This window comes from Dinghuibacter silviterrae (assembly GCF_004366355.1).
Lineage (GTDB): Bacteria > Bacteroidota > Bacteroidia > Chitinophagales > Chitinophagaceae > Dinghuibacter > Dinghuibacter silviterrae.
In genome coordinates this window covers 3,393,414-3,508,756 of record NZ_SODV01000001.1, presented here as the reverse complement: position 1 = coordinate 3,508,756, position 115,343 = coordinate 3,393,414, and the positions used below count along the sequence as shown (strand labels likewise).

90 protein-coding genes (2 of these 90 cut by a window edge) are annotated in these 115,343 nt (G+C 58.0%); 34 read left to right on the top strand and 56 right to left on the bottom strand.

Translation table 11 applies throughout. The features are described from left to right. Window positions 1–523, top strand: partial view of a LytR/AlgR family response regulator transcription factor gene (locus EDB95_RS15135; RefSeq protein ID WP_133994642.1) — the 3' portion only. 194 nt of this gene lie to the left of the window's left edge; the window shows 523 of its 717 coding nt (coding positions 195–717); its start codon lies off the left edge, out of view; it ends in the stop codon at window positions 521–523. Next, complete coding sequence (locus EDB95_RS15130; protein ID WP_133994641.1) at window positions 520–1,515, top strand: DMT family transporter; 996 nt, start codon at window positions 520–522, stop codon at window positions 1,513–1,515. The genes EDB95_RS15135 and EDB95_RS15130 overlap by 4 nt, the downstream gene beginning before the upstream one ends. Before the next feature lie 70 nt (window positions 1,516–1,585). Here the strand turns inward: EDB95_RS15130 and EDB95_RS15125 are convergent, their stop codons facing one another. The 4 genes from EDB95_RS15125 to EDB95_RS15110 form a co-directional block, all read right to left on the bottom strand. After that, on the bottom strand, window positions 1,586–2,374 hold the full coding sequence (locus tag EDB95_RS15125; RefSeq protein WP_133994640.1) for an alpha/beta fold hydrolase: 789 nt from the start codon (window positions 2,372–2,374) through the stop codon (window positions 1,586–1,588). Next, window positions 2,371–2,823, bottom strand: coding sequence for an SRPBCC family protein (locus EDB95_RS15120; protein ID WP_133994639.1), 453 nt, complete (start codon window positions 2,821–2,823; stop codon window positions 2,371–2,373). The genes EDB95_RS15125 and EDB95_RS15120 overlap by 4 nt, the downstream gene beginning before the upstream one ends. Continuing rightward, on the bottom strand, window positions 2,804–3,145 hold the full coding sequence (locus tag EDB95_RS15115; protein WP_133994638.1) for an ArsR/SmtB family transcription factor: 342 nt from the start codon (window positions 3,143–3,145) through the stop codon (window positions 2,804–2,806). Before EDB95_RS15115 ends, EDB95_RS15120 begins: the two co-directional genes overlap by 20 nt. Window positions 3,146–3,244: 99 nt before the next feature. Continuing rightward, entirely contained in the window at window positions 3,245–4,096 is an 852-nt protein-coding gene (locus EDB95_RS15110; protein WP_133994637.1) for a glycoside hydrolase, read from the bottom strand. 47 nt (window positions 4,097–4,143) lie between these two features. Here EDB95_RS15110 and EDB95_RS15105 point away from each other — a divergent pair, with 47 nt between their 5' ends. After that, the gene (locus tag EDB95_RS15105) at window positions 4,144–4,662 is read left to right on the top strand and encodes a DNA alkylation repair protein (RefSeq protein WP_133994636.1); all 519 of its coding nucleotides are present in this window, start codon (window positions 4,144–4,146) and stop codon (window positions 4,660–4,662) included. A 55-nt stretch (window positions 4,663–4,717) separates the two neighbouring features. Continuing rightward, the gene (locus tag EDB95_RS15100; RefSeq protein WP_133994635.1) at window positions 4,718–5,167 is read left to right on the top strand and encodes an SRPBCC family protein; all 450 of its coding nucleotides are present in this window, start codon (window positions 4,718–4,720) and stop codon (window positions 5,165–5,167) included. 132 nt (window positions 5,168–5,299) lie between these two features. Here the strand turns inward: EDB95_RS15100 and EDB95_RS15095 are convergent, their stop codons facing one another. Continuing rightward, complete coding sequence (locus tag EDB95_RS15095) at window positions 5,300–6,337, bottom strand: NAD(P)/FAD-dependent oxidoreductase (protein WP_133994634.1); 1,038 nt, start codon at window positions 6,335–6,337, stop codon at window positions 5,300–5,302. A 1-nt stretch (window position 6,338) separates the two neighbouring features. Continuing rightward, window positions 6,339–6,995, bottom strand: coding sequence for a YdeI/OmpD-associated family protein (locus tag EDB95_RS15090; RefSeq protein ID WP_133994633.1), 657 nt, complete (start codon window positions 6,993–6,995; stop codon window positions 6,339–6,341). A gap of 39 nt (window positions 6,996–7,034) precedes the next feature. On the opposite strand from EDB95_RS15090, the gene EDB95_RS15085 reads away from it, so the two are divergent. From EDB95_RS15085 to EDB95_RS15060, 8 genes are all read left to right on the top strand, one after another. Further along, window positions 7,035–8,081 carry a hypothetical protein gene (locus EDB95_RS15085; RefSeq protein WP_133994632.1) on the top strand — a complete coding sequence of 349 codons (1,047 nt, stop codon included), beginning with the start codon at window positions 7,035–7,037 and terminating at the stop codon, window positions 8,079–8,081. Window positions 8,082–8,255: 174 nt separating this feature from the next. Further along, on the top strand, window positions 8,256–9,584 hold the full coding sequence (locus EDB95_RS15080) for a TolC family protein (RefSeq protein WP_133994631.1): 1,329 nt from the start codon (window positions 8,256–8,258) through the stop codon (window positions 9,582–9,584). A gap of 9 nt (window positions 9,585–9,593) precedes the next feature. Then, on the top strand, window positions 9,594–10,772 hold the full coding sequence (locus EDB95_RS15075; RefSeq protein WP_133994630.1) for an efflux RND transporter periplasmic adaptor subunit: 1,179 nt from the start codon (window positions 9,594–9,596) through the stop codon (window positions 10,770–10,772). Between the two features lie 3 nt (window positions 10,773–10,775). After that, window positions 10,776–14,021 carry an efflux RND transporter permease subunit gene (locus EDB95_RS15070; protein WP_133994629.1) on the top strand — a complete coding sequence of 1,082 codons (3,246 nt, stop codon included), beginning with the start codon at window positions 10,776–10,778 and terminating at the stop codon, window positions 14,019–14,021. Then, the gene (locus tag EDB95_RS15065) at window positions 14,018–17,302 is read left to right on the top strand and encodes an efflux RND transporter permease subunit (RefSeq protein WP_133994628.1); all 3,285 of its coding nucleotides are present in this window, start codon (window positions 14,018–14,020) and stop codon (window positions 17,300–17,302) included. Before EDB95_RS15070 ends, EDB95_RS15065 begins: the two co-directional genes overlap by 4 nt. A 56-nt stretch (window positions 17,303–17,358) precedes the next feature. Then, entirely contained in the window at window positions 17,359–17,511 is a 153-nt protein-coding gene (locus EDB95_RS27320; RefSeq protein ID WP_162852620.1) for a hypothetical protein, read from the top strand. A gap of 17 nt (window positions 17,512–17,528) precedes the next feature. Further along, window positions 17,529–17,684, top strand: a complete 156-nt coding sequence (locus EDB95_RS27315) for a hypothetical protein (protein ID WP_162852619.1) — start codon at window positions 17,529–17,531, stop codon at window positions 17,682–17,684. Window positions 17,685–17,736: 52 nt separating this feature from the next. Beyond that, complete coding sequence (locus EDB95_RS15060; protein WP_133994627.1) at window positions 17,737–18,216, top strand: DinB family protein; 480 nt, start codon at window positions 17,737–17,739, stop codon at window positions 18,214–18,216. A gap of 178 nt (window positions 18,217–18,394) precedes the next feature. On the opposite strand, the gene EDB95_RS15055 is transcribed toward EDB95_RS15060, so the two are convergent. Beyond that, window positions 18,395–19,579, bottom strand: coding sequence for a collagen-like domain-containing protein (locus EDB95_RS15055; protein WP_133994626.1), 1,185 nt, complete (start codon window positions 19,577–19,579; stop codon window positions 18,395–18,397). A 140-nt stretch (window positions 19,580–19,719) separates the two neighbouring features. Then, window positions 19,720–20,427, bottom strand: coding sequence for a M15 family metallopeptidase (locus EDB95_RS15050; RefSeq protein WP_133994625.1), 708 nt, complete (start codon window positions 20,425–20,427; stop codon window positions 19,720–19,722). A 36-nt stretch (window positions 20,428–20,463) separates the two neighbouring features. On the opposite strand from EDB95_RS15050, the gene EDB95_RS15045 reads away from it, so the two are divergent. Continuing rightward, window positions 20,464–21,339: a PfkB family carbohydrate kinase gene (locus EDB95_RS15045; protein WP_133994624.1), complete on the top strand. Its 876-nt coding sequence runs from the start codon at window positions 20,464–20,466 to the stop codon at window positions 21,337–21,339. A 15-nt stretch (window positions 21,340–21,354) separates the two neighbouring features. Here EDB95_RS15045 and EDB95_RS15040 read toward each other — a convergent pair whose 3' ends face one another. The 4 genes from EDB95_RS15040 to EDB95_RS15025 form a co-directional block, all read right to left on the bottom strand. Then, a complete protein-coding gene (locus EDB95_RS15040; RefSeq protein WP_133994623.1) occupies window positions 21,355–22,062 on the bottom strand; it encodes a polysaccharide deacetylase family protein in 708 nt (235 codons plus the stop codon). Then, window positions 22,059–22,862 (bottom strand): glycosyltransferase family 2 protein, encoded by an 804-nt coding sequence (locus tag EDB95_RS15035; RefSeq protein ID WP_133994622.1) that lies wholly within the window; start codon window positions 22,860–22,862, stop codon window positions 22,059–22,061. Before EDB95_RS15035 ends, EDB95_RS15040 begins: the two co-directional genes overlap by 4 nt. A 95-nt stretch (window positions 22,863–22,957) precedes the next feature. Further along, on the bottom strand, window positions 22,958–25,399 hold the full coding sequence (locus tag EDB95_RS15030; protein ID WP_133994621.1) for an ABC transporter permease: 2,442 nt from the start codon (window positions 25,397–25,399) through the stop codon (window positions 22,958–22,960). 6 nt (window positions 25,400–25,405) lie between these two features. Beyond that, a complete protein-coding gene (locus EDB95_RS15025) occupies window positions 25,406–27,844 on the bottom strand; it encodes an FtsX-like permease family protein (protein ID WP_133994620.1) in 2,439 nt (812 codons plus the stop codon). A 181-nt stretch (window positions 27,845–28,025) separates the two neighbouring features. Between EDB95_RS15025 and EDB95_RS15020 the strand changes: the two genes are divergently transcribed. From EDB95_RS15020 to EDB95_RS15010, 3 genes are read left to right on the top strand one after another with little or no spacing between them, the layout of a single operon-like run. Beyond that, window positions 28,026–31,655: a hypothetical protein gene (locus EDB95_RS15020; RefSeq protein ID WP_162852618.1), complete on the top strand. Its 3,630-nt coding sequence runs from the start codon at window positions 28,026–28,028 to the stop codon at window positions 31,653–31,655. 16 nt (window positions 31,656–31,671) lie between these two features. Beyond that, the gene (locus tag EDB95_RS15015) at window positions 31,672–34,128 is read left to right on the top strand and encodes a fibronectin type III domain-containing protein (protein ID WP_133994618.1); all 2,457 of its coding nucleotides are present in this window, start codon (window positions 31,672–31,674) and stop codon (window positions 34,126–34,128) included. Next, window positions 34,125–35,357 (top strand): hypothetical protein, encoded by a 1,233-nt coding sequence (locus EDB95_RS15010; protein ID WP_133994617.1) that lies wholly within the window; start codon window positions 34,125–34,127, stop codon window positions 35,355–35,357. The genes EDB95_RS15015 and EDB95_RS15010 overlap by 4 nt, the downstream gene beginning before the upstream one ends. Here EDB95_RS15010 and EDB95_RS15005 read toward each other — a convergent pair. The 7 genes from EDB95_RS15005 to EDB95_RS14975 are packed head-to-tail and all read right to left on the bottom strand — an operon-like array spanning window position 35,335 to window position 48,687. Further along, on the bottom strand, window positions 35,335–35,637 hold the full coding sequence (locus tag EDB95_RS15005; RefSeq protein WP_133994616.1) for a PAAR domain-containing protein: 303 nt from the start codon (window positions 35,635–35,637) through the stop codon (window positions 35,335–35,337). The two genes, EDB95_RS15010 and EDB95_RS15005, sit on opposite strands and share 23 nt — an antisense overlap. Before the next feature lie 16 nt (window positions 35,638–35,653). Next, window positions 35,654–38,134, bottom strand: coding sequence for an ATP-dependent Clp protease ATP-binding subunit (locus tag EDB95_RS15000; RefSeq protein ID WP_133994615.1), 2,481 nt, complete (start codon window positions 38,132–38,134; stop codon window positions 35,654–35,656). Window positions 38,135–38,164: 30 nt separating this feature from the next. Beyond that, the gene (locus EDB95_RS14995) at window positions 38,165–38,551 is read right to left on the bottom strand and encodes a hypothetical protein (protein ID WP_133994614.1); all 387 of its coding nucleotides are present in this window, start codon (window positions 38,549–38,551) and stop codon (window positions 38,165–38,167) included. Between the two features lie 27 nt (window positions 38,552–38,578). Next, window positions 38,579–40,057 (bottom strand): MFS transporter, encoded by a 1,479-nt coding sequence (locus EDB95_RS14990; protein ID WP_133994613.1) that lies wholly within the window; start codon window positions 40,055–40,057, stop codon window positions 38,579–38,581. Between the two features lie 43 nt (window positions 40,058–40,100). Then, the gene (locus tag EDB95_RS14985; protein ID WP_133994612.1) at window positions 40,101–41,186 is read right to left on the bottom strand and encodes an ABC transporter substrate-binding protein; all 1,086 of its coding nucleotides are present in this window, start codon (window positions 41,184–41,186) and stop codon (window positions 40,101–40,103) included. Beyond that, complete coding sequence (locus tag EDB95_RS14980) at window positions 41,183–48,067, bottom strand: MBG domain-containing protein (protein WP_162852617.1); 6,885 nt, start codon at window positions 48,065–48,067, stop codon at window positions 41,183–41,185. Before EDB95_RS14980 ends, EDB95_RS14985 begins: the two co-directional genes overlap by 4 nt. Before the next feature lie 41 nt (window positions 48,068–48,108). Next, window positions 48,109–48,687 carry a phage tail protein gene (locus EDB95_RS14975; RefSeq protein WP_133994610.1) on the bottom strand — a complete coding sequence of 193 codons (579 nt, stop codon included), beginning with the start codon at window positions 48,685–48,687 and terminating at the stop codon, window positions 48,109–48,111. 254 nt (window positions 48,688–48,941) lie between these two features. Here EDB95_RS14975 and EDB95_RS27765 point away from each other — a divergent pair, with 254 nt between their 5' ends. Further along, window positions 48,942–50,669 (top strand): molybdopterin-dependent oxidoreductase, encoded by a 1,728-nt coding sequence (locus EDB95_RS27765; RefSeq protein ID WP_246073645.1) that lies wholly within the window; start codon window positions 48,942–48,944, stop codon window positions 50,667–50,669. A gap of 62 nt (window positions 50,670–50,731) precedes the next feature. On the opposite strand, the gene EDB95_RS14960 is transcribed toward EDB95_RS27765, so the two are convergent. Continuing rightward, window positions 50,732–53,245: a phosphocholine-specific phospholipase C gene (locus EDB95_RS14960; protein WP_133994609.1), complete on the bottom strand. Its 2,514-nt coding sequence runs from the start codon at window positions 53,243–53,245 to the stop codon at window positions 50,732–50,734. Window positions 53,246–53,293: 48 nt separating this feature from the next. On the opposite strand from EDB95_RS14960, the gene EDB95_RS14955 reads away from it, so the two are divergent. Next, a complete protein-coding gene (locus EDB95_RS14955; protein WP_133994608.1) occupies window positions 53,294–54,265 on the top strand; it encodes an aldo/keto reductase in 972 nt (323 codons plus the stop codon). A 43-nt stretch (window positions 54,266–54,308) separates the two neighbouring features. On the opposite strand, the gene EDB95_RS14950 is transcribed toward EDB95_RS14955, so the two are convergent. Beyond that, window positions 54,309–55,049 carry a M91 family zinc metallopeptidase gene (locus EDB95_RS14950; RefSeq protein WP_133994607.1) on the bottom strand — a complete coding sequence of 247 codons (741 nt, stop codon included), beginning with the start codon at window positions 55,047–55,049 and terminating at the stop codon, window positions 54,309–54,311. Window positions 55,050–55,259: 210 nt separating this feature from the next. Between EDB95_RS14950 and EDB95_RS14945 the strand changes: the two genes are divergently transcribed. The 3 genes from EDB95_RS14945 to EDB95_RS14935 all read left to right on the top strand — a co-directional run bounded on the left by EDB95_RS14945 (window position 55,260) and on the right by EDB95_RS14935 (window position 57,735). Beyond that, complete coding sequence (locus EDB95_RS14945; RefSeq protein WP_133994606.1) at window positions 55,260–56,420, top strand: sensor histidine kinase; 1,161 nt, start codon at window positions 55,260–55,262, stop codon at window positions 56,418–56,420. Continuing rightward, window positions 56,417–57,115 (top strand): LytR/AlgR family response regulator transcription factor, encoded by a 699-nt coding sequence (locus EDB95_RS14940; RefSeq protein WP_133994605.1) that lies wholly within the window; start codon window positions 56,417–56,419, stop codon window positions 57,113–57,115. Before EDB95_RS14945 ends, EDB95_RS14940 begins: the two co-directional genes overlap by 4 nt. A gap of 107 nt (window positions 57,116–57,222) precedes the next feature. After that, window positions 57,223–57,735, top strand: a complete 513-nt coding sequence (locus EDB95_RS14935; RefSeq protein WP_133994604.1) for a hypothetical protein — start codon at window positions 57,223–57,225, stop codon at window positions 57,733–57,735. Window positions 57,736–57,929: 194 nt separating this feature from the next. Here the strand turns inward: EDB95_RS14935 and EDB95_RS14930 are convergent, their stop codons facing one another. From EDB95_RS14930 to EDB95_RS14905, 5 genes are all read right to left on the bottom strand, one after another. Continuing rightward, window positions 57,930–58,199 carry a hypothetical protein gene (locus EDB95_RS14930; protein ID WP_133994603.1) on the bottom strand — a complete coding sequence of 90 codons (270 nt, stop codon included), beginning with the start codon at window positions 58,197–58,199 and terminating at the stop codon, window positions 57,930–57,932. 103 nt (window positions 58,200–58,302) lie between these two features. Beyond that, window positions 58,303–58,683 carry a response regulator gene (locus EDB95_RS14925; protein ID WP_133994602.1) on the bottom strand — a complete coding sequence of 127 codons (381 nt, stop codon included), beginning with the start codon at window positions 58,681–58,683 and terminating at the stop codon, window positions 58,303–58,305. A gap of 213 nt (window positions 58,684–58,896) precedes the next feature. Then, the gene (locus EDB95_RS14915) at window positions 58,897–59,532 is read right to left on the bottom strand and encodes a response regulator (RefSeq protein WP_162852616.1); all 636 of its coding nucleotides are present in this window, start codon (window positions 59,530–59,532) and stop codon (window positions 58,897–58,899) included. A 12-nt stretch (window positions 59,533–59,544) separates the two neighbouring features. Further along, window positions 59,545–60,666, bottom strand: a complete 1,122-nt coding sequence (locus EDB95_RS14910) for a PAS domain-containing sensor histidine kinase (protein ID WP_133994601.1) — start codon at window positions 60,664–60,666, stop codon at window positions 59,545–59,547. Window positions 60,667–60,690: 24 nt separating this feature from the next. Next, entirely contained in the window at window positions 60,691–61,389 is a 699-nt protein-coding gene (locus EDB95_RS14905) for a DUF1345 domain-containing protein (RefSeq protein WP_211352104.1), read from the bottom strand. 52 nt (window positions 61,390–61,441) lie between these two features. Between EDB95_RS14905 and EDB95_RS14900 the strand changes: the two genes are divergently transcribed. Beyond that, window positions 61,442–62,869 carry an O-antigen ligase family protein gene (locus EDB95_RS14900; protein WP_162852615.1) on the top strand — a complete coding sequence of 476 codons (1,428 nt, stop codon included), beginning with the start codon at window positions 61,442–61,444 and terminating at the stop codon, window positions 62,867–62,869. Here EDB95_RS14900 and EDB95_RS14895 read toward each other — a convergent pair. Genes EDB95_RS14895 through EDB95_RS14870 form a run of 6 tightly spaced genes read right to left on the bottom strand, consistent with a single transcriptional unit; the run spans window position 62,793 to window position 68,649 of the window. Continuing rightward, window positions 62,793–63,533: an ABC transporter ATP-binding protein gene (locus EDB95_RS14895; RefSeq protein WP_133994599.1), complete on the bottom strand. Its 741-nt coding sequence runs from the start codon at window positions 63,531–63,533 to the stop codon at window positions 62,793–62,795. The genes EDB95_RS14900 and EDB95_RS14895 overlap by 77 nt on opposite strands. Then, window positions 63,530–64,312, bottom strand: a complete 783-nt coding sequence (locus tag EDB95_RS14890) for an ABC transporter permease (protein ID WP_133994598.1) — start codon at window positions 64,310–64,312, stop codon at window positions 63,530–63,532. The genes EDB95_RS14895 and EDB95_RS14890 overlap by 4 nt, the downstream gene beginning before the upstream one ends. Beyond that, complete coding sequence (locus EDB95_RS14885) at window positions 64,309–66,465, bottom strand: glycosyltransferase (protein WP_133994597.1); 2,157 nt, start codon at window positions 66,463–66,465, stop codon at window positions 64,309–64,311. Before EDB95_RS14885 ends, EDB95_RS14890 begins: the two co-directional genes overlap by 4 nt. Next, a complete protein-coding gene (locus tag EDB95_RS14880; RefSeq protein WP_133994596.1) occupies window positions 66,462–66,767 on the bottom strand; it encodes a hypothetical protein in 306 nt (101 codons plus the stop codon). Before EDB95_RS14880 ends, EDB95_RS14885 begins: the two co-directional genes overlap by 4 nt. Next, the gene (locus tag EDB95_RS14875; protein ID WP_133994595.1) at window positions 66,764–67,849 is read right to left on the bottom strand and encodes a glycosyltransferase; all 1,086 of its coding nucleotides are present in this window, start codon (window positions 67,847–67,849) and stop codon (window positions 66,764–66,766) included. The genes EDB95_RS14880 and EDB95_RS14875 overlap by 4 nt, the downstream gene beginning before the upstream one ends. Then, window positions 67,846–68,649, bottom strand: a complete 804-nt coding sequence (locus EDB95_RS14870) for a glycosyltransferase (protein WP_133994594.1) — start codon at window positions 68,647–68,649, stop codon at window positions 67,846–67,848. The genes EDB95_RS14875 and EDB95_RS14870 overlap by 4 nt, the downstream gene beginning before the upstream one ends. A 179-nt stretch (window positions 68,650–68,828) precedes the next feature. Here EDB95_RS14870 and EDB95_RS14865 point away from each other — a divergent pair, with 179 nt between their 5' ends. Then, window positions 68,829–69,581: a sugar transferase gene (locus EDB95_RS14865; protein ID WP_133994593.1), complete on the top strand. Its 753-nt coding sequence runs from the start codon at window positions 68,829–68,831 to the stop codon at window positions 69,579–69,581. Between the two features lie 22 nt (window positions 69,582–69,603). Here the strand turns inward: EDB95_RS14865 and EDB95_RS14860 are convergent, their stop codons facing one another. From EDB95_RS14860 to EDB95_RS14840, 5 genes are all read right to left on the bottom strand, one after another. After that, window positions 69,604–71,040 carry a SusD/RagB family nutrient-binding outer membrane lipoprotein gene (locus EDB95_RS14860; protein ID WP_162852614.1) on the bottom strand — a complete coding sequence of 479 codons (1,437 nt, stop codon included), beginning with the start codon at window positions 71,038–71,040 and terminating at the stop codon, window positions 69,604–69,606. Window positions 71,041–71,050: 10 nt separating this feature from the next. Further along, a complete protein-coding gene (locus EDB95_RS14855; RefSeq protein ID WP_133994591.1) occupies window positions 71,051–74,302 on the bottom strand; it encodes a SusC/RagA family TonB-linked outer membrane protein in 3,252 nt (1,083 codons plus the stop codon). 147 nt (window positions 74,303–74,449) lie between these two features. Beyond that, window positions 74,450–74,944, bottom strand: coding sequence for a hypothetical protein (locus tag EDB95_RS14850; protein ID WP_133994590.1), 495 nt, complete (start codon window positions 74,942–74,944; stop codon window positions 74,450–74,452). Window positions 74,945–75,057: 113 nt separating this feature from the next. Then, the gene (locus EDB95_RS14845) at window positions 75,058–76,512 is read right to left on the bottom strand and encodes a pyridoxal phosphate-dependent decarboxylase family protein (RefSeq protein WP_133994589.1); all 1,455 of its coding nucleotides are present in this window, start codon (window positions 76,510–76,512) and stop codon (window positions 75,058–75,060) included. Further along, complete coding sequence (locus EDB95_RS14840) at window positions 76,509–77,483, bottom strand: PhzF family phenazine biosynthesis protein (protein ID WP_133994588.1); 975 nt, start codon at window positions 77,481–77,483, stop codon at window positions 76,509–76,511. Before EDB95_RS14840 ends, EDB95_RS14845 begins: the two co-directional genes overlap by 4 nt. 24 nt (window positions 77,484–77,507) lie before the next feature. Between EDB95_RS14840 and EDB95_RS14835 the strand changes: the two genes are divergently transcribed. The 4 genes from EDB95_RS14835 to EDB95_RS14820 all read left to right on the top strand — a co-directional run bounded on the left by EDB95_RS14835 (window position 77,508) and on the right by EDB95_RS14820 (window position 82,114). Next, window positions 77,508–79,070, top strand: coding sequence for an aminotransferase-like domain-containing protein (locus EDB95_RS14835; protein WP_133994587.1), 1,563 nt, complete (start codon window positions 77,508–77,510; stop codon window positions 79,068–79,070). A gap of 39 nt (window positions 79,071–79,109) precedes the next feature. Next, window positions 79,110–80,219 (top strand): esterase-like activity of phytase family protein, encoded by a 1,110-nt coding sequence (locus tag EDB95_RS14830; protein ID WP_162852613.1) that lies wholly within the window; start codon window positions 79,110–79,112, stop codon window positions 80,217–80,219. Between the two features lie 30 nt (window positions 80,220–80,249). Beyond that, the gene (locus EDB95_RS14825; RefSeq protein WP_133994585.1) at window positions 80,250–81,329 is read left to right on the top strand and encodes a 3-oxoacyl-ACP synthase III family protein; all 1,080 of its coding nucleotides are present in this window, start codon (window positions 80,250–80,252) and stop codon (window positions 81,327–81,329) included. A 77-nt stretch (window positions 81,330–81,406) separates the two neighbouring features. Beyond that, on the top strand, window positions 81,407–82,114 hold the full coding sequence (locus EDB95_RS14820) for a DUF4349 domain-containing protein (protein ID WP_133994584.1): 708 nt from the start codon (window positions 81,407–81,409) through the stop codon (window positions 82,112–82,114). Here EDB95_RS14820 and EDB95_RS14815 read toward each other — a convergent pair. From EDB95_RS14815 to EDB95_RS14780, 8 genes are all read right to left on the bottom strand, one after another. After that, window positions 82,098–83,630 carry a T9SS type A sorting domain-containing protein gene (locus tag EDB95_RS14815; protein ID WP_133994583.1) on the bottom strand — a complete coding sequence of 511 codons (1,533 nt, stop codon included), beginning with the start codon at window positions 83,628–83,630 and terminating at the stop codon, window positions 82,098–82,100. The genes EDB95_RS14820 and EDB95_RS14815 overlap by 17 nt on opposite strands. 98 nt (window positions 83,631–83,728) lie before the next feature. Further along, window positions 83,729–85,444 carry a T9SS type B sorting domain-containing protein gene (locus tag EDB95_RS14810; protein ID WP_133994582.1) on the bottom strand — a complete coding sequence of 572 codons (1,716 nt, stop codon included), beginning with the start codon at window positions 85,442–85,444 and terminating at the stop codon, window positions 83,729–83,731. Next, entirely contained in the window at window positions 85,441–87,030 is a 1,590-nt protein-coding gene (locus EDB95_RS14805) for a DUF1501 domain-containing protein (RefSeq protein ID WP_133994581.1), read from the bottom strand. Before EDB95_RS14805 ends, EDB95_RS14810 begins: the two co-directional genes overlap by 4 nt. Window positions 87,031–87,047: 17 nt before the next feature. Then, window positions 87,048–88,673, bottom strand: coding sequence for a DUF1800 domain-containing protein (locus EDB95_RS14800; RefSeq protein ID WP_133994580.1), 1,626 nt, complete (start codon window positions 88,671–88,673; stop codon window positions 87,048–87,050). A 41-nt stretch (window positions 88,674–88,714) separates the two neighbouring features. Then, window positions 88,715–89,200: a hypothetical protein gene (locus tag EDB95_RS14795; RefSeq protein WP_133994579.1), complete on the bottom strand. Its 486-nt coding sequence runs from the start codon at window positions 89,198–89,200 to the stop codon at window positions 88,715–88,717. Window positions 89,201–89,358: 158 nt separating this feature from the next. Next, the gene (locus tag EDB95_RS14790; protein WP_133994578.1) at window positions 89,359–89,925 is read right to left on the bottom strand and encodes a helix-turn-helix domain-containing protein; all 567 of its coding nucleotides are present in this window, start codon (window positions 89,923–89,925) and stop codon (window positions 89,359–89,361) included. A 187-nt stretch (window positions 89,926–90,112) separates the two neighbouring features. Further along, entirely contained in the window at window positions 90,113–90,448 is a 336-nt protein-coding gene (locus EDB95_RS14785) for a heavy-metal-associated domain-containing protein (RefSeq protein WP_133994577.1), read from the bottom strand. Window positions 90,449–90,457: 9 nt separating this feature from the next. Then, window positions 90,458–93,025 carry a heavy metal translocating P-type ATPase gene (locus tag EDB95_RS14780; RefSeq protein WP_133994576.1) on the bottom strand — a complete coding sequence of 856 codons (2,568 nt, stop codon included), beginning with the start codon at window positions 93,023–93,025 and terminating at the stop codon, window positions 90,458–90,460. A 101-nt stretch (window positions 93,026–93,126) separates the two neighbouring features. Between EDB95_RS14780 and EDB95_RS14775 the strand changes: the two genes are divergently transcribed. Together EDB95_RS14775 and EDB95_RS14770 are read left to right on the top strand one after the other, a co-directional pair. After that, window positions 93,127–94,344: a bifunctional helix-turn-helix transcriptional regulator/GNAT family N-acetyltransferase gene (locus tag EDB95_RS14775; RefSeq protein WP_133994575.1), complete on the top strand. Its 1,218-nt coding sequence runs from the start codon at window positions 93,127–93,129 to the stop codon at window positions 94,342–94,344. 111 nt (window positions 94,345–94,455) lie between these two features. Further along, window positions 94,456–95,604 carry a DEAD/DEAH box helicase gene (locus tag EDB95_RS14770; protein ID WP_133994574.1) on the top strand — a complete coding sequence of 383 codons (1,149 nt, stop codon included), beginning with the start codon at window positions 94,456–94,458 and terminating at the stop codon, window positions 95,602–95,604. Between the two features lie 14 nt (window positions 95,605–95,618). On the opposite strand, the gene EDB95_RS14765 is transcribed toward EDB95_RS14770, so the two are convergent. After that, window positions 95,619–97,163: a hypothetical protein gene (locus EDB95_RS14765; RefSeq protein ID WP_133994573.1), complete on the bottom strand. Its 1,545-nt coding sequence runs from the start codon at window positions 97,161–97,163 to the stop codon at window positions 95,619–95,621. Window positions 97,164–97,222: 59 nt separating this feature from the next. After that, the gene (locus tag EDB95_RS14760) at window positions 97,223–97,552 is read right to left on the bottom strand and encodes a contact-dependent growth inhibition system immunity protein (protein WP_133994572.1); all 330 of its coding nucleotides are present in this window, start codon (window positions 97,550–97,552) and stop codon (window positions 97,223–97,225) included. Window positions 97,553–97,674: 122 nt separating this feature from the next. Here EDB95_RS14760 and EDB95_RS14755 point away from each other — a divergent pair, with 122 nt between their 5' ends. Further along, window positions 97,675–100,056, top strand: coding sequence for an ABC transporter permease (locus tag EDB95_RS14755; protein WP_133994571.1), 2,382 nt, complete (start codon window positions 97,675–97,677; stop codon window positions 100,054–100,056). On the opposite strand, the gene EDB95_RS14750 is transcribed toward EDB95_RS14755, so the two are convergent. Genes EDB95_RS14750 through EDB95_RS14730 form a run of 5 tightly spaced genes read right to left on the bottom strand, consistent with a single transcriptional unit; the run spans window position 100,048 to window position 104,271 of the window. Further along, entirely contained in the window at window positions 100,048–100,473 is a 426-nt protein-coding gene (locus tag EDB95_RS14750) for a hypothetical protein (RefSeq protein WP_133994570.1), read from the bottom strand. The two genes, EDB95_RS14755 and EDB95_RS14750, sit on opposite strands and share 9 nt — an antisense overlap. Before the next feature lie 53 nt (window positions 100,474–100,526). Beyond that, on the bottom strand, window positions 100,527–101,912 hold the full coding sequence (locus EDB95_RS14745; protein WP_133994569.1) for a glycoside hydrolase family 47 protein: 1,386 nt from the start codon (window positions 101,910–101,912) through the stop codon (window positions 100,527–100,529). Between the two features lie 44 nt (window positions 101,913–101,956). Next, window positions 101,957–102,625: a response regulator transcription factor gene (locus tag EDB95_RS14740; protein ID WP_133994568.1), complete on the bottom strand. Its 669-nt coding sequence runs from the start codon at window positions 102,623–102,625 to the stop codon at window positions 101,957–101,959. 21 nt (window positions 102,626–102,646) lie between these two features. Continuing rightward, the gene (locus tag EDB95_RS14735) at window positions 102,647–103,405 is read right to left on the bottom strand and encodes a sensor histidine kinase (RefSeq protein ID WP_133994567.1); all 759 of its coding nucleotides are present in this window, start codon (window positions 103,403–103,405) and stop codon (window positions 102,647–102,649) included. A 5-nt stretch (window positions 103,406–103,410) separates the two neighbouring features. Continuing rightward, a complete protein-coding gene (locus EDB95_RS14730) occupies window positions 103,411–104,271 on the bottom strand; it encodes a nitrogen regulation protein NR(II) (protein WP_133994566.1) in 861 nt (286 codons plus the stop codon). A gap of 1,094 nt (window positions 104,272–105,365) precedes the next feature. Here EDB95_RS14730 and EDB95_RS14725 point away from each other — a divergent pair. Beyond that, window positions 105,366–106,148 (top strand): sensor histidine kinase, encoded by a 783-nt coding sequence (locus EDB95_RS14725; protein WP_162852612.1) that lies wholly within the window; start codon window positions 105,366–105,368, stop codon window positions 106,146–106,148. A 47-nt stretch (window positions 106,149–106,195) separates the two neighbouring features. Continuing rightward, the gene (locus EDB95_RS14720; protein ID WP_133994564.1) at window positions 106,196–106,957 is read left to right on the top strand and encodes a LytR/AlgR family response regulator transcription factor; all 762 of its coding nucleotides are present in this window, start codon (window positions 106,196–106,198) and stop codon (window positions 106,955–106,957) included. A 129-nt stretch (window positions 106,958–107,086) separates the two neighbouring features. Here EDB95_RS14720 and EDB95_RS14715 read toward each other — a convergent pair whose 3' ends face one another. Then, a complete protein-coding gene (locus tag EDB95_RS14715; RefSeq protein ID WP_133994563.1) occupies window positions 107,087–109,078 on the bottom strand; it encodes an ATP-binding protein in 1,992 nt (663 codons plus the stop codon). A 6-nt stretch (window positions 109,079–109,084) separates the two neighbouring features. After that, entirely contained in the window at window positions 109,085–110,101 is a 1,017-nt protein-coding gene (locus tag EDB95_RS14710; RefSeq protein ID WP_133994562.1) for a hypothetical protein, read from the bottom strand. Window positions 110,102–110,378: 277 nt separating this feature from the next. Between EDB95_RS14710 and EDB95_RS14705 the strand changes: the two genes are divergently transcribed. Further along, window positions 110,379–111,224 (top strand): CPBP family intramembrane glutamic endopeptidase, encoded by an 846-nt coding sequence (locus tag EDB95_RS14705; protein ID WP_133994561.1) that lies wholly within the window; start codon window positions 110,379–110,381, stop codon window positions 111,222–111,224. A 321-nt stretch (window positions 111,225–111,545) separates the two neighbouring features. Here EDB95_RS14705 and EDB95_RS14700 read toward each other — a convergent pair whose 3' ends face one another. Beyond that, window positions 111,546–112,304: a hypothetical protein gene (locus EDB95_RS14700; RefSeq protein WP_133994560.1), complete on the bottom strand. Its 759-nt coding sequence runs from the start codon at window positions 112,302–112,304 to the stop codon at window positions 111,546–111,548. 267 nt (window positions 112,305–112,571) lie between these two features. Further along, a complete protein-coding gene (locus EDB95_RS14695; RefSeq protein ID WP_133994559.1) occupies window positions 112,572–114,488 on the bottom strand; it encodes a hypothetical protein in 1,917 nt (638 codons plus the stop codon). A 168-nt stretch (window positions 114,489–114,656) separates the two neighbouring features. On the opposite strand from EDB95_RS14695, the gene EDB95_RS14690 reads away from it, so the two are divergent. Continuing rightward, a protein-coding gene (locus EDB95_RS14690) for a 2OG-Fe(II) oxygenase (protein WP_133994558.1) crosses the window boundary here: on the top strand, window positions 114,657–115,343 show its 5' portion. Its footprint extends 141 nt past the window's final position; the window shows 687 of its 828 coding nt (coding positions 1–687); its start codon is at window positions 114,657–114,659; its stop codon lies off the right edge, out of view.

Here is a 115,343-nt window from a genome sequence, read left to right as displayed (position 1 = left end):
CATATTCGACCAGGTACAGGTAGACACCCCCGTTATCTTCACCACCGCTTTTGATCAATATACCCTGAAGGCGTTTAAGGTCAACAGCGTCGATTACCTGCTGAAACCCATCGACGAGCAGGAGCTCCGGCTAGCCCTGGAGAAATTCCGCCGCCTTTCTTCTCCGGTGTCCTCCGGTCACTTCCGCGAGCGGCTGCTCATTAAAAGAGGACGGCAGCTCCACTACCTGCGCACTTTGGATACCGCCTATTGCTACGCCGACGGCAAGATCTGCTACGGCATCGACTTTCAAAAAAACAGTTATATCCTGGAACATACCCTTTCTGAACTGGAGACGCTGCTCTCCCCTCAACGCTTTTTCCGCGCCAACCGGCACCTCCTCGTCAATATCGACGCCGTGCGGAAAATCCACACCTGGCTGGGTGGACGCCTGAAACTGGAACTCCACCCACCCGTCCCCGGTACCGACGGCGTCGTCAGCCGCGAACGGGTCGGCCGTTTTAAAGACTGGTTAGGATCATGAACAAAAAAACAACGGGTTTTGCGCTCGCGCTCTCCGCGGGCATCCTTTGGGGGGTGTCCGGGACTTGCGCGCAATTTCTTTTTCAGCACCGGGGGGTGACCACCGAGTGGCTCGTCACCGTTCGTCTTCTCGGCGCGGGGGTGCTGCTGCTCGGGCGCGCGGCCGCAGGCGGCGGCCGGGGCGGCGAGGCCATTGAGACCGCCGGGGCCTTGGCGGGCGCTGGGCCCTCGGCGGGCGCCCGCGCGACGGTGGCCGCCGGAGCCTCCATTTGGGACATCTGGCGCCGGGACGCGGTCGCCCTTTTGCTGTTTAGCATTTTCGGGGTGGTGGCCGTCCAGTACACCTACTTCGCGGCGATCCGCGCGTCCAATGTCGCTACCGCGACCGTGCTCCAGTACCTGGGGCCGCCGATGATCGCGGCGTATTTTGCCGTCCTGCACCGGCGGTGGCCAAGGCCCTACGAGTATGGCGCGCTGGCGTGTGCATTGGCGGGTACGTTCCTGCTGGTGACCCACGGCAGCTTTCATTCCTTGTCCATCTCCCCCGTCGCGCTTTTTTGGGGGCTGGCCTCCGCGGTCGCCATGGTTTTCTATACCATACAACCCACGGGGCTCCTGGCGCGGTACAAGGCGTCCATTGTGATCGGCTGGGCCATGGTGGTGGGGGGCGTCTTTTTCAGCTTCGTGTCTCCCCCCTGGCACGTGCCCGGATCCTGGGATGCCCCGGCGTGGGGCTGTTTGGGCGTGATCGTCTTGCTGGGCACCCTGGCCGCCTTTTACAGCTACCTGACCGCGGTCCAGTGGATCGGCGCCCAAAGCGCCAGCCTTCTCGTCTGCGCTGAGCCGGTGGCCGCGGCCGCCCTCGCCGTGGGGTGGTTGCACGTGCCTCTTTTTGCCGCCGACTGGGCGGGGATGGGGTGCATCCTCGGGACGATTTTGCTCCTTACCCTGGGGGATAAGGCGAAGGAGCTGCCGCACGCGGAGCCGATCTGAGCGGCGCGGGCGCGGCCGGCGCGACGTGGGCGACCGACGTGGGCGACGCGGTGCGGGCGGCGATCCCGCACTACTGCGCGTTCAGAAATTCCTCGATCACCGGCAGCGCCGGCGCAGCATCGCCGCTCATAACCTCCCCTATATAGGCCCCGTGCCCCCCGGGAAATATCGCGAGGCGCGCGTGCGGCAGTCGGCGATACATCTCCACCGCGTGTTCGGGAGTGATCACATCCTTGTCACCCATCATGATCAGCGCCGGCGCCTGTATCGAGGCGATGACGCTGTCCGGGATGTCCTTAAAGTGCTCCATCCGTTGCCGGTCCTGTTCGAACATCGTCTGCAAGGCGCTGGAGTCGGGACGGATCTTCAGGAACGCTTCCTGGTACACCTTCGGCATCTGGTCGAGGGTCGCGTGGGCAAAACCCGCCCAAAACGCAGGGGGCGATCCCCCTCTTTTGTACATCGAGGAGGCGATGACCAGCCTGCGAACAAGCTCCGGGTGACGGATCGCGATTTGAAAGGCGGTCGTGCCCCCGTTGCTAAAGCCGAAAATATCCGCCTTGCCGATGTGCAGGCGTTGGAGCAAGGCGGCCACGTCGTCCGCGTCCTGTTCGAACGTGGTCGGCCGTCCGTCGCGGTTGTCGCTGTGGCCGTGCGCCTGGAGCTCCACGGCGATGACCTCGTGGTCCTTTGTCAGCGCGGGCAGGATCCTGCCAAAGGAGGTCTGGATCGTTGACCCGCCCCCGTGGATCAAGACCAGCGGCTGGCCGGCACCGTGGATTTCATAATACATGTGCAGGCCGTTGACCGTTGCAAATGATCCGGTTTGCGCAAAAAGAAAGGCGAGGAGGAATATCATACTCTCACGCTTTTAAGATACGCAGCGAGTTTATCGGCATTTTGCTTTTGCCCTTCGTCCGCTTTGAAGGTTTTGACTGTCCGGATAAACTCTTCTTCCGATTCGAAAAGCATGTCCCAGGTCAGGTGCGTCTTGTCGCCCAGTGCCTCGAATTCGACGGTGGCCACAAACCTGGGCGCGGAGTCGTGTTCGTACACGAGTTTTTTCAGCGGGACGACTTCTTTGAAAACACTTTTGTTTTTGTAATCCGTACCGTCCGGTCCGTGTAACACGAGTTCCCAGTCGCCGCCCTTCTTCACCTCCATGGTCTGGATGGTACACGTGAACCCGTTGGGTCCCCACCACTGGCAGATGTGTTCGGGCTTTGTCCAAACTTCCCAGAGGAGTTCCACGGGGGCGTCAAACGTCCGGGTAAGCGTCATGCCCCGGTTACTTTTTGTGTGCTCCATATCGTTCTTTTTTTAGTTTTTCCACGTAGGCTTCCATCGCGTCCAGCTTATTCTCCCAGTGCTGCCGGTACTGGTCGATCCACACCGACACCTCCCCCAGGCTGTCCAGCTTTGCTTCGCAGATCCGGTCCCTCCCCTGCTGCGTCACTTTTATCAAACCGCAATCCTTCAGGATCTTCAGGTGCAGCGAAATCGCCTGCTGGCTCAGGTCAAACTGCTCTGTGATCGTCTTCATATTGCAGGGTTCCTTCGCCACGATGCCGATGATCGCGCGCCGTGTCGGGTCTGCAATGGCCTGGTATACGTCCCGTCGGGCTATCATAATGTACAAGTAAGTGCTTGTAAAATTATGTACAAGTATTTACTTGTGCAAATTTATTTTTGGCGAACATCCAGATTATCGCGCGCCACCGGCTGGGCTTTAAGGGCGGCGATCCCGTCTGACAGGACGGAGGTTTTTAGCGTAGTACACGTCGGCGGGATTGTGATGGCCCAGGTAGACGCGTTCCAGGAGGTGGTAGAGGACGGGATCGTAGGCCTTGAGTTCATCGGGGGTCTGGACCCGGGTATCGCCGTCGTAGAATTCGATGTTGGACCAGAACCACCATTGGGTACCCTCAGCCCAGTATTCGGCCACGGTGTTGATGGCGTACTGCCCTTTGTAGAGGCCCCTGGCCTTGGCGGTGTCGTAGGCGACGTGGATCTCGCGGTAAAGCGTGGTGTCGCACACACGTAGAGCGTTCATGATGTTGTGGCTGAATTCATGGACGAGGATGTTTTCGCCGTAGTAACGGGTGCCGGGATAGCCCAGGAGGTTTTCCTCGGCGCAAGAGGTAACGGTGCCGCCCATCCCACGGGCTCGCCGGTTCCAGTATTCACGATCGGTCATGCTGGCGATGCCACCGGGTTTGTCGTAGTTGTCGCGTTCGCCGGGGGTCAGACGGGGGTCGTCGCGGGTGGGCTTTTTCCAGGACCGGCGCTCGGGGAGGTCGGTCTCCATTTCGCTTTGTGCCATGACGAGGACGCGGGCTTTGTGCTGGATCAGGGTAGCGCGCACATCAGGGCGCTTCACGAGCATGTAGTTGACGATGTCTCTCGCGACTATCAGCGCCGTGTCAGGCGCCTTTTCGGAGGATACGATGGGGATGCCGCCGGCGTCGGTATATTTTTTATAAAAAGTATCCAGGCCGAGGGAATCCGGTGGAGCGCCGAGGTGTTGGGCGGACAGGCGGGCGGTTATGGTGAGCAGGACGATCAGGAGGGGGAATCTCATGGAGCTAATCTCCGCTTTTTCCGGGGAATTGACCGTATCTTGTTTGTATGCCCCTCCCCGAGATCATGTCCCAACTGGAGGCGCTTTCAGACGAAAGCACCCGGAAAATCATGCTGAAACACGGGATCAGAGAACCCCTGTTTGGCGTAAAGATGGAGCACCTGAAAAACCTCGCCAAAAAGCTCAAAAGAAACCACGACCTGTCGCTGGCCCTTTTTGCGACAGGGAATGCGGACGCCATGTACCTGGCGGGGCTGGTGGCGGAACCGGCGAAGATGACGGAGGCGGAGCTGCGTACGTGGGTCAGCCAGGCGTTGTCGCACAGCATCAGCGAATATACGGTGCCGGGTATCGCAGCGGCGGGGCCGCACGGCGCGACCCTGGCGATGGAATGGATCGATGCCCCCGAGGAACACATCGCGGCGGGCGGGTACGTCCCGGAACTGACCGAAGAAGCGATCGCGGTGGCGAGGTCTATAGGGGTGGTATATGTTGATATGGGCGACACCGCCTGCAAGGTGCCCGAAGCCGAAGGCTACATCCGAAAAATGTTGAAGCGAAAATAAATTTGCGTAACCGGATGGTTTTATTTTATATTTGAGTAACCAAATGGTTACAATTATGCAAACAGCGTCAATAGCAGGCAGGGAGCCTGTGGTGGTAGAACGTGCTTTTGCCACGACCAAAGACAGGGTCTGGAGGGCCCTGACCGAGCTGGACCAGATGAGGGTCTGGTATTTTCCTCAAATAAAAGACTTTCGGGCGGAGGTGGGTTTTGAAACGGAGTTTACCCTCTCGCACAAAGGAAAGGATTACATACACCAATGGCGGGTAACGGAGGTCGTCCCGGGTCGAAAAATCAGCTACGAGTGGGCCTTCGGGGGTTACCCCGGCACCTCGCTGCTGACCATCGAGCTATTCGAGCAGATGGGCGCGACCTGGTTGCGGCTGACACACACGGGGATCGAGACCTTCCGGGGTGACCTTTTCCCCGATCTTTCGCGCGAAAACTTTGTCGAAGGCTGGACCAGTTTTATTGGCACCTCTCTTAGAAACTACCTGGAGGTCTAACGTTGGGTGATGGTCCGCTCCCATCACAGGGACTTTTTTGCGCCTTATATTCGCGTCAAGTTATAGCTTGACAATAAAGGCTAAAGTAAACGTATAACTTGACGCGAATATAAGGCGCAAAAAAAGCTACCCCTACCTCGACAACATCCTGGCATATCTGCCCACATCTGCCGCCCCTAAGATGGGGCTCCCTTGCGTAAGGTGGTCGACTAATTGCCGCGCAAAAAAGGGCGCAAGCGAACACCCCTTGGTCCCCATACCTCCGAGGATGCCTATCTGCGGGTGTACGGGGTGCAACCCGACAAAAGGTTTTTGCTCGACGGTGGTGGGGCGGATAGATGCTACATGATCGACGACGTCGAAGGGCACGCGGAGCCACTCGCGAAGTGCCTTTTCGGTTCGCGTGCGGAAAGCGGCAGTGGGCAGGGCGTCTGGGTAATTCCATTCATAAGAGGCGCCGGCCCAAAAGCGGCCGCCGCCGAGGGGAACGAGGTTTTGGCCCATTTTAAAAACCGCCTCGCCAGGTAGATCGGGGATCTCCAGGAGGAGGGCTTCTCCCTTGCTGGGGGAAAATGGCAGGATGCCAAACCAGGATGCGGACGTACCCGTCATTCCATCGCAAAAAACCAGGTGCCGGGCGCGGATGTCTCCATAGCGCACGCCGGTGGGTTCGAGTGTTTCGTGCGTAAACGGCGCTTCCAGAAGAAGCCCGCGCATGCGGAGGTCGGCCCGGACATCGTCCAATAGGGACGAAAGGTCGACGAGGGCGCAGGGGCGGATGATGCCGTAGCCGAAGCTATAGTTAAAAAAGGGCGACCAGTCGCGTTCGTCGGAGGGGAGGGCTAAAAAAGGGGAGGCCGCCACGCGCTCCATAAACACCACCCGTGCATCGGGCCCCGGGAAGAAGGACACCATCTCCGTCTCGCGGATATAAGACCGCCCCAGGATATCGGCGTAAGCCACCCGCGCATGCGCAAGAAGCTCGGGCGCCATCCACGTGGTCACCACGCGCTTCCCGGTCACGGGATTGATGAGCCCGGAAGCCACACGGGAAGCGGAGGAAGGGCGGGCGTCGTCGAGGACGATGTAAGAGAGACCGGCGCGACGGGCTTCGAGGCTAAGGAAAGTGCCGGCAATGCCTTGGCCGATGATAAGAAGGTCGACATCCATACTATTGGTTCCGGGGGTTTTTCCATCCCTGCCCGAGACGCTCTACGGTGCCGGCTATGCGCGCGGCGCGGGTCTCGGGGCGTTTGGCGGTCACGATCCATTCGAGGTATTCGCGCCGGTGGGAAAAGGCGAGGGAATCGAAATAGGCGCGGGCATCGGGGGCTTTCCGGAAGGCCTTTTCAAGGTCTTCGGGGAGGCGTGTCGTCCGGGCGGCGCGGTCGGCGTATTCGTCGACGGGATTGACAGCCGGCTTGGACGGTTTAGGTTTAGACGGCGAAGATTGCAGACGGATGCTGAAGGCCGACCAGGTATCGTCAAACGAAATCAGCGTAATCCACTGTATGTTTTTGTGCGATAGGAGCCCTTCCCATCCTTTGTCGCGGGTGAGGTCGGTTTGGATGCCGGAGGACCCTTTGGGGTAATAGATCCAGCAGAGGACGTCGTCTTTCAGGAGTCCAAGCACCTCGTCGAGTCCGGCTTCCATTTGCGCTTTGTTGCGGACGAACCAGTGGATCTGTGCGTAGTCCTTGGTGTGGTTGGAGACCTTGACGCCGGCGGGCAGGGGCGCGAGGGCGTCCGCAAAGCCGTCGGGGGCGTGTAGGGTGCGCAGCGTCATCCCTTCGGTGATGCGTAGCTTCTGTGCGACAGACTGGGGCATGGCCAATATTTGTGCAAAAAAAAGTGTATTTTTTGCGATATGCAAGAACTATTCTCGGTACTGGGATGGGTCGGCGGCGGGGTATTCGTGTTCTATTGTATAGGACAGGTGGTGGCCCGCAGGACGGTTTGGGTAAGTAAACGTTGGGAGAACGGCCCGGCTACGGGGGATCTTTGTTATTACCTCCCGACGGCAAGTCTTTTGCTCCGGATCACGGCAAAGATCCTGGTGACGCGGTCGGCGGCGGACAACAAAGTACTGGACGCGTCTTTGCTGGAAGTGGAGGTGGATCCTTGCGTAAACCTGGAACCGGATGAGGAATACCTTTATGTATTGCATTACCGGCCGTTTCCGTTTTCAAATGACGTGATGCGGTGGTCGGTCAACCCGGCGGGTCTTTTGGAAAGTGTCTCGTCGACGACGGAGGACCGGATCAGCCAGATCGTGACGGAGCTGGGCGGCCAGGACACCGCGCCCCAGGGCGTGCTGGCAGCGGCCGCGCCTATTGCGCAAGGCCCGATTGCGGCCCCGCGGGATACGGGGGTTTTCGTGGAGACGCAGGAGCACAAGAACGCATTCCTTATACTACCGTCCGAACTTCGTTCGGGCAACTTTAGCCGCACCTGGACGATCCACGCGGAGGGGCCGGCGGATAAGGCGATACAGGTGGATGCGTCGTTCACGGGGCGGCTACCGGAGGGCACCGCCGGTGGGGCGGCGACGGGCAGCGGCGCCAGCGCGGCGGCGGACGGCCCGCCCCCGCTCGTCCGCGGCCTCCTCACCCGCCCGCTCAAACCAAAGGTCCTGGAGCTCGATGCCCCGCGCAGCGGCAAACACCTCCTGAGTGTGGCGATCCTGGTCCCGGACCATACCCGGTGGATGACGGTGCCGGTGCTGCGGTTTCCTTTTGTAAAAAATATGTACGCGCCGAAGTTTACGAGCGGCATCCTGGTGGAAAATGCGATCGATAAGCCGAGCGAGGTGGAGGGCTTCCTATCGATACCGGTAAATGTGCTGAAAGCGATTTTCTCGATACCGGCGCAGTTGTTCTCGTTTACGGTGACGCACCTGCGAAGGGGCAAGTGATTCCATCCGCTAGCCCCGATTTTCCGCCGCCAAAAAGATTTTTTTCGGGCGTCTGGGGGTAAAACCCCTAATTTTACCGTCACAAGTTGGGTGCAAGTAACAAGCCGGGTTAACCGCCGGCAGTGGTATGCTTTTTACCCATTCTTGCGTTTGTTAACAGTATAAAAGCGCAGAGTGACCAAACGCCTAATCCTCCTCATTTTTACAAGCGCGGCAAGCTATGCAGGCTTTGCCCAACAAACCCCTCCCCCGGATACCCCGGTTTTTACGCTGGATCAGTGCATCGCTTATGCGTTGAAGCATGAGCCGACGCTGAACGAAGCGATCCTGAGCCAGGCGGTTCAGCATTCGACGAACGCGATCAGCCTGGCGGGCTGGCTGCCGCAGGTGAATGCGTCGGGGAACCTTCAGCATTATATCCAGCAACCGACGACGTTTGTCTCGAACGGCGCGGGGGGATATACGAAGGAAAAAACGGGTGTGGTGAACACGTTTATCCCTACCCTGTCGGTGACGCAGGCGATCTTTAGCCCGACGTTGTTGTCGGCGGCGAAGATTGCTCCTTTATATAATAAGGCGGCGTTGCAGGTGACGGACAGTACGCAGATCGGGGTGGTGACGAGTGTGAGCAAAGGTTTTTACAACCTGTTGCTGACGCTGGAACAGATCGATGTCTTAAAAGAAGATACGGCTCGGCTGGACAAGAATTTGAGCGATACGTACCATCAGTATATCGGCGGGATCGTGGACGAAACGGATTATGACGAGGCAAAAATCGAGCTGAACAATTCAAAGGCGCAGTTGAAACAGTCGACGGAGAATGTGTTGCCACAGTACGCGGCGCTGAAACAGGTGATGGGTTTTCCGCCGGATTCGCAGTTTAACGTGCGGTTTGACACGGCGCAAATGATGCGGGACGTGGCGTTTGACACGACGCAGGCGTTGCAGTATGACAAACGCATCGAGTTCCAGCAGTTGATGACGGCGAAGAATATCCAGCAGCAACTGACGCGGTATTACCGGACGGCGTGGTTGCCGACGCTGAGTGCGTTTTACGATTACAATTACGAATTCGAGAGCAATACGACGTCGAACTTTTTTGCGCAGTCTTACCCGAACTCGTATATCGGGTTGTCGCTGAGCATCCCGATCTTTACGGGTTTTGCGCGGGCCCAAAGCCTGCACCGGGCGCATTTGCAGGAACAGGAACTGGACTTTGAACAGGTGCGGCTGGTGTCGGAGATTTATTCGGAGTATACGGCGGCGCTGGCGAATTACAAGGGGAACTATTATAACCTGGAGATGATGCAGGAGAATACGGACCTGGCGCGCCGGACGTATAAGATCGTGAGCCTGCAGTATAACCAGGGGGTGGTGGCGTACCTGAACGTGATCACGGCGGAGTCGAACCTGATCTCGTCGGAAATCGGATACCTGAATGCGTTGTTCCAATTGCTGTCGAGTAAGATCGATTTGCAAAAGGCCATGGGCTATATACATTAAAACATTACTATGCAAAAAGTGGTATTGAGCGGAGCCTTGCTGACCAGCCTGGCCCTTCTTAGCTGCAACAGTCAAACAAAGCCCGCGGGGGACAATAGCGTCCCGGTGAACCTGATCACGGTAAAACCGCAGGGCGTTTTGTATTACGACAAGATACCCGCCACGATGGCGGCATTGAGCGCTGTGGACCTGAGGGGCCAGGTGCAGGGGTATGTCACGGGGATCTTCTTTACGGAAGGCCAGCACGTGGCGAAGGGTCAAAAGCTGTATGAGATTGACGAACGTCTGTATACGGCGGCGGTGGACCAGGCGCAGGCGAACCTGAAGGTGGCCCAGGGCAACCAGGTGCAGGCGCAGCAGGACGCGGACCGGTACCAGTACCTGAACACCTATAACGCGGTGGCGAAGCAGACCCTGGACCATGCGGTGATCGCGCTGCAGAATGCCAAGAACCAGACGGCGGCGGCGGAACAGGCGGTGAAAACGGCCGAAACCAATCTGACGTATTCGATCATCCGGGCGCCGTTTGACGGGACGATCGGGTTTAGCCAGGTCAAGCTGGGGAATACGGTGACGGTGGGGACGACGATCCTCAATACGGTGTCCACGGACGACCCGATGGGGGTGGACTTCCTGATCAACGAAGCCCAGTTGGGGCACTTCGAGGACCTGAAGGAACACAAACAGCAAGACATCGATTCGCTGTTTACGATCATATTGCCGGACCACACGGTATACCCGCACGTGGGGCGGATCTCGGTCATCGACCGGGCGGTGGACCCGCAAACGGGGACGATCCGGATCCGCGTGGAATTCCCGAACCCGAAGTTTGCGCTGCGGGCGGGGATGAGCTGCGTGATACGGGTGCACAACCAGGAACTGACGCCGAAGCTGGTGGTGCCGGCGAAGGCGGTGGTGGAGCAAATGGGCGAGTACTTCCTGTATGTGGCGAAGGACACGGTGTATAAGGCGCAGGCCGGCGGCAGCGACACAGCGCACGCGCGTCTCCGCTCCATCCAGGTCAAGGTGACCCTCGGCCAAACCATCGGCCCGAACGTCATCGTCGAATCAGGTATACAGGAAGGCGACAAGATCGTTGTTGACGGGGTCCAGTCTATCCACGACGGGTCACCCATCACGACGGCGAACAAAGCAGCGCCCGCAGCAACGGGCGGTAAGGGGAGATAACTTATGATTGCCAATACGTTTATCAAGCGGCCGGTCACGGCAATCGTGATCTCTATTGTGCTGGTGCTGACAGGATCGATCTGTATCCTCAACCTGCCCATCGACCAGTACCCGGACATTACGCCCCCGGTGGTACAGGTGACGGGTCAGTTTACGGGGGCGGATGCGCAGACCGTGGAACAAACGGTGGCCACGCCCATTGAAGAACAGGTGAACGGCTCGCCGGGCATGGAGTACATGCAAAGCAACAGCACCAACAACGGGCAGATGACGATGAACGTCACGTTTGACATTGGGACAAACATCGACGTGGCGGCGCTGGACGTGCAAAACCGGGTGTCCATCGCACAACCGCTGGTCCCCACGGTGGCGAGCCGGCTGGGGCTGATCGTCCGCGCGGTGAACCCCAGCATGTTGATGATGGTGGCGATTTATTCGCCGCATTTGTCGCACAACATTACTTTTCTGGACAACTATACCAACATCTTCGTCCAGGACGCCCTTTTGCGTGTGCCGGGGGTGGGGACCATCAACCGGTTTACGGACGACTTCAGCATGCGGGTGTGGATGAACCCGCAAAAGATGGCGAGCTACGGCCTCACCGCCCAGGACATCATCAACGCCCTGAACGCCCAGAACGTCCAGGTGGCGGCGGGTTCGGCGGGGGTACCGCCCCAGGCGCCGTCCCAGACGTACGAGATCGGCATCCTGGTAAACGGCCGTTTGAGCAAGGTGTCGGAATTTGAAAACATCATCGTCAAGAATGCGCCCGATACCGGCTCCCTGGTATTCCTGAAAGACGTGGCGCGGGTCGAATTGGGGAAATTTACTTTTGCTTCCAATTCCTTTGTGGACGGGATCAGGGCCAGCTATCTGCAGATCTACCAGGCGCCGGGCAGCAATGCGTTGAAAACGGCGCAAGGGGTGTACAACGAATTGGCGCAGTTGCGGCAGTTTTTCCCGGCGGACGTGGAGTACTCGGTGCCCTTTGAATCGGTGACCGTGGTGAAGGTGTCGATGTCGGACGTGGTCAACACGCTGCTGCTGACGCTCGGGCTGGTGGCGATCGTGGTTTTTCTTTTCCTCCAAAACTTACGGTCCACGATGATCCCGGTCCTGGCGATCCCCGTGTCGATCTTTGGTACTTTTTGCTTCTTTATCCCCCTCGGTTTTACGATCAATACCCTGACGATGTTTGGCTTTGTGCTGGCGATCGGGATCGTGGTGGACGACGCCATCATCGTGGTGGAGGCGGTCCAGCACTATATCGATGAAGAGGGTATGTCGGCGAAGGAGGGGACGTACCGCGCCATGAAGGACATCTCGGCGCCCGTGGTGGCGATCGCGCTGATCTTAGCGGCGGTATTCGTGCCCGTGGGCTTTATCCCCGGGATCGTGGGCCGGTTGTACCAGCAGTTTGCCATCACCATCGCCATTTCGGTGATGATCTCCGCCTTTATCGCCTTATCGCTTACCCCTGCCCTTTGCTCATTGCTCTTAAAACCAACCAAAATCAAAAAAGAGGCCAAGGGGTTGAACAAGCTTTTCTACAAGTTCAACACATGGTTCGACGGGTTGACCCATCGGTATGGGCGGGGGGTGCAAAAAAGCATCCACCACGCCCGCTATATCCTCATCCTGCTGGTGTGTGTGTGCGGAGCGGCCATTTACCTGTTTGAGAAAAAGCCCACGGGTTTTATCCCCTCGGAGGACGACGGGAACCTGTATGTCACGTACCAGTTGCCGCCGGCCTCGTCCACGGCCCAGTCGGTATCCACCATGAACCGGATCATGAAGGTCGTGGAGAGCACGCCCGGGGTGGCGCACTACGCGGCCCTGTCGGGGTTGAACGTGATCAACAACGCGTCCAATTCCAACTGCGGCACCATCTATATCCAGTTGCAACCCTGGGAACAACGGACCACCGACGACGAACGCGTACCGGGGATCATGACGGTGCTGCGCAACCGCATCGCGGACGCGGGGATCAAGGGGGCGAACGTCGAGGTGATACAGCCCTCCCCTATCCCGGGGGTCGGCGCGACCGTCGGGTTTAGCTTCCAGATCGAGCAACGCAATACCCAGGACGACCTGCACGCCTTTGAAAACGTGGTCAACCGGTTTGTCACGGAGGTCAACAAAAACAAGGCGATCACCGGGGCGTATTCGTTTTACTCTTCGCATACGCCCAGCTATAATGTGGACGTCGACCGGGACAAGTGCGAAAAGCTCGGGGTGAACATCAACGACGTGTTTACCACGATACAGGCATTTATGGGCAGCCTGTACATCAACGACTTTACGACCTACAACCGCACTTTCCACGTGGTGGTGCAGGCGGATACGGCTTTCCGGACGATGGTGACGGACATGAACAAGTATTATGTGCGGAACTCCGTGGGGAACATGCTGCCCCTGGGGACGCTGATCACCTATCATCCCACCGAGACGGCGCCCCTGATCTCGCACTTCAACATCTTCCGTTCCGCGGAAATCGACGGCGCGTCCACCCCGGGGTACAGCACCGAGGACGCCATCGCGGCCCTCAAGGCCACGGCGGATACCCTCCTGCCCCAGGGTTATGCGTACGAATTCTCGGGGCTGAGCTACGAGGAAATCAAGGCGGGGTCGATGACCACGTATATCTTCCTTTTCTCCATCACCTTTGTCTTCCTGTTCCTGGCGGCCTTGTACGAAAGCTGGTCGGTGCCCTTCTCGGTCCTGCTGGCGGTGCCCATCGGCGCCTTTGGGGCCATCCTGACCCTGTTTTTCGTCCCCAGCCTCACGGACAACGTCTATGCGCAGATCGGGTTGATCACGCTGATCGGCCTGGCGGCCAAAAACGCCATCCTGATCGTGGAGTTCGCCAAGGTCCGCGTGGACCTGGGGGAAGACGTCATCGAGTCTACCCTGCAGGCCGTGCGGCTGCGGTTACGCCCCATCGTGATGACGTCGCTGGCGTTTATCCTCGGGGTCATGCCGCTGGTCCTGGCCACGGGCGCGGGCGCGGTGGCACGGCGGACCATCGGCTTTACGGTGCTGGGCGGGATGACCGCGGCGTCGACGATCGCGATTTTCGTCGTGCCCGTTTTGTTTGTACTGATCACCAAGGCCTCCTACGGCAAAGAAAAATTGCAATGGCTCAAAGAACACCATGAGGATTTGAAGGAAAAGGCGCGCAGGGTGGAGGCACAGGAAATTGATCCCGCGCTTGAATTTGAGATCCAAAAGGCAAAAGAACTACAATGATCGCCAATACGTTCATCAAAAGGCCGGTAACCGCGATCGTGATCTCCGTCGTGTTGGTGATCACGGGGTTGATCGCCATGCTCAACCTGGCGGTGGACCAGTATCCCGACATCACCCCGCCGAGCGTATCGATCAGCGGGCAGTATACGGGGGCGGACGCCCAGACGGTCGAACAGACCGTGGCCATCCCCATCGAGGAACAGGTCAACGGGTCCCCGGGGATGGAGTATATGCAAAGCACGAGCACCAACTCCGGCGGGGTCAATATTTCGGTGACCTTTAACGTGGGGACCGACGTGCACATCGCGGCCCTGAACGTCCAGAACCGGAAAAACATCGCCACGCCCCTGCTGCCGTCGGTGGTCAGCGCCCTGGGGATGACCGTCCGCGCGCGCAACCCGAGCATGCTGATGATGGTGGCGGTGTACTCCCCCAAGGCGTCGCACAACATTACCTTCTTAGACAACTATACCAGCGTCTTTATAGAAGACGCCCTGCTCCGGGTACCGGGGGTGGGTGACGTACAGGCGCGTACCGACAACTTTAGCATGCGCGTGTGGATGGACCCCAACAAAATGGCCAGCTACAGCCTAACCCCCACGGATGTCGTCAGCGCGCTGAAGAACCAGAGCGAATACCTCGCGGCCGGGTCCGTGGGCGCGCCGCCCCAACCCAACAGCCAGTCGCACGAATACTCCATCCTCGTCAACGGCATGCTCAGCAAACCGGAGCAGTTCGAGAAAGTGGTGGTCAAAAGCAATCCCGATTCCTCCCGGATCGTCTACCTCAAGGACGTCGCGCGGGTCGAGCTGGGAAAGTTCACCTTTTCGAGCAACGCCTTTATGGACGGCCACCGGAGCTCCACCCTGATGGTGTACCAGACCCCGGGCAGCAACGCCCTGGAGACCGCGGACAACGTCTACAAGGCGCTGGATGAGTTGAAAAAGTCTTTTCCTGCGGACGTAGACTATGCCGTACCGTTCGAGAACATCACCATCATTAAGGTGTCCATGCAGGAAGTGTTGGGCACCCTGCTGAAAGCGCTGGCGCTGGTGGCCATCGTGGTGCTGCTTTTCCTTCAAAACTGGCGCTCCTCGCTGATCCCGATCCTGGCCATCCCCGTGTCGATCATGGCGACCTTTATCACCTTTATCCCGCTGGGCTTTACGATCAATACGCTGACGATGTTCGGCTTCGTACTGGCGATCGGGATCGTGGTGGACGACGCCATCATCGTGGTGGAATCGGTTCAGCACTACATCGACCATTTCCACATGTCGGCGAAGGAAGCGACGTACCAGGCCATGAAGGAAATCTCGGCCCCTGTCGTGGCGATCGCGCTTATCCTGGCGGCGGTATTCGTCCCCGTGGGTTTTATACCGGGGATCGTGGGCCGGTTGTACCAGCAGTTCGCCATCACCATTGCCATTTCCGTCATCTTCTCGGCGTTTATCGCGCTGTCGCTGACACCCGCCCTTTGTACCCTTTTGCTCCGGCCTTCGCACCTCCAGACGCAAAAACGCGGGATCGTGCTGAAGTTTTTCGACTGGTTCAATAACGGATTTGACCGGATGACGGGGAGGTATGCGAACGGCGTCCGCCGGTGTATCCGTCAATCGAAATACGTGGTGATCCTGCTGGTGTGTATCTGCGCCGGCACCTACCTGTTGTTTAAATACAAACCCTCCGGTTTTATCCCCGGGGAGGACGACGGCCGTATGTACGTCACGTACCAACTGCCGGAAGCCTCCTCCACGACGCAGTCGGTGGCGGTGATGCACAAGCTGATGGGGATCGTATCGGGCACGCCGGGCGTCGGTCACTATGCGGCCATCAGTGGGTTTAACATCCTCAACGGCGGCGCAACGTCCAACAACGGGTCGTTTTTTGTCATGCTCAAACCGTGGGACCAACGCACGGACGACAGCACCCGTATCCCCGGGATCATGAACGTCCTCCGCGCGCGGATCGCCAAGGCCGGGATCAAGAACGCCATCATCCAGGTCGTCCAGCCGCCCCCCATCCGCGGGATCGGCCAGGCCTCCGGTTTCAGCCTGCAGATCCAGCAGGGGAATACCTCCGACGACGTCCACCAGTTCGAAACCGTGGTCAAGAAGTTTGTGGCCGAGGCGCACAAGATCCCGTCCATCTCCTCGGCCTTTAGTTACTACGGGGCGCATACGCCGACGTACAACCTGACGGTCGACCGGGACAAGTGTATGAAGCTCGGGGTGAGCGTCACCGACGTCTTTTCGACCATGCAGGCGTACATGGGCAGTCTTTTTGTCAACAATTTCACGCTGTACAACCGGACCTTTCACGTGGTGGTACAGGCCGATACCAATTTCCGGGCGTTGATCGACAATATGAACAAGTACTACGTGCGGAACTCTGTCGGCCAGATGGTGCCCCTCAGCACCCTCATCCGGTACGAACCCACGGAAACCACGCCCCTGATCCAGCACTTTAACATCTTCCGTTCGGCCGAGGTCGACGGTTCGACGCCCCCCGGGTACAGCACCGGCCAGGGGATCGAGGACATCAAAGCCCTGGCCGCGCGTGCGTTACCGCAGGGGTATACCTACGAGTTTTCGGGGCTGAGCTACGAAGAAATCAAGGCAGGGTCCACCACCGTATACATCTTCCTGTTCTCCATCGTTTTTGTCTTTCTTTTCTTAGCCGCCCTGTACGAAAGCTGGTCGGTCCCCTTCTCGGTGATGCTGGCCGTGCCGATCAGCGCGTTTGGCGCCATCCTCGCCCTGACGCTGGTGCCCCGGCTCACCAACAACGTCTATGCGCAGATCGGGCTGATCACCCTGATCGGGTTGTCGGCGAAAAACGCCATCCTGATCGTGGAATTCGCCAAACTCCGCGTAGACCGCGGCGAGGACCTGATCCGGTCCACCATCGAAGCCGCCCGGCTCCGGTTGCGCCCGATTATCATGACCTCGATGGCCTTTATTTTCGGCGTCATGCCCCTGGTACTGGCCACCGGCGCGGGGGCCGTGGCGCGCAATACCATCGGGTATACGGTCCTGGGCGGGATGATCGCGTCTTCGCTGCTGTCCATATTTATCGTGCCCGTGCTCTTTGTACTGTTCACGCGGTTGTCTTATGGCAAAAAACAACTGGCCTGGCTCAAGGATCATCATGATGACCTCATGGAAAAACAACGCCGGGTGGAGGCGCAAAACATCGACCCCGCGCTGGAGTACGAAATCGAGCAGTCGCACCTGGAGAATAAGCGGTCCAGGGACGAATGGGGGCAAAAGTCCGTATAAAAACGGATTGCAAGGGTAAGGAAACCGATCTATATTGATCCCCTCAATTCATTTATATGGAACTCCTAACCAAAAAAGAAATGAAAGGGATCATCGGGGGATACTACCCCTGTAAGGTCACCACCGATTGCCCGGACTATTGTACCGGTAACCTCGTCGAGGGGTATATCTGCGAAAGCGGTGTTTGCAAGTACATCATTTGTCCCTAACCATGTAAACACAAGCCATGGAAATCCTCACAAAAAACGACATGAAAGCCATCAAGGGCGGCCTGCAAACCTGTTCGACGATAGAGTCGTGCCCATTGCATTGCAATGGCATCCTGGTGCATGGCTTCACCTGCATCAACGGGGTTTGCTATTACGTTCTTTGCAACGGATAAAGTTGCTGACATAAGGCTGTCACAAGTGCCATTTTCTTTGTAAAAAAAACAAATGGCACAAGTTATTATTACCCCCGACGCCTTCCTGGATCATTGGCAAAGCCACCGCCGCCTCACCCGCCGCGTGATCGAAGCCTTCCCGGAAGACCAGTTGTTCACCTATTCGGTCGGCGGCATGCGCCCGTTTTCCGGCCTGGCATTGGAAATGATCCACATGGCCAGACCGGGTATACAGGGTTTTGCCACCCGCCAATGGGAGGGCCTCGGGAGTCATGACCGCGCATCCAACCCTTCCACAAAACAAGCCCTCCTGGACCTTTGGGACGATACGACCAGGCTGATCGACACCGTTTGGCCGCAGATCCCGGAGGGCCGGTTTCAGGAAACGGACAAGATCTTTAACGCGTACGAAGGACCGGTATACGGCGGGCTTTTATACCTCGTCGACAACGAAATCCACCACCGCGGGCAGGGCTATGTGTACCTGCGGAGCCTGGGGATCGAGCCGCCGGCATTCTGGGACCGACGGTAACTTTTTATGCCGGCGCGTGAACACCAACAACAGCAGGGATAAGAGCCCCAGGATCAACACGATCCCCATGCCGTAACAAAGCAACCACGCAATAAAACGGAGCTTTTGTTCTTCTTCTCTTTCATTGCCATACATACCTACATATACGCGAGGTATATGTAGGTATGTTGGCTTTGTCTTATGGTTTTATTCCGTAGCGGCTGCACAGTTCCTGGTAACTTGGCGGTGTCGCATTTTCGCCAATCCCACCGGGGATAAGGACGACCCGGTAGAAGTATCCGTAGGCAGTACCCGATTGTAAGTAGGTACCCAGGACGTCCGCGGTCTGGGTGGGCGTCTCGTTGTTCATCCGGATGGTGATGTTGCCCGTAGACAGGTTGTACGAAAAGGCGAGGTTGACGTATTCCGCGTTGATAGCCCCCTCTTGCTGGTCAAACAGGTTCACCGGCAGTTGATAGTCGCCATTGACCGAGTACGAGCCCGGGGGTAACGCCGCCCGCACATATACCAGCACGACACCGCTCGAACCGATGTTGGTGTCGGCCGCCAATGCGCCTACGTGAAAGGTATAATCATAGGTATAATATACGGCTAAGGACGGCCCCGGATAAGCAGCGAGTGTCCAGCTCGACGAATTGAACCCTACCCAATTGTAATAGATCACGCTGTCCGGTCCGGCCGGGCCGCGGAGGCTGCAGGCCGCATAGCCCCAGCCGTTCTGACCTTTTGGCCCGTACAGGGAGTCGTTGGTTTCGTCGATGTAGTAGTCGCCGACGGCACCCGTGTCGTTTAGGGGGAGGTTGGGGCCGGTGTGGATCACGGAGCCATTGGTGCCATTCGTACCGTCGTTGCCTTTGGGGCCCGCCGGACCCGTTGCACCCGTCGCGCCTTGCGCCCCCTGCGGACCTGCCGGGCCCGTTGCGCCTTGCGGACCCGCCGGGCCTGTAGCGCCTGTTGCACCGGCAGCGCCCGTCGCGCCTGCTGCGCCGTTAGACCCATTCGCGCCGTTCGCGCCCGTTGCACCCGTCGTGCCCTTCAGGGATATGGCCGTCCCCCAGCCCGAGTTCGTTTTGGGCCCGTACAGCAGTACATTGGCGAGGTCGATGTAAAAATCTCCGACATTCCCTTCACTGGCCGAGGGAGCGCCGCTCCCGCTGAGGATCTGGCTGCCCGCGGGGCCTTGTGCGCCCGTGGCACCGGTCGCCCCTGCCGCTCCCGGTGCGCCAGGCGCCCCTGCCGCACCGGCGGCGCCGGCAGCCCCCGCGGGCCCGGCAGGACCGGATTTGGTACATGATGCGAGGGCGAGCAATAAGAAGATGGCCCATAAAATGCCGCCGCATTTACGGGAAAGAAGAGGTAGCATAGCTGTGGTTTTTTGTGTTTTTAATTAATCAGGATAGCTTACATATAGACAAAATACTACTTACCTCCGGGCCGCGGGGGGCAATGGTGTGGAGAACGGAATTTTATGGGCGAACGATAAAGATGGAGGGGGCAAGCGTCTCAGCGCGCCGATGTCAGCGCTTCAAACGGAATATCCGTCACGGGATAATCCCTCCAGCCCGCGAAATCGAAGTGCCACCACTCGTGCGGATAGACCAGGAACCCATGCCGGAGCATCGCGTCCTGCAACAACTTCCTGTGGCGCAACACGTCCGGGGGCAGGTCGGCGTAGGTGGCGGAGGCCTTTTCGGTAAAGTCGTCAAAGGGCGTCGGCATGGCCACGTCCTTGCCGGTGCGCCGGTCGACCAGCGTAAGGTCGACCGCACACCCCCGGTTGTGGCGGGAGCCCGTATAGGGCGAGGCGACGTAGTTGGTGTCGTGGTAGGCCTCGTAAAAGGCAACGGTGGCGGCGTAGGGCCGGTAGCCGTCGAATATTTTCAGGGCGTACCCCTCGCGTTCCAGGTCTTGGTCCACGGCTTTTAGCGCCTCGGCAGCGGGTTTGCGCAGAAAAGCGGCGGCCATGGTATAGACGGGGCGGTGGAGGAGGTTGTCGGCAGTGGCGTAGCGGATGTCCAGGCGGAAGCCCTTCAGCGGGACCAGGGCCTGGCGCGGGTCCTGCCGGACGGAGGCAAAATAGACGGCAGTGTCGTGGACGGTGGGGAGGCCGTAGTGCGGCGTGGCGGCGCTTTGCGCCTGCGCGGCAGTACAAAGCACCAGCGCGGCGGCGCAGCGCATCGCCGCGGCGAACAATGCGACAGCAGTCTTCATCGCGGTAAGGTAACGATTCTTTAACTTTGCAGTGCTATGGATATTTGCTGCATAGGACACGTGACCAAGGACACCGTGATCACACCTTACGACACCCGGGAGCTTCCCGGGGGAACGGCCGTTTATTTTTCCCACGCATTGGCGCACCTGGGACACCGGTATCAGCTCGTGACGGCCCTCGGGGCTTCGGACACCGGGCTGCTGTCGGGGTTGCGGGCGTCGGGCGTCCAGGTCCGCGTGTTGCCGAGCGCGCATACGGTTCATTTCGAAAACCGGTACGGGAACGACCCGGACCAGCGGACCCAGCGGGTGTTGCAGGAGGCCGACCCTTTCCGGGCGCGGGACTTGGAGCACATCACAGCGGGTGTTTTTCACCTGGGGCCCCTGCTGGCGGAAGACATACCCGCCGAGGTCATCCGGTTGCTGGCCACCAAGGGGGACCTTTCGCTGGACGTACAGGGCTTTTTAAGACGCGTACAAAACGCCCGTGTGGTGCCCACCGACTGGGCCGCCAAAAGGGAGCTCCTGCCGTTTTTCCGTTACCTCAAGGCAAGCGAAGAGGAAATGCGCGTCCTGACGGGCCAGGACAGCCCGCTCCGGGGTGCCCGTGTGTTGCACGAATGGGGCGCCCGGGAAGTGATCATCACCATGGGCAGCAAAGGATCGCTCATTTATAATGGCGAGCATATTTTTGACATACCCGCTTTTCCGCCCCGCACGGACCGCCCGGACGTCACGGGTTGCGGGGACACCTATATGGCCGGCTACCTGCTGAGCCGTCTCCAGGGGGCCTCCGAGGCGGAAGCCGGGGCTTTTGGCGCAGCCATGGCGACGCTCAAGATCGAGGCCGGCGGACCCTTTACGGGGACGCCGCAGGAGGTGGGGGCGCTGCTGGCGAGACACGCCGCGTAGCGAGACGGCGCCGCCCTAGAAGGGCAGCCACTTCCTCCCCACCCTCAACCCCGCGCGGAACGTCCACCGCGGGTCGGTCCCGCGGATGTCCATGCGCTGTATTAAATAGGGATGCTGAAGCGGCCAGGGATTGAGCCGGTTCCCGATGCGGAAGCCAAAGCGTATCCCCTCATCCACCAGGGCGCTGACATCCTGGGGATAGGCCCCGTAAGGATAAGCGACACAGGGCTGGTACGGGATGCCCTTGGCCGCGAAGAACGCCTTGCAACGCCGGATGTCGGCGCCCATTTCTTCGGAAGACAGGTCCCCATAGCTGGTGTGGGCGTAGGAATGAAGCCCGAATTCCACCACATCCGGATCCATCGACAAAAGTTCCTCCCGCGTCATACAGGGCTTTCCACGATAGCTGCCCTCGCGGATAAAGGTGGGGACGATAAAAAAATTGAGCTTCACACCGTACTGCACCGCCAACGGATAGGCGATCTCGAAGTTGTCGCGGAAACCGTCGTCAAAGGTGAGGAGGACCGACCGCGGCGGGAGGGAGGGCCAAAGGCCATTGGGCATTCTTTGGGCCATAGCCAGCAGCTCGCTCATCAATAAAGTGGTATAGCCGCCCCTGGCGAGGGCGGCAAAATGGGCCTCCAGCCGGGCCACATCGACCGTGAGGTCGTCGTTTGGCCCGGTAGCAGACGTACTGTGGTACATCAGGACACGAAGGTTCATTTCTGTAGTTCCCGGATCTTTAGGTATTTGGTGAAATGATAGAGTGCGCTGTAAGCCGACCAGTAAAAGCCTTCCATCCCGTTAAGCCAATTACCGTTGATCACGAAATAGTGTATGAAATAGTAAGGAAAAGAAAAGAACACCGCGAGCCGGGACTTCCTTTTCCCCCGCCGGACGGCCTCCCTGGCGGCCAGGGTGGTATACCGGTCACACTTGACATACCATTGGTGGATGTCGCGGTAGCTGTAATGCAGGATGTGGTGACGCAGCTTCCGGACCGTTCCGTCGAGTTCGATCTTTTCGTGGACGAGGGCTTCGTTGACATTGCCGTGCCGGCGGTTGAACAGGCGCAGGAAGTGCCGGCCGCTTTCCCGGCCGTGGGTAAATTCCCGGCCAAGAAAAACAAGGTTCATGGGAAGCAGGTAGCCGGCACCGCGAGGACCGTCTTCCCACTCCCGGCAGATCTCGTCGATCAGCGCGTCGGACAGGACTTCGTCCGCATCCAGGCAAAGGACCCAGTCGTTGGTAGCCTTTGAAATGGCAAACCGCTTTTGGGCGCCGTAGCCCTCGAATTCCTTGAAAAAGACTTTTGCCCCGAACAGGCGGCAGGCGTCGACGGTGTCGTCCGTCGAATAGCTGTCCACCACGATGATCTCATCGCACCAAAAAAGACGGGAGAGGGTGCGACGGATGTTTTCGGTTTCGTTATACGTAATAAGCACGGCGCTCACGGGTAGTGTACGCCGAAGTGAGTTGCCCGTCACCCGCAGGGAGACGAGGCGTTCCTGTTGAACAAGCATAATATAGAAGTAGCAAGGTTCTCCTAAAGAACGGACACTTGTTCGATTTGCTGGGGTTTAAGGAGGGATTAATTTTTTTTAATCTGATTCTGTAGTCATTCTGTTTTTAGGCTCTTGATCGGGTTTTCCAGCGCGGCGCGGATACTTTGGGCCGAGGTAGTGGCCAAAGCAATCAACAGGGCTATTCCACCGACGACAAAGAAAAGCCACAAATCGAGCTCCTGGCGGTATTTGAAATCCCGGAGCCAGGTCGTCATGGCCCACCAGGCGATGGGTGTCGCGATAAGCAGGGAGACCAGGATCAATACCACGAAGCCCCGGGACATCAGGACGAACAGTTGACCGGCGGACGCGCCCAGGACCTTGCGGATGCCGATTTCTTTGGTACGCTGTTCGGCCATGAACGACGAAAGGGCGAACAAACCGAGACAGGCAATGACGATGGCCAGGACGGCGAAGCAGGTCAGGAGGGTGCCGGCCCGGGTGACGTCCGCATACATTTGCCGGAAACCGTCGTCCAGGAAAGTATACCGCAACGCCTGGTTGGGCGCATATTTTTTCCACACGGCGGCCACCTGGGCCGCGAGATCCCCGGCCTGAACGGACTGAACCTTGATGCTAACCATGGTGGGACTGATGCCCAGGAACAGGCAGACGGGTCTTACTTTCTCCCGGAAAGTTTCGAAATGGAAATCCCGGACCACCCCGATGACGCGGAGCGGACCGGCCCCGTTGTTGATCACGCTTCCTACCGCGTGGCTTCCCAGGCCGAGCTGGGTGGCCAGTGACTGGTTGATGATCGCGGCGGCGGTATCCGTAGCCATCGACCGGGAAAAATTCCGCCCGGCGACAAGCTCCATACCCATCGTGGGTATATAATCGTAGTCGGCGATCCAGAATTGTCCGAACACGGGTTTGGAAGAGGCCCGCAGGCTGTCCATATAAAAGCCCTCCCCGTTGCGTTTGGCCCCCGGGATATTGACCGGGAGGAAGTCTCCGACCGTCACGCTTTTGGCCTGGGGCAGGCGGAGCAAATCACTCTTAAAGGCCTGTATGTCGGGGATGGTACCCGTCCCCTGGACGACAAGCACCTGGTCTTTGTCAAAACCCACCTTCGCGTGCAGGATGTATTGCATTTGGCGATAGACGACCAGCGTGCCCACGATCAGGATGATGGAGGTAGTGAACTGGAAGACCACGAGGATGCTTCTCAAGCGGGCGTTCCGGACCCCGCGGGAAACCTCGCCCTTGAGGACCCTGGCGGGTTCGAACCCGGAGAGGTACCAGGCGGGATAAAAACCCGAAACGATGCCTAAGAGAAACGCCGAGCCCAGCAAGACCGGCGCGAACCAAACGGAGTCCCAGGGCAAGGTCAGGCTTTTACCGGTGAGGTGGTTGAAAAAGGGTAAGAGCGCCCAGGCCAGTACCAGCGCCGCGACAAACGACAACAGGCTGTACAACATCGATTCGGTGAGGAACTGGCGAACGAGGCCGGACCGGTAGGACCCGACGACCTTCCGGAGGCCGATTTCCTTGGCGCGGCCCGCCGACCGGGCGGTGGCGAGGTTGACGAAATTGACGCAGGCGATCACAAGGATGAAGCAGGCAATCCCTCCGAACATCCACACCAGCCGGTTATCCCCGTGGAAAGGGACCGCGTCGTTGTTGATGTCGCCCGATTTCAGGTACACGTCCCGGACGGGTTGTAGCGCCATGACGTAATGCTTTACCTTCTCGTCCACGTCCGTGATGCCCCAGCTTTTCATCGCGGCAATGAGGTGGCGTTGGAGCTCGGAGGCCGTCAATTGCCGCTGGAATGCGGCGGCATCGGTGCCCGGTTTGAGCCGGACGTAGGTCGCATAGTTGGTGGTGCCCCAACCGGTTTGCTCCCCTGGCCAAAGTTCGACGCCTTTCAGCGTGAGCAGAAAATCATATTGAATGGAGGACCTGGAGCCGTAGTCTTCGATCACGCCTCCGACGGTGTATGGGTTCCTGGTGTCGTTGTTCAGGTAGAATACCTGGCCCACGGGGTCCTGGTGCGGGAAGTATTTTTCCGCCATCCGGCGCGTCAGGACGAGGGAATGCGGTGCCTCCAGCGCATGGCCGGGTTTCCCATAGATCATGGGCGTGCCCAGGACGTCCAGCAGGGACTGATCGGCGTAGGCAAAACCTTCTTCATAGGTATTTTGGGCCTGGTCCGCTTTGCGGATCTGGTTGGAGCCCGCGCCATAGAACAGGGCGCTGCGCATCAGCCTTCCCGCCTTTTCCACCTGGGGATAATTGTCCACCAGGTCTGCCGCCAGCGGGGCCTGGGTATACGTGGAATTGCCGAAGTTGTCGTCGCCATAACGGTTGACGATCCGGAAAACCCTGTCTGCCTGGGGCACACTCCGGTCATAAGACAGCTCGTCCCTTATGTACAGGCTGATGAGGATACAGGCCGCGATGCTGAGGGCAAAACCCCCGATCATGATGGAGGCATACAGCCTTTGCCGGCGGAGCTGGCGGAAGGCGACGAGGAGGTAATTGCGTATCATGAAATGTTATTCTGTTTTAAGACTCTTGATCGGATTTTCAAGGGCGGCGCGGAGGCTTTGGTAAGACGTCGTCGCCAGCGCAATGGCCAGCGCGATCCCGCCTACCGCCAGGAAAAGCCACCCGCTGATGTCTTCCCGGTATTTGAAATCCTGGAGCCAGGCGTGCATGGCCCACCACGCGATGGGGATGGCGATCGCCAGGGCGAGCAGGATCAGCAACACAAATTCCCGGGACATCAGCACGAGGAGCTGATGGACGGAAGCGCCAAGGACCTTGCGGATGCCGATCTCCTTGGTTCGTTGTTCCGCCATGAAGGAAGACAGGGCGAAAAGGCCAAGACAGGCGATGATGATGGCCAGGACGGTAAAACATGTCAGGATCGAGCCGTCCCGCTCCACGTCGGCGTACATCCGGCGGAAGCCATCGTCCAGGAAGGTGTAACGCAGCGCCTGGTTGGGCACATACTTTTTCCAAAGCGCGTCCACCTGCGGTATGAGGCCGCCCACCCGGTCCGACACGGTTCTCACGGAGACCATCGAAGGGCTGATGCCTATGGTAAGACAAACAGGGTCTATGTCCGTACGAAAGCTCTGGAAGTTGAAATCCCGGACCACGCCGACGACATGGAAGGGCCTGCCGAAGTGGTCAAGCACCGCCCCCAGCGGATGGGCGCCGATCCCCATTTTCCGGGCCATGGTCTCATTGATGATGATGGCACCGGTGTCCGACGCCATGGTCCTGGAAAAATCCCGTCCTTCGGACAGTTGCATTCCCATGGTCTGTAAGTACTCATAATCCACGGACCAGTCTTGCGCGAATACGGGTGAGGCGCCCTTCCGGCCATACATGTAAAAAGCATTCTGATTCAACTTGGCACCGGGGATATCGATGGGGAGGAAGTCGCTTATGGCAACGCTTTTAGCTTGCGGAAGGCGAAGCAGGTCGTTCTTGAACGCTTGTATATCCGCGATGGTATTGGTGCCCTGGATGACCAGCACCTGGTCCTTATTGAAGCCGACCTTTCGGTGCAGGATATATTGCATCTGGCTGTATACAACCAGGGTGCCCGCGATCAGGATGATGGAGGTGGTGAACTGGAAGACGACCAGTACGCTTCTCAACCGGGCGTTTTTGCTCCCCCTGGCCACCTGCCCCTTCAGTACCTTCACGGGCTTGAAAGCGGAAAGATAATAGGCGGGATAAAGACCGGAGACGATGCCTAAGAGAAAGGCCGAGCCCAGCAAAAACGGCGCGAACCATAAGGAACCCCAGGGCAGGGACAGGCTTTTGCCGGTCAGGTGGTTAAAAAAAGGCAAAAGGGTTTGCGCGAGTAACAATGCCAGGGCAAACGACAGCAGGCTGTACACTAATGACTCGGTGAGGAACTGGCGGACAAGGCTGGACCGGTAAGAACCGATGACCTTCCGGAGCCCGATTTCTTTGGCGCGGTTGGCCGACCGGGCGGTGGCGAGGTTGACGAAATTGACACAGGCAATCAGGAGGATGAAGGCCGCGATCCCGCCAAACATCCACACCAGGCGCATATCCCCGTGGGAAGGGAGGTCGTCCGAGATGGCATAAGACCGGAGGTATATGTCCCGGACGGGCTGGAGCTCTATGGCGTACCCCTTGGTTTTCGTTTCGACGTCCTTCTGCCCGGAAGACTTCATAAACGGTATGATGTGCCGTTGGAGCTCGGAGGCCGTCACAGCACGTTGGAAGGCGTTTACATCAGTCCCCGGTTTTAAAAGAACATAAGTGTCATAGTTATTGGCGCCCCAAAACGTTTGCTCCCCTTGCCAGAGTTCGACGCCTTTTAGTGTAAGGAAAAAATCATAGGGAAGGGAAGAGGTGGACGCAAAATCGGGAATGACGCCACCGATGGTATAAGGCGTTTTGGTATCGTTGTTCAGGTAAAACACCTGGCCCACGGGGTTTTGATGGGGAAAATATTTTTCCGCCATCCGGCGCGTCATCACGAGGGAATGGGGCGCGTCCAGGGCGTGCCCCGCGGTGCCGTAGATCATGGGCATGCCCAGGATATCGAGAAGGGACTGATCGGCGTAGACAAACCCCTCCTCGTAGGTGTTTTGGGTTTGGTCCGCCCGCCGGATCTGGTTGGCGCCGGCGCCATAAAAAAGGGAATTGTTCATGAGCCGGCCGGACTTTTCCACCCCGGTATAGTCACTCATGAGCCCGGGCCCAAAGGGAGCGGCAAAATCTGTGTAACGGCCGGGATAGTCACCCCCCGCCCAATGTTCCACCACCCGAAAAGCCTGATCCGCCCGGGGGATATACCGGTCATAGGAAAGCTCGTCCCGGATATACAACGTGATCAGGATACACGCCGCAATGCTCAGGGCAAAGCCGCCGATCATGATGGATGCATACATCTTTTGACGCCGGAGCTGGCGAAGGGCGACGAGGAGGTAGTTGCGTAACATAGTTGTTGGGAACACAAAGCGGATGCCCGGCTTTATCCTATTGTATATCAATACGTAAATCCTTTTAGCGTGTCCGTTTTCGATACACCGGGCGTACGTTATTGCGTATATGTACGCTTTCATTTGACAAGAAAAGTTTAAACTTTTGACCCCGAAAAACAACCCTAACCACTCACTACTCATGGGAATCACCAAACTGTGGACAGGCCTGCCTGTCCTGATGGGGGCGATCCTGACGGTATCGCCCACCCCCGCACAGGTCAAGGTGCAGCAGGTCCAACGGTCGCCCGTCACGGGCGTCATCCCGGTCCGCCCTCCGCGGGTCGATCCCCCCGACACCCTGAATTTTGGCAACTTCGTCCTCGTCGTGGACAGCTTCACGTCCAGGGGCGCGTATAATGTGGCCACGCAAACTTTTACGGGGTTATCCGGCGTGGGTACAATTCACTTCGGGTGCCAGCGGCCGATTATCGTGTGGGGGCCGGTGCCCGTGGGGCCGGTAAAGGCGGTAGCGCAGGTGGGCCCCGTCAAGGCCGTTGGCCCGGTGAGTGCTGTCGTGCCGGCCCGTCTCCAGACCGTCGACATCGTCGACCAGGTCAGCGACCCTTCGCGTCAACTGAGCGTCTCGCAGGCAAAAGCCCTGGGCATTTCGCTCGGCGCGGGCGAGCACGTACAGGTGCAGTCCCCGACCTCCATTGCCAAAAATGCGAACCTGGCGCAATTGATCGGTCCCGTCCATTGGATCCAGCCTGGGGTGACGGTGCGCTTTGACGGCGTGAGCACCCACCCGCTCCGCGCGGGCTATGGGGACGTAAGCGTGGGGACGGCGAGCTACCCGGCGAGCCCGGGCGGCGGGCCTTTCACGCTGGACGTGGCAGCGGGTTTCCAGCTAACTGTGGACACGATGACCATACGGCCGGGGCAAAATGCCGCGGCGACGGGGCGGCTGTGGTTACCCAACACGCTAACGGGGCCGGGCAACTGCCAGGGCGCGTCGATCGGGCTGGGCACGATCAGCCTGAGCAACGCCTGCGAATTTTACAAGGAGCTCCCGGACTCCAACTATGGCACCTGGGGCGTGGGGAATACGACGCTGACGGTCCACGGGCACGGCTACGTGGCGGATTTCAGCTCCACCCAACACTATAGCGGGGACCCCCACCCTGCTTCCTGGAAGGGGGTGGACCTGTTGAACGGGAGTTCGGACGGCACCACGGGTGATACCGTGTTGTCGAACATCGGGTACCTCCAGGGACACTATACCTATGCACTGGCGTCGGTGGACGGGGGCGGTCTGGCGGCCGGTTTTATCCTTGCGTCCCCCTATACGTATTACGCTTCACAGCCCCTCGGTTATATCATCAACTTCGATACGGCGCGCATCAATGTGGATTCCAGCCAGGTGACCGGCGGGCTGATCGTCGGGGGGCGCATCATCCTGCCCCGGACGGCGGCGCGGTTGCTGGATGACTCGGCGGTCGTGCTTACCCGCCCGGTGATGGGGGTCGGCAAAAACCTGGACGTGGGCGGGTTTGTCAATATACCCCCCAATACGTTTGTGTACTGGGGAGACCTGGTGGCGGCAGGCGGCGGGGACCAAAAGTCCTTCGGGCTGGGCGGGTTTGATAGTGCGGCGATGGTTTATTTTTCCGCCCAGCCAAAACCCTTCCGGCCTCCTTTGATGGCCGGGCCCAATTCGATCTTCGACTCCACACGCGACCTTAGCCTGGTCGACCTGGACTCGTTGGGTTTTGAAGGGGTCACCTTTAAAAACTTTACGGCCCTGGTGGTGAATACACCCCAGTCGCCCTCTCATTTCGATCCGCAAAAACCAACGGTCAGCCTGGCCGGCAGCCACCTGGCGCTAAAGCTGGGGTACCAGCGGAGCCAGTGGATGAACGTGGTGTCACAGGGTGTTCATTGCAACGTACATGCGAAGATCGTCGCGGCAGATACCGTACGCCTGGGGGACCCATCGGAAAGTTTATACGACGGGGTGACGCCCTTTAAGATCATGCCGGTCTCGGACCAGTATAAGGTGGCGGTGTTCCCGGACATTGATGCTTTCGTTTTGCAATGCTGGGAAAGCGCCGTCGTGCTGTGTAGCTACAAAGCCATCCTTTCCGAACCGCAACCCACGGGTGGGTATTACGTGGTGGATAAAGTCTTTTTCACCTCTACCGCGAACGACGCAGGGGGACAGGTGGACATCGGTCTAAACGACTCGCTTTCCTATTGGGGGCTGAAGCTGGTGCAGAAACCGGGTTTCTCCAGCGGCGGCACCCTGAGCGTGCGCACGGGGCAGATCATCCTGACGGCAAGCGGGCTGTCGGAGAAGCGGCACTTTGCAGAACCCTTCTGGCTGACCTGGGGCGAGCTCCTGGCCAACGGGTCGGTGGGGCGTCTTTTCTTTGACTACAATTCGGCGAACCAGGCGTTTGACGGGTTTGGGTTTGTACCAACGGCGGTGGCGCTGTCAGCGTACAACAGCAACCCGGCCGTCAAGCCCTACTTACACGTGGCGGGGAATGCACACTTCCCCTTCTTTGGCGCGGACTATCTGAACATACAGGACGACTACGTGCCTTCGCAAACAAGCGATCCCTTTGACATGCGGTATGTGTCGCTGAGCAATGCCGCCACGGGCGCCTTCCTGCCAACGCACCGGGCCATCGGCGGGAACTGGCACGACGGGCTGGGCATCTTTGGCTTTACCATCGATTACGCGGGGACGACCCAGGACGGCTTTATCGGTACGGGGACGAGCGCGCTCTCCTGTATGGGGTCCGCGGTGGGGTCCACCCTGGAAATGAACAGCCGGGGGACGTGTATCCATATCGGCACCAACCAGACGGACATGCGCGCGATTACGCTGGGACCGGTGGCGGACGTGTCGAACATCACGCAGATCTGGGGGTGCGCCTGTATCCACAACGACGACATCGAGAACGTGGTCGTGGGGGGCTCGATCTCCAACGCGGCCAATGTGAGCGCGATCATCCGCGCGGGCGACTATCTGTCGGCGATCCTGCAGATCACCCCCTGCATGCAGCGGCTTACCCTCGACGGGATGTGCAGCCTGTCGCTGGCCCTGTCCCTGGACGCGGAGGTCAACGGGCACGCCCAACTGACGCTCAACGAAGCGCAAGGGTACGTGGAAGGGGAAGTCGACGGGGACATTACGCTGGGCCAGGGGGACGTGCTGAGCGGGAACTCGCTGGACGCCCAGGGCCAGCTCGACTGGCACCTGGGGACGGACTACCAGTCGATCCAGGGCCAGGTTGCCCTGACGATCATGAGCGGCATCACGCTGATCGGTGGCACGGGGACAACCCTGGGCTCCGGTTTTTATGTCGCGCACAACGCGCCAAAGGCGGATGCCTGGGTGCTGCAAGGCACGTCGCCACAGTATGCCCTGAATACCGCGGCGATGCCGGACAACCTCTCGGGAATCTATGGCTACATCCACGTCCAGCAGGGCGTCAACCTATATATCGTTTCGGGTCAGTACGAGATCTTCCTGGGGCTGGGTGCGTTTATGCTGACCCCCCAGGGGGCGGGGCTGCTGGGCGCCTTGTCGGGCGGGGTGGGCTTGCCCTATATCGTGGGCAACCTCGGGGGCTCCATCAGCGGAGAAATCCTGGGCGGCCTGGTCTCGGCAGGGGCGGACTTCGACCTCCAGATCATCGGACCCTATCCCTTCTCCTTCCAGGGATCGGTAGGACTCCACGCCTGTGTCCTTTGGGTCTTCTGCGGATCGGTGAGTGTCACCATCGGGCTCAATACGGCCCAGGGCTTCTATATACAGTAACCTGAAAATCGAACGCATGTACAAACGTCTCCTACTATACATTCTCCTTGCGACACCCTTCGCCGGTATGGCGCAGATCGCGGTCACATCCAACCCGGGTCCCGGTTTGTATGTGGCCCTGGACTGGCAGGCCGTGCCCGGAGCCACGGGGTATAATATCTTTCGCAAAACACCGGCGGATGCTGCCTATCCGGCGACGCCCCTGAACGCTACGCCCATCGTACCGGCCGGTACCTGCGCGGCCATCCGGGCCTTGCTGATCCACGGCACCGACTCCACCGCCTGGAAGCTGGTGGCCGCCGGGCTGGCGGATTCCAGCGTTTTGTTCAACCCCTGCGGAATGAACGGCGCGCTGTCCGCGTCCAAACGCCAGCGGCTGGCGGTGCTGGCGGGGAGCAACCTGTCCATCGCCCTGGCTGCGGGCTGGGGTTACGAAGACCATAGCGTGACCAACGGTACCGCCTACCAGTACAAGATCGTCGCTGTCGGACCCGGGACCACCGTGGCCACGGACCTGCCGGTGTCCGCCGGTGTGCCGGTCGTGTTACCCGCGGCCACGGGTGTCCACGCGGACGCGGGGGATGCGATGAACCAAGCCAACTGGGGTTTGGTGACCGGCGCGGCGGGTTATGTCGTGGATCGCGCCACCAGCCCGGGCGGGCCTTTTACCCGGGTCAGCCCCACCCCGTACATGTCCACCTTTACACATCACTTGAACGGGGACACGCTGGTACCCAACGCCCTGGGCTTTGTGGATTTCCAACACTACGATACCGCGGGGAATCCCATCGCGCATAAGGTCGCGGGCGTCAACGTCAACGGTCCCCTGAACGGCACCACCTATTACTACCGGGTGACCGCGCTTGACTTTTTCCTCCGGCCTGGAACGGCCTCCGGGGCCTCGGGCGGAGTGACGCCCCACGATACAACGCCCCCTTCCACACCGGGGAACGTCTCCACCTCCGTAGACAATATCCATGGATGGGTGCAGGTCAGTTGGACGCAGGTGATCAAAGACATCAAGGGGCGCGTGGAACAGCCCGACAGCTCCGTCAGCTACAAGCTCTACCGGTTTACAGGGTCGGGGAACCCCAATACCCTTACGGCCACGCTGGTCGCAACGGTACCGCCGCTAAAGGGCATCCACGGCGTCGATACCGTGGACAAATACAGCGGGCTCCGCGCGGTATACGGGGACAAGACCTGGTGGTACCGCGTCCGGGCCGTGGACGTCAACGGCAATACCGGTCCCTGGTCCGCGGCCGCCTCCGCCATCGTCAAGGACACCACGCCCCCGGCCATCGTCAAGGGCGTCATGGCCAAAGGTTTTGAAGACCATATATCGGTGATGTGGCAGCTCAACACCGAACCGGATATGGCCCAGTATACGGTCTACCGGAGTCTTTGCCACCTGGGGCAATGGGTGAACTGCAACCGTCCGGATACCTGCCGAAGCTGGTACATTGGGACGCCGGCGTATAACACAGGCGTCGTCGGCACTCCGGGTTTCAACAACGATCGCAAGGGGTGGCCTTGTCCGTGTAGCGGCACCTTCGTTTTCCTGGGCACGATCACCCAGGACTCCGCCAAACGCGCCAAGGCCGCGGGTCACTTCATGTACAACGACTATAGCGTGCCGCCCGGATCGCCCCTTTGTTACGCGTATTGGGTCAAAGCCAAAGACTCCTCCGGCAATGAAAGCGGCACCTATCCCATCCCCAGCCCCGCGGAACAGGCCCAGATCGTGTGCGCCCACCTGAGGGATACCACGCCCCCAGAAGCCGCCACCATCACGGGGCTCAACGCCCTGCCCCTGGCGATCGTCGTCCAGTGGATCGGGCCGCCCTCCCAGGACATCCGGGCCTACCAGGTGTACCGCGCCCAGGGCCTGGTCCCCGGCCAGGAACCGCCGCTGGCCAACTTCACCTGGGTGGGGGGCATGACGGTGGAAATACCCCCCAAAACACCGGTGGTCCTGACCGCGCCCTATCACGCGCCGTCGGTACTTCCCTGTGACAGCATCCCCGTGCAGGCAATGCCGTGGATGAGCCAGGGGGCCTTTGTGGACAGGACCGTGCAGCCCAAGCTAACGTACTGGTACCGGGTCGTCGGGATCGACTATGCGGGGAACCAGACGCCCCTGTCACAGGCCGCGCCCATCAGCACCTTTACCTTTAGCACGAAGGCGATACCCGCGCCGGTGTTGGATACGGCCATGGTCAATGCGACGCCGTGCTCCGTGCAGTTGACCTGGACGCCGGCCTTCAACGCCGCGGCCGACAAGGGTTTTATCGTCTACCGGAGCACCACGGCGGGCGGGACGTTTAACCCCATCGTCACGGCGCCTGTAAAGGGGGCCACGTATACGGATACGCAGGTGACACACGGACAGACGTACTACTATAAAGTGGCGCTGTTGCTCAAGACGGGGCAACTGTCGGCGCTTTCGAACGTAAAAACGGTCACACCATGAGAACCATCCTGACTGCGCTCGCTTTAATAAGCGCCATCGCCTTAAAAGCCCAACCCCAGGACACCCCCTGGCTCCGCGAGAACACCTGGTTCTTCGAAAACTTCGACACCAGCAACATCCCGTGGAGCGACTTCCGCCAGTCCTTTATCGGGGTGGCGCCGAGTCCCGCCGGGGATTTCGACCAGATCTTTTTCAACAACCTCTACACGAACACGCTTTACAAAAGCGGGCTTTGTTTTGGCATGGACGTGATGTCCATGCTGATGATGTCCGACGGCGGTTGGGCAGGGTATTGCCATCCGCCCTATGTATATGCCTCCAGGGCCAGCTATACGGGACCGTTGGATCCCAACCTGGCGCAGGCCATCATCATCACCCATGGCAACCAGATCAACCGCGGTTTCCTGATGTTCCTTTTAGACGTCATCGCTTCTTCGGAAAACCGGGACGGCAATTATGCATATTACCAGGTCGGCAAATACCTCGCCCAGGGCGACCAGCCTTTTGTGAGCATCTCCAAGGACCTCAACCCCGCGGACGGGGCGCACGTCCTGGTGCCGTATTACGAAGACGTGCAGGGGTCGATCAAGCGTATTTTTGTATACGATCCCAACCACTCTATTTACAACTATACCTCACCCGGCAGCCACGACTACTATGCGAACGGGCAGAACTTTATCACCGTTCAATCCGACGGGACGTGGAGCTATCCCTTCAACGGGATCATGAGCCCACCCTGGACGGGAAGCCCTTCCAGCGGCGGGAATTGCGTGGCCATTCCCCTGTCGGTGGCGGGGCGGAAAGACCGGTTGCCCCAGAGTCTTTTTGCCGATGCGCAAACGGCGATCAATACGATTTTTATTTTCGGGAGGCGGGTGCGCGTTCGCCAGGTAACGGGGGCGTCGGGGCGCAAGTACTTGAATCGGCGCGGTACCGATGTGCAGTTGCGCGGGGGGCTTCGGACGATCCTGCCCTTCCAGGTGATGGGCGGCGCCCCCGGTGACACGCTACATACATATTTCGTGCGGGGCAACGAATCGCAATGCTGGGAGATCAGCGCCGTTGGGCCTTACAAGGTGGAGATGTTGTATGCGGGACAGCACACGGTGGTGCGTGGCGTAGGCGATGGGCGGGTGATGCGGTTTTACACGCCGCGGGCGCCGGCGCGCGGGGCCGCACGCACGTCTTTGCGCCGACCGCCGGGCATTATCCCCCGATCAGCACGGTAGGATACCCGAGCACGATATTCCCTCCATGCGCGGTCGTGTCCCCCATCCGGGCGGCGGGCTTACCGCCGATCATGACCGTCGCCGAACCCATGACGATGGAGTCGGGCGGACCGACGCACACACAGGTGTCGCCCATCACAGCCGCGGGCATGCCCCCGATAAGGACTGTCGGGGCGCCGGGGCCGACGACGGGACCGCCCACGTGCGGGATCGGCGGAACACCGGGAGTTACCTGTGGGCAGGCGTGCATGTCTGTGAGTCTGGCTGCGGGTTTTCCCATTCGTCGAATATACGGTTTAGATCTCGATGAGCGACGGGTGTTTTATCTCCCAGGTTAAACCACCTGCATACCCCACGCAGACGGTGTCCCCCTTCTTCAATTTGCCGGCAACGATCTGCCGCGCAATCGGCCTCCGGAGCTCATTCCGGATCAACCCCTTGATCTGCCGCGCCCCGTATTTGGGTGTAAACCCGGTCAACGTCAGGTGCTTTTTCGCCTCGGGCGTGATCTCCAGGCTGATCCCCTGTCGCGTCAGGGGATCGGTCAGGCTCCGGAGGTGGACATCGAAGATCCGGAGCGCGTTCTCTTCGGCAATGGGCGCAAAGGGCACGATCTCGGTCAGCCGGCCCAGAAACTCGGGCCGGAAATGACGGGACATGATGTCCATCAGCTCGGTGCCGGCGGGTATTTTTCCTCCACCAAAACTTTCCACGATAAAGTCGCTGGCGATATTGGAAGTAAAAAGTATGATGGCGTTGGAGAAATCTCCTTCTTTGCCGAGGCGGTCGTGGAGCTTTCCTTCGTCGAGGACCTGGAGGAAGGTGTCGAATACGCTTGGGTGGGCCTTTTCGATCTCGTCGAAGAGCACGACCGAATAGGGTTTTTCCCTGATCTTGTTGACGAGCATCCCGCCTTCTTCGTAACCGACATAGCCCGGGGGCGCGCCATACAGCAAGGCCGCGGAGTGTTCTTCCTTAAACTCCGACATGTCGAAGCGGATGAGAAAGGACTCGTCGTTAAAAAGGAAGTCCGACAGGGTTTTGGCCAGTTCGGTTTTGCCGGTGCCCGTCGGGCCCAGGAGGAAAAAGCTGGCGATGGGCTGTCCGGCCTTGATCAAACCCGACCGGGACTCCAGGATGGCTTCGGCCACCGCCTTTATGGCGTGGTCCTGGCCGATGACCCGGCGCTTCAGGACGTCTTCCACCCCCAGCAGTTTCTCGCGTTCGGAGGATTGGATTTTCCCTAAAGGAATCCCCGTCTTATAGGACACGACGGCGGCGATGTCTGCCTTGGTTACGGTGTCGCGTATGTTTTCTGCAAGGGCTTCGAGTTGCGTGATTTTCTGCTCCAGGCGTTGTTTCCTGCCGCCGGGCACGTCCAGGTCCGCTTCCACTTCCGGTTCCAGTTGGGCGGAAAGGATAGGGCTGATTTTGTCTTTGAGCGTCCGCTCCGCCCATTGTATGTCGTCCGGGTCCATGGTCTCCAGGCGCTCCCGCAACTCCCGCAATTCCCTGACCGAGGTATCGTTCATGATCCTCAGCGCCGCCATCGTCCGATCCACCAGGTCCACTGCGGAGTCAGGGAGGTATCGGTCCTTGGCGTAGCGTTTGGCCATGACGACGGCCTCTTTGAGCGCTGCCGGCTCGATCGTCAGCCCATGGTGGGTTTCATAAAGGGGCGCCACCCGTTTGAGCATTTCCACGGCGGTATCTACGTCGGGTTCCTCGACCTGGATGATCTCGAATCTTCTATTAAACGCCTCGTCGGATTCGACGTACTTGCGGTATTCGTCCCGGGTCGTGGCCCCGATCACCGTCAGCTCACCCCTGGCCAGTTCCGGTTTCAGGAGGTTGACCAGGCCGCCGCCGAGGGCGCTTTTGGGATCCAGCAACAGGTGGACTTCGTCTATAAAAAGAATGGATTTGCCCAGGCGTTTGACCTCCCCGATGATCCCTTTCATACGGTCTTCAAGCTCCCCCTTATAGGCCGCCCCGGCCACCAGCGCACCGGTGTCGAGCTCCAGCAGGTGCGCGCCCTGCCAGCCCTGGGGCACGCTCCCGGCCACGATGGCCTGTGCAAAACCATCCACCAGCGCGGTCTTCCCCACCCCGGGTTCCCCCACGATGATGACGTTAGGTTTGGTCCGGCGGCCCAGGACTTCCATGACCATGCGGAGTTCTTTGTCGCGTCCGACGATAGGGTCGAGCTTGCCTTCCGCGGCGAGGGCGGTTTTGTCGGTGCAGAAGCGGTAGAGGGCGTTGGAAGCGCCCGTGGGCGCGGTGGCGCCGCTTTGCGCGGCGGCGCCGTTTGACGCAGCCGCGCCGGCCGAAGCGCCCACCGCCTGTTGCATCTGCACCTCCGAGACGGCGGCGTCCATGATTTCTTTCTGCGTAGCCGGAAAGCTTTTGAGCTGATCCGGCGTGAACCCCACCCCCGGTTTCAGCAACGCCGCCAGCACACTCACCCCATCGACCTCATCGCGGTTGAGCTGAAGCGCCACCATATCGGCCAGGTCAAGAACCGCCGTGGTCTTGGCGTCGGCGGAAGGGTTTTCCGACGCGCGGCTCCCCCGCGGATATTCCTCCATGCGGATCTCCGCCCAGTCCCGCATAAAATGCAGGTCCTTTTGCTGGGCTACCAGCCAGGAGGCCAGGGGCGTTTCGTTGTGTAAGACGGCCGCCAGCAGATGGGGCGGGCCGAAATGGGCGTGCTGGTATTCTTTGGCCAGGGATTGGGCGACGTGGATCGCCTGTTTGGTGTCTTCCGCGAAGGGCATAGAGGATAGGTTGCCCTTGCAATATACGGATCATTTCCGGCAATACCCTTCGGATTCCTCCACGGGGTATTTCTTGTCCAGATCGATGTTGTTGAAGGAGGCCCTGCCGCCCCATGCGAAGAAGCGCTCGAAGAAGGGCAGCAGCGGGTGGGTTTTGATTTTGCCCAGAAAATACACCTCGTGTTCCTTTTCCTTCATACCCATGTCGTACAGGAGCTGGTCGTGGGTATGGATCCCCAGGGCGTTGAAGTATTGCTTCATCCGGAAGTATTCGCAGACATTACCGCTTTCGAGACGTCCGGCGAAATAGAAGGGCATGAACCAGCCGATCACATAACAACTCAGCGAGATGGTTTTGCCCACAAGGTGAAAACGGCGTTCGTAATACCGGTTGACCCCGACTCCATAAAAATCCATCAGGGCCAGGACTTCCCGGCGGTGGTTTTAGTGCCCCCCGCCCTTGGCGACTTCGACCTTATCGAAGTCGATGCCCTGGGCCTTCAGTACGGCTTTGGCTTTGACCGCGTAGAACGCCAGGTAGGCAAAACAACAGACGCCGACAATATACGACCATTGGATGCCCAACAGGTTGTCGGAGGCCAGGTATCCTTGGAGAACGGCGATAAAACCGCCCCCGCAGATCATCATGATCAGGAAGCTGGAGCCTTCGCTGGTGTGCTTGCCCAGGCCGGCCACGGCCAAAGTAAAGATACAAGGCCAGAGGGTCGAGCAGAAAAGACCCACGCTGATAAAGGCGAAGGCGCTCACGATGCCATGGGATAACATCCCGATGAACAACGCGCAGATGGCGAAGGACGCAAACAACAACAGTTGCCGCGCCGGATTGCCCTTGGAAAGGAGGTCCCCGATGATCATGACGATGATGACAAGGGCGTACCAGTAAAAAGGCACGCCAAGGTCACGACCGACGGCCTTGTTGATCAGGACAAACACCGCAAAGGCGATATACGGCATGACGAAACGGAGGATCTTTTTCGCGCCATCCCCAATGTTGAACGCGCCCACCGAACTCGTCCAACGGCCGATCATCAGGCTCGCCCAGTAGAGTGAAATATACGGGGCGATGTTCGAGGTGGCGATGTTCAGGTCTTTGGTCAGGAAAAGCGGGAGGTTGCTGGCTGTCGATACTTCCACGCCGACATAGATAAAAATGGCCAGCATCCCGAGCACCAGCTGGGGATAGTTAAAGACGCTGCCCCTTTCGGTGCTGTGGACGAAGCGGGTGCCGTCGTCTTTCTTTTCGTCATCTTCGGTTTGAATCTTATTGGGCAGCTTCGAGAACTTGAAAATAACCGCGACCAGCAGGAACAGGGCGCCGATGATCAGGTAAGGGAATTTGACCTTGCTGATGCTCGCTACCGTGTTGCCGGAGGTGACGCTGCCAAAGATGGCAAGGCTGACGACGACGGGTCCGATAGTGGTCCCGAAATTATTGATCCCACCGGCCAGGCTCAACCGCTGTGACCCCGTCTTGGGGTCCCCCATCGCGATGGCGAGGGGATTGGCGGCGGTTTGCTGAAGCGCATACCCCAGACCGATGACAAAAAGACCACTCAGCAGGATCGCAAAAGAAGCGGTTTCCGCGGCGGGATAGAACAAAAGGGCGCCCAAGGTAGAGATCACCAACCCCAGCGCGATGCCGTTCTTATACCCGATCCGGTTCAGGATGTCCCCGCCGATGGCTTTGGATATAAAAAAATAGATAAGCGCGCCTACGGTATAGGCGGCATAAAAACAAAAGGAGATCATTTGGGACTGAACCGGCGACAAGTGGAGCTTGTCCTTAAAAACCGGGATCAGGATGTCGTTGCTGGCCGCTACAAAGCCCCAGAAAAAGAAGACAATCGTAAGGGTCAAGAAGCTGGAAAAATTACTCTTGGAACCGGAGCTGGTGGAAGACATCGTTACAGTTTAGCGTTGAACCCGCTAACTTATGCGAAAAATATCACACACACAAATAAGGATTGACCCAGCCGGTGGCTCCGCCCTGGAGGTGTTCGAAACCGGGCTCCTCCAGCGTGGGACTAACAAGTGTTTCCAGCACGGCGTCGTGCCGGCACAGGTAGACCGGCTGGCCGGCCTGCAAAGGTTGTGTAGATAATTTGATGGCCCCCCGCGGACCGGCCGGGTGGACAGTGCCCAGGAAACCGGCCAGCCGGGACCTCGTGGGTTTGCCGTCGATCGCCTCCAGGGTAGCCGCGAGCGCCAGCCCGTCTTCAAACCCCAACAACGCATACACGTTCGGAGGCGTGTCGTAGGCATCCGTATAGGTCTTTATAAAAGCCTGGTTTTTTTCATTGTCCAGGGAAGGCAGCCAGGTAGTGGCAAACGCAGCGCCACGGCTGTCGCCAAAGAACGGATGGGTGGTCAGGGCCACACTTTCCCGCACGGAGCTGGCGTCGAAGTAATCTACGAATTGCTCCGCCTCGTTCCCGGATAAAAGGAGATGGGTATACGAGGGGCGTTGCGCTTCCAGGTACTCGATCAGGGGCTTGGTGTCCACGGGTTCCTTGGAAGGTCTCATGACGTTGATGGTCATGTTCTCCGCTCCCCCGGCGCCGATCCCGTTTTTAAAACATTCGAGCAGGTGGTAGCCGGCCTCGTACAGCGACAGGCTGACCGCGGGTACGCCCCCATAGGTCTCCTGAGCCCACTTGCCGATGGCCCATTCGCTTTTCCAAAGGTGGAGGCTGTTGTAAAAAAGATAGGGCGAGCGCAGGTAGCGTCCGGGCAGATGCGCCCCCAGGTTGTTGATGATGACGGGTGTCTGCGCGCTCTCGATCATGGGGATACAGGCGGCCGTGACCGTGTTCCCCACGATGCCCATGACCATGTCGACACGCTCGTAATGGAGGAGCTTTTTGAGGGCGCCTTCCACACTCTTCTCGTCACCGTTCTGGATAAATTCCCCCAGGCAAGACCATTTTGCCTGGGGGGCATTTTGAGCCAGCGCCAGTTCAAAACCCTGGCTGAAATCATTTTTCAGGTCCGGGAAGATCCCGGAGTAGGGAAACAAAAATCCTATTCTCATTGAACATTCACCTTAAATACGGGGAACACCACCTGGTGATCCCGAACACAAACAACCCTCAGGATATAGATACCCGGTAACAGGTGGCTGACATCCAAAGGTATCATATTGGTGGAGCTGCCGAACTGATCCATGCCCAGGACGAGCCTGCCGCTCAGGTCGAACATCGCCAGCTTCGTAATGATGCTGCCTTCGCTCAACCGGATGTAGGCCGTGCCATGACACGGGTTCGGGAACACCCCTACCCCTTGTACAAATCCTTTGCCATCGAATACCTGTAGGCCGATGCTCACCGGCGGCGCGGGCAGGTAGTCGTTGTTCCCCGCCTGGTTCGCGGTGATCGTGACGTTACCCGAGCCCACAAAGGTGAGCTGGCTGCCGCTGACCGTGGCGACCGTGGGATCGGACACGGTATAGGTGACCGGTAGCCCGGAAGACGCGGTGGCGTCAAGGCTGATCACCGAACCCGAAGCCGGTACCCCGCCCAGGGGCGACGGGAATAGGATGCTCTGGGCTTCCGGGTTGATCGTCAGGATTTGATCGACTTCCGTGGCCACCGCGTAGGGCGGACCACCGGCCTGGGTAGCGGCCATCGTTACCTGCCCGCCCGAGACGATGTGGACGCGCCACTGGCCCGTACCGGTGGGCGTCACGGTGGCGACGGCGGTGTTGGAAGACGTCAGGGTCACCGGCAAACCGGAGCTTGCGGTCACCGTGATGGTGAAGTCCGCATCCCCATACGTCTTCACCGGCAGGGCTGCAAAAGTGATGACGTTGGGCAGGAGGGCTTCCACCGTAAGCACACCCGGAATATATGTAAATGTGTAGTTCGTTGCCACCGCACCGCTGGCCGTGATCGGGTATGTGCCCGGAAGCGACAACAGGTTGGCCGTTGTTGTCACCGTAGGCTTCGTTGTTAAGACAGCGCTGTTGTCCCCGTTGACAAAACCGCTATACGACACCGTCAGCGGCGGGTTGGGCAGCAGGAAGTAGCGGCTTTGGTTGTTCGCGGTGATGGTGACCGTCGCTTGCTGGACGGTCAGCGTACCGGGTACATAGGTGATGGTATAGTTCGCATCCGCGGCACCGCTTGGGGTGATCGGGTAGGTCCCGACCCCGGAAGCGGAGGTAGCGGTGGTGGATACGACCGGCTGCGTCGTCAGGCTCGACGCATTGTCCCCGTTCACAAAGCCGCTGTAGGTGACGGGTAGCGCAGGCACCGTGCCGCCATAGGTCATGCTTTCGTTGTCCGCTGTCACGGTCAGCGCCGCCTTGCCAATGGTGAGTATCCCCGCATTGTACGTGATGGTATAGTTCGGATCCACCGCACCGCTCGGCGTGATCGGGTACGTCCCGACGGGGGACGCGGAGGTCGCGGTCGTGGCCACCGTGGGCGCGACGGTTAGTTTCGACGCGTTGTCCCCGTTTACAAAACCGCTATAGGTGACATTCAGGGCAGGCAAGGTTCCGCCATACGTCATGCTGGCGTTGTCCGCGGTCACCGTGAGCGCCGCCTTGCCGACGGTCAGCGTCCCGGTGTTATATACAATGGCGTAGTTTGATGCTATAGCACCGCTCGCCGTGATGGGATAGGTCCCCGCGGGCGAAGCTGACGTGGCCGTCGTAGCCGCCGTGGCCGGGGCGGTCAGGCTGGCGGGGTTGTCGCCGTTGACAAAACCGCTGTAGCTGACGCTTAGCGCCGGCACGGTACCGCCATACGTCATACTGGCGTTGTTTGGGGTGACTGTCAGCACCGCCTGGCCGACCGTCATGACGCCGGGTACGTAGGTAATGGTATAGTTCGGATCCACCGCACCGCTGGCCGTAATCGGGTAGGTCCCGATGGGGACGGTCGAATTGGCGCTGGTGGAAACGACCGGTTGGATCGTCAGGCTGGAGGCATTGTCTCCATTGACAAAACCGCTATACGAGGCCGATAGTGCCGGAACCGTACCGCCATACGTCATGCTCGTGCTGTTCGCGGTCACTGTCAGCGCTGCCGGGTTCACCGTCATTACCCCTGGTGTGTAGTTGATGATATAGTTCGGATCGACCGCACCGCTCCCCGCGATCGGGTAGTTCCCCACCGGGGAAGCGGTCGTTGCCGACGTGGTCAGCGTGGGGAATGTCGACAGGCTGGCCGGGCCGTCTCCGTTGACAAACCCTGTATAGTTGGCAATAAGTGCGGGGTTTGCGTTGCCGTAGGTCTTTGACTCGTTGACTGCCGTGATCAACAGGGTCGCCTGGTTAATGGAATACGTACCGTCGACATACACGATCGTATAGTTCGGATCCACCGCACCGGAGGGGATCAGCGCATAGGTCCCGGCCGGCGCCCCCACAAAGGCCGTGTTGATCACGGTGGGGGGGACTGTCAGGCTGCTGGAGTTGTCCCCGTTGATAAAGCCGGAATAGGACACCGTGAGCGAACCGTTGGGTACCAACGGGGACCCGTAGGTGCTGCTGGCGTTGTTGGCCGTGATGGTCAGGATGGCTTTCTGTACCGTCAGCGTCCCGTTCACATAGTGGAAGGTATAGTTCGGAGACGACCCGTTGGCGACCCCGATGATATAGGTCCCCGAGGGAGACCCTGCATTGGCGGGGGTCGTTGCGATACACGGCGACGTGAGGCTGGACACGTTGTCCCCGTTCACAAAACCGGTGTAGGTAATCGTCAGCGTGGGCAGAGGTCCGCCCAAGGGCATGATCTTGTTATCGGCGGTCGCCGTCAGAACCGCCTTGGTGACGGTCATCGTAGCGCCCACGTAAGAAATCGTATAGTTCGGATCCACCGCACCGCTGGCCGTGATGGGATACGTGCCCACCGGTGACGCGCTTGTCGCCGTCGTGGACAGTACGGGCTGGATCGTCAAGTTCGATGCGTTGTCGCCATTGACAAAACCGGAATAGCTGGCCGTCATCGCCGGCACCGCGCTGCCATAGACCATGCTCGCGTTGTTCGCGGTGATCGTCAGGGGCGCGGGCGTAATGGTCAGCGTACCGGTTACATAGTTGAAGGTGTAATTCGGGTCCACAGCACCGGAAGGCGTGATGGTGTAAGCGCCCACCGGTGAAAAAGGCGTGGCCGGTACGGTCTCGACGGGCTGGGTCGTCAGGCTGCTCACATTATCGCCGTTGACAAAACCGGAATAAGTCACGCTGAGCGCCGGGAATGCCTCCCCGTATACCATAGTGGCGTTGTTCGCCGTCACGGTCAGGACCGCCGGGCTCACCGTCAGCGTACCGGTATTGTAAGTGAAGGTGTAGTTTGCCGCCGCCGCACCGCTCGCCGTGATCGGATAGGTGCCCGCGGGCGAGGTGCTCGTGGCGGTCGTGGTGGCGGTGGGTATCGATGTTAATACCCCGGAGCCTTCCCCATTGACAAAACCGGTGTAGCTGACACTTAATGAGGGCACGGTGCCTCCGTATGTCATGCTGGCGTTGTTCGGGGTTACCGTCACCGTGGCTCGTTGCACGGTCAGGGTGCCAGGCAGATAGGCAAAGGTATAATTCGCCGCCGCCGCGCCGCTCGCCGTGATGGGATAAGTCCCTACCGGCGAGATCGACGTAGCCGTGGTCGTAACCGTGGGCAGTGTCGTCAGGCTGGAGGCGTTATCGCTCCCGACAAAGCCGCTGTAGGTCACACTCAGCGCCGGCACCGCACTGCCGTAGGTCATGGTGGTATTCGCCCCCGTGATCGTCAGCACGGCCTTGCCCACCGTCAGCGTGCCGGTATTATAGGTGATCGTGTAGTTCGGATCCACCGCGCCACTCGCCGTGATCGGGTAAGTCCCCGGCACAGAGGTCGACGTCGCGGCTGTGGAGAGGGTCGGCTGGATCGTCAGGCTGGACGCATTGTCCCCATTGACAAAACCGGTGTAGTTCGCCGTGAACGCGGGCACCGTCCCGCCATACGCCATGGACGCATTGACCGGCGTGATCGTCAGTCCCACGGGGCTGATCGTCAGGGTGCCGGTATTGTAGGTAAATGTATAGTTCGTCGCCGCCGCACCGCTCGCCGTGATCGGATAGGTACCGACAGAAGAGGCACTCGTGCCCGTTGTCGTCACCGTGGGCGCCGTAGTCACCACCGACGGTCCGTCCCCGTTGACAAAACCGCTGTACCCCACCGTCAGCGGCGACGGCACGGTACCCCCGTACGACATCGTCTGGTCAGTGGGCGTTACGGTCAGCGTCGCCGGTGTGATCGTCAGCGAGCCGGGCAGGTAGTTAAAAGTATAATTCGCCGCTACCCCGCCGCTCGGTGTGACCGGGTAGGCGCCGACGGCCGAAGCACTCGTGGCGGTCGTCGTGGACGTAGGTTGGGTTGTCAGGCTCGACGCGTTGTCGCTCCCGACAAAACCGCTATAAATAACCCCCAGCGCCGGCACCGCGCCGCCGTAGGTCATCGTGGGAGACGTTCCTGTCACCGTCAATACTGCCTTGCCGACGGTCAGCGTGCCGGGGCTGTAAGAAATCGTATAATTCGGATCCACCGCCCCGCTCGCCGTAATGGGATAGGTCCCGGGCACGGAGGAGGACGTCGCCGTAGTCGTTATCGTGGGCGCTGTCGTTAGGCTGGACGCATTGTCCCCATTGACAAAGCCGCTGTAGTTCGCGGTAAAGGCCGGCACCGTCCCGCCGTATGTCATGGACGCGGGGGCCGGCGTGATCGTCAGACCCGCGGGGCCTATTGTAAGGGTGCCGGTATTGTAGGTAAATACATAATTCGTTGCCGCCGCACCGCTGGCCGTGATGGGATACGTACCCACAGACGAGGCGCTCGTGGCGGTTGTCGTCACCGTAGGCGCCGTAGTCACCACCGATGGGCCGTCCCCGTTCACAAAACCGCTGTAGCTCACTGTTAGCGGCGACGGCACCGTGCCCCCGTAGGTCATCGTCTGGGGATCGGGCGTCACGCTCAGCGTCGCGGGAGTGATCGTCAGCGAGCCGGGCAGGTAGCTAAAAGTATAGTTCGCCGCCACCCCACCGCTCGGCGTGACCGCGTAGGCGCCGACTGTGGAAGCCGATGTGGCCGTTGTCGTGGACGTCGGTTGCGTTGTCAGGCTGGACGCGTTGTCGCTGCCGACAAAACCGCTATAAATAACCCCCAGCGCCGGCACCGCGCTCCCGTAGGTCATCGTGGGGGACGTTCCTGTTACTGTCAACACCGCTTTGCCGACGGTCAGTGTGCCGGCGACGTATGCAATCGTATAGTTCGGATCCACCGCACCGGTCGCCGTAATGGGATAGGTCCCGGGCACGGAGGTGGACGTCGCCGTAGTCGTTATCGTGGGCGCTGTCGTCAAGCTGGACGCATTGTCGCCATTGACAAAGCCGCTGTAGTTGGCCGTGAAGGCCGGAACCGTCCCTCCATACGTCATGGACGCGGGGGCCGGTGTGATCGTCAATGCGACCGCGTTTACCGTGAGCGTATTCGGGACATAGCTGATGGCGTAGTTCGGGTCGACCGCGCCGCTGGCAGTGATCGGATAGGTGCCCACCGGGGAAGCCGCGGTAGCGCTGGTGGTAATCGTCGGCGCCGTCGTCAGGCTGCCTGAATTATCCCCACTGGCAAAACCGCTGTAGGTCACGCTTAAGGCCGGAATTGCCGCACCATAGTTCTTGGAGGCGGCGTTCGCCGAGATGGTCAGCGGGACCTTGTCGATCACCCACGTTATAAAATTGGTCGTTTGAAAGGGCGCACCGGTACCTGTCGAGTTATCGGTGGCCGTCACGGAAATGGCATAGGTCCCCGCTGCGGTGGGGGTACCCGATAACACACCGGAGCTGGCATTGATGGTCATCCCCGGAGGCAGCCCGACGGCCGTGTAGGTGTAGGGCGCCGTGCCACCGGAAGCCGAAAAGGTCACGGAAGAATAAGACGACTTGTAAGTTCCGTCAGACAAGGTCGTTGGCGAAAGCGTCATCGTCGGCGCGCTGACCGTCAGGGTCGCCGGGGATGCCGGACTGACCTCAGAATTCGCGTCAGTGGCCGTCACCGAGAAGGTAAAGGTCCCGGCCGCGGTGGGCGTTCCGGAGAGTGCCCCGGCGCTGGAAAGGCTCATCCCCCCCGGGAGAGCGCCCGAGGTGACGGCAAAAGTATAAGGCGCCGTGCCACCGGAAGCCGTAAAGTTTTCGGTGGTATAGGATGCGCCGACTTGTGCGTTGCTGAGGGCGGGGTTGGTGACGGAGGGGCCGACGAGGTCGATGGCGTCAATGCCGAGATCTCCGACCACGTTGCCCGGTGTTGTTTGATCCGATACCGTTATGGCAATCTCATCGATTCCATTGAGGTTGGCCGTGATGTTGACCCAATTAAGCGGAGCAAGGCTCGTGGGCGTAATATTGTTTTGTGTCACGGGGCTCCCCACCTGCACACCGCTCTTGTACCCCGTTAAAGTGACCGTGGCGACGTCGGAGGTCACCGCCAGGTTTACATAAACGGCCAGGCTTTTCAAATTGAAGACAGAACCGTCGGTGGAATAGAAATCCGCCTCCGTCACGGAGGCAGTACCCGCCCGAACTACCTGGACAAACCGGTTATTGTCTCCACCGGGAACAGTGTAGCCTGGAACCTGGGTAGAGGAAGCCCCGTTGGCGCCAAGCACCTTCAGGGTCACGTTGCCGGTGCTTTTGGCCACGATATCAAAACCATATTGACAGACGTTGATGGCCTTCGTACCACTGGGGAAACTGACAAATGGGATGTCCGTCGATGCGGTGCTGTCGAAGCCGGTGAAACCGGTAGAAGGGCCCGCGGAGAACAGGACATGTCCTGTTCTCCCGGTCCCTGGAATGGCCCAAGTAATGGTTATGGAAAAACTAAGAAAAAGAGCCGCAAAAAGTGCGCGCAGCGCCTTAGGGTAGAATTTATTCATAAGCATTACTTTGGGTCATAGATAAGGTAAACAAGCAAAAACTAGTTCCTCGAAGGGAAGACCCCTGTGAGGGCGATCTGGAAATTGATCGCAAGATACGGCTGAATGATGGAAACTGGAATGTTACCTCCAGTGAGGCCGGTGTTACCCGCTACCGTCGTGGCCCCGGTGGTGATGACGGTGTTGGCCGCGGCATTGGAATACAGGTTGACCGCGTTCAGGGCAACCGGGTCATACGGCTGGCTGAGGGTGTTCGTCCCCGCGCTGGCTGTAGGCGACGTAGCCTGGGTGTTGGATACATTGACCGTCACGCTCAGCGCAGGCACCGTGTGGCTGTGCGCCGGCAGGTTTTGGGTCGTCAGGCTGATTGCTTCGGTACCGCCTTTTTGCCCGATCACATAAGGGCTCAGGCCGATGCCGTTCCCCATACCGATAGGTACACGCCCTTGCATGTCCGGCAGTTGGAAGTTGTTGACGCCGTTCCCACCGTAAAACGTTCCCAGGATGGAGAACAGTGCGGTGTACGCGGAAATGGGAAGGGTCTGACCGTTGCAAAGCGCATAACCCCGGATGGCGAAGTTGCCACCAAAAATCAAAAGAGAGCCCAGGTAAGGTTCCATGGTTTTTGTGTGTTTTTAAGGTGTATGTTAAGAAATGGGTAAATGAACCTGTATAAGGTCAGCTCGCGATAGGAGAAGGCATAGTCTCTTAATAATAAACATTACTTTCGGTACTAAAGCGGAAACGGGGTAAGTCTTGCAAGCCGGGTAAGCAAGAACAAACCGGGAGGGAACGGTCAAAAGTACAAATTAGTTCGACAAATCCAACCCCGTTAAAATACCTAGTTAGGCAAAAAATTATAATTCATCTGTTTATGCCAAAGACCACGCGCATAAAAGAAAAACATCCGTTAGCGATCCGTTGGTTTCACTGGGTCAACTTCCCCATCCTATTCCTAATGATTTGGAGCGGGCTCCTGATTTATTGGGGCAACGACGTGTATTCCATCACACTTTTCGGGCACACCTATGTCCGCTTTTTCCCCGAGTGGATCTATCGTCTCCTGCACATCCCCTTCCGTCTCGCAGAAGGCATGGCGTTCCACTTTCTGTTCATGTGGGTGTTCTTTATCAATGGTCTGTTGTACGTACTGTATACGGCATTCTCCGGTGAATGGCGTGAACTCCTACCCAACCGCCATTCCTTCCGGGAGGCCTGGGCCGTGCTTCTCCACGACCTGCACCTCCGCCATTCCCTCCCGCCGCAAGGCAAATTCAACGCCGCCCAGCGCATCGCCTATTCCGGGATCATCGTCATGGGCCTCGGCTCCATCCTCACCGGTCTAGCCATCTACAAACCCGTTCAACTCTACTGGCTTTGCTGGCTGTGCGGCGGCTATCACGTCGCGCGCATCATCCACTTCATCCTCACCCTCGGCTACTGCGTGTTTTTTGTGGTGCACGTGGTGCAGGTGATCCTCGCGGGGTGGAATAATTTCCGGGCTATGGTGGTGGGGTTTGAGGTGGTGCGCGAGAAGCCGGGCGCTGGCGTGGCACCCGCGGCGCTTTCCGACGGCGTGGCCGGCGCGTCGCCCGCAGCAGCCGCGGCTGCGGACGCGTTGCCCGCTTCCCCGGCGCCACCCGACGCCGCTCCCGCGAACGCCAACGCCCTCGCCGCGGCACACGCAGCAACACCGCCAGCGCCGCCGGTCACGGAGCCATCTGCTTCGGCGGCCCCACCTGCGGCGCACACCGCGACCCCGCCCGTATCGGGCGCCGCGACCCCATCTGCGCCGCACGACGCGCCCCTGCCCGCGCCACGTCCCGCCTTCATCCCCGAAGGCTTCTCCGTACAGGATTCCGCGCTGCGGCGGCGGGCCTTCCTGTCCTTTGGCGTTTTCGCGGGCGTGGGTCTTGCGGGCTTCGGACTTTGGAAATGGCTCTACGATGCGCCCATGGAAACCCCCAGTGCGACAAAGGGCGCGCGGGGTCCGCTCCGCGCGGTGCTCAATACAAACGAACGCATCTTCCGCGGGATTTTTAGCAACGGGCACCCGGTCAGGACTTATCCAAAAAGCGAAGCCGTGCACCCCAACCGGGTGCGTTTCACCGGCAACTTTGGTCTCTCCGGTACGATCGATCCCGCCCAATGGCGACTGGAGGTCCAACGGTTATCGGGCACGCCTTTGGCGATAGGGATCGACGAACTCAAGACGCTGCCCCGGACGGAAATCACGTATATGTTTAAATGTATCGAAGGCTGGGACCAAGTGTCCAACTGGGCCGGGGTACGTTTTAGCGATTTTGTCGCGCATTTTGGGCTGGAGCGGGAAGCCGCCCTCGACTATATCGGGTTTTCGACACCGGACGATGCCTATTACGTGGGGATCGACAGGGCCAGCGCGCTTCATCCCCAGACATTGCTCGCGTATGAGATGAAGGGGCGCCCGCTGACAATGCCACACGGGGCGCCCCTCCGGCTGATCATCCCGGTCAAATACGGGATCAAAAATTTAAAGCGGATCGGGCATATCAAGTTTAGCAACCAGCGTCCGGCGGACTACTGGGCCGAACAGGGATACGACTATTACGCGGGGCTATAACGCGCGCCCATGCGCTGCATGCGCACAAGACCGCGCCCTGTCAGGCGCCCGCGCGCCGCGCCTTATGCGCCCGCGACGCCCCCCATCACCGGATCGCTGATCGACGCCTTCCCCGTCTCCACGCGCCCGGCAAACCGCGCCTCGAAGGCGTCGAATCCCCCGATCTTTACGCTGACATCGTACCATCCCTGTGTCGTGTCGAGCTCCAGGACGAAAGGCGAAGGCGCGTGTGTGTTCTCGTCTTCGAAAATCCGGAACGTTTTATTGTTTTGCGCATAGCCGTTGTCAACAATAGTAATGTCGTGGGCGGACACCGCGGAGGACGCTGTAAAGACGAGCGCCGGGGTCGCGGAAGCCGTCACTGAGAACGACACCCGGACATCCGGATCCTGGGCGTTCCCTTTGCATTCCGTAAAGAAACCGTTGGGCCCGTACACACGAAGGTGGTAGGCACCGCCGGCAAAATGTACAAGGGGAAAACGATCCGTCAGCCGGTCTCCGGCTTTGACCGCGTACGACCAGCATTTGACCGGCGCCATGACGGGATGACCCGTGGCCTGGCCGTTGTGCCGCGGGACCTGCAGGTAGTCCCCCGGGGCGTAGACGGTAAAAGGCGCGCCCAGCGAGGCGGCGCCAAAACGTTTGTTGGAGGCGGACAGCTCCAGCAGGAACTCGCCGCTGGGTTTGTCAACATACCCGTGGGCGGACAGGTCATAGCCCAACGCGTTGGAGGGCTTTGTCCCTTTTTCCTGGTAAGGCGTGTAGGGCAGGCTGCCGGGCGAGGGCAGCCCTTTGAACCTGGCCTTGTGGATGGCTTCGATGACCTCGTCTTTGTCCTGGAAAGAAGGTTGGGAAATCGATTCACCGTTGTAGGGACGGAAAATAGAAGAAAGATCGCCGGTGACGGTTCTTCTCCATTCGCTGATGTTGGTCTCCTTTATGGTCTTACCCCACTTGCGTTGGATAAAGGTTTCCAGGAATTGAAGACTGGAGGTATGGTCGAAGACCTCGGAGTTGACCCAGCCACCCCGGGTCCACGGGGACGCGACGACGAAGGGCACGCGGTATCCCAGCCCGACGGGGCCTTCCCGGGCTTCTTCGGGTTTTGTCTGGAGAAGGTCTTGTTCGAGGGTCACGTATTCGGGTGTCGTGTCGATGCCTGCGGATACTTTGCCGGTGTCCTCCCGGTGCGGATGCGGCGCGACAAAAGGCGGCACGTGGTCAAAGCTGCCGTCGTTCTCATCATACGTCAGGATAAAAATGGTCTTTTTCCAGACGTCCGGATTTTTGGTCAGGATGTCGAGGGCCTCGGACACGTACCACGTGCCATACCACGCAGATCCGGGGTGGTCGGAGTAGTGCTCGGGCGCCACCAGCCAGGAGACCGCCGGGAGCTTGCCTTCGTCCACGTCTTTACGGAATTGATAGAAGACGTCGCTCTTGGGTACCTGGACTTCGCGGGCCGTGCCGTTGTCGTCGTAGTGCAAGGTGGTCAGGCTGCGGTAGTCGGGGTCGTCGCGGTTGGTGGTGAAGGCGCGCGCGTGGAGGCGCTTCTCCGTATCGCTCAACCGCGCCCAGGCTTGTTCGTCGTACGCGCTCAAGGTCGCCTTGGCCTTGGCGGCCGCAGAGCCTTGCGTGGCGCCAGCTGCCGCAGAGCCAGGCGTGGCACTGGCCGTCGTTGCGCCGGCCGCCGTTGCGTTGGCCGCGCCGGAGGCGCCGGCCGTCGCGGCGCGGTCGACCAGCCCCCGCAAATACGCCAGATGCGTGGGCGAAAACCGCACCTTATACTGCGAAAACCACTCCAAAGGATTATCGGTAAAATTGGTGAGCCATGGGTCTTCCTCGCCCTTCATTCCGGAGTCGAGGCTGATCTCGTTCTGGTAGACCTTCCAGGAGATGCCGGCTTCTTCGAGGCGTTCGGGGAACGTCGTCCAGTTGGCCTCCGCGCCGTAATCGGTCTGTTCGTTGCGGACCCGGGCGGGGGCGCCTTCCGGTCCACGAAGGGTTCCGGTCCAGAAGTGAAGACGGTTGGGCGTGGTGCCCGTCAGGGAAGAACAGAAGTGCTGGTCGCAGACGGTAAAGGCGTCGGCCAGCGAATAGTAAAAAGGAATGTCCTCCCGTGTATAGTAACCCATGGTCATGGGGAGACCGGGGTATGCCCCTTTTTTCACATCGAGCCAACGGTTGTATTTGCCGTCGTTGCGGGCGTCGGTTTGGTTGTTCCAGGAGTGCGGCAGCGAATCCATCCAGGTAGCCTTCGTATCCTTTATATCGTGGTGAAAGGGGGCGTGTGTTTCTCCCTGTGCGTTGGTTTGAAGCCAGACGGGGTTGCCGCCCGGGAGGGTGATGGCCCTGGGGTCGTTAAAACCCCTGACCCCGCGCAGCGTTCCATAGGCATGGTCAAACGAGCGGTTTTCCTGCATCAGGAAAACGATGTATTCCGCGTCCAGAAAAGTACTGCCCGCGGCGGGGTTAATGGCGAGGGCCCGCTGGATCGCTGGCGGCAAGGTTTCCCAAAGGGTAAGGCCGCCGGTGAGCAGGGCGGTTTTTTTCAAAAATGTTCTGCGGTTATCCATGCGCCTAAGCTAACGGAATTTCCCTACTTTCATGCCCAATACAAGATTATGCAATTCAGAACTTTTGGCAGAACGGGCTGGCGGGTGAGCGAGATGGGGTATGGCATGTGGGGACTGGCCGGCTGGACGGGCAACGACATCACGGAAATCGAAAAATCCCTGAACCTTTCGGTGGAGCTGGGCTGTAATTTTTTTGACACAGCCTGGGGTTATGGCGCGGGCAAAAGCGAGGAAATCCTTGGCGAACTCGTGCGCCGATACGCCGACAAACGGCTGTACGTGGCGACCAAGATCCCGCCAAAGAATTTCAAATGGCCTTCCAAACGGGGATATACGCTCGACGATTGTTTCCCGCCCGACCATATCCGCGAGTACACCGAAAAAAGCCTTCGCAACCTCGGGGTGGAGACCATCGACCTTCAACAGTTCCACGTCTGGGAAGACGCCTGGGCCAAAGACGAGCGCTGGCAGCGTACGGTCGAAGACCTGAAACGCGAGGGCAAGATCCAGGCAATGGGGGTCAGCGTCAACCGCTGGGAACCGGACAACGTCCTGGACACCCTGCGGACGGGTTTGATCGACGCCGTACAGGTCATCTACAACATTTTCGACCAGGCCCCGGAGGATCACCTTCTTCCCCTTTGCGAAACCCTGAACGTCGGCGTTATCGCCCGGGTTCCGTTTGACGAAGGCACCCTGACGGGCACGCTCACCACCGAAACGACTTTCCCCCCGGGCGACTGGCGGGGCACCTATTTTGTGGAGGAAAACCTGCGGTCAAGCGTCGCCCACGCCGACGCCCTGCGCCCGCTGATCCCCGGGGGCATGACCATGGCGGAGCTCGCGCTTCGCTTCATCCTCTCCAACCCGATGATCCACACGACTATCCCCGGGATGCGCAAAGAAAAGAACGTCCGCGCCAACATGGGCGCGGCCGACGGGAACGCCCTCTCCCCTGCCCTGCTCGCGCAGCTCAAGGGGCACCGCTGGGACCGCACGCCCACGGAGTGGTCGCAATAGCGGCGCCCTCGCGGGCAACCGCACAAACGCGGGGCGCGCGTCTTCAGTATCGCGCCGCCATCTCGCTCTTGCGAAGCGCATGATAACTCGTATGCCCCTCACAGTCGAAATAGAGGCTCTCGCGCGTACCCGGACGGATCAGGAGCGACGCGCGGTCGGTATACCGCTGCGCCCCCTCATCGCCATCGATGGCGGTGGCGTAGGACATGCGCAGGGGGATGCCGTTCTCTGAGCGGATCTTGTTTTCAATGTGGGTGGCGTAGAGCTCGGCATAGGGAACGTTGACCCATACGCCATCGGTTTCAGGGAGGACCCTCCAGGTGTGCCGGTTCAGGGTTCCCCGCCATACGTCGTAGATATGCGCCAGCTCGTGGGCGAGCCCGATAAAGGCGGGCCGGTGCGTGTACCCGGCCTGATCGGGGGCGCTGAGGGTGCCGTTGGGATCCCAGTGGACGTACTCTCCCCTGTCCATGTCGGCTTCATTGAGATAACCGTACGCAATCTGCGTGGAGCGGGGGTCTTGTTCCAGCGAGGCGACGAGGTCACGGCCGGTGGGGCCACCTTCCTCGATCTCGCGAAGGGCCCGGGTCAGCCGGAGCACAAAGGTGTCGTCTCCCGCATAGGGGCGTCCGAGACTGTCCAGAAAACGACCGTAATCGTAGTGATACACGGTAGATTGGATTACTGACGTTCCATCGGAGAAGACCTTACGGACCTTAACCGTGGTTTCGATCACGGGCCGGGGCGCGGCAACGAGCAGGAGGGCAAAAAGGGCAAGATGCATGGCTATACTTTTTTTTGTCAAAAAAACAATTATCCCTCATGCCCGAAAGAAGATTTAGCCAAACAGCACCTATAGGACGACAACGGTTGGACATAAGTTACATCGACATGATTACTTACAAAAGAAAAAAAGGTTACAGTTCGTCGGGCTATTTGGTTGTTCGTCGAAAAAGCCGCTACGGGCGTGGCATTCGTAGTATCTTTATCAGGTATGCTTCCGTGGAGAAAATACCGACATGTAAACTTTATCTTCTGGACGGGATACTTCCTGTACGAGTGGCTGGCCAATTCAGTGCTGGATGACGCGTACAAGGCTAATTTTTACCAGGCCATCATCTATACGTCCGTATCCATCGTCGCCGCCTGGGTAACCCTGCATATCGTTCTCCTGCGTTTCTTCCTGCCCGAGCGGAAGCCGGGCGCCTGGTGGGTGTTGGCGGCGAGTATCGTCGCCTGTACGCTGCTCAGAAGGGTATTCAGTTATTACATCATCTACAGGCATTTCCACCCCGAATACCTCCAATGGCACAAAAGCTTCTGGTCGCCAAAAATCATCGGCGAAGCGGCCTGGATGTACCTGGTCGTGGGGTTCAACAACATGCTCTATTTTATGCGGGCGTGGTACGAACAGCAACGCATATCCGAAGTACTCAAGAAGGACAAAGCCATTGCGCAGCTCGAACTGCTCAAGTCTCAGGTGCACCCGCATTTTATTTTCAATACCCTCAACAACATTTACTCCCTTTCCCTGCACCAGGACCGGAGGACGCCGGACATGATCCACCGGTTGTCGTCGCTGTTGAGCTATATGTTGTATGACAGCAAGGACGCGGTCATCCCGGTATCAAAGGAGATCGAATACGTCCAGAATTACATCGAGCTCCAAAAGATCCGGTACAGCGACCGGCTGGACGTCAGCATTAACGTCTTTCTCGCGGTGGACGGGTTTTTTGTCGCCCCGCTGCTGCTGCTGCCGCTGGTGGAAAATTGCTTTAAACACGGCGTCGCCAGCGAGGCGGGCCGGGCGTGGATCCGCATGGACCTGTCGAGGGACGGCGACTGGCTGGTCGTCAAATTGGAGAACAGCGTGGCGGAAAAGTGTGTCACCGAGACTGCCGATGGCGCCAGGGGTGCCAGGGGCGACACCGAGGCTGCCGGGGGCACCACCGAGACCGCCGGGGGCGCCCCCCTGGTCAACAGGGCCTCCGGCCCCGGCGTCAACGGTCACGCCGTCCCGGAAAACGGCGGCATCGGTCTGGATAATGTCCGCCGGCGGCTGGAGATCCTCTACCCCGAGCAACACGACTTTAAAACGCTGAGCGAAGCCCAATCCTTCCTCGCGGTTTTGAAAATAAAAAACCAGGCGCCATGAAAACAACGTGTCTGATCGCGGACGACGAACCGCTGGCCAGGGACCTCCTGGTGGGTTATGTAGGAAACCTGGAGGACCTCGACCTGAAAGGCGTTTGCAATAATGCCATGGAGACCTTCGCATTCCTGCAACGGCAACCGGTGCAGTTACTTTTCCTTGACATACAAATGCCCAAGATCACCGGGCTGGACCTGATCCGTTCCCTGCACGAGCGGCCCAGCATCATCATCACGACGGCGTACCGGGAATTTGCCGCGGATGGGTTTGAGCTGGAAGTGCTGGACTACCTGGTGAAGCCGATTTCTTTCGACCGCTTTCTGAAGTCGGTGTCCCGGTTTTATCACTACAACACCCGCGAAGCGGCGCCGGAAGTCAACACCTTTGACAAGGCCTACATGTACTGCAAGGTAAACCGGGAGCTGGTCCGGATCTACCTCAAGGACATCCTGTATATCGAAAGCATCAAGGACTATGTGCGCATCGTGACGGGCGCGCAGCAGTATGTCACCTATCAGCGGATCGGGTATATGGAGGAAAAACTGCCGTCGGATAAATTTCTGAGGGTGCACAAATCATTTATTGTCTCCGTGGAGCACATTGACAGCTACAACGCGGACACGGTGACCGTGGGGGGGCATCCCCTGCCCCTGGGAAGGAACTATAGGGATGCCTTCCGGAAGCTCTTGTCTACATAAATGGTCCAATGGTCTCAAAAACTGCTTATTTTTAAGGGAGCCTTTAAACTTTGACGAAAACAGAGATTCAAAGGAAAACCTATTGGTGTTAACCCAAAATCACACTCATGAAAAAATTATTGAATGCATCCTTAGCGGTCGCCGTACTGGCCCTCGCCATTTTTAGCAGTTGTTCGAAAGGTTCCAACGGGGCGACGGGGGCAACGGGGCCTGCCGGTCCGGACAGCGTCTTTTCCTCCGGTTGGTTTACGTTGGCCATGCACGATTCGGTCGTCGCCGTCGGGGATACCATATTCGTTGAAGGTGTCACCACGCCGAACGTTACGCAGGGCATCCTGGACAGCGGGGTCGTCCTGGCCTATATTGCGGTGGATGACGCGAACGGCAATACCATCGAAGAAAACGCAGCGGTGGATATGGAGATTACGATGTCGGTCGGCTATTTGTATCTGCAGTCCTCATCGGACTACTCCCAGGTCAGCTTCCGGTACGTGGTGATCCCCGGGAAGGACGTGGCGACCATTGCCTCGACCACGGGTTTGACAAGGTCCGAGCTGCAAAAGCTGTCACCGGATAAGCTCTCCGCGGCGTTGAAGACGGCGGGTATTTCGTCGAACTAAGCAGCAATCGTTCAATACCTTAAGGCCTTCCCTGCCGGGAAGGCTTTTTTTATGCGGTTGCCGCCCGCGCACAAAAAAGCCCGCCCCTTTCGGGGCGGGCTACTTCAAATAGTGTACGGGCTATTCCAAATATCTGCTATAGGAAATTGGACCTCCACCCCGGAAGGGCGGAACGGCAGCAATGCAATACCCGTTTAGTTCAGTTCTAAGGGTGCGTTGAGCCGGCAAACGGCGGCTTCGCCTTCGCCAAAAGGCTCTATGAAGGGCTTGGCGCCCTGGGATAAATACAGGTCGCGGTAAGGGTTCCCCTTGCGGTTGTTGATCATGATGACACGGGATTCAACCCTGCCGTCGCGGACGTGGCAGAGGTCAAGCAGGGAGATGTCTTCCTGCACACCGATCCACCGTTCGAGGATGGCTTCGGGATGGCTGACGATCAAGAGTTCGAGTTTTTCCTGGTGCATGGCTCCTAGTTGACAGGTACAAAATTAAAACGGTTTAGCGACCCCGCTCATAGTGGGGGGTGTGCATTTTTAGTCCATAATGACCTAGACTACCTGTAGTCGATCAGCTACAACCGGAAAGGGAAGCGATGAGGTTCGGTATCATTTCGTAGTCATTGGATTTATCAATTACGAAGTCCGCGCCTTTTTCCTGGCAAAGGACCTTATACGTTGGATTCACCTGGTTGCTGATCATGATCACGCGTACGGCGGGATAACGATCCTTGATATAGTCCAGGAGGTCGATCCCGGATCGGTCGGGCAGGTGAATGTCTAACAGCGCTATATCGGGTACCTGGGTTCCCAGGAGGGCCACCGACTCGGTATACGAGCGGGCGGACCATACTTGTGCCACGTATGCTAACTCCTCCAGCAGGGCCGTCAACCTTTCCACGATCAATTCGTAATCGTCCACTACCAAGATCGTTTTTCCGGTATTGTGCATGCCAGAGGTTATAAACGACAAGGTAATCGGTCCGAATCTACTGTAATATAAAGGATTTTATATCAATTGTGTAGTAAAAACTTGATCGCCTGCGTAGAAAAAAGCACGGACGGCATGTGCAAACGGTTGCGCACGGCGGGGGAGCCCGCGGGTGGCGGCGGGGCGGGTAGCGGCGGTGCGGGCCGCGCAGGCGGCAGCGGGGCCGCACAAAGCTCAGGACGCCACGAGGTGATGCTCCAACGCATACAGGATAAGATCCGCATTGGTCTTCAACCCCAGCTTTGTCAGTATGCGTGACCGGTAGGTACTGATGGTCGTCGGACTCAGCGACAGCATCTGCGCGATCTCCGTGATGGACTTGCCGACGGCAATCAGCTTCAGGACGTCGAATTCGCGGTCGGACAGCTGTTCGTGGGGGAGGCGGTCGTCGTCGAGGTCGAGGGAGGACGCAAGTTTTTCGGCAACGGCGGGGCTGATGTATTTTTTGCCGAGGAGAACGCGCTGGACGGCGCCCACGAGCTCCTCGGAGGCCATGTCTTTGGAAAGGTAACCGGCGGCGCCGGCGCGGAGGACGCGGATGGCGTATTGTTCCTCGGGGTGGATGCTCAGGACAAGGATGGGGAGCTTGGGCAACTCTTGTTTTAGCTGGTGGAGGGCATCGAGACCGCTGCGGCCGGGCATGGACAGGTCCGTTATAACCACATCCCAGCGGTCCATAAGGGCTTCCCGGACGAGGGATTCGGCGTCGGAGGCTTCCTCGATCTCGGCGGAGGGGAAGGCTTCCAGGAGTATTTGTCTTAGGCCTTTCCGGACTACAGTGTGGTCATCAGCTATGAGTATCCGCATCATAAAGACTACAAATTATAGGGTGGTTTCAATGAGGTCAGGTTGTAACGGCACGGAGACGCGTATCGTCGTGCCTTTTCCCGGGTGGCTGGACCATTCGCACTTGCCCCCCATCATGAGGGCGCGCTCCTTCATCCCCAACAACCCGAGGGTCTTTCTACCGCCGATAATGTTCCGCACGTCAAAACCTTTGCCATTATCGGTGATGGTAAGGTCGATCCTGTCGTCGGCCATATCGAGCTCCGCGGATACCGCGGTGGCCTTAGCGTGGCGGGCGACGTTGGTCAATGCTTCCTGGAAGATACGGAACAAACCGGTGGCGAGGCCTGGCGGGAGGGCCGCCTTTTCACCGGTGATGTCTACCACGCAATGGATCCCGAAGCGCTCGGTGAACTGTTTGCTGTGCCATTCGAGGGCGTCGGGCAGACCGAGGTCGTCAAGGATGGCGGGCCGGAGTTCGGCGGCGAGCCGGCGGACGGTGCCGACCGTCGCGTCGAGGAGGCTGAGGATGCCGCGAAGCTTTGACCGCAACAGCTCGTCGCCTAAGTCAGCGCGTTTCAACAACCAGGACACGTCCATCTTTAAACCGGTGAGCTGCTGGCCGAGCTCGTCATGGATCTCCCGGGCCATGGCGGTCCGTTCTTCTTCCCGGATGTCCTGGAGGTGGGAGGCGAGCTGCCGGAGCTCCTCGTGGGACTCCCGGAGCCGCTCCTCCGCCATTTTCGCTTCGGTGACGTCGTGGAGGTTGACCACGATGGCGCCGATGTTTTTGTCCTGGAGGAGGTTCGTCACGGTGCCTTCGTACCAGACGTAGTGTCCTTGTTTGTGTAGTGAGCGAAGGGAAATCCTAAGGGGACGGCCGGGTTGGTTGAACGTTTCGTCCAGTGTTTTCCGGACGTTGGGCAGGTCTTCGGGGTGGATATAGGCAAGCATGCCGGTCTTCCGCCGTTCTTCGGTGGTCCAGCCGGTAAGCCTGATAGACGCTGGACTCCGGTAGATAGGCATGAAGTGTTCGTCCATGAGGGTAATGACTTCCATCCCATTCTCGATAAGCGACCGGAACCGGTGTTCGGTGAAAGCCAGACCTTGGACGCTACGCCTCCCAAAAAAGCCTGATAGCAAGCGAGCCAATGCCATGTCTGACAAAATAGTGTTTCTTTTTCAGGACTGCAAGCTCACCACCTCATTGATGGTAAGGGCGACGATCACGGTATTGAAAACAAAGGACAGGAGCCCGTGCAACAGTACCCATTTCCGGATATGCTGGGACGTGATGGCAATATCGGATACCTGGAAGGTCATCCCGATGACAAACGAGAAGTACGCGAAGTCCAGGTAGTTAGGAGGGGTATCCCCGGGGATCTGGAGCCCACCCGCCTCTTTATCGGGATGGCAGGGGTGATCGCCGTAATAGGCGTGCGCGTAGTGCTGGGTAAACACAATGTGGACCAGGAACCAGGAAAGGGCAACGCCGGTCAGGTAGATACACGCTTCCGCCTGCCGCGGCAGGACCCAGGCCGCCTTGTGGCTAAGTAGGACCATAACACCCGCCAGGCTGGTCAGGCTGGCCGTCAGGACCAGTGCAAAAACAACACCCCGTGAATTGTCCTGAATCCGCGCCTGGATGCGCATCTGCGCAGCCCCCATAGTAAACCAGGTGATCCCGACGAGGACCATGATGCAGAAACAATAAAGGTCCCACCCCAGCATGATGCGGGTGAGGAGTTCCATACGGATGGACAAAAAAACAAAACTCATCAGGATAGCGAACAACACACCGATCGTGAGGCGGTTGATGGAGCGAAGGTGATTGAGACGGTGTACGAGCCGTCTCCAGAACGTAACGGGTTCCTTGTACATGCCCCAAAAGTGCGTTTTTTTAACAAAACCGCCGCGACTATCTTTGGGGCCCATGACGTCGACCCAAGAAAATATCCTTCTGGCCCTGTGTACGGCTTTTTTCTGCGCTCTTTTTATATCCCCTATGGATGCCGCACCACTGGTGATGGACACCACAGTGGCTGCGCTATGCCTGTACAGCGCGTGGATCGCGGGGCGCGGGGGCGAGGCGAGGCGCGAGGCGCAGGCGGGGCGCGGCGACGCCGCAGGCGGCAGCCTGCCGGACGGCGCCGGATGGTCCACCCGTGTGTGGGCCGCACGGATATGGGAGGGCAAGATCCTCCTCCTGTGGGTCGCCCTCTTCGCATGGACCGTCCTCAGCGCCGCACTCTCAAAGAATCAACCCGAAGGCTGGTCCTACGTGGTCCTGCGGTTGCCGCTGATGGCCTTCCCCCTCTCGGTGGGCGCGTTGCGGCTACGCGAGCAACTGCGGGACCGCATCCTGCTGAGCTACGCGCTGGTGGTCACCGCCGGCTGCCTGGCCTGTCTCGTCTACGCCTGGCTCCAATATAGGCACACCGGCTATACGGCCTACCTGTATGACGACAGCCTGACCGAGCTGAGCTCGGTACAATCGGTGTACGTGGCGCTGATGGTGGAAATCGCGCTTTTTGCGATGGGTTACCTGCGCACAAAAAAGTACAGCCGCTGGCTCCTTGCCTGTATGGCCTTCCTGCTGGTCTTCCAGTTCATGCTCGCAAGCCGGATCGGGTTGATCTTGCTGTATACCATAGCGCTGGGGGTAGCCCTTTGGTATTACGGCTTTCAAAAGAGGCGCTGGGGCAGGGTCATCGCCATAGCAGCTTGCATGGGGGTCATCGGGTTGTCGTGTGTCTTCTTTTTCCCAAAAACGATCAATCGCTTCCACGAATTGGCGTATACGGGATACCAGTACCAGAGCAATGGCGTGGAAAGCCATTACGATATGCCGGTGACGGCGGACCAGTGGAATGGGGCCAATATCCGGCTGGCGGTCTGGCGGTGTACCTGGGACGTCTGCCGCACGCACCTGTGGACGGGGGTACCGGTGGGGGACAAACGCGAAGCGCTGGTGCAACGCTATAAGGAGGTGGGTTTCGACTTTGCGGTTCGGAGCCGGCGGAATACGCACGATACGTACCTGGATGTGCTCCTGACGTATGGGGTACCGGGGCTGGCGGTGTTCCTGCTGGGGTTCGTGGCGGGGCCGCTGTGGAAGCTGGGACGCGGCGCGGCGCGGCGCGACAAAGAGGGCCGCGACGGGACGGGCCGCAACATCCTGGGTCTGATCGTGGTGATCCTGTTCACGGTCTCCATGATCACGGAGACGTACATCGACCGCAGCGTCGGCTGCGTCCTCTTAGGCTTCTTTTACGCCTTTGTGCTTAGTGATTATCCTGCGTATACAAATCCACGGCCGTCGATGTATCCCCAAAGTACACCAGGCTCCCGTGACGCATAAACGCCGTGCGTCCGCAGTATTTGCGGACGACGTCCATGCTGTGGCTGACGAGGATGACGGTCTTGCCCTCGATCCAGCTGGATTCAAAGACTTTGATGGCTTTTTCCTGGAATTTGAGGTCGCCGACGGCGAAGATCTCGTCGAGGAACATGATGTCGGCCCCGGCGTTGACGGCGATGGAAAAGCCCAGGCGGGCGACCATGCCGGAGGAAAAGAATTGGATCTTTGTATCGACAAACTCCTGGAGTTCGGCAAATTCGATGATGGTATCGAAGATCTTGTCGATTTCCTTGATGCTGAGACCAAGGACGGAGGCGGAGATGTAGATGTTTTCGCGGGCGGTGAGGGCGTGGCTCATGCCTACCCCGAGGTTCATGAGGAGGGTATGGCCCTGGATCTCCACGGTGCCGGTGGTGACGGGATAGACGCCGGCGAGGAGCTTGACGAGCGTGGACTTGCCGCTGCCGTTGCGCCCGATCAAACCGATGCATTCCCCTTTTTTGATCTCCAGGTCGAGGCGCTTTACGGCCTCGAACCGCTTGGTGCGGGGCGGGTTGAATAGATTGAAAAGACGGTGCTTGACCGTATTGTGGCTGTCTTCGGAAAGACGGAATACCTTGCTGATCCCAACGGCCTTAATGGCGATGTCTTTGTCTATACTCATAGTTTTTCTGCAGCCTGAGACCCCAGACGGGCGAGCAAAGTTACACCGAAGATCAACAAAATCAAGGCATAAACGAAATCCGCCCCCATCAGCCTGTAGTCGGGGGCCTGGCCCTGCATGAGGACCCGCCGGGCGTTGATGATGATCCCGGACAGCGGATTGACGTAGGAAAAATAAGGTAGCCTTGCCTCGAACTTGTCTTGTGGGTAAAAGATGGGGCTGAGAAAGAGCAGCATCGCGGTAAACACCTGCCAGATCTGGTGGATGTCTTTAGCAATGATGTAGATCGTGGATAGGATCAGGCTTATGGCGAGGGACAAAAAGTACACGTTGATAAAGATCGGGATGATCCAGAGGTTGTACCAGGACAAGCCCGCACCGTGGGTTTGGATGAGGTTGAAGAACAACAGGAACATGAGGAAATTGAAGAAAAACCCGATGGCGTTGCTCATGAGCGTGGAGGTATAGATCTCCATCTTGTCCATGTTGCTGTATTCGTAGAGGTACTTTTTGTTGTGCAATATCTGCACGGTCCCCGTCGTGGATTCGAGGAAAAAGTTCCAGATGATCAACCCTATGAACAAATAGCTGGCAAAGTTGGGAATGTCCTGCCGGAGGATCACCTTGAACGCCACGTAATAGATACATATATCCATAACGGGCTTGAGCAGGGCCCACAGGAGACCGAGCTTATTCTCGTAATACCGGAGCTTGAACTCGATCTTGGCCAGGAGCCACATCCTTTCCATGGACCGGGCTTTCAAGATGCTTTTTGTCATCGAAGCATGGCTTTAAGCGTCAAATATACGCGCTTGGCACCCGGAATCCGTTTGAACTTTTGCTTGAGCCTTGCCCGCAGGCCGTCGGCCTCGACCTGGTGGGTCGTGACGGTGATCTCCACCGTTGGGTTGTCGTACGCATAAGAGGGCCCGTTGGCCTGGAAAAGGTTGAACAGGTCTACGGCATAGTGACGGTAGAGCTCAGGGTATTTGTGGCTGATGTGCTGGTAGGTGTACAATTGTTTCTGATGGGTCATGTTCCGCATCATCGAGTCCTTCCGGATCCTGTAGCGGAAAAGGGTTTCCGGCAACACGACGCCCCGGTGACCGGTGGACAGCAGTTGGAGCACGCTGTCGTAGTCTTCCAGCCCGTATTCGAGGGCGCGGTCGTTGAGCCCGCCTTCCAGGAAGGCCTGCCGTTTGTAGACCAGGGACCCGCTGCAAACGGGGTTGTGTAAGAGGGCATACGGCAGCTCGGGGTTCCAGGCGGCCCAGGTATGGTGGGTGGTGCCGAAGTATTGTACCCAGGACCCCACGAAAGAGACGTTGTCGTAGGCTTCCAGGACGCGGATGGCCTTCCGGTAGTACCCGGGATGGACGGTGTCGTCGGCGTCGAGAAATGCCAGGTATTCCCCGGTCGCCACGGACGCGCCCACGTTGCGGGCGTGGGCCAGGCCGCCGTTGGCCTGGTGGAGGACCCGGATCCCCGGCTCGCTTTCCAGGGTCATGAGGATCTCCAGGTTCTCGGGGCCCTTACTCCCGTCGTCGACAATGATGATCTCCAGGTGTTGGTGTTGGGAGGCCTTTATGGAATCGACGCATTCGCGGATATAGGTGGCCATGTTGTAAAAAGGTATCACGACGGACAGCAGGGTGCCCTTGGGGGACGGGGTCACGGCGGCGGGTACCGGCAAAGGTCTTGTAAACCGGAATGCCGTCAACGGGCTTTTCGTGGCCGCCATCTCTTCAAGGACTGCCCTCTTTTGCCCGTATATCAGATCGTATCCCAGCGTGTCGCGCACATGCGCTGCCGCGGCCTCCCCTATCCTTCGAAGCCCGGCTTCCTCCATGTCCATGATCCGCTGGAGCTGTTTTTCAAAGGTCCCCGGGTCGTTGTGATCAAATAGAAAACCGGTTTCCCCGTCCCGGATCAGTTCCCGGTGCCCGGCCTGTTGGGAACCCAGGACGACGTTGCCAAGGGCAAGCGCTTCGATCGTGGCAAAGGGGAAGTTGTCCAGGGTGCTGGGGATGATGACGACGTGTGCATCCGAAAAACGGGCTTCGATCTCGCTGGGGTGGACTTTACCGGCAAAATGGAGCAGCCCGCGCTTGATGTACTCCCCATAGCGTTCTTCGAGCAACTGGCCCATGGTCCGCATTTCCGGATGATAGACAATATCTTTTCCTCCGTATACCGTCAGGTCGTAAGGGAAGCCGTTGTCCCACATCTTGCTCATATAACGAAGAAGCTCGAAGACGCCTTTTTGCGGGGACAGCTTGCCCCAAAACACGAGCTTGCCTCTTTTCAGCGGGGGCTTTTGCGAAGCCGCGGGGGTGAAGGCAAAGGGATAGCGCAGGACCATCGTCCTTTCCTCGGGTAATGGCCCCAGGCGCCGGATCTCGTCAAGGATATAGTGCGAGGGGGCGATGATGCGGTCCGCGGACGCGATACAGCTCCACTCCATTTCCGCCGTCCAGTAGTTGGGGTAACGGTACGTGGAATCGCGGTTGTAGCGGAGGTAAAGAAAAGCAGGGGCATGGATCGACAACAACACCGGGACGTCTTCCAGCTCAGGGTAGCGCAGCGCTTTGAACTGGAGGACGAAATAGGGCAACCCCAGGTATTCCTGGGATTCGATGACGTCGGGTTTGCCTTCCAGCCGGATGAGGTCCCGGACGGTGAGGGCGAACTCGTAGCTTTGACGGGCAACGTGTCCCAGACACGCGGCTTCCGGGGTGCGGTGCAGGTTGACCTGGACCACCCGGACCCCGTCCTCTTTGTGGACGGCGTAGGGGAGTTCGCCCTTACCGGGCACAAAAACGGTGACTTCGTCACCCCTGTCGGCCATCATCCGGGCTGTGTTATGCGCATAAGTTCCAATCCCGCCCCCAAAAAAGGGCGGGTATTCTGTCGTTAAAAGCCAAAACTTCATTTCCTGAATAATTTCTCTTTGATGACGCCTAAAAATGTACGCTTTTCGTAAGTCCTGCGGTACCAGTCGATGTCAAGCTGGTGCTGGCTGATGTCGTTGAGGAGTTTGTTGATGAGTTGTTGCTGGCCTTCGTTGTGCCGGCGGCAGTCGGCCAGTTTGCCGTTGAGTTGCTGGATCTCCCGTCTTTGCTGATCGATGAGGAGTTGTCTGGCGCGGTTCTCGCCTTCTACGTGTTGGAGGATGTCCTCCAGCCGTTCCTGGATGTTTTGGAGGGCGATGGATTCTCGAATGGTTGTATTCATATTATATCGGATTTGTACAAACTTCGGTATTGATGATAGGTGTCTTGTATATTGAACTCGCTGGCGCACAGCGCGGCGGAATGACGGCCCATCACGGGCAGCATCAGCCGGTTGTTGAAATAACGGAGGAGCTTGACGACGGCCTCGCCTTCATTTTTAAACAGGTCGCCGTTGGAGCCGCGGGCGTGCATGTCCCGGTTGCCGATGCAATCGGTGAGGAGGACGGGTTTTTCCAGTTGGAGGGCTTCCAGGCCGGCGAAGCTGAGGCCTTCAAACCGGGCGGTGGACAGGTAGACATCCGCATCGCGGATCAGGGCGCTGGCCTGTTCCTTTGGCAACCAGCCCGTTACATGTATGTTGCGGGCGGTGAGCCGGGCGCGTTCGTCCCCATCCCCTACCCATACAAAGGTGATTGTGGACCATTCCTCGAAATAACGGGCGATGGCGTTAAAAAGCGTGGGGTTTTTCTGGGCGGCGATACGGCCGCTGGTGACGACGGTGAAGCCGGTGTCATCCAACGGCGCCTTTGATGGCTCGCCTGTCAACTTGATCCCGTTGTTGATCTGGGTGGCGTCGATGCCGAGGTCCCTGTACGCCTGCCATTCGGAAAGCGAGCAACACACCACCTTGCCGCCAAAGCGCGCGCCCAGTTGTTCGAGGACCTTGTATAACCTGTTGGAAAAGGCGCTCTTACCCACTAAGAAGGGCGCGCCGTTGGGGGTATAGATCACCTTGCGGATCCTGAGCAACCGGCACACGACCCGGCCCAGGAAACCGCCCTTGGAAGAATGCAAATGGACCACGTCGACCTCGCGGTTGTCCCGGAGGTCCTTTAGAAAGCGGTACAACTCCAGCGATGCCCGGATGTCTTTCAGGGGACGGATATTCCGGCAGGCCGAGGGCCAGCGCAAAAAGGAAACGTGCACGCCCTTGAATTGCCGCTTGACCTCGTCGGCCTTCATGACGTGTTCCCGCTCCCCATGGATAATAAGGTGCTGGTCCTCCTTCATGTTCTCGACGAGGGAGTTTATAAAAACCGCTATTCCGGAGGCAAACGCCTCCACGACGTGCACAATTTTCATAGCATTCTCTTTAATCGCAACACCCACCGGTACGGTATCTGTTGTAATAGCAATAATTTGACCAATCCCAGCGAGGTCAGCCACCGGCTCTCCCCGTAATGGCGTACGACCTTCATCCTGCTCCGCAGTTGCTCCTGGCGATGGGTCCTGGAGATACCGCGGGGGTGGAGTTCGCAAGTGACAAGCGGGAGCGGAATCACCGCCCCTTTTCCCATTCTCAGCAAGGATTGAAAAAATCCATAATCTTCCGCGTGTGGAAATATGGATGGATAAGCACCGGTGTGGGCAAGGGCGGAAGACCGCCACATGACCGTCGGGTGGATAAAGATGTTGCGAAAATACATCCCTTTTTGGATAGCCTGATGCGCCGTAGGGGTCTTGTAGACATATTCCTGCACGGTGTCCGGATCGTGGAAAATACACCACGAGCCCACCAGGTCGACATCCGGGTGCTCATCCAGGTAAGCCACCTGCTCGTAAAAACGCCTGAGGGCACAGATATCCCCGCAGTCCAGGCGGGCAACATAACGCGCCGGCCGGTTCCTGGAAAGCCACTCCAGTCCTGCATTCAGGGCCGCGGTGATCCCGAGGTTTTCCGGAAGTCTCAAAATGTGTACGGATAACGCATCGTCCAAACGCCCCTTGAACCAGGATGCGGAAACAGGCTCGTCGCTCCCGTCATCAATGACCAGGATGCTGAACTGGTCCGGCGTATAGGACACGCTTTCCAGCGAGCGGATTAGTCCTTCCCTATTATTATAACAGGGAATTAACAGGTTAAAAGCTAACGGCCGTTCCATGGGCGGTACAAACGGGTTACAGTACACCTCTAATAACGAAACGATTTAGCAATTTGGTGGCAATCCGACCAAGTTTTTTTTACCCACACGTTTTGTGGGTAATATTAATTTTTAGCCTTATCGATGGTTTCTGTCAAACTTTTATGCATCTTGCCAGTCTAAGTAGAAATCCCACTACTATGTACCCGTCGTTGTCCGCACCCCTGAAATCGCGTAAGCGTCTGATCGTTAGTACTTTACGTAGTAAATACCCTTATTTTGTGGTCAAAAGGGTCGTAGATGTGGTATTTTCCGTTTTCCTTCTCCTCCTGGTCTATTCCTGGCTCATGCCGCTCCTGGCGATCCTGATCACGCTGGATTCGCGGGGACCCCTGTTTTTCCGTCAACAGCGGATCGGTTTTTTAGGTAAACCTTTTATTTGCATCAAGTTCCGCACGATGTACGTGAACCTTGCCGCCGACCTGCAACAAGCCACGGTCGCGGATCCGCGTGTGACCCGTGTGGGCCGTTTCCTGCGCCGCACCGGTCTGGATGAACTCCCCCAACTTTTCAGCGTCCTCAGGGGCGACATGAGCCTGATCGGCCCCCGCCCCCACATGCTCCGGGACATCGAGGCCTTTTCGGCGGTGGTCCGCAACTATAATTTCCGCCACCTCGTCCGCCCGGGCATCACCGGGATTGCCCAGGTCAAGGGTTACCGCGGTCTTTCCGAAACCATCGAGAGCATCTACCGCCGCTACCAATGGGACGAGTATTACGTATGCAACATCAACGCGGGACTTGACGCGAAAATATTCTGGGGGACCGTGGTTCTAACGGTGAGGTGTATCTTCAACAGGTCTGTACAGCAGGACGCCCCCGTCGTGTTGTCTTCGACGGAGGCGCCGCGTGCTGCGATGATGCCGGAGAGGTCGGCGGCGACGCCGCTCTAAGCCGCCCCGGCTTTGGGGCACTTTATTGATTCCACCACAATTTCGTCGCCACATTATCGGTGGCACTTCCATTGACGGCCTGGACGGCTTCCGCCCAGTGAATGGGGTTCGACGACTCCTCGTTCCCGGGATAGGTAAACCGCCGCGGCAGGTTGCCCTGGGCGCCCACCGGGGGGTTGACCGCGTCGATATTGGGGTAGCCCAGCCGGCGGATGCTGGTCCAGGCGTCCCAACCGCGGTTGGCGTAGGCGATCCACTGCTGGAAGCCGATCTGTTGTTTCCAGGTGGCGGCGTTGTACGCGACGGCCGGTTGTAACAGGTATTCGGCCGCGTCGCCCGCGCTCCCACCCCAGGATTCGATGGCCGCGGTAACGGCGTTGGCATAATGGGTCGCGGCGCTGCCGGTTGCCAGGTTGCGGGCCACCGCCTCCGCCTGGAGAAACTCGCTCTCCGCATAGTCCAGCAAGGTCCCCGGGAAAGTAGGCTGCAGCCACTGGCTGGAGAATTGCGAAAATTTGACGTACCCATTGCCCGCTCCCGGCACGCCACCGGCGTACACCCCGTTGATGGTCGTAAAGTACAGGGGCAACCGGGGATCGCTCCAGGCCACCATGGTATCGACGATCAGGTCGCAGGGGCTGTAGTCGTGCCGCCCGCTGATGACCAGGGCCTGGTACACCGGGTTGGCGTTGGTCGTGGGACTGGCTTCGTAGGCCAGGAGGGCGTTGTCCGCGTTGGAGGCGAAGACGCCGTTGCTTAATGCCTTCTGCGTGTAGGTTTGCGCATCTTGCGGGTCGGCGTCTGCGATCACCAGGGCCAGTTTCAGCTCCAGTGTGGCGCCGAACTTCTTCCAGTGGGCGGGGTCGCCCTGGTAGACCTGGTCGGAGGCGCCCAGGCTTCCGTTGCTCGTGTTGAGGCCGTTGATCGCCGTGTCGAGTCGTGTTAGCAGGTCCTTATAGATCGTTTTCGCGTCGTCGTACGCCGGAAAAGGAATGCTATCGGTAAATGCTTTTGTGTAGGGCACATTCCCGTACGTATTCACGAGGATCGACCACGCATACACCTGGAGGATGTCCGTGATGTCTTCATCGTTCCGGAGCGTGCCCGCGTCGGTAACGTCGTTTGGAAAGGCCTTGGCCGCCGCGACCAGGTTATCCAACACGCCGCCGGTGCCGTTGGCGTAAAGGGCATTCCACCACCCTTGCGGGGAATTGTCCGCCGTCAGGATGTACCGCGCCTCCGACGTATAGGTATTCTCCGTCCACGTCTGGGCCAGGATACGGAAGGGTCCGACGCCCGGGTCGGTGGAGCTCAGCGCGTCCGATAAATTTTTTTCCCCGTTCAGGAAAAGACTCCCCGAAGGCACCTCTTGCGGATTTTTCGAATTATTATTGAGAGAGCTCAGGTTCTTCGTGCAAGCCGTTGCCAAAAGAGCCACGCCTATAATCCATCTTTTCATCGCTGTCATTTTAAAATTTTAGGATTGCGTTCACACCAATCGTCCGTACGCTCGGATACGCGCCGACCTGGAAACCCGTCGACCCGTTTTGCGCGCCGCTGCCGGTTTCCGACCCCACGGCCAGCCCCTGTTCCGGGTCTGAGTAAGGCAGGTTTTTGTGGATGATCCAAAGGTTGCGGCCCGTCAGGGACAGGTCGATGCCTTTTACAAAACCCAGGCCTTTGTGAGGCACGGACCAGGTGATGGCCACTTCGCGCAACTTGACATAGCTCGCGTCGTACACATAGGAACGGTCAGCAAAGGCATTGTAGGAGCTGAAAGGAAAATTCCCCTGGTTGATGTCCGAGGCATCGACGTGGATCGTGTTCGCCTTCCCGTCCGGCGTCACCCCCGGCAGGATGATCCCCCCACCCTGCGAGAGCGGGGCGCGGACCGGTTTGCCCCGGTCGTTCAGCCCAGCCGTTTCCGGGTACAGTCCGGAATAGTCCCCAAAGTCCATGTCCAGGGAATACAGCTGGCCTCCTTTGGACACGTCCACCAGGAAGCTAAGGGATACATTTTTGTAAGAAAAAGTGTTGCCGATCCCACCGATCCAATCCGGATTGATGTTGCCTATATCCGAAAGAGCATTGCCATTCAGGACGTACTCGCCCGTTGTCGGATCGGTAATGCGCTGCCCGTTTTTGTAAGTATAATCAGAGCCTCTGATCACGCCGTAGGGCTTGCCCGCTTCGGCCACAAGCTGAGTGTTGAAACCGTAGTTGCCGATCACATAAGACGGCTGACCGCCATATAAGCTCAGGACCTTGTTCCGGTTCATACTCCAGTTCAGGTTGATTCTCCAACTGAAGTCTTTTGTGCGTACCGGTGTCGCATTCGCGCTCAGCTCCACACCCTGGTTTTGGACGCTCCCCCCGTTCACATAATAGGTATTATACCCGCTCGCACTCGACGTGGTAATGGGCATGATCTGGTCGATCTGCAACGCGTGGTAATACGTCAGGTCAAAACCAATGCGACCGTGCAGGAATTCCGCTTCCAGGCCAAACTCGTAGGACCGGTTTTTCTCCGGGAGCAGGTTGGCGTTGTTGTTCACCACCGCTGCCGATGACAACGGCTGCCCATGAAAGGGGTTGACATACTGGTAGGTATTGGTCACACTAAAGACCGGGGCGTCGCCGCCGACCTCCGCGTAGTTGGCCCGGAGTTTCCCGTAGGTCAGCCAGGGGGCGTTGTGGATCCATTTGGAAAACACCACGTTCCCCGATACCGAAGGATAATAATACGTATTGTGCGCCTCGGGAAGCGTTGACGACCGGTCCCTCCTCAGCGTGGCGTCCAGCGTCACCGTTTCCTTATAGCTCAGCGTGGCCCCTACAAAAATCCCGTCCACCTCTTTGGTCGACACGTATTCGGTCGGTGCCAGCGGGGTGTTCACCGAGTTCGCCAGTGCATACACGTCCGGCACCACCAGGCCGCCGTTCGTCGCCTGTGTCTCGGAAGTGTTGTTGTCCTGGCGGACGTTGCCGCCCAGCAGGGCTTTCAGATTTAGATTTTTGTATAGGTCTTTATTGAAGTTCAGCAGCAGGTCATAGTTCGTTTCCCCGAATTTCGCATCATAGCGCGTATAGCTCGACGTATGCACACTCCCTTTGGCCGTCCGGTATTCCACCGATTGCGTATAGTCATCCAGGGATACCCTTGTTGTTAAGCTCAGGTAGTCCGTGATCTTGTAATTCAGGTGTATGTTCCCAAAGTAGCGCTGCCGCTCGTCGTTCTCAAAGTTCTCGTACCGGTTCCAGTAAATGTTGTTGTGGTACGCCGGTATGTTCTGCCCCGGGGTCAGGTATCCCCCCAGCCAGTTCCAGCTCGCGTTCGTCCGGTTCCGGAAGTAGTCCGCCTTTTGCGCCTTCAGGTCCACGTTCGTCGGCCACCATTCGCGAAAGTCCATCATCGGGTTTTCGCTCGACGTATACCCGTACCCCGCACGGCCCAGGCCGTTCACATCCGAGTAATTCAGGTCGCCGCCTATACTTACTTCGTCCGTAAGGTTCCGCGTCGTGTTTAGGGTAATCAACGTCTTTGTCACGTCATTGTTGGGCAACAACCCCTTGTCCTCGCTCCGGGTCAACCCCACCCTAAGACCACCTTTTTCGTCCGCCTGGTCCGCAAACAAACTCGTGCTCGTCGTCACCGGCGTCTGGAAGAAATCCACCGGGTTATGGTGCGCCGCCGGTTGCCAGGGCGTCGCCTTCCCATAATTCGGGTCACCTGGTACAAACGACTGCCACGTATACACGTTTGTATTGGGGTCATACGCCGGCCCCGTCGCCGCGTCCACGTCCGTCTGGACGATGTTGACCGGTTGCCCGTTGCTGTTGAACACCGGCTCGTAGTAAAAAAAGCCGCTTTGGTTCGGGTAAGCCGCGTTATACCCCTGCGAGCCATACCCCTCCCCATACTGCGTCTGGTAGGTCGGCAGCGTGCTTTTGTCCGGTGACCCCACGGTCACACCGCTTGTTAAGGTGATCCCAAGCCCCTTGTATTTCCGGTTGTTCTTTTTGGTCGTGATCAGGATCACCCCGTTCGACGCCCGCGACCCATACAGCGCACTCGCCGCCGCCCCCTTCAGGACGCTCACCGACTCGATGTCCTCCGGGTTGATGTCCGAAGCCGCGTTCCCCAGGTCATACAGGTTCTGGCTCTGGTTCGTATTGTCATACGGCACCCCGTCCACCACAAACAACGCCTGGTTCGACTGCGTCAGCGACTTCATCCCCCTCAGGATCACATTGTTCGATCCTCCCGTGATGTTGCTCGACGTCACCTGCAACCCCGCCACTTTCCCGCTCAGGTTGTTGACAAAGTCCGTGTTCAGGGTTTTGTTCAGGTCGTCCCCCGACACCTGCTGGGTCGCATACGGCAGCGAGTTCCGCGTCCGCTTTATGCCCAGGGCTGTGGTGATCAGGAGTTCGTCCAATTTGCCTGCGGCGCGCTCCAGGGTAATGTTCAGGCCGTTTTCCGGGTTTACCTGCTGTGGCGTGTAGCCCACCGCTGAGACTATTAGTTTGTCCCCCTTTTTGACGTGAATGGAAAAGGCACCCGTGGCGTCCGCCGTAGTGCCCGTGTTTTTGCCCTTGATTTGGATCGAGGCGCCCGCAATGGGTTCGCCGTTCTGGTCTTTGACCGTGCCCCGCTCCTGCGCTTTTGCCCCCAGGGCCAGCAGCAGCGTCACGGTGATTAGTGATAAAATTCTACTCATCTCTGGATCTTTTGCATTTTCTTCTGCAAATATCCGGTTAAAATTTTAATTGTCTATAGATTTAGTAGAGTAATAAATTCGTATACTACGCGCGGGCGCGCGCACCTCCCGGGTGAGCGCGCGCACCCGTTTGCGCAGTCCCCGCGCCTAATAAAATGTGTGCCGGTACTCGCTCTCCAGCTTCCTATCGGTCGTTCGTCGGAAAAAGCGTCCCCGGATGGCGAGCCCCTTAGACGTCAGTAGTCCGTTAAATTTTACGGGGTCCAGGAAAGGATCCTTTGGATGGAGATTCGTATAATCCGTCCACGCGAGACTGAGGTGAAATAGCATCTGCTGCCCCTTCAGGACGAACGTCCCCTTATATCCATAAAATCCGCCATCCGAGGCCGAAAAGACCGTATCCCCATGACGGAAATAAACCGGTTCCTGGTCTATATATACACTGTCGCCTTTGAACTTGATATAGGTCAGGTGGTACCATTTCTCTTCCGGGCGGGCCGGGTCACCATAACAATACGTGCTACCGTCGGGGTTCTTTGCGCACATCCGGATCAGACCGGAGTAAACACCTTTGGGTTTCTGCTGGGCGCTGGAAGCGTCCAGGGCAATCGTGGCCAGGAGGGCAAGGAGGAGGGGTTTCATCACATAATCTACAAATAAACCATTGCAATAGTCGCCTTAAATTGGCGTCAAGGTATACCTTGACTTTATGCGCATTTGTCAAGCTATACCTTGACGCCAATAAAGGGGAAGAATTAGCACTTCCTTGCCGCCGCGAGCTGCGCCCCGATCTCCCTTACCTTCGCCACCATGACCTCCATATCCTCCATCCGCGTCCGGTGGTTGGTAATCGCTACGCGCAACGCGTAGCGCCCGTGGATCAGCGTATAGGAGGGCGCCGCTACCCCACTCTCATGGAGCCGCATCAGCAGCTCCTTGTTGTCGACGTCTACGTCCCTGTAGCGGAAACAAACCACGTTCATCGTCACCGGCGCCGCCAGCTCCAGGTCCGGGTGCGCGGCGATCAACCGGCCAAGGTAAGCGGCCTGCGCGATGTTCTGCCCGATCATCGACGCGTACTTTTTGATGCCGTGTTCTTTGATCGACATCCACACCTTCAGCGCCTTAAACCCCCTGGACAATTCGATGCCCCGGTTGGAGGCCGCGTCGGGCCCGGATGCGAGCCCCCGGTCGTGGGTCAGCAGGTAATGGGCAGACGCGGCAAAGGTCCGTCGTTGCAGGGCCAGGTCGCGGATCAGCACGCAACCGACCTCATACGGCATGTACATCCATTTGTGGAGGTCGAAGGCCAGGCTGTCCGCACGCCCGATCGCCTCCAGCTCGTCCGCATGGGTAGGCGACAGCCGCGCTAGCGCCCCAAAGGCCCCGTCGATGTGGAGCCAAAGGCCTTCTTCCCAGGCGATGTCCCGCAGTTCTTCCAACGGATCGACGGCACCCGTGTTGACGGTGCCCGCCGTCGCGACGATGCAAAACGGCAGCTTTCCGGCCGCGCGGTCTTCGCGAATGCGCGCCCGCAGGATCGCCGGCGGCAGCCGGAAGTGTTCGTCGGCGGGAAGCGCGCACAGCTCCGGCAGGCCGAGAAGGCGGAGGGCTTTGCTGACGCATTGGTGGGTTTCGGTGCTGCCGTAGGCGATGAGGGGGCGCGTGGCGCCAGTTGCGGCGCCCGGCGCGTTGGCCGCGGCGCCCGCTGCCGCGTAGCGCTCGATAGCCCACTCCCGCGCCACCGCAAGCGCGGTAAGGTTCGCCACCGATCCCCCGCTCACAAGCAGCCCCCCGGCATCGGGGGTGAAGCCCATCATTTCCTTGCACCAACCCAAGACCTGTTGGTCAATGTACATAGGGCTGTGCTCGCCGATGGCACAGTTCGGGTTCATGACGGCGGCCATAAAATCGGCGAGGGCGCCGGTAAAGGTGCCGGTGCCATGGACCCACGAAAAAAAGCGGGGGTGAATATTCCCGGTGGTATAGGGGAAGACGGTACGGAGGAAGGTCTCGTACACGGCGTCGACGGGCGTGGGTTCCCAGGGCAGGGCTTCGCTATAGGTCTCTTTAATATCGCCGGGAATCGGCGTCCAGACCGGGCGCTCCCGGACCGACCGGAGATAGTCGATGGCATCGTCTACCACCCGGTGGCCGAGGGCGCGGGCTTGTTCCCAATCGTGTGGGTCAAGGGTCTTATCGTCGTTCATGGCTTTACGGTAATGGCTTGCCCGGCGATCCGCACGCGGTCGCCGTCGAGGCGGACCTTCAAAAAGCCGCCCCGGGCAGAGGCCTGGTAAGCAAGGAAAGAAGTTTTGCCAAGGCGTTTGGCCCAGTAGGGCGCGAGCGCACAATGGGCGGAGCCGGTGACGGGGTCTTCGTCCACGCCGACGGGGGCGGCGAAGTAGCGGGAGACGAAGTCGTAGGCGGGGCCGACCGCGCCGGGCGCGGCCGCGGCGGAAGCATTCGCGGGCGCCGCCGCCGCCGTAATCACGACCCGGTGCTCCCTCAACCGCCCGGCATCCGGCTCGAACCCACGCACCTCCGCTTCGGAGCCGAGGACGGCAAGATAGCGGTCACCGGCAAACCAGACCTCGCGAGGCTCCAAGGGATAGAGCACGGACGCCGGCAGGCTCGCGGGCTTTAGCGTAAACGCGGGGAAGTCCATTTCGATCCAGCCGTCTTCGAGACGGCGGACGGTGAGGAGGCCGGAGGCGGTGTAAAAGCGCGCGGGCTCGTCGGCGCCGAGGTGGCCTTGCTCCCAGAGGATGTGGGCGGCGGCAAGGGTGCCGTGGCCGCAGAGGGGGAGCTCCGTCTTTGGCGTAAACCAGCGAAGGGCGTAGCCTTCGGGCCTTGGGCGGACAAAGCCCGTTTCGGGGAGACGGCGCTCGACGGCGAGGAGCTGGAAGTAGTCGTCTTCGGAGAAGGGCACGGCGGAAGTGGCGTCAGGAGCGGCGACGGCGCCCAAAGCGGAACCCGTGGCGGCGGCGCCCCAAGCGGAGCCCGCGGCGGCGTCCATAGCGACGGCAGCGCCGCCAAGCCCCGGCAACGGCCCCTCCGGCAGGAGATACACCCCCGCCGGGTTCCCCCGCCCCGCAACGCCGGTAAACGCATCGACTTGAAAGAAAGAAAGATTCATCACACAAAACTCCGCCACTTTTTCCAAAAAAAACAGATGCACAATTCGTAATTTTGAGCATAACAGATGGAAACTTTTTTATACGAACAAGTGGCGGGCAGGCTGGAAAAGCTGATCCGCAAGGGGGTCCTCAAAACGGGGGACAAGCTGGTCTCGGTGCGGGGGCTGAGCGAAGAGCAGGGCATCAGCCTGAGCACGGCCTTTAAGGCGTATAGCGAGCTGGAGCAGAAGGGCCTGATCGAGGCGCGCACGAAGTCGGGTTACTATGTGCGCTACACGCCGCGGCAACTGCCGCAAACACCGCAGGCACCGCAACAAACGCAATGGCCGCCATGGCCACTGGCGCAAGACAAGCAAGACAAGCAAGACAAGCAAGGCGAACAAGGCGAACAAGGTGAACAAGGTGAACAAGGCAAAAAAGGCGGGCAAGGGGAGCCAGGGTTTCCCGGGGCCACCGGCGAGCCAGCCGCCCCGGGAAACCCGACCGACGCCATCCTCCATCGCGTCTACACCGACCTCTCCGACGAAACCATCATCCGTTTCTCCATGGCGGCGCCATCGATAAACCTCTTGCCTCGGGCAAGGCTTCAAAAAACACTGATGGAGACGGTGCGCAACCATCCGGACGGGTGCATGGGTTATGCGAGCGCCCAGGGAGATGCGGTGCTGAGGCGGCAACTGGCGTTGCACGCGTTTAGCTGGGGCGGCACACTCACGGAGGAGGACATCGTCACCACGCAGGGCTGTATGGAGGCGGTGACGTTTGCCTTAAAAGCGGTGACCCAGCCGGGGGACACGGTGGCGGTCGAGACACCTACTTTTTTTGGCTTGATACGGGCCGTGCAGGGCCTGGGGCTGAAGATCCTGGAGGTGCCGGTGGACCCGGAAACGGGCGTGGATATTGACTGGCTGGCGCAGGCGATGAAACGGACGAGCATCAAGGCGTGTCTTTTTGTGACAAACTTCAGCAACCCGCTGGGCTCGTGTATGCCGGACGAAAGAAAGGCGCAACTGGTAAACCTGCTGGCAGAAAAGAATATCCCCCTGATCGAGGACGATATATATGGAGACCTTTATTTCGGCGAATCGCGCCCAAGGACATGCAAAAGCATGGACAAGACGGGGAACGTCCTTCTTTGTTCCTCGGTCTCGAAGTCGCTGGCGCCGGGCTACCGGGTGGGCTGGTGTATCCCGGGGCGGCACCTGCAAAGGGTGTTGGAGCTGAAACGCATCCATTCGCTGTCGTCGACGCACCTGACGCATGCGGCGATCGGGCAGTTTTTTGCGCACAACCGTTTTGACCTGCACATGCGGCAGCTCAGGAAAGCGCTCCACACCCAGAGCCTGGCCTATATCGAAGCGATCGCGCGTTACTTTCCGCCGGATACGAAGGTCACGCAACCGAAGGGGGGCTATGTGTTGTGGGTGGAAATGAACCGGTCGGTGCGGTCGCTGGCGTTGTACCAGGCGGCAATCGGCGAGAAGATCAGCTTTTTCCCGGGGCAGTTGTTTAGCGTGGACGTGCGCTACGAACATTGTATGCGGATTTCTTTCGGGCAGCCGTTTACGCCGGCGATCGACAAGGCGCTGAAGACGCTGGGGAAATTGGTGCGCGAGGCAAGCGCATAAAAGCGGCGAATTTGTACCTTGGGCAAAATTCTTCAGCCTGTGCGTTTTCTCCTGCCCATCTTTTGCCTGCTGGTACAAACCGCGGCAGCCCAGATCGACTCCCTGCATTTTCTTGGTGAATACGACGTGCCCTATAACGCGCCGTTCCACGGCACGACGATCGGCGGGCTGTCGGGGATCGACTACGACGCCGCCCGGAAGGTCTATTACCTGATCAGCGACGACCGCTCGGACGTCAATCCCGCGCGATTTTATACGGCGGCCATCACGATCTCGCACAAGGGGATCCTGGGTATCCGCTTTACCAACGTAACGACCTTTCTACAGGCTAACGGTCAGCCGTATCCCAACGCCAAACAGGACCCCGCGCACACGCCGGACCCGGAGGCCTTGCGCTACAACCCACGCCTGGACCGGATGGCATGGAGCAGCGAGGGGGAACGGATCGTGACACCGGGGAAGGTCGTGTTGGAGGACCCGGCGGTGACGCTGATCACACGAGGGGGGAAGTACGTGGATACGATGAAATTGCCGGACCAGTTGCAGATGCGCCAAACGCCCGAAGGCCCGCGCCAGAACGGCGTTTTCGAAGGCGTGGCGTTTGCGGATGGGGGCCGAAGCCTCTACGTGAGTGTGGAGGAGCCCTTGTACCAGGACGGGCCGAGGGCCGGTCTAAAGGACACCACGACCTGGACAAGGATCATCAAATTTGACCTAAAAACGCGAAAACCGGTAGAACAGTACGCCTGGAAACTAGGTCCCGTGGCCCGGCCGCCCCAGCCCGCGGGCGCTTTTATGATCAATGGCATCCCGGATATCATGTCCCTGGGGGACGGGAAACTCTTGCTGTTGGAGCGCTCCTTTTCCTCCGGACATATGGCTTGTACCATCAAAGTGTTTATCGCGGACGTCAGCAAAGCCTCGGACGTGAGCACCATAAACTCGCTACAAGCCACGCCCCCAAAGAATCCTGTGAAGTCACGGCTGTTGCTGAACATGGACAAACTGGGTCGCTATGTAGACAATATCGAGGGGGTGACGTACGGTCCGACGTTGAAGAACGGGCACAAAACTTTGCTTTTCGTGGCCGACAACAACTTTAACCCCCTCCAGAAGACCCAGTTCTTTTTGTTCGAAGTCTTCCCATAAATCGGGATTTTATTTTATTATTGTCTTGGAATGAAGAAGGAAGTAAAAGCCGCGTTTATAGCTACAGGTAGCTATATCCCGGAGACCACGATCAAGAACGATGCTTTTCTCAGCCACCGCTTCTTTGAAAAAGACGGCTCTGCTATTGGAAAGGACAATGCCACGATCATCCGGAAATTCAAGGAGATCACGGGCATAGAGGAAAGGCGCTATGTACGCCCCGACCAGACGGCCTCCACCATAGGCTACCTGGCGGCCAAGGATGCGCTTGACAGCTCCGGCCTCGACAAAGAAACCCTGGACCATATCATCGTTGCCCATAACTTCGGGGACGTACAATACGGGTCGAACCGCGTGGACCTCGTGCCCTCGCTGGCGTCCCGGATCAAGGCGATGCTCGGGATCCGGAACCCGGATTGCGTGGCCTACGACATTGCTTTTGGTTGCCCCGGCTGGGTGGAAGGGGTGATCCAGGCCAGCTTTTATATCCGCGCCGGTGCGGCAAAGCGTTGCCTGGTGATCGGCACGGAGACGCTGTCGCGTATCGTCGACCCGCACGACCGGGATACCATGCTATACAGCGACGGCGCTGGTGCGGCGGTCATTGAAAGCACCGAAGACCGCGAGGAAGGCGTCATCCTCGCGCACAAAACCCAGACCCACGCGGTGGACTATGCGGAGCTTCTGAATATGGGTCCTTCCTACGACCCTTCAGAAAAAAACCGGGAAATCTTTATCAAAATGAACGGCCGTAAGCTTTATGAGTTCGCGCTCACCCACGTCCCCCTGGTGATCAAGGCTGCCCTTGAATCCGCCAAGGTGGCCCTGGCGGACATCAAAAAAGTGCTCATCCACCAGGCCAACGACAAAATGGACGCGGCCATCCTGCAACGGCTTTTCCAGCTCTATGGCCTTGACAAAAGCCCCGCTGACCTGATGCCGATGACGATCTCCTGGCTGGGCAACAGTTCGGTAGCGACCGTCCCTACCCTGCTCGACCTTATCCAGAAAGGCCGTTTGAAAGGCCACGATCTCAACAAGGGAGACAAGGTCGTCATGGCCTCCGTCGGCGCGGGGATGAACATCAATGCGGTGATCTACCAATTCTGACAGCCCCCTGTTTTAACATTTCCATCGGGTTACCTTTTCCCGGTCACGGGTATTATTGGTAAATCCACTTAATTGTTATGGAAAAAAAATACAGCCTGCCGCTGGCGGGGATGGCTTTGCTTGCCCTTACCGTTGCTTCATGCAATAATAGGAGTACGATCGATGCTGCCGGCGAAAAAAACGCGGCAGCGGACACAGCAGCGCCCGCGCCGGCCGGCGTCCCACCCATCCCCGGTGTTATCACGCCCCAGGGCCTGATGCTCCTCAAGGAAGCTACCCTGGACCTCTCCGTAAAAGACCTGGGCGTCACCACCCGCAGCCTCCGCGACCTGCTGGACGCCGACGGCGGCTATTACGCAGACTGGTCCCAGACACAAGAGGGGGACCGGATACAACTTAGCCTGACGGCTAAGGTCCCGACAGACCGCTTCGAATCCTTTAAGGATTCGCTGGAAACCCTTGGTGAACTGGAGGACGAAACCGCCAGCGTCAGCGATATGAGCGATACCTATTACACCGCCCCGGGCAAGGCGGCGGCCCCCCAGGACCTCGGCCAAGTCCGCCGCCACCTGGCCTTCAGCACGGTGCACCTCAAGGCCTACCAAATGCTGCCGCCCATCGCGCCTCCGACGTTCGGCCAACACCTGTGGAACAAACTGGGTGAAGGCTGGATAGCAGCCGAAACGGTGATCCTGTTCCTGGCACCGCTTTGGCCCTGGGTCCTCCTGGTGTTCGCGTGCGTGTTCGTGGCGACGCGGTTCAAGCCGGTTAATTCAACAAAATAGACAGGTTCTTCACGTCTTTGCCCGTATTGATCTGAAGCCGGTATACGCCATGGGGCAATTTGGACAAAGGCAACATTTTACTATTCATCCCCCTATCGAGACTCCATATAAACGACTGTACGATTCTTCCGTTCATGTCTATGAGATTGATCCGGGCATCAGCACTTTCGGTGGCGTTCAGTTGAACGTTTACATAACCGCTGGCGGGGTTGGGATACACCTTTGCAAAAAACGTACCCTCCAGCGAGCTCGTTTTGGACATATAGGATAGTGTAGACACCGCTGAAGGCTGCACGGAACTGACATCGATGACGAAGGAAGCGCTCGCGGGACAACCGTTGGCGTCCGTCACCACGACGGTATACTTAACAGGCGTTCCCGAACCGAGCGGGGGTCCGCAAAGGTTATTCCTGGAACCGGAGGACGTGGTTACCCCGTCGCTCCAGGAGTATATGTAAGGAGGGGTGCCCCCACTAACGGTTACGGTCACCTGTCCGTCGCATGTATTGTTAAAATCTCCGTTGACAACGGTGGCCAACACGGACAGCGCAGGTGGTTGCGTAATCGTCACGCTCAGGCTGACCTTGCAACCCGCCCCGTCGGTCACCGTGAAGGGATACACCCCGGCTGCGAAATTGGAGAAGGTATTGTCCGGGTTGGCCGTGGAAAAGAAGACGCTCCCGGTATTGGTTGTAAAAGTATAGGAAGGCGTCCCACCGGTCAGCGTTACGGTAATCGTCCCGTTGGTCCCACCGTTACAGGTTACCTCAGTCCCCTGGACGGTTCCTCTGAGTTGGCAGCCGGCTTTCTGACAGGTCATAAAATTATCCGTGGAACTATTGGACCCTGTAAAATTGCTCCCGCCGCCGCCCGAGCCGCCGGCGACCAAATCCGGCTTTTCCGGTATGGGCGTACCCGCCTGCACGCCGCCGCCGACAGAGGCGACCTGACCCGGATTGCCTATATCGACGTAACCAAATGCGGGCCGATACGTGGCCAGTCCATAAAACCAGGATTGTTTGAAAGAAGGCCTGTTACTGATAAAGAATCCTGTCACTTCCGATGATTTACCCGCGGACACCGAAAAGCCCGTAGCCGAATTGATGATCGCTCCGGAAATAAAAATGTCGCTGGTGCTGTATCCCGGCGGCACCCGTGTCGTCCAGCTATTGGTGGTCATGTCGTAGCTGGTGACCGGTTTGGCGACCGTATTGTCGGCCACGATCGTGCCGGTGGGGATGGACACACCGGAGACCGTCGGCGTGGAAACCACACCGGTCAATGAAATGGCCCCCCCGGTAAATTGAAGATAATCCCCGTTATTCACCAGGTCCGTGTTGTCCAGCTTTGTATGGATATTCAACCATAAGCTGGCGGGAGAAGGAGGGCTGGGGGTGCCGTTGAAATTCGTAAAGGGGTTGTGGGTGACTAGCGAGCAAGACTGGCTGTAAGCCGAGAATGAAAAAAGCAGGAATGCCGACAAAGCCACCAGGACAAGGGGTAACTTTCTGCGCATAAAAAGCTATTTAGGTTAACAATATTGTGGGCAGACTTGGGGTAAGCGTGACTAAATAGCTTTCATATAAGCGCGAGGTGTCCCTGAAATTACAAATTTTACCGGGCAAGTACAACATTCCCTTTTTTCACTACGACCTTGCTGGTCCCGGTGTTGGTGTACCGGACCATCCACACATAGTTGCCGGGATAGGCCGGCTGACGGTGAAAGGTACCGTCCCAGCCGGTCTGCGGGTTCTCGGAATGGAAGACCAGCACGCCAAACCGGTCGTATATGTCTAACCGGTAGCTGCTCATCTTACAATAGTTCAACGGCAGGAGGATGTCGTTAAACCCGTCGGCGTTGGGGGTAAAGGCGTTGGGCATGATGAGGTTGCACGCGCACTCCCCAAAGGTCACGACGCAGGACAGGGTGTCGGCGCCGCAACCGTTTTTGGCGATGGCGGTATAGGTACCCCCGGGTTGTGGAACCGGGATGGAGAATGACTGGGTACCGTCCTGCCAGGTGACGGTGTCGGCGTTGCTTTTGACCTGGAGCGCAAAGTCGCTGCCGTTACAAGCCGAGGTGTCCTTTGGTAAGTAGGCGTGGAGGCTGTCGTCAAAGGTGACCTTGATCGAATCCCGGTAGACGCATTGCCCGACCTGGGCCATGACGGTAAAGGTGCCCGGGTCGTACACAAAGTAAGTGGCCTGCCCGGTCGTGTTCTGGTCGTTGCGTTGGGGCGGGTTGGCGGTCCAGGTATACGTCCCTTGTCCGAAGTCGGCCGTCAGCACCAAAAAGCTGCCCTGGCAGATGGCCGTGTCGTGAAAGTGCAGTTGCTGGTCGTCCCGGTACGTGACGTTTACGGAGTCGGCCACCTGGCACTGTCCGTTGTAGGTGACAAAAACCCAATAGTCCCCGGCCTGGGTCACGCTGATCATGGAGTCGGTCGACCCCGTATTCCAGATATAGGCCGTGGCGCCTTTGATGGCGGCGTTCAGGGGGAGTACCTGTTTTGGGCAAAGCAAGGTATCCGGCCCGAGCGTATGGGGCGGTTGTATGGGTTGACTGTACGTAATGCTAACGGTGTCTTTGTATATGCCGCACCCCGGCACGTTCACGGACACCGTATACTGGCCGCCCGGGTAAAACGTTTCGAGCTGACCCGTGGTATTGGGGAGCACGGTCCCGTTGACCGCCCAGGTATAGATGCCGTTCATCGTGCTCGCGTTGAGGACAAGGTTGTCGCTGTCGCACATCATGTGGTTGCCGCCCAGGTTGATCTGGGGGCTGTCGCTGATAAAGACACCGATCGAGTCGGTGACGCCGCAGCCGTTGATGCTGACCGTATAGACGCCCGACACGGTGACGCGTAAGGTATCCAGGGTATCGACGGGTGGCGGGTTGTTCCACGCATACTTAGCACCCGGGATGACGGGCGCTTTCAGAAGTGTATCCTGTTTCCCGCAGAGATAGATATTGGGACCAAAGCTATACGCCAGCGGCGTGGAGACGGTGATCGTGTCGTACAAACGGACGGTATCCGCGCCCGGTACGTTGACGACGGTCAGGGAAATAGGATAGGTCCCCGGAACGGTGTAGGTAAAAGTAGGGTTTTGTACACCGGCATGGTCGTAGATCCCGGCAGCCGGATCGCCAAAGTCCCATTGGATATATTTGGGAAAAGGGAGGCTGTCGAAAAGGGTGCTGCCAAACGTACTGAGCGTGTTGACGCAGGCGGAACTGTAAAAGAGACTGTCATAGTTCTCCTGCGCCGACGCGTGCAGCGCCGGTAACAGGACCAGGAGCAAAAGATAGTAGCGTACGCGTCTCATTTAGTCCCCTTTAACATGGTCTTCACCTGGGTTACGGATTCGTTTTGCAAACGGGCATAATAAATCCCCGCCGCCAGGTAGCCGGCGTTGAACGTCACGTAATAGGTCCCGGGCCCGTTGTACACCTGGTCGACCAGCACGGTAATGAGGTGGCCTGCCACGTCAAAAACCTGTATCATCGTGTGGCCGCCGTTTGTTTTATAGGTAATGTCGGTCGATTCGAGGAAAGGACTCGGGTACACCCGGATCAAATCCGAACCGATGTCCAGTACCGGGGTGATGACATTGGCGCAGGCGTTGGATTGTATAAAGGGCAGGTACTGGTAGTTGGCCAGCAGCATCGTCGAGACGTCCGAAGCGGGCACGCAAAACCAATCCCGCAGGATGGTGCTGTACACCGACCGGAAGTCGTATTGCATCGGAACGACCGCTTCCACGTCCATGGTGGCGGGGAGGTCGGGGCTGCTCCCAAGGATACCCGTCTGGGCGGCGTCGCCAAAAATAAATACCGGCTGGCCCGCGCCGTGGTCCGTCCCCAGGCTGCCGTTGGAGACGATGCGCCGTCCGAATTCGGAAAACGTCATCCCCAGGACGCGTTTGTCCTGGCCCAGGAACTTGAGGTCCTTCATAAAAGCCGTGATGGCTTCCGATACCTGGGTGAGCAACTGGGCGTGGTTACCGGTGGTGGTGGCGCCCCCCACGACCTGTCCGCCGTGGGTATCGAAGCCACCCATGTTGACCATGTAGACTTTTGTTTTGAGACCGCCGGCGACGAGCCGGGCTACGGTTTTGAGCTGGGCGGCCAGGTCGTTGTTCGCGGGATAACCGGCATACTGCTGGACCACCTTGTCATAGGCGGTCTTGATGACGCCGGCGTATTTGTTGGTTTGACGGGCGATGGTGCGCAGGTAAGTCACCTCGGTCCCCATGGGCGTATCGGGTTCCGGGGACGTAAGGCCGTTGATCAGGCCATAGAAATCGGCGTCCTCGGGCACGGCCATGGCGGTGTTGCCCCCGGAAGACATAAAGGTCGGGGACAGCACGGACCCGATTTGGATGGCCAGGGGATCCGGCATGGAGGGACTCGGATAGCCGACCGGGTAGTTGGTATAGGTCTCTCCTAAGAAACGGCCCACCCAGCCCGTATTCAGGTACTGGTTGGAGCTCGCACCCGTGAGCCAGATGTCGGTGGCCCGGAAGTGCGATTCATCCGGGGACGGGTAACAAACCCCCTGGAGGATCGCCAGTTGGTCGTTCTGGTACAACCCCTGGAGACCCGTCAGGGATGGGTGAAGACCGCTTTTGTCGTTCACACCCAGTTTTAGAATGGCGCTTTCCGGTATCGCGATGTTGGACCGCAGGTTGTAATAGTTGCTGTAAATGTCGATGGGGATGACGGTATTGAGCCCGTCGTTCCCGCCAAAAAGCTGGATCAAGACCAGGACGTGGTCGTTGTCCGCCGCCCCGTCCCAGCCCCCGAAAAACGGGATGGAGCCGGCAAAGGCCTTTATAGGGAAGCCACCCAGCAGGGCCGGGAAAACGGCCGCCATGGGCGCCGTGGTCTTGAGGAAGGTTCTTCTCTTCATGGTACAGGCATTGGGATTTAAGACAGGTGATATTCCGGCAGGTCCATCACGTATTTATAAAAGGCCTGTAACCGGTTGAATACGGTTGAATAGGCATTCATATCCGAGGGGTTGGCGGTGTACGCCTGCCAGGCCTGCGTCCAGTAAGCATTGTTGGTCTGGTTCGTGAGCAGGATCGTGCGCATCATCAGCTCCTGGTCGTTGGCGGACACCGGCACCGTGAGCAGGATCGACAGCGCGTCCGACACCAGTTGGACCGGGTCGCTGGGGTTGGAGAGCGTCGCCGTAAAAGCCACCGGGTCGACGACCAGCGTCGTGCCGCTCATCATGTCCCCGCTGGTCATTAGCAGGTCGGTATAATAGTTCCGTTGCGGATACGTCACCGAATTGATCCACAACTCATGGTAGGTCGGCGATTCATAATACGCGTACCAGCCGGCCACCACCGGTATCGCCAGGACCTCCTGTTGCAGGATGGTCGCCTGGTTGAGCAACAGCGTCCAGGCGCTGTACTGCCCCTGCGGGTTGCTGGCCGCGGGAAGCGCCAGGTTAAACTCCCGGACAAGACCGACGAGAAAGTCCAGCGGACTTTTGATCAGACAGGCGCCCGCATAGACCAGGTCGTAAAAGTGCTGGCTTTTAAAAAGGGTTGAGAGGACCGTGGTAATATTGTACCCGCTCGACCGGAATACACTGGCCAGGGGAACGATCACGTTCGCCTCCACCGTCGCATCGTCTACATAATAAATGAAAAAATTATACAGCTTCCGGCAGATGAATTTCGCCGACTCGTCGGTCCCCAACAGCATCCCCAGCATATCGTCCAGCTCCCCCGCCCCCACGGTCCCGGAATACCCCGTGACCACGTGGTTGGAATAATACGGGGAAAATTGTTTGTCCTGGTCATCGTGGTTCCCCGCCTGGAAAACATAGTTAAAACCCGCGTCCACCGTATGCCCCGTCAGGACACGGGCCGCATTGTGCACGTCCGTCTGCGTATACAGCGAATTCGTGCCCTTGCCCTCCGTATACAGCTCCTGCAACTCGCGGCCGTAGTTTTCGTTCGGGGACGTATTGACATTCGTGCTCCCGTTTAGAAAAATGAGCATCGCCGGGTCCAGCGTAATCGCTTTCACCATCGCGGCAAAGCTCCCCAGCGCATTCGCGCGGAGCGTCAGGTACTGGTTGTACCAAAGCTGGGCGGGAATATCCATAAAGTGCTGTGTCGCGTCCATGGCAAAATGATTGTGCCAGAACAGCGTGATCTTTTCATGGATCGAGCGGCCCGAGCCCAGCATCTGCCCCATCCACCAACACTGCATCGAAGCCACCCGGCTCGCGTTCAGGTTCTGGTCCTGGTACGTCAGTCCCGTCCCGATCCAGGTCGTATAAGGTGCCACACCGGTGACATCGGTTCCGTAATTGTTCAGGGGTTGGCTTGTCGGCGCTGCCGTGGGTGTGAGGATCTCATCCACCGCCTGTGACATCGACAGGCCCGAGAAATAGTTGACGTCGGCGACGGTCGCCCCGAAAAGGGTCCGCTTCAGCAGGTGCACCACCTGGGCCGTCCCCCAGGTACCGGTGTATTCCTGTATGCCGCTCGTGCTGCCGGGCCATGCCCTCATCGCGCTGTGGTCTCTCATTGTGAAGCAATTGGTGATAAACGTTATATAGGGTTGCGATTCTAATTTAAAAAGCCCGCCGTGAAGCTACCGGCCAGTACGAGGCTCCCCGGGGTACCCGTGACCGTTAGGTCAAAACTCCCCGTCACAAGACCGCCCGCGGCCTTGGAAAATTTCGTAATGGTCACCTCGTCCGTTGAATCCCCGCTGCTGTTGTAAATGTTGCCCTGCCCGTCCACGTACGTCACCAACACCGCGTTCGCCTTATACGTGCCCGTCGTGTCTCCAATCACTCGGATGCTGATGCTGCCCGTCGCGCTCGACGTATCCGCATACTGGCCCGAGATCAGTGTGCTGTGCAAGGTATCGACCTCCTGTACCGCGACGACCACGTTCGGAAAGTGGATGGCCGTGCTGCCGTTGGTCTGGCTGGTTGCTGTGAAACTAAGGGAAGGGGTAATCGCGCTGGAAGAAGTATTCTTCTTACAGGCAAGGGCAAAACAAATAACAAAGAGCAAGGGGACAACCCTTACCAGGCTTTTCTTCATACATCGGATATTTGAATTCTAACGGCAACAAATTACAGCAAATATTGCGCCATAGTATTAACTATCCGTGATATATTTTATTGTGTAGTAGCCTTGTAGTAGCCCGGTTCGGTCCAGCCGGTCAACAGGGCGTTCGGTCCAGCCGGTCGATCGGGCGTTCAGTCCAGCCGGTCGATCGGCGCGCGGTCCTTGCGCGCCAGGCCCTTGAACTGGGAAGGCGTCATCCCGGTGAGCTTCCGGAACTGTCCCGAAAGATGGGCGACGCTGCTATACCCCATCCTATCAGCGATCTCGCTGAGGGTCAGCTCATCATACCCCAAATACTCCTTTACCTTCTCCGTTTTTTGACGGAGCAGAAATTGCTCGATCGTGACACCCTCCATGTCCGAAAAAAGCTTACTCAGGTAGGGATAGTCCATGCCCACTTCCGAAGCGATCAGTTCGCTATACTTATGACGCGGCGGCTCGTCGCTATGATGGACAAGCCGGATGATGGTATTCTTGATGCTTTCGACCAGCCGGGTCTTCCTGTCGTCGATCCGCTCAAACCCAATGTCTCGCAATGAGGCATCCAAACGATCCAACGCCCCCCGGTCCAGTTCCGCCTCTTCCACGACCGCCTCCCCCAACCGCACCGACACCGGGTGCAGCCCTTCCGTCCTCAGCACACGGTCGACCGCCATGATACAGCGGTCGCAGACCATATTTTTTATAAACAAGTGCATTGCTTTCGCAAAGGTACGACGATCCGTCTTAATGCGCGAACGCGCGGTCCCCGTGGGGGGAACCGCGCGCTGCGGGGCCCATTGCGGCGGCGGGCGCGGGGCGTGGCCCTGGCGGGCTCACGGCGACTGCACATCGCTGGGCGCGGCCCCGCTCATTGCGCGGCGGCGCCGGTGCGAGGCGCCCTACCTAGGGCTTCCGGTCATACTGGCAACACTCGTCCAGTTTGTTATACGCCTTGTCATCCCCGCGGTACTTCGGGGTGTCGTAGCCCACGGCGGCAATACGCTTCTGGACGTCGTCGACGCTCACCTTGGTCGGATTGTAGACGAGGGTCAGGATCTTGGTATCCTTGTTCCAGTCCACCTTTGCGACACCAGGCAAAAGGGCCGCGCCCTCGATGTGTTTTTTGCAGGTAGAACAATTGCCCGACACCTTAAAGGTCGTCGTCGTTGTGTTTTGGGCAAAAGAAGCCAGGCCGATCAGGCTGAACACGGTAAACAGGAGTGCTTTAATGGTACGCATATAGGATGTTTAAATTGTTTGTATTGTGGAACGCCCCACGCTGGTTGCGGGACGCCCAACCGGACGAAATTTAAGCCGCAGGCTGTTGCCCACGACAGTAATGCTGCTCATCGCCATGGCGGCCCCCGCGATCATGGGGTTCAATTGGAATCCAAAGGCGCCGGCCGCCAGGGGGATGCCGATGACGTTGTATACAAATGCAAAGATCAGGTTTTGCCGGATGGCACGGAAAGTATACTTCGACAAATCCAGGGCCGCGGGTATCCGGTCCGGCCGGGCGTTGACCAGCGTCATCCCCGCCACATCCATGGCGATGTCCGTCCCGCTGCCCATGGCAATACCCACATCCGCGGCCGCCAGGGCTTCCGCGTCGTTGATGCCGTCCCCGGCCATACCCACGACCAGCCCCCGCCCCTGTAACCCGCGCACAAAAGCCGTTTTATCCCCCGGTAACAAACCCGCCTCGTAGGACGCGATGCCCGCCTCCCGGGCGATGACGGCCGCCGTCGCCGCGTTGTCCCCCGTCAGGAGATGTACGGCGATCCCGCGGGCGGTCAGGTCCGCCACTGCTTCCCGCGCACCGGGTCTCAGCCGGTCGTGGAGCGCGATACCCGCGAGCACAGAGCCGTCCTTCGCAAAGACAACGACGGTCCGCGCGGCGGATTCCTGGGCCGCGGCCCACGCCTCCACCTCCTGGGTCACCGCTACGCCACTTATGCGTAGCCAGCGAAGGTTACCTACGCGGTAAACGGAGCGGACGAAAGTCCCTTCAATTCCGGCTCCGGGCACGGAGGTGATGCCCTGCAGCGGCAGGAGGGGGAGCGCAGCGGGCACGGGACCAGGCGCGGTGCCGGAGGCTGCAGCGCCTCCCCCACCCTCCAGGGCCGCGCAAATCGCGCCCCCCAGGGGATGCTCGGACGAGCGTTCCAGACTGTAAAGGAGCGCCCGCGCCTGGACATTGTCACCGGCAAACCAGCGGAGCGCGGCGACCTGGGGCTTGCCCTCGGTCAGGGTGCCGGTTTTGTCGAGGACGAGCGCCTGGATGTTGCGCAAGCGTTCGAGGCTGGTGGCGTCCTTTACAAAAACGCCTATGGAGGCGCCCTTGCCGACACCCACCATCAGGGCGGTGGGCGTTGCGAGGCCCAGGGCGCAGGGACAGGCGATGACGAGTACGGTAACAAAAGCAAGGATCGCCTGGGGCAACGAACCGGACACCCACCATACAATAAATGCGAGGACCGCGATCCCGATGACCGAGGGCACAAAGACGGCGGCCACCTTGTCGACGAGTCGCTGGACGGGCGCCTTGGAGCCCTGGGCCTCGCGGACGTGGCGGATGATGCCAGCCAAAAGAGTGTCGCGGCCGACCTTGCCGGCGCGCATCCGGAAGGAGCCCTGCCGGTTAAGGGTTCCGGCCCAAACGGGGTCACCCTCGTGTTTGGCCACGGGGAGGGGTTCCCCGCTCAGGGTACTTTCGTCGATATAGCTTTCCCCGGCGTCGATGGCGCCGTCCACGGCGATCCGTTCCCCGGGGCGGACGCGAAGAAGGTCTCCGGGGTGGATGTTGTGTAGCGGCACCTCGCGGGTGGCGCCGTCCGGGGTTTCAAGAAGAACGACCGACGGTTGTAGCTCCATCAGCTTCCGGATGGCATCGGAAGCGGTGGTCTTGGCGCGGTCCTCGATCCATCGCCCCAACAGGATAAACGCGATCACCACACTGGCGGCCTCGAAGTAGACGTCGGCGGGCAGCCCTTTTGACCGGAGGTACCCGGGGTCGAGGGTATTAAAAACACTCCAGGCATACGCACACCCGGTGCTCAGGGCGACAAGGGTATCCATCCCGGCGGTCCGGTGCATGAGCATCTGCCAGCCGTGGCGGAAAAAGGGCCAGCCCCACACCAGGACCACCGGGGTGGCGAGGGCCCAAAGAATATAATGCGTGTAGGGCAGTTGGGGAAACGCCATGCTGATGAGGACCTGCGGCGCGGACAGCGCCAACGCCCCCATCATGCGGTTGCGCACGGCGCGGGTTTCCGCTCGGCGCGCGGCGGCGATGCGCGCGGGGTCGACGGAGTCGGGGTCGGCCCACGAGGCCGCTGGCGCGGCGGCGGCGCGGCCCGGGGCGGTGGCACGTGCGGGGTCGGCGGAGCCGGGGTCGGCGGAGCCGGGGTCGGCCCACGAGGCCGCTGGTGCGTCGGTGGCGCGGCGCGCGGCGGCGGCGGAGTCGGGGTCGGCCCACGAGGCCGCTGGCGCGTTGGCGGCGCGGCGTGCGGGGTCGGCGGCCGGCCCAGCCGAAGGCGCGGCCCCGACGGTACCCGCGGCAGCGGCCGAAGCGCTCTCCGGCAGGAGCAAATCATACCCTACCCCACGTACCGCCGCCCGCAGGGCCTCCGGCCCTATAACCGAAGGCTCGTATTCCACCAGGGCACTGGCATCCGCATAATTGACGCTGGCGCTCCGGACGCCCGGCTGGCGTTGGAGCGCGCGCTCCACGTTGATCGCGCAGGACGCGCAGCTCATGCCCGTCACGGGGACAGGAAGCTTGCGGGGTGTCTCGGGGAGCTTTTTTTTTTCCATCCCACAAAGTTCGCCCGCGGCAAAAAAACGATTGTTCCAAAATAACCTGATAGGGTTATATAATTCGGTGTATATTTACGTAAGCACTTACGTAACTACCTATGGATTTTTATTCAAAAACGGGGCCGATGGCCTTGGGGAGCCGGCTCCGGAGGTTGAGCGAAAGGCTCACGGACCAGGCGGGCGCGATTTATGCGCTGTATGGGAACGACTTGCAGCCGAAGTGGTTCCCGGTCTTTTATGTATTGGCGGAGGGAGGCGAGCGGTCGATCACGGACATCGCCGTGGACATCGGACATAGCCATGCGTCGGTGAGCCAGATTGCGGGGGAATTGGCGGAAAAGGGATATATCAAGGAAAAAAAGGGAAAAAACGATGCCCGCAAGCGTTTTATCGCACTCACCCAAAAGGGCAAAGCGCTCGCGGCAGCGATGCAGGCGCAGTATGAGGACGTCCGGACGGCGGTGGAGCAAACGATGAAGGAGGCGAACCATGACCTTTGGCGGGCGATCGAGGACTGGGAGTTTCTCCTGGACCGGAAGGACTTGTTGGGCCGGGTGCAGGATGTCCGGCGGGCGCGGGAGGCAAAACGGCTGCGGATCGTGGATTTCCGGCCGGAGCACGCCAAAGCGTTCCGGGACCTGAACGAGCGCTGGATCAGCACCTATTTCAAGATGGAGGAGCCGGATTACCGTTCGCTGGACCACCCACAGGAATACATCCTGGACAAGGGCGGGCACATCTTCATGGCGTTACTCGACGACAAGCCGGTGGGGACAGTGGCGTTGATACCGATGGCCGCGCAAAGCGCGGCGAAAGCGGCGGCGCAAGGCGCGGAAAGCGCGGCGCCACACGGCGCGATGAGCGCGGCGCCACACGGCGCGATGAGCGCGGCGCCACACGGCGCGATGAGCGCGGCGCCACACGGCGCGATGAGCACGGCGCCACACGGCGCGATGAGCGCGGCACCACACGGCGCGAAGAGCGTGGTGGCGGACGGCGCGGCGGCGGACGTCGTGGCGGCGGACGGCGCGCGCAGCGCGGAGAGCGCGGCAGCCGCAGCGCCGCAGGCGCCCGACACCCACGAACTCGCGAAAATGGCCGTCTCCCCCGAAGCCCAGGGCCTCGGCATCGGCTGGCTGCTGGGTCAGGCGGCCATAGAGCGGGCACGAACATTACACCTGAGACGAATCTACCTGGAAAGCAACACCCTCCTGAAACCCGCCATCAGCCTCTATTACAAATTAGGATTCCAGCGAATCGTCGGTCAGCCGTCGCCGTATGAGCGGGCGAATATACAAATGGAGCTGGTATTGTAAAATGACGTATCTTTGTGCCCGTTACACTCTCTCTTACGGCTAGAGCGTACCATAACCATCCTTCGTATTTCCGTTACGCTGCCGTTGGTTACCACTGCACTAAATATTATTATGTCATTTGAACAATTGCATCTCATCGCGCCCATCGCGGACGCGCTGAAAAAGAAGGGATATACACAACCCACCCCTATACAAGCCCAATCCATTCCCGTGGTCCTGAGGGGCAAGGACCTTCTCGGCTGCGCGCAGACGGGAACGGGGAAAACGGCGGCCTTTGCGATTCCGATCCTGCAGACGCTTTTCCTGATGAAACGCGGCGGAGACTGGAATCCGGGCATCAAGGCCTTGATCCTGACCCCTACGCGGGAGCTGGCGATCCAGATCAACGACAGTTGCAAGGCGTATGGCCAGGGCACGGGGATCCGGCATGAAGTGATCTTTGGAGGGGTCTCTGCGGTACCGCAGATCCAGGCGCTGAAAAAGGGGACGGACATCCTGATCGCGACGCCGGGGCGTCTGCTGGACCTGATGCAGCAAAAGGTGATCAGCCTGAAGGACATCAAAATCTTTGTCCTGGACGAGGCGGACCGGATGCTGGACATGGGCTTTATCCATGACGTCCGCAAAGTGATTGCACAACTGCCGGCCAAGCGGCAGACCTTGTTTTTCTCGGCGACGATGCCGGCGGAAATTTCGGGACTGGCGGATTCGATCCTGACCGACCCGATAAAAGTGTCGGTGACGCCGGTGTCTTCTACGGCGGAAACGGTGGAGCAGAGCCTATACTTTGTGGAAAAACCGGAAAAGCGCCAGCTACTCCCCTACCTGCTTAAAAACAAGATCCAGGGCCGCGTGCTTGTCTTTAGCCGCACCAAACACGGGGCGGATAAGATCGCGAAGGACCTGATCAAACATGGCATCAAGGCGGAAGCCATCCACGGCAACAAGTCGCAGAATGCGCGTCAGCGTGCGCTGGAAAACTTCAAATCGGGCGCTACCCGCGTCATGGTGGCGACCGACATCGCGGCGCGCGGGATCGACATCCAGGAGCTGGAATACGTGATCAACTACGATCTGCCGAACGTTCCCGAAACCTATGTGCACCGGATCGGCCGTACGGGCCGGGCGGGCGCGAGCGGGCGGGCGATTTCTTTCTGCGATACGGAAGAGCGTGAGTTCCTCCGCGACATCCAGAAGCTGATCAAGCGGACGGTGCCCGTAGTGAAGGACCATCCGTTTGCGGGGAGAGCCGTGGCCTAAAGGGTGGCCGTGGCTCACCCGAGGAACGCATCCGTCTTTTCATTACTCCTGAATTCCGCGAGGTGCATCTGCCCCGAATTGCTGGCGCGCAGGTTGGCGAAGGTGTCCTGGCGGACACCCCTGCCCGAGGTCAGGTCTTCTTCCAGGAAGTTTACTTTGGGCGTGTTGACCCGGGCGTAGCCGGCGGCGGCGAGGCGTTCGGTGAGCTGGGTGAGGCAATTGCCTATCGCGGTCTTTACGTTTTCCTTTTGATCCCGGAGGTGCGGCCCCATGCCGTATTCAGGCACTTCGTTGGCCAGCGCTTTCATCGGGTGGTGCATGGCTTCATCGCGGACCATAGCGTACATATCGTCCCGGGCTTGCTGTCCGGCGGCCTCTAAGGCGGACATCACCGTGTTCTGCACGCTGTCTTTGATCCAGAAGGCGTGGAGGTCTTTGACGTGGGAATGGAGGTCGTTGACGTGGTCGACCGCTACGTGGTCCTGGGCGGCATAAGCGATCGTCGGGATGGCCACGAAATTGGATAATCCTTTTGCAAAAAGGGTGAACACGGGCGCCAATGCGGCGGCCCTGTCGCCGGCCCCCGCACCTACGGCCCTGGCGCGGTTCCTGAGCTTGGCGAGTGCGTTTTCGTAGGCGGTCTGATGGCCTTCGATGCCACCGGCTCCTCCGGCATTGACCTGGGCGGCCAGTTCCGGCGCCTTCATGGCCAGGTTGAGTTGATAACCGATCTGGTTGGCCTTGTGCCCCCATTTTTCGTTGTCCCCCGTTTTGATCTTTAGCCGGGCGGCGGCGGGTCCCCAGGCCCAGTTTTTGCCCAGGCCCATGTCCTCGAAGTCTTCATCCCTTATGGTGGCGGCTTCGCTGTTTTCCCGGAGGTTGACGAGCCCCGCAATCATTTTCTCGTGGACGGATTTTATAAACGCTTTGTCGATACCGCCGGCGGCCTGGCCCGCCAGGAGCGGTGGTGATACGATTTCGAGCTCTTTGGCGGCGTCGGTTTCGAGGGTGAACGGGACTCCGAGAAGGCTGCTGAATGGCGCGGATTTGCCGACTTCGGTATGGGAAGGCACATCTTCCCCCTCATCGGTCAACTCCCAGTTGGCGAACTCGTATTCGAGGCCGAAGCTGCGGTGGACGGAGAAAATGGCTTCTTTCGGGATACCGGTTTGCACCAGGTAGTCCTGCCATTTTTTTTGTGCGTTCAGCAGGGTCTTGATATCGGCATCCTTGTCCTGGGAAGCGTCGTACAGGGCGGTGGCGCGCAGCCGCGCCTGGCTTCCGGTGAAAAGCGCGCGGGCAACGGGCCCGACACCATCCATGCGCAATCCCCATTCCTCCTGTATCGATTGGATCAGGTCGGGGTCCCCTGCAAGGTTCCGGGTAATTTTCTCCTTTTGGTCATTGGGCGCAGTGGCAGTGTCGTACACGGCGCCCGTGGGGTGAGCGGGTGGGTAGTATTTGCCGTTTTCCTGCTTGATGTTGACCCGTTGAACCACCGGCCGTTCGGCGGCGGCCCGGCCGGAAGGCATTGACCCGGAGGTTTGAATAGAACGCATGCCGGAAAAGTAGGGCTTTCTGTGCCCTTGGACAAGCGTACTAGTACCCGATAGTATTCCTATTCCATCTTTTTCGCCCGGGTCTTCAGGGCCCACACCTGTTTTTGCTGGTCCGGATGTTCATTCCAGTACGCGGTATCGACATTGAACAAAGCCCCCAGCAGGTCGCCGGGGTAAAGTTCCGCTTCCAGGAGGGGGTTTTTGTCCAGGAGGCCGAGCGCCAGCGGGACGAGGTGTTGCAGCCCAATTTGCTGGGAAATCAATACGCGCAGGTCGCCTGGGGAAAGGTCGCCCACGGGTACTTTCCGGAGGCGCTGGCAGCGCTCTATCAGGGCGGCGGCGGCTCGCACCGGGCGGGGGTCGTTTTCCAATTGTTCAAGGGAACTCATCGCGCAAAGGTACGTTGTATCGTTCCGGGTCGCCGCCTGTATCAAAAGCGGACGAAGCCAAAGGCACAGCGCGATGACAGTCAAGTACTTATCAACTGGCATATTTTTGGGCGGCCAACGGTATGCTGCTCTCCTACATCAAAATCGCCTGGCGGACCCTGCGCAAGGAACGCCTCTTCACCCTGCTCAACCTGGCGGGGCTTTCCACGGGTCTGGCCTGTGCCTTGCTGATCTGGCTTTGGATCGCCGACGAACGGGGCAAGGACCATGGGAACCCAAAGGACGCACAGTTGTACCAGGTGATGCAGAACCTGAAGGAGGACGGGCGGTATACGACCATGTCGTATACGTCGGGGCTGCTGGCGGCGGGGTTGAAGGCGGACTTTCCGCAGGTGGAGTATGCGGCCACGGTGATACCGGCTTCGTGGTTTGGGGACATGGGCATGGGGTTGCTCACGGTGGGGGATACCTTGCTGAAGGCAAGCGGACAGTTCGTGAGTAAGGACTACTTCGCGATTTTCCGGACACCCTTTGTCGCAGGAGACGCCCATGGGGTGATGACGGACATGCACTCGATCGCGATGTCGGAAAAGCTAGCCCGGGAAATATATGGCAGTCCGCAAAATGCGCTCAACAAAAGCATCCGCTGGAACCAGGGGCAGTTTGACGGGACCTACCTCATCACCGGGGTTTTTGAAGACCGGCCCACCAGTGATACAGACCCGTTTGATATTCTGCTCAACTTCGACCTCTTTGGCAAAAAACGGCCGGGGATCGTCACCGATTGGGGGAACAGCGATCCGAGTACCTTTGTCCGGCTTAAACCGGGTACGGACACGGCGCAATTCAATGCGTTGATTGCAAACTATGTGCAAAAAAGGCAGACGTACAAGGAGGACAAGGTCCTGTTCGTACGGCGTTTTTCGGATCGTTATCTCCACGACCAGTATACCGACGGACACCTCTCCGGCGGCCGGATCATCTATGTGCGGTTGTTCTCGCTGATCGCCGTTTTTATCCTGGCGCTGGCCTGTATCAACTTTATGAACCTTTCCACGGCGCGGGCGTCCAGAAGGCTGAAGGAAGTGGGTATCAAAAAAGTGGTGGGCGCCCGGAGGAGTTCGCTTGTACTTCAATATTTGGGAGAGTCGGTATTGATGAGCTTCCTGGCGCTGGGCCTGGCGTTGGCCCTGGTGTCGGTTTTCCTGCCGGCTTTTAACAGCCTGACCGGGAAGACGCTGGGACTGGGGTGGGCGGTGACGGTCCCTGCGGCCGTCGTGGCGCTGGCCACGGGTCTTTTTGCGGGGAGCTACCCGGCCTTGTACCTGTCGGGTTTTACACCCATCGCCACGCTGAAGGGGTCGCTCCACACGATTCCCGCGGAGCTGTGGGTGCGCAAGGGGCTGGTCGTTTTTCAGTTTGTGCTTTCCGTGAGCGCGATTGTCGGTGTCCTGGTCATTTACCGTCAGCTGCACTATATCCAAACCAGGGACCTGGGTTATAGCCGGGACCACGTGATTGATTTTCCGGTACCCGTCAGCGATAGCCTGAGCGAGCGGCACGCCATCAGCTTCCTGAACGAGGTGCAAAACCTGCCGGGCGTCGTCAGCGCGGGCAGCCACCACCATGACTTTAACGGGGGGCATGGGGGCATTGGAGGTTTTGACTGGCCGGGCAAAAAACCGGGCCAGGAACTGACCTTTGCCAACCTGGAGGTGGGCACGGGTTTTATGCGGACGATGGGAATCCGGATGAAGGAAGGGCGCTATATGTCCGACGACTCCAGCGCCCATAACGAAATCGTGTTCAACGAAGCCGCTATCCGGTTCATGGGGTTGAAACACCCCATCGGGCAAACCATTACCTTCTGGGGCATGCACAAACAGATCGTGGGTGTGGCCGAGGACTTTAACTTCGAGTCCTTGTATAAAACCATCGAGCCCGCTTTTTTCCAGGTATATTCCATCACCGACAATATCGTCATCAAGATCCGGGCGGGCTCGGAACACCAGGTCATCGAACAGGTGGGGTCGATGTATAGCCGCTTTTACAAGGGGCTGTCCTTTGACTACCGTTTCCTGGACGACGAGTATGCAAAACTATATGCGGCGGAAAACCGGGTTTCCCTGTTGTCGCGTTACTTTGCGGGTCTGGCCATCCTGATCTCGTGTCTGGGGCTTTTCGGCCTGGCGGCGTTTACCGCTCAGCGCCGGCAAAAGGAAATCGGCATCCGCAAGGTGATCGGGGCCTCCGTGACGCGGATCGCGCTGATGCTGTCCAGGGACTTTTTCAGGCTGGTGGCGATCGCCACCCTCGTCGCCTTTCCGCTCACGTGGTGGGCGATGAACCGCTGGCTGGAGGCTTTTGCCTACCGCATCCGTATCGGTGGGGATATTTTCCTGATCTCAGGAGGCGCCATCATGGGGATCACGCTCCTGACCATCGGGTTCCAGGCGGTGAAGGCAGGCAGGGCCAACCCGGTGAACAGCCTCCGGTCAGAATGATATACTGTTTTCCCTGACATACCAATACACATTCCCATCCACCCCATTTGTCGTCAGGACCAGCGTATCGTGTGCCCAGGATACCAGGAGCACCAGGGACGTCTGCGGCGTACGGTAAAAAGTGCTGAACACCAGGGCGGGCACCTTAAACGATCCGCCACCGGCCAGGGGGGAGACGTTTTGATATACGTACGACCCCGTGTCGCTCAGGCTGTTCTGCCAGTATTGCGCAAAGAGCCCGTCGGCACCAAGGTATAATTGAAGGGTGCTGTCCCGCGGGAGTTCGACGGTGCGGCCCTGGAAACCGATCGTGTATTGGGCGCAGATCCAGTCGCCGGTCAGGCTGGGATTCCCATTGTGTTTTTTGCAGGCGGAGAAAACAAACAGGAGGGCAAACGCCAGTAAAGGGATACGCATAGCAACTACTTTTCCTCCCTGACAATACCCGCCCGAAAAGCGTTGCACGACGGCTAAAACCCAAGTCTTTTGCGCAGCTCCTCCGGCACGAAATCCGCGCGTTTAAACGGATGCGCCTCGGTGTTGAAGACGTAGTCCTTGACGTTGACGGCGGGGTTGCCGCCGAACAACAAGTAGAGGTACTTCATGGTCTCTGCAAAAAAGAACGTCGGCAACTGGTTGTTTTGCTCCTTGGTCCGCACGTCGGTAATGGAGGAAAAAGCAATGGGCGTCCGGCAGTATTGCAGAATATCTTTATAGAAGGTGTACCCCATCTTGCGGTAACGTTCCTTGCCGGTCAGCGTATAGAGGTAGTACGCAGACTCGATAATTTCCGGATTGAGGTCGTAGCCGGGGTCGGTAATAGAAGACGTATGGTAATTAAACCCACCGGGCTCCAGGCCATAACGGTTCCACAACCAGTACCAGGTGGCTTCGAGCTTTTCGGCCCGGCGGAGGTCTCCGTCCATGGCTAAAATGGAGGGGAAAAAGGCGTCGTACAACGTCACCTCTGGGAGCACCTTGGCGCCGGTGTTCATGTCGACATAGCCGTACCAGAGGGAAGTGTCGCTTTCCTCGGGGATGTAGCGGTTGATGGCTTTGATGGAGGTGTCCCACATGGTCTTTAGCTCGGGGTCGTGGAAAAGACGCCAGCCTTTATAGAGGTACTCGAAGTAAGAGTCGGCGCAGGCGCCGATAAAGCTGCGGGTGTCGAGCCATTGACCGGTTTCGACGTCGATGTCAAAACCCTCCAGGCCGATAGCGGAGCGGCGGGTGAAGAGGGCGCGGCTGGCCTTTTTGCCGGCCTGGTAGTAGCGGGGGTCTCGCGTATAGTAGCTGAGGATCCCCAACTCGAACAGGTAGGACCCGGCTTCCGCCACGTTGACGCGCGTGCCCTTGACAGCCCCCGTCCGGAGGTTGACCCAATAGTAAGGGATGCCGGTCGGGGATTGAAAGGCCTTTAGCTCGCGATCCCCGAAGTCCTTGGCCCGGGCCAGGATGGCGGGGTCGTGGGTCCACTGGTACATATTGAGAAGACCTCCGAGGATCCGGATGTTCACCTCGAAGGTCTTCACAAAAATATCTTTGTCGAAGGAAACGCTGTCGATGATGTAGCGCTCGACCCCGGCTGCTTGTTCATTTAATCCCATGACGCGCATGGTGCTGTAGGCATCGATGGGCGAGATGTGCAGCGACTCTTTATACCAGTCCGAGAAACCACCGGTATTGGGCAGGAGGACATCGTGTCCCCAGGCGTATTTCCGGTAGGCGTCCCAGGAACGGATGAATTCCCGGCGGACGTCGTCGGGGGTATACCCCGAAGGGTGGTTCGTGGTCCCGTATTGGGCTGCCGCGGGCAATGCGGCGAGCAGGGTCAGCAGCAGATACGTGTAGCGCATCCGGCAATTTAGGGAAAAATAGCGTCCCCGGTGAGCGGGCCGGCCTATCCGGCCGAGGCCGTCCCCGCTGTCCCCGCCCCCATCCCGTTGTACAGGTTGAACCGTTCGACGAGCTCGACGATGTTGCGGACGTTGAGCTTTTGAAAGATCCGGACCTTGTACGTGCTGACGGTCGAAATCTGAAGGTGCAGGAGACGGGCGATCTCGGCGATGCCGTTCCCCTGGATCAACAGACGGACCACTTCCGTTTCCCGGTTGGAAAGGGTCAGCAGCGGGTTGGACACCTCCTGTTTTTTCTGGTGGATCTTGTCGAGTAAGTACGCCTTGACGGAGGGGCCGAAGTATTTTTCGTTGTTGAGCACACTGCGGATGGCGTACTTGATCTCCTGCTCGTCGGAGTTCTTCATCAGGAAGCCATCGGCCCCCGCCTGGAGATAACGGAACCCGTAGAGGTGCTCGTCGTACGCCGTGAAAATGAGGATCTTTAAATTGGGTTGACGGAGGCGGAGGACGTCGATCATCTGGAAGCTGTTGCCCCCCGGAATGTTGATGTCCAATACAAGCAGGTCGAAGGGACGCTCCTCTATAAGGTGCAAGGTTTCGTCGAAGTTGGCTGCCTCGGAGACAGATACGTCTTCAAACAATTCCTTGATCAGGGCAATCGTGCCATACCTGACAATTGCATGATCATCCGCCATGAGAATGTTTACCATTAAGCGTTATTTTTTTAGATGCTATTCTGAAAATTCCAACATCATCACCGTCCCGCCTTCTTCGGCCCTGCTCACGACCAGCTTCCCCTTTATCCTACCCAGCAATTCCCGCACCAGCATAAGCCCCAGTCCCGGGGGTCTGAAGTCCTCCCCCGGCAACGGCGTGTCAAAACCAGCCGCTTCGGTGTTGCACCACTCTATATACTCCCGGCTCATACCCCTGCCGGTGTCGGTCACCTCGATCCGGATGGCGCCGTCGCTCCTGCTTGAACTGATGACCACGGTCCCGCCGGAGGTAAACTTGAGCGCGTTGTCCAGGATATTGTGTACAATGACGGCCAGACAGTCCGGATCTGTTTCCATGATCAGGGTGGGGTCTACCCGGTTGATGATCTCTATTCCTTTTGCATAGGCGATGTGGTGAAAAAGGGTGGCTTTCGCCGCTATCGCCAGGTGCACATTGACTTTTTTAAACCGTCCGTCCGCCGCCGCCCGCAATTGTACCCTCGAATACTGGAGGAGGTCCTCCACCAGGCCGTGCATGCGCTCGGCAGAGGTGTACAGCAACTGTGCCCGTTCGGCCAGGTTTTCGGTGTCCAGCCCGCGCTCCAGGTCCTCCTGGAGGGACCGGGCGGTCCACATGAAGTAACGGAGCGGCGTCCTGATATCATGTACGATGGCACCAATCAGGATCTGTTGCATATACAGGATATGCCCCCATTCCCCGGGATGCCACCCGGAGCCGCTTTCGTTAACCGTTTTAGCTTTCGTGTCTGCCATGATGGTCAGCCTCCTCCTGAGAACAGGGCCTCTTCCACCCGGCCAACGGCCCGGTTGAGCTGTCCCGCTTCTTCTTTGATCATCGTCACCAGGGCGGACAAAGACGGTCCGCCGTCCATCGCCAGGAGGTTTTCCATCATCACAGACATGCCCATCATATTCGATACGTGTGTCCTCAACTGGTTAGCAATCATATACCGGCTGCTGTCCATCACGCCGACCGACCGCTTCAGGGCGGTGATATCCAGCAGGCTGATCGACACGCATTCTTCGGGTCCGTACTGAAAAGGCAACACCTCGACGCGGTACCATTCCTCCTGTCCGTCGGGGTATACCCAACGGTCCTCGGAACAGGCCGGCTCCCCCTTAAAGCCCAGGGCGATCTTGCGGCAGAGATGGCCGCCAAAACCGTTGCGGAGGGTGTCGTGTAAGTTGGCCCCGATCACCGGGAGGACGCCGGTCCTCGCCTTGATCCACTGGATAGCTTCGCGGTTGAAAAAGCGCAGCTCTCCCGCGTCTCCCAGGCAAATATGCGGGGACGGGGTCGCGTCAAAAAGAAGCTTGCCCAGGGCCTGCAGGTTGCCCAACGGCTGGGCGTCGAGAAAATGATCGACCTTGTCTACGCCCACGGCATAAATCAGGGGGGAGCCCCCCGTCGTAGCGGGTGGCAAAAGACTCATCTTCCATTCCGTAAGCCGGCAGGTGCCGCTCGTATTGGTGAGCCTTAGAGAAGAAACCACCAGGTCACCGGGACTTTGGCGGCATGCTTTCAGTGTATCTTGCAAAAGGTCGCGTTCTTCGGGGTGTAAGGCGCTGGCGAAAGGATCGCGGGCCCGGGCACTCAACGGCCAGTTTGCTTCTCCCACAAAAGCCCGGATAAAGGATTTGCTAGTGTAAACACAATCTCCCGTGGGGTCAAAGTGCACCATCCAAAGGGAGTCTGGTTTTGAGGTAGGCGGATAAGAGTACATTCCCTGTCCTTTTAAAGGGGTTAAACAAATAGATCCGCAGAGCCTACCGTATAATTGTACCGGGAACAATTATACGTCTAACCAACCGGCGGAAAAGCCGCCAGGGTACGATAAATTGGTGCGAAGGTATACCCGATTATAAAGATATCGGATAGTAAACTTTGCATCGGCACGTAGTCGCACTACTACAATACCTCTGTACCAGGGTTGCTACCCGGCACCCATGTATTCTAGACAACGAGGGAATGTAACTTTTGCTGGGCCAAGTGGCCAGGGGTAACCAATCGGGTTTTCATACTATCGGATTTTGATATCTAATATAGTATATTTCCACGACTTATAAAATACCGTAAAATTCACATTGTAATTTCGTTAAAACACTATATTTGAATGGCAATCTTCTCCCTCCTTTTACGGAATGCCTCCCCGGAGGCCGAATCGCCTCAAAGCATTGAAAGTCTTGCCAGTCTTGTGTTACAGGAGAATTAACCAGGTGATTTACATACGTTTAACAACATACCCGTATGTTGGTATTGCTCGAACCAGCCTTTTAAGGTACCTTGCCCTTGCGTTTAAGATAGAAGTTCTGTAAAAGATATTCAGGTATAACTACGGTCAAAAGGGCCAACCTTGTGTATTACTTTTGTAGCCTTCGGTTGATTTCAATATCCTCTCCAAAGACTCCACCGTATTCCAATCATCCTTTACCATGACCCGAGCCGGTCGGGCGGAAAAGCCGGTATGTTTTCTTTAGAGCAAGTCATATGATTCAAAAATATTGCTTGCTTACGTTGCGCCTCTGTCACAGTATATGGAATGTGGTGTCTCCCCGGACACTGCAATCCAAGGGGTCATTCTGTAAGCATACTCATTTTTGGAAAACTGTCAAATCAAGGGTCGGAAGGCGAGAAGTATTATCAAAAACCGTGCCGATTCTGAATTTTTCAGCACTAAATTTCAGCCTACCCTTCGAGGGTAAGCACTTGGATATGTGGCTAGTTACAGGAACCCAGTTTTGGGTGATATGGAATGGGGTGCTGATCGTTACGGCGATCATCGCCATAGCGGCGGCCCTGATTATGAGAAAGGAGTTCGACAGGAAAAAGGAAAAGGTCGCGTACAACAACCGGCTGCTGGAGTTGGAAGCCAAAGCCCTCACCAGCCAGATGAACCCACACTTCATCTACAACTCCCTCAGCACGGTACAACACCTGATCGTGTTGAACGAGCAGCAGAAGGCCTTCGATTACATCTCGGACTTCTCGCTCCTGATGCGGCAGATGTTGAACAACAGCAGAAAGTCCTATGTGGCGCTGGAGGACGAGATCGACTTTCTGACAAGGTACCTGGAACTGGAGCGGTTCCGCTTCAGCAACTCCTTCGAGTACGAGTTCCAGGTGGAGGATGCCATCAAGGTCCACAGCCATTGCATCGCCCCCATGCTGATCCAGCCGATCCTGGAAAACGCGATCAAACACGGCATGGCGCCGAAGAAGGAAAAGGGGATGTTGAAAATTGCTTTTTCCTTCCACAAAGACATCCTCGAATGTGTGGTCGACGACAACGGAGCCGGATGGAAAAAGACAAGGAGCGCGACCAGCGCGCTCAAACACGAGTCCACCGCGCTCAACATCATCCGGGAGCGCCTCAATGTGATCAAATCCTATGACGACAACCCCGGGAAACTGGAGATCATCGACAAAGCGGCCAACGGGTACAACGACACCGGCACTCTTGTGAAAATATTTATACCGATCATCAACTCATTATAGTTGTTAACCTTAACCTTACCATTCAAAAAAACCTTAAAAGTCCGTTTATGAAGAAAATTAGAGCTGCAATAGTAGATGACGAGCAGGCCAACCTACACATCCTGCGCAACATCCTACAGACCCAATGCGAAGGGGTCGAGGTGATCTGGGAGGCTGACAACCTTGAGGACGCCAAAAACAACATCCGGGAAAATGAAATCGACGTCCTCTTCATGGACATCGAGATGCCCCCCAACAACTCTTTCCAGTTGCTGGAAGCCATTGCCCAGCCCAACTTCGAGGTGATCTTCGTGACGGCTTACCAGGAATATGCCCTCCGCGCCCTGAAAATGGCCGCCCTGGACTACATCCTCAAACCCATCAAAGGCTCCGACATCGTCAACGTGATCGAAAAGATCCGCAAAAACAAAAAGAACAAGCTCGGCGAACTGACCGGCATCATCAAACACTACGTCAACGGCATCCCCGAGAACTTCTCCAAGATCGTCGTCCACGTGCAAGACGGCTACGAAGTCATCGACATCAACAACATTATTTACATCGAGGCCCTGGACAGCTACACCAAGCTCCGCCTGGTCGGCAACGTCTCCTACGTCGCCAGCCGCTCCCTCAAGGAATACGAAGAAATCCTTTCCGAGAAAGGCTTCTACCGGGTCCACAAGTCCTACCTCGTCAACCTCCGCCACATGATGAAGATCATCAAGGGTGTCGCCCCCTCCGTCGTCATGACCAACGGCGCGTGCATCCCGGTCTCCACCCGCAAGAAGGACGTGTTCTTTACGGAGTTGAAGGAAGTCATTTATTTCTAAAACACTTTTGCGTATAAGTCATCTACTACTCTGCTCTGATGTTAACCTATTTGCCGCACCTGTAATTACCTTTGAGACAACCGGGGCAACCCTGCGGGGGGGCCACTATATTCGCTGCCGGCGGGCGCTCTATTTGGGCGCCCGCTTTTTTATTTCCGGGTGATCTGCTTTCTCGATTTTTTCCAGCAATAGCTGCGCAATCAATTTCGCATGTTCTTTCAGCTCATGGGGCTGCTTCTCCAATTCTTCCGGTTCATATAGGTATCGGATGGCCAGATAAAGAGGCCTCCATATATCTTTAAAGGGAACTGTTTTACCTACCACCAGGACAACGGTTTCCTCCGCCATTTTAAGAATGAAATTGTAAAAGCCCAACGAGATAAACCGTCCCATGGCCTCCCGGACAACAAAAATCGAAAAAACACGATCCCATTTCCCCAATATGTCCATTTCATGACAAGCCATTTGAATTTCGAGGCAACGCCGCAACATTCTCAATTGACGTTCATAATCCATTTCCATGTGACCATCGCACACGCCCATCACTCTATCGCTGAATATCAATTCTTCCATGGTATACAGCCAAAGAAGCCTAATCTGATTGACTTCTTTATCCATTCGCAAATTTTCGAAAGTTATGGCTAAAGCATTTTTTAAAGTGAGCTCGAATAGCAAATCAAACCTCCTTCCTACCATGTCTGAAACCTTCAAAAAAAGCCGTACACTTTCTTCAAGGTTTCCCTTTTTAAATTCTATTTTGGCGCTCGCATACAGTTCATCATCACTCATCTCCACTTCATGTCGCATTTCTTTTTCAATAGTCTTCAGCTTCAACCTGCTGCTGAGCGGGAGCGTTTGCAAAGACGTATATACGCCAGCGTATAGCCTGATCTGTTCCTCGCTGATGTCGGTCTTTTTTACCTTTTCGACAAAAGACTCAATCCGCATTTGCAACTCCTCCGTGCTTGACCAACTCTCCAAAAATCTCACCAGCCAGATGATCTTCATCTTATCATCCTTTCGGCCATAGCGCATCAGATACCAAATATTCCAGAAACGTTCTTTTATCAGGTACGTCTTGTTTTTGGTAGCCGTATCGTTTTTGATAACAAGCTCTTGCCGTTCAAGGTTGTTCAACTGGGCAGACAATGTCTTGCTGGCTATCCTGGTTTTTTGCGCCAGTTCCTTTACAGAAATCGGCTCCCAGTGCCTCGCCACCGCATCCATGATCTTTTGCAGTTGTACCGGCAAGTCATCCATCCTATGTTTATACAAAGGGGTAGCCAGGTCCATAATCCTATACAGGTCATCCATAGCTCCCTCATGCTGGTGATCTAAAAATATTCCAAACATGATGGCAATGGTCCTCGGCACGCCTCCTGTCAAAACCCTGAGCGTTTCCACACGGCCCGGCGACTCATCGATTATCTGCTTGATTTTGTCCTTTTCTGACTTCAGCTCCGCTAACTTTTCTATCAAATGCAAGGTCTCCTCCTTCGTCAATCCCTCCAGTCTTATAATCTTGAAAAACTCGTAAAAAGGCATTTGATATTCCAGTAACCCCCCGATATGGATCGCCCCTCCTATCACCCTGATCTCGCTCGCCGTTTGCAAAATTTCCCGAAAGCGATACACGTCTTTAAGCTCAAGCTTCATGAACAAATCGCCGAGGTTGTCCATCAGTAAAACCAGTTTCTTCCCGCACTTGTTCAGCATCGATTTCAGCATATCAAAGGCGCGCTCCTCAAAATCGTCCGCGTATTGCCATTGTCGAATTTGATCCGATAATCCTTCGAATCCGTTAAAATCTTCCAAATAACCGGCTATATATTCCCAGACATTCGCGAGTTCGCTTAACTGATATTGCTCTTCTGGAAATGATACGGGGATCAGCCAACGATTCAACGTCTTTGATTCTTCTATACCATATTTTATTCGTTGCAGTAGCGTCGTCTTACCCATCCCTCTCTGACCGATGATGATAAAATGTTGCTCTGGATACGCCATGGAAGAACCCTCCAGGTCATCAAGCACCTCCCGGTAAATGTTCTGCCGGACCACAAACTCCGCAATGCTTTCCTCTCTGCTTTTTTGATCGGGATTATAAAGAAAGAAGCCCATACGTACTTATTTGCAGATAAATTTTTGCCACCACATCCTCACCAACGGGGAATTGAACCGGTAAATCCTTTTGTCCCCGATGTTATTGATATAGCCATCATACACCAATACGTCTATTATTTTCCTAAACTCAATATTAAACTTAACAGACACATCCAACAGCTCAATAAAATGCACGGTACCTGATTCCGCAATGGTGTTCAGTACCTCCAGGGCATACCCCAGATCCGCTCCTTTAAACTGGGTCTTTAGCCGGCTATAGTAGTGTGCAAAGTGGTTGTCATTGCGAACAGCAATGGCATTGCCGAAGGCAAGATCTACATCTGCAATGTTTATGGTCGTGGCTCCTTCAAGACTGAGCAGCTCCTGGACGAGCAGTTGTATATGAAAGGGAATCAACCATTCCAATTTTTCCAAAAGGTGATCACTGGCGGCCGGCGCAATGGATCCCCCCTTCTCTTTCAACAGTTCCACCAGGAGAAAACCGGCGTCTGCCCTGCTCAAAGGGCCTATTTCCAACGTGCTGAGGTCATTGATGAAGGCGGTCGAGTCGATGGTGGATACGGTGTGGTTAAGCCCTATGGAACCCGTATATATAAAGCGTACCCTGCTTACAATGTCGGGGCTTAACCTCAACGTCCGGTTGGATTGCAAGAATTGTATGGCCGCTTCGGCCCCCTTTGAGCGTACTATGTTCTGAATGGTTTGAGGGAATTCGTCGATCAGCAATATCAACTTTCGATCCTTTTCCATGGGAATACCGGCGAGAAGATGCGTCAGGTCATCATAATAAGAAACCTCATGTTCTCCGTCGTTAAAATCAATCCCCTGCCCTGCTATTTTTATGCCTTTTATTTTCCTGGCCATACCACCGGCCGCTTTCAGAAACCGAACGGTTAGCGTTTCCATTCCTTCGAGCTTTAGGATTTCCTTCAACAGCTTCTTGTAAAAATCCTGTTCCGAGTAAACGCTTTCCGTATCCACATAGACATAGCGGTATCCCTGCACCAGATTATCGAGCATGTAAAACAAAATAGAGGTTTTCCCCACACGCCTTGGCGCAGCGATTTGAATATTGTTATCGTTATTAATACTGTCGAGGATTTTACGAACCTCCCGGTCTCGTCTAAAGAAATTCTCCCCTCTGGCTGGTGTGCCCACGATATTCCGCATGACTATAGAAATATTGTCAAAATTAATGACTATAAACTCATAGTCAAATTTTTTGACTATAAAATTGTAGTCATTTTCAACAAGTTGATAATCACTTATATTGTGCCCTAAACCTACCTAATGCAAGATGACTGCAAAAAAAATCCTGGACTTCCCGCTCAGAAAGATCCTTATCGGGCTTATCGTCATCGTTGGCGTGATCCAGCTCGGGCAAAGATTGATCGACCAAAAACTGGTCAGGGCCATCGTGGTGGTCATCCTGACGCTCGCCGCCTATATCCTACTTTTCAGGTTTTATGAGAAAAGGAAAATCACGGAGTTGTCCCCTAACGGGATGTATCTGGTGGTGGGCATCCTACTCGGCGCCCTGCTGCAAACCCTGACTATAGGGGTTATTTATTTGAATCATGACTTCACCGTCATCTCCATCAATCCCATCGCGGCTGTCCTTCCCGGGTTGATCATGGCTTTTACGGCGGCCATCATCGAGGAGGTCCTGATCAGGGGTGTTTTGTTCAGGATCATGGAAGAAAAGCTGGGCAGCCTTCTGGCCCTGGGTATTTCTGCGTTGATTTTTGGCCTGCTTCACCTGGCCAACCCGAATAGCTCATTGATCACGGCGATGGGGATCGCCATCGAGGCGGGGCTGCTTTTAGGGGTGGCTTACATGTATTCACGGAATTTATGGTTTCCTATTGCCATCCATTTTGCGTGGAACTTTACGCAGTCGGGGATTTTTGGCGCGAGCACGTCGGGGGTGGCGATTTCCGACAGCCTTTTGACTTCGAAGATACAGGGGGCGACGTGGGTTACCGGGGGGGCATTCGGGCCTGAGGGGTCTGTGCAGGCGCCGGTCTTTTGTTTGGTGGCTACGGGGGTTTTGATGGTGTTGTGTTATAGGCAGGGGAAAATTGTGCCGCCGTTTTGGAAAAAACAGGGCGCGACCCAATTTGGCGACCGCGGCGCTATATAAAAATGATTGGCGACAAAGCGATGCCTGTCATAGCAGACAGGATGGATATTGAAGTGGTGACGTATCCTTTGTGCATATCATTTTGTATCTTAGAAGGGAATGCAATCCTAAATTGTCTTTGAAAGTCACAGTTACTTATCTTTCACTATATCGCATACTGCTATATGAAAATGCTTTTGTTTCTATCGTGGTTGTATTGGTTTGCTTGATGGCGACACGGAAGCCATCTACGTAATTAAAGATTTCTCCGAACACGAAATATATCTTCCAACTATCCCCTCTCCTTTGCAAAGGCCGTTCAGCCGAAATGCCGGGTAGGCGCTATGCCTTTGATTTGTTGATAGTTTTAATGATACTAATTACGTGGATGGTTCCAACTGCACACGCTTCGGCGAATGGACGGCCTACGTTTAATTTGTGGGTCGTCGCGTTGGCCAGGTCTATTGTCTTCTTCATCGCAGTGATCTGGGCATCGGCGAAATTCCGTAGCTCTTCGTTGCCTGATCCCTTTAATTCAGTATGTATATATGCATTCAGCCGGTTTTTGAATTTGCCAGCGGACATATCGGCGGACGGGTCTTCGTGAGCGTGCCGACTTGGATCGTAAACGATATCGGCCAAGTTCTGCAATATTGTTCGGGCGGTATTACCTATGTTTTGGAAGTCTAAGTGGTCGGTACTTTGCCGCAGCATTACTAATAGCTTTTCCTGACTTTGGTTGATTTCATCCCAAGGGGTAAAAACAGGTTGGATGGTGGCATCGACAAGGGTAAATTTGTCGTAGTCTGGCAGGATCTCAATCTCCGAGAATTCATAATTGGATACCCTATTAAAGTCATTACGTAGAGTCTTCGCCATAGAAGGTATGATTGTATACAATTTGACATAGACGTCGGGGTGTACATGAAGTGTAATCTTAAACTCTCTGGCGGATTGGATTACACCGGGGTTCCAGACATTGTCAAAAGAGATGACTGAATAGGTCAAAAGCTCTGTATAGGCGTTATTTCGAGTTGCTTCGTGTATGGTCTTCACCATAGCTGCTATCTTCTGTAGAGACTTATTTATTTCGTCAGCCATAGATTTGAGATATTTTGGGGCAACAAATCTACGAAAAAAGGGCGGCTGCATCGTTGGGATGCGGCCGCCGGTTTATAGCCAATAACGTAGGTTGAGGACAAAACGTCGTGCCTATTTTTTTGAGAGACCGGGAGTGACCATCTTCTTAATTGTTCGATAATTTCTCACGAGGGCGGAAGATGAGATTCGAGCGCTTGGGGATGAGCAGACGATAGCCTCATCAATTTCACTTTCTTACGCTTCGAGGGTTTGGGGCTTAAAATCGTCCTATTTTTTCCTATACACCTCCACCACCCCATTGGTCGGTCGCCGCGGTGCCAGGAACGAGTCTACGAGTACATAATGAACCTTTAAGGAATCCCTCACCCGGAACGGGTAAAAGTTATTCAACCCCGGCACGTATTCAAACAGGACGAGGTCATACCCCCCGCGGGCGATCCGCGCACACACGGTATCCGCCTCGCGGTTGAACATGCACACCCCGAGGTGGTACCAAAGCGGCTCCATCGGCCCCTTGTCTTCGGTAAAGTTGAGCTCCCGCGCGAGCGGCGTGAGCTCGCTCATATTGAGCACATGCGGGCGCACCCCGGCCGGCAGGGTGCGGGTCATCGGCGCCATGCCGGGCCCCGGGGCCCAGGGGTCGGAGGCGGAGGGGTTGGCGGAGCCGCCATGGGGCATCATGCCGCCACCGTTGATGCCCTTGTCTGTGGGCGAAGCTGCGTCTGGGACGGCTTTGGCGCCCGCGGTCGTCGCGGCGCCTGTGGTAGTGGCGCCCATGGGGTTGGCCCCCATCATCCCATCCCCCACCGGTATCGGCCCGCCGGTAAACTCCGGCATCTTCCTTAACCGCTGAATCCCAGCCACCGTCGACGGTGGCATATATATCCGCTTGAACGCCGGCATATCCGGTACCTGCTCCCAGGTACTCTCATCCTCGTAGTGCGTGGTGTCGAGGTTGATCATATACGTATGCTCGTTGATCACGTTCTCCCCGGTAGGCGAAACGGTCGCCATCGCAGGCCCGGGAAAAATCCGGGAGGAAATGCGGTCGATGTACTTCCAGTAGGACCCTGACCACCAAAGAAGGACTCCGGCAAGCAACCAGGCCAGGCGGCCGGGGCTGTCAGGCGCCCAGGCGGTCAAAAAGGTCACCCCATCGAGCACATAGGCGATCGCAAAGGCGTGGAAAAAGATATTATTATCGGGCGGGGTATAGCTCGTCACCTGAAAGACTGCTGCAGCCCCGAGGATTCCCACGGTAACCAACAAGAAACTAACCTCCCTCCGGTTGCTCCAGAAGGCCTTCCAGCCCAACCGGCGCCCCTTGGCAAGGACGATGAGCAGGACAAGCAACAGGTAGAATTTGATCCATTGAGACGCCTCCAGGAACTCCTGGATCATATCGCGGGGGGACAGCCGCGCGGTATGGGGCGGTTGGCCATGGTTGAACCAGTAGCCGAAGGTATAGCGGGTAAAGGGCAGGATCACCACGAGCGCGATCAACACATAAAGGCCAAAAAACAAAAGGGCGTTGTTCCACCGGCGGGTCGCCAGACCGTCGTGTACGACGAGGGCGGCCGCGATGGCGAACATGAGGAAGCCGCCGTCTTGTTTGGTGAAGAACGAGAGGAAGAGGAAGAAGGCGGCGCCGAGCAGGTAAAGGAAGCGGCGCCCGGAGGCGTCGGGATGCGGCGCGGGGGCGGAAGCCGGCGGCGCGGCGCCTGCGGCCAGGGCACCAGCAGCCGGCGCGAGCGCCCCCAGCAGCAGGTTGATCCCCACAATCCCATACAAGATGTCCGTATTATTATACCAAGGCCAGAAATTCACGAGTATATAGGACAAGCAAAGCACGAGCACAGAAGCCACGCGCACCCCAAACGGCACATCGAGCCGCCGCAGCAAAGAACGGAACGACAATCCCGCGATAATATTGAGCACCACCTGCGCCTTTATAAGCGATAACATACTGGGCCCGAACAACTTAAAGAAGACCGCGGGCAGCAGCCAGTACCCCACCCCCATGGGCACCCCAAAGTCCCGGTAGGGCACCTCCCCGAGGTACAAACGATAGGCCCCCTCCCAGGAAAGGAAGATATTGACCCGGTAAGGGAAGTGTAACGCCAAGGGAATCAATGAGAAAGCAATGATCAGGAAGGCGTCGGAACGTCGGGAAACAGAGGTCATGGGGAGCTTTTTTACGAGACAGCAAGATAACGATCATCGTTTAACCCCGAAAATCCAACGGACGTTAAATAAAACAACCGCTTTACGGGAATCCCAAAAATGGCGCAGGTTGAATATCTAATTTCGAAGCTGTAAAGTTTTGTTTACCGCTTAAACCCCATATTGGAGATGAACTTCATCAACGCCAGCCTCGGTGACCTCAAGGCTTTTGGAACCGCGCATGCGGAGGAATATAAAACGGCGGATCCTTTCCCGAACATTTATTTTGACAACTTTTTTAACCCCGAGGTGTTGTACGCGGTGTTGGAGGAGTTCCCGGATATGTCGAAGAAGCCGGACCTGCAGTTTAACGACCCGAATCAGGTGAAGCTGGCGAGCAAGGGGGAGGGACGGTTTGGAGAGCGGACAAAGCTGTTTATGCACTACCTGAATTCGCAGCCTTTCCTGGAATTTCTGACAGAACTGACGGGGATCGAAAACCTGATCCCGGATCCGTTTTATGACGGCGGGGGGTGTCACCAGATCCAGCCGGGCGGGATGCTGAAGCTGCACGCGGACTTTAACAAACACCCGAAAACAAAGCTGGACCGGCGGATAAACGTGTTGGTGTACCTGAACGAAAACTGGGATGAGTCGTACGGGGGGCATTTCGAGTTGTGGGACCGGGAAATGAAGGGGTGCCGCAAAAAGATTCTGCCTTTGTTCAACCGGATGGCGATGTTTTCCACGACGAGCGATTCTTACCATGGGCACCCGAACCCGCTGACGTGTCCCCCGGACCGGTCGCGGAAGTCGCTGGCCTTATATTACTATACCAACGGGCGTCCGGCGGAAGAAGCGAGCGTGAGCGAAACG

What these genes read in the sequence shown, in the direction of transcription:
- EDB95_RS15130 (WP_133994641.1), top strand. Translation starts at nt 520, where the DNA reads ATGAACAAAAAAACAACGGGTTTTGCGCTCGCGCTCTCCGCGGGCATC.
- EDB95_RS15125 (WP_133994640.1), bottom strand. Translation starts at nt 2,374, where the DNA reads ATGATATTCCTCCTCGCCTTTCTTTTTGCGCAAACCGGATCATTTGCA.
- EDB95_RS15120 (WP_133994639.1), bottom strand. Translation starts at nt 2,823, where the DNA reads ATGGAGCACACAAAAAGTAACCGGGGCATGACGCTTACCCGGACGTTT.
- EDB95_RS15115 (WP_133994638.1), bottom strand. Translation starts at nt 3,145, where the DNA reads ATGATAGCCCGACGGGACGTATACCAGGCCATTGCAGACCCGACACGG.
- EDB95_RS15110 (WP_133994637.1), bottom strand. Translation starts at nt 4,096, where the DNA reads ATGAGATTCCCCCTCCTGATCGTCCTGCTCACCATAACCGCCCGCCTG.
- EDB95_RS15105 (WP_133994636.1), top strand. Translation starts at nt 4,144, where the DNA reads ATGCCCCTCCCCGAGATCATGTCCCAACTGGAGGCGCTTTCAGACGAA.
- EDB95_RS15100 (WP_133994635.1), top strand. Translation starts at nt 4,718, where the DNA reads ATGCAAACAGCGTCAATAGCAGGCAGGGAGCCTGTGGTGGTAGAACGT.
- EDB95_RS15095 (WP_133994634.1), bottom strand. Translation starts at nt 6,337, where the DNA reads ATGGATGTCGACCTTCTTATCATCGGCCAAGGCATTGCCGGCACTTTC.
- EDB95_RS15090 (WP_133994633.1), bottom strand. Translation starts at nt 6,995, where the DNA reads ATGCCCCAGTCTGTCGCACAGAAGCTACGCATCACCGAAGGGATGACG.
- EDB95_RS15085 (WP_133994632.1), top strand. Translation starts at nt 7,035, where the DNA reads ATGCAAGAACTATTCTCGGTACTGGGATGGGTCGGCGGCGGGGTATTC.
- EDB95_RS15075 (WP_133994630.1), top strand. Translation starts at nt 9,594, where the DNA reads ATGCAAAAAGTGGTATTGAGCGGAGCCTTGCTGACCAGCCTGGCCCTT.
- EDB95_RS15070 (WP_133994629.1), top strand. Translation starts at nt 10,776, where the DNA reads ATGATTGCCAATACGTTTATCAAGCGGCCGGTCACGGCAATCGTGATC.
- EDB95_RS15065 (WP_133994628.1), top strand. Translation starts at nt 14,018, where the DNA reads ATGATCGCCAATACGTTCATCAAAAGGCCGGTAACCGCGATCGTGATC.
- EDB95_RS27320 (WP_162852620.1), top strand. Translation starts at nt 17,359, where the DNA reads ATGGAACTCCTAACCAAAAAAGAAATGAAAGGGATCATCGGGGGATAC.
- EDB95_RS27315 (WP_162852619.1), top strand. Translation starts at nt 17,529, where the DNA reads ATGGAAATCCTCACAAAAAACGACATGAAAGCCATCAAGGGCGGCCTG.
- EDB95_RS15060 (WP_133994627.1), top strand. Translation starts at nt 17,737, where the DNA reads ATGGCACAAGTTATTATTACCCCCGACGCCTTCCTGGATCATTGGCAA.
- EDB95_RS15055 (WP_133994626.1), bottom strand. Translation starts at nt 19,579, where the DNA reads ATGCTACCTCTTCTTTCCCGTAAATGCGGCGGCATTTTATGGGCCATC.
- EDB95_RS15050 (WP_133994625.1), bottom strand. Translation starts at nt 20,427, where the DNA reads ATGAAGACTGCTGTCGCATTGTTCGCCGCGGCGATGCGCTGCGCCGCC.
- EDB95_RS15045 (WP_133994624.1), top strand. Translation starts at nt 20,464, where the DNA reads ATGGATATTTGCTGCATAGGACACGTGACCAAGGACACCGTGATCACA.
- EDB95_RS15040 (WP_133994623.1), bottom strand. Translation starts at nt 22,062, where the DNA reads ATGAACCTTCGTGTCCTGATGTACCACAGTACGTCTGCTACCGGGCCA.
- EDB95_RS15035 (WP_133994622.1), bottom strand. Translation starts at nt 22,862, where the DNA reads ATGCTTGTTCAACAGGAACGCCTCGTCTCCCTGCGGGTGACGGGCAAC.
- EDB95_RS15030 (WP_133994621.1), bottom strand. Translation starts at nt 25,399, where the DNA reads ATGATACGCAATTACCTCCTCGTCGCCTTCCGCCAGCTCCGCCGGCAA.
- EDB95_RS15025 (WP_133994620.1), bottom strand. Translation starts at nt 27,844, where the DNA reads ATGTTACGCAACTACCTCCTCGTCGCCCTTCGCCAGCTCCGGCGTCAA.
- EDB95_RS15020 (WP_162852618.1), top strand. Translation starts at nt 28,026, where the DNA reads ATGGGAATCACCAAACTGTGGACAGGCCTGCCTGTCCTGATGGGGGCG.
- EDB95_RS15015 (WP_133994618.1), top strand. Translation starts at nt 31,672, where the DNA reads ATGTACAAACGTCTCCTACTATACATTCTCCTTGCGACACCCTTCGCC.
- EDB95_RS15010 (WP_133994617.1), top strand. Translation starts at nt 34,125, where the DNA reads ATGAGAACCATCCTGACTGCGCTCGCTTTAATAAGCGCCATCGCCTTA.
- EDB95_RS15005 (WP_133994616.1), bottom strand. Translation starts at nt 35,637, where the DNA reads ATGGGAAAACCCGCAGCCAGACTCACAGACATGCACGCCTGCCCACAG.
- EDB95_RS15000 (WP_133994615.1), bottom strand. Translation starts at nt 38,134, where the DNA reads ATGCCCTTCGCGGAAGACACCAAACAGGCGATCCACGTCGCCCAATCC.
- EDB95_RS14995 (WP_133994614.1), bottom strand. Translation starts at nt 38,551, where the DNA reads ATGGATTTTTATGGAGTCGGGGTCAACCGGTATTACGAACGCCGTTTT.
- EDB95_RS14990 (WP_133994613.1), bottom strand. Translation starts at nt 40,057, where the DNA reads ATGTCTTCCACCAGCTCCGGTTCCAAGAGTAATTTTTCCAGCTTCTTG.
- EDB95_RS14985 (WP_133994612.1), bottom strand. Translation starts at nt 41,186, where the DNA reads ATGAGAATAGGATTTTTGTTTCCCTACTCCGGGATCTTCCCGGACCTG.
- EDB95_RS14980 (WP_162852617.1), bottom strand. Translation starts at nt 48,067, where the DNA reads ATGAATAAATTCTACCCTAAGGCGCTGCGCGCACTTTTTGCGGCTCTT.
- EDB95_RS14975 (WP_133994610.1), bottom strand. Translation starts at nt 48,687, where the DNA reads ATGGAACCTTACCTGGGCTCTCTTTTGATTTTTGGTGGCAACTTCGCC.
- EDB95_RS27765 (WP_246073645.1), top strand. Translation starts at nt 48,942, where the DNA reads ATGCCAAAGACCACGCGCATAAAAGAAAAACATCCGTTAGCGATCCGT.
- EDB95_RS14960 (WP_133994609.1), bottom strand. Translation starts at nt 53,245, where the DNA reads ATGGATAACCGCAGAACATTTTTGAAAAAAACCGCCCTGCTCACCGGC.
- EDB95_RS14955 (WP_133994608.1), top strand. Translation starts at nt 53,294, where the DNA reads ATGCAATTCAGAACTTTTGGCAGAACGGGCTGGCGGGTGAGCGAGATG.
- EDB95_RS14950 (WP_133994607.1), bottom strand. Translation starts at nt 55,049, where the DNA reads ATGCATCTTGCCCTTTTTGCCCTCCTGCTCGTTGCCGCGCCCCGGCCC.
- EDB95_RS14945 (WP_133994606.1), top strand. Translation starts at nt 55,260, where the DNA reads ATGCTTCCGTGGAGAAAATACCGACATGTAAACTTTATCTTCTGGACG.
- EDB95_RS14940 (WP_133994605.1), top strand. Translation starts at nt 56,417, where the DNA reads ATGAAAACAACGTGTCTGATCGCGGACGACGAACCGCTGGCCAGGGAC.
- EDB95_RS14935 (WP_133994604.1), top strand. Translation starts at nt 57,223, where the DNA reads ATGAAAAAATTATTGAATGCATCCTTAGCGGTCGCCGTACTGGCCCTC.
- EDB95_RS14930 (WP_133994603.1), bottom strand. Translation starts at nt 58,199, where the DNA reads ATGCACCAGGAAAAACTCGAACTCTTGATCGTCAGCCATCCCGAAGCC.
- EDB95_RS14925 (WP_133994602.1), bottom strand. Translation starts at nt 58,683, where the DNA reads ATGCACAATACCGGAAAAACGATCTTGGTAGTGGACGATTACGAATTG.
- EDB95_RS14915 (WP_162852616.1), bottom strand. Translation starts at nt 59,532, where the DNA reads ATGATGCGGATACTCATAGCTGATGACCACACTGTAGTCCGGAAAGGC.
- EDB95_RS14910 (WP_133994601.1), bottom strand. Translation starts at nt 60,666, where the DNA reads ATGGCATTGGCTCGCTTGCTATCAGGCTTTTTTGGGAGGCGTAGCGTC.
- EDB95_RS14905 (WP_211352104.1), bottom strand. Translation starts at nt 61,389, where the DNA reads ATGTACAAGGAACCCGTTACGTTCTGGAGACGGCTCGTACACCGTCTC.
- EDB95_RS14900 (WP_162852615.1), top strand. Translation starts at nt 61,442, where the DNA reads ATGACGTCGACCCAAGAAAATATCCTTCTGGCCCTGTGTACGGCTTTT.
- EDB95_RS14895 (WP_133994599.1), bottom strand. Translation starts at nt 63,533, where the DNA reads ATGAGTATAGACAAAGACATCGCCATTAAGGCCGTTGGGATCAGCAAG.
- EDB95_RS14890 (WP_133994598.1), bottom strand. Translation starts at nt 64,312, where the DNA reads ATGACAAAAAGCATCTTGAAAGCCCGGTCCATGGAAAGGATGTGGCTC.
- EDB95_RS14885 (WP_133994597.1), bottom strand. Translation starts at nt 66,465, where the DNA reads ATGAAGTTTTGGCTTTTAACGACAGAATACCCGCCCTTTTTTGGGGGC.
- EDB95_RS14880 (WP_133994596.1), bottom strand. Translation starts at nt 66,767, where the DNA reads ATGAATACAACCATTCGAGAATCCATCGCCCTCCAAAACATCCAGGAA.
- EDB95_RS14875 (WP_133994595.1), bottom strand. Translation starts at nt 67,849, where the DNA reads ATGAAAATTGTGCACGTCGTGGAGGCGTTTGCCTCCGGAATAGCGGTT.
- EDB95_RS14870 (WP_133994594.1), bottom strand. Translation starts at nt 68,649, where the DNA reads ATGGAACGGCCGTTAGCTTTTAACCTGTTAATTCCCTGTTATAATAAT.
- EDB95_RS14865 (WP_133994593.1), top strand. Translation starts at nt 68,829, where the DNA reads ATGTACCCGTCGTTGTCCGCACCCCTGAAATCGCGTAAGCGTCTGATC.
- EDB95_RS14860 (WP_162852614.1), bottom strand. Translation starts at nt 71,040, where the DNA reads ATGAAAAGATGGATTATAGGCGTGGCTCTTTTGGCAACGGCTTGCACG.
- EDB95_RS14855 (WP_133994591.1), bottom strand. Translation starts at nt 74,302, where the DNA reads ATGAGTAGAATTTTATCACTAATCACCGTGACGCTGCTGCTGGCCCTG.
- EDB95_RS14850 (WP_133994590.1), bottom strand. Translation starts at nt 74,944, where the DNA reads ATGAAACCCCTCCTCCTTGCCCTCCTGGCCACGATTGCCCTGGACGCT.
- EDB95_RS14845 (WP_133994589.1), bottom strand. Translation starts at nt 76,512, where the DNA reads ATGAACGACGATAAGACCCTTGACCCACACGATTGGGAACAAGCCCGC.
- EDB95_RS14835 (WP_133994587.1), top strand. Translation starts at nt 77,508, where the DNA reads ATGGAAACTTTTTTATACGAACAAGTGGCGGGCAGGCTGGAAAAGCTG.
- EDB95_RS14825 (WP_133994585.1), top strand. Translation starts at nt 80,250, where the DNA reads ATGAAGAAGGAAGTAAAAGCCGCGTTTATAGCTACAGGTAGCTATATC.
- EDB95_RS14820 (WP_133994584.1), top strand. Translation starts at nt 81,407, where the DNA reads ATGGAAAAAAAATACAGCCTGCCGCTGGCGGGGATGGCTTTGCTTGCC.
- EDB95_RS14815 (WP_133994583.1), bottom strand. Translation starts at nt 83,630, where the DNA reads ATGCGCAGAAAGTTACCCCTTGTCCTGGTGGCTTTGTCGGCATTCCTG.
- EDB95_RS14810 (WP_133994582.1), bottom strand. Translation starts at nt 85,444, where the DNA reads ATGAGACGCGTACGCTACTATCTTTTGCTCCTGGTCCTGTTACCGGCG.
- EDB95_RS14805 (WP_133994581.1), bottom strand. Translation starts at nt 87,030, where the DNA reads ATGAAGAGAAGAACCTTCCTCAAGACCACGGCGCCCATGGCGGCCGTT.
- EDB95_RS14800 (WP_133994580.1), bottom strand. Translation starts at nt 88,673, where the DNA reads ATGAGAGACCACAGCGCGATGAGGGCATGGCCCGGCAGCACGAGCGGC.
- EDB95_RS14795 (WP_133994579.1), bottom strand. Translation starts at nt 89,200, where the DNA reads ATGAAGAAAAGCCTGGTAAGGGTTGTCCCCTTGCTCTTTGTTATTTGT.
- EDB95_RS14790 (WP_133994578.1), bottom strand. Translation starts at nt 89,925, where the DNA reads ATGCACTTGTTTATAAAAAATATGGTCTGCGACCGCTGTATCATGGCG.
- EDB95_RS14785 (WP_133994577.1), bottom strand. Translation starts at nt 90,448, where the DNA reads ATGCGTACCATTAAAGCACTCCTGTTTACCGTGTTCAGCCTGATCGGC.
- EDB95_RS14780 (WP_133994576.1), bottom strand. Translation starts at nt 93,025, where the DNA reads ATGGAAAAAAAAAAGCTCCCCGAGACACCCCGCAAGCTTCCTGTCCCC.
- EDB95_RS14775 (WP_133994575.1), top strand. Translation starts at nt 93,127, where the DNA reads ATGGATTTTTATTCAAAAACGGGGCCGATGGCCTTGGGGAGCCGGCTC.
- EDB95_RS14770 (WP_133994574.1), top strand. Translation starts at nt 94,456, where the DNA reads ATGTCATTTGAACAATTGCATCTCATCGCGCCCATCGCGGACGCGCTG.
- EDB95_RS14765 (WP_133994573.1), bottom strand. Translation starts at nt 97,163, where the DNA reads ATGCGTTCTATTCAAACCTCCGGGTCAATGCCTTCCGGCCGGGCCGCC.
- EDB95_RS14760 (WP_133994572.1), bottom strand. Translation starts at nt 97,552, where the DNA reads ATGAGTTCCCTTGAACAATTGGAAAACGACCCCCGCCCGGTGCGAGCC.
- EDB95_RS14755 (WP_133994571.1), top strand. Translation starts at nt 97,675, where the DNA reads ATGCTGCTCTCCTACATCAAAATCGCCTGGCGGACCCTGCGCAAGGAA.
- EDB95_RS14750 (WP_133994570.1), bottom strand. Translation starts at nt 100,473, where the DNA reads ATGCGTATCCCTTTACTGGCGTTTGCCCTCCTGTTTGTTTTCTCCGCC.
- EDB95_RS14745 (WP_133994569.1), bottom strand. Translation starts at nt 101,912, where the DNA reads ATGCGCTACACGTATCTGCTGCTGACCCTGCTCGCCGCATTGCCCGCG.
- EDB95_RS14740 (WP_133994568.1), bottom strand. Translation starts at nt 102,625, where the DNA reads ATGGTAAACATTCTCATGGCGGATGATCATGCAATTGTCAGGTATGGC.
- EDB95_RS14735 (WP_133994567.1), bottom strand. Translation starts at nt 103,405, where the DNA reads ATGGCAGACACGAAAGCTAAAACGGTTAACGAAAGCGGCTCCGGGTGG.
- EDB95_RS14725 (WP_162852612.1), top strand. Translation starts at nt 105,366, where the DNA reads ATGTGGCTAGTTACAGGAACCCAGTTTTGGGTGATATGGAATGGGGTG.
- EDB95_RS14720 (WP_133994564.1), top strand. Translation starts at nt 106,196, where the DNA reads ATGAAGAAAATTAGAGCTGCAATAGTAGATGACGAGCAGGCCAACCTA.
- EDB95_RS14715 (WP_133994563.1), bottom strand. Translation starts at nt 109,078, where the DNA reads ATGGGCTTCTTTCTTTATAATCCCGATCAAAAAAGCAGAGAGGAAAGC.
- EDB95_RS14710 (WP_133994562.1), bottom strand. Translation starts at nt 110,101, where the DNA reads ATGCTCGATAATCTGGTGCAGGGATACCGCTATGTCTATGTGGATACG.
- EDB95_RS14705 (WP_133994561.1), top strand. Translation starts at nt 110,379, where the DNA reads ATGACTGCAAAAAAAATCCTGGACTTCCCGCTCAGAAAGATCCTTATC.
- EDB95_RS14700 (WP_133994560.1), bottom strand. Translation starts at nt 112,304, where the DNA reads ATGGCTGACGAAATAAATAAGTCTCTACAGAAGATAGCAGCTATGGTG.
- EDB95_RS14695 (WP_133994559.1), bottom strand. Translation starts at nt 114,488, where the DNA reads ATGACCTCTGTTTCCCGACGTTCCGACGCCTTCCTGATCATTGCTTTC.